This window comes from Brachybacterium alimentarium (assembly GCF_002332425.1).
Taxonomy (GTDB): Bacteria; Actinomycetota; Actinomycetes; order Actinomycetales; family Dermabacteraceae; genus Brachybacterium; species Brachybacterium alimentarium.
The window spans coordinates 1-103,330 of the sequence record NZ_NRGS01000001.1; the positions used below are offsets into that span (position 1 = coordinate 1).

Genomic DNA, 103,330 nt, shown 5'->3' on the forward strand with positions numbered 1-103,330 from the left:
CAGACCCGGGGCGATTCAGGCAGAAAAGCCCGCTAGCTTATTGATTCGACCTCCAATAGAAGGGCCCCTCAACGGATTCTTCTATGATCGATCGCCTTAAGATCACGGGTGATGCGTTGCCCGGTTGAGGCTGCCACCCATCTCCGTGGGGCAGCCGCAGACTAATGGTGCTGACGAACTGGTGCCGCTCTCGGGGCGGGCAGCGGACAGGCGAGCTCTCGCCAAGGTGGGCGTGATCAGGCCGATCTGACAGTGATCAGGCGCGGGTGATGGTGGTCTTGACCGGGGTCGGGTTCTGGAAGATGTCGAGCACCGGGCAGTGTTCATCCACGGCAGCGCGCAGATCGTCGTAGCGCTCGGTCGTTTCCGGTCCCGAGAGCTCGATGTCGAGCCGCACCTCGGAGAACCCGGAGCGCACGGACTCGTCGGCACCAAAGAGTCGCGCCGCGTCCAGATCAGCTTCGGCCCTGATGACGATGTCGTCGAAGGGAATGCCGAGCTGCTGAGCGTAGAGGCGGTAGACGACGACCTGGCAACCGACTAGCGCGCCGAGGGCGTACTCGACCGGGCTGGTCCCGGCGTCATCGCCAGCCAGCGCCGAGGGCTCGTCGACGACGAAGGAGTGCTTGCCTGCGCGCACCGTCGTTGCTACTGAGCCGGCGCCGGCACCGTCGACCGCGTAAGTCAGATGGGCGTTCGAGCGATCGGCATCTATGCGCTCGGCCCACGCGCTTCCGGCCTTCGTGAGGCGATCGGCGCGAGCCTCGGCGGTGATCTCAGGGACGATGGTCTGGACGCTTGTTGTGGTGGTCATGATCGTGACGATAGAAGCGCCTGGTGTGGGCGCCAAGAGCGGCGAACTCTTCCGTCATCGCGCGTCATATGTTGCTTTTGGGGCTCATCGCATCCGAGGGTGTAGCTGGTTTCTGAAGCCGCCTGATTCGAGGAGGCTGCGGGCGATGTAGTTGGGGAGGTTGCGGAAGCCGAGGGCAGAGCCGCGGAGGTGTTCGAGCCGGCCATTGATCGCCTCGGTGGGACCGTTGCTGGTGCCGGGTCGATCGAAGAACGCCAGGACGTCGTCAGCGCGCTTGGCCAGCGTCCGACCCAGCTTTCCCAGCTCGACGAGGGCGTCGGGGGCCTTCGCGCTGAGTGCCGCGATGACCTTCTCCATCATCGTTCTGGCTCGGACCCGGTCGGCTTCTCGATAGGCGGCGATCATGGCCTGGTAGATCTCCCAGGTCGCCTCGACCGCGGCGTGCTTCTCACTGCTGAACAGACTGCTGAGGCGCTCGCTCTGTCGCTCGGTAAGGAACTTGGACCCGGTGTGGAGGGTGCGGCGGGCGTTGTAGAGAGGGTCGTCCTTACGGCCCCGACGCTTGTGGAGCTTCTGCTGGATCCGGCGCCGGCAGTCGTCCAGAGCGTCCCCAGCGAGGCGGACGACGTGGAAGGGATCCCTGACCGCGACCGCTCCGGGCAGCGCTTCGCTCGTTGCGGTCTTGAATCCCGTGAACCCGTCCATCGCGACGACCTCGATACGGTCCTTCCACGCCTCGGGGCGGGCCTCCAGCCAAGCCTTGAACGCTGCTTTGGAACGTCCCTCGATCATGTCCAGCAGCCGAGCTGGCCCGGTCTTGTCCCTGGTTGGGGGTGAGGTCGATGATCACGGTGACGTATTTGTCGCCGCGTCGGGTGTGGCGCCAGACGTGCTCATCGACGCCGATCACGCGGACTCCGTCGAAGCGGGCCAGGTCATCGATGAGCAGCCGTTTCCCCTCGGTCAGGACGGCGTCGTTGGCGGTGTGCCAGGCCACGCCGAGTCCGGCGGCGACCCGCGCGATCGAGAGGTGATCGATGACCAGGGCCTCCAGCGCCCACCGGTCCCCGCCCCGGGAGAGCTTCGCCCGCCCGGCCGCCGCAGCGGTGATGTCCTCGCGCCAGCGGTACCCGCAGTGGTCACACCGGTAGCGGCGGATCCGCACTAACAACGTCGTGGGACGGTGACCGAACGGCTCATGCGCCAGGGACCGCGAGATCGAGCCCCGAGAGGTCGAGAGTGCTCCGCAGCCTCGGCACCATGGATCCTCTTTAGCGACCCTGCACTCCAGCACCGCCCGGTGGGCCGTGAGACTTTGGCCGACCACGACCAGACCGAGCTCCTCGAGCCGGGTGAAGGTCGTCAGATCAGGGCTGCCGAAGGTAGCGTTGGGCACGTCGAGGTCTTCCTGATGGCGAGCGTGAGAACTTCCATCATCGGGAGACCTCGACGTCTATCCCGGCACCGACGCGCCCGGCCCACGCCCCGCAGCTACCCTCTCAGCTGCGAAGAGCCCAATAAGGTCGACCGAAGATCGAGGAAGGCCGCCGAACCGCAGATGCGGATCGGCGGCCTTCGTCGTCCCCGGGAGTCGGCCAGATCTCAGGGTGATGTGCCGGATCTCAGGCCAGATCTCAGGAACGGACCGGTCCCACCCAGATCTGCTGGGCGTTGGTGAACTCCCGGATCCCGTGCGGGCCCAGTTCACGACCGTAGCCGGAGCGCTTGATCCCGCCCGAGGGCAGTCGCGGATCCGACTTCACGATGCCGTTGACCGAGACCTGCCCGGCCTCGATGCGACGGGCCATGGAGACCCCGCGCTCCGTCTCGGTCCAGATCGCGGCACCGAGCCCGTAGGGGGTGTCGTTGGCCAGCGCCAGGGCATGCTCCGCATCGTCCGCGGCGATCACCACGGCGATCGGCCCGAAGGTCTCCTCGGCGCAGGCGGTCATGCCCGGCTCGACCCCGGTCAGCAGCGTCACCGGGTAGAAGAACCCGTCCCCCTCGGGCATCTCGCCGCCGAGCACGCACGTCGCCCCGGCCTCGACGCTCGTGCTCACCTGGCGATGGAGGTTCTCGCGCAGCTCCTTTCGGGCGATCGGCCCCACCTTGGTGGCCTCGTCGCGGGGGTCGCCGACCACCAGATCTCTGAGCTGCGCGGTCAGCAGCTCCACGAACTCGTCGTGCACAGAACGCTCCACGATCACGCGCTTCGCCGCGATGCACGACTGGCCGGCGTTGATGATCCGTGAGAGCGCCGAGACCTCCGCGGCCTTGGGCAGATCCGCGTCGGCCAGCACGATGCAGGGATCCGAGCCGCCGAGCTCGAGCACCGCGGGCTTGATCTCACTCGCGGCGATCGAGGCGACCTGGGCCCCGGCGCGGTCGGAGCCGGTGAAGGAGACGGCCTGGATACGGGGGTCGCGGATCGCCTGCTCGACGTCCTCGGTGACTGCGAGAAGGGTCTGGAACACCCCCTCGGGGGCGCCGGCGGCACGGAACACCTCCTCGAGCGCGGCGGCGCAGCCCGGCACATGGGGATCGTGCTTCATGACGCAGGTGTTACCGGCCATCAGCGCCGGCGCGCAGAAGCGGAACGCGACCCAGAACGGGGCGTTCCAGGGCAGGATCCCCAGGACCGGCCCGAGCGGCAGGTACTGGACGTAGGAGGACGTCGCATCGGAGTCGAGATGCTCGTCCGCGAGGTACTCCGCCCCGTTCTCCGCGTAGTGCTCGGCCGCCCAGGCGGCCTTGGCGACCTCGCCGCGGGCCTCCCCGATGGGCTTGCCCATCTCCTCGGTCATCAGCGGTGCGAGCTCGTCGGTGTGCTCGCGCAGATGGGCGGCGACGCGGCGCAGCACCTCGGCGCGTTCGGCGAGGGTGGTCTCCTTCCAGGAGGTGTAGGCGGTCCGGGAACGGTCGATGAGTGCGGTGATCTCCGCCGGGGTCGCGGCGGGCACCTCTCGGACGACGCGTCCGGTCGTGGGGTCGATGGCGGTCAGCATGGTCATGGTGCGGCTCCTCTCAGAAGCTCGGCGCGACGACGGCGGAGGTGCGGAAGCTCCGCGCGGAGCTGTCATGGACGGTGAAGTCCTCGGGCAGCGTGAAGAACGACCGGCAGCCGTCCTCGGTGATGTGGACGGTGTCCGAGATGCCGACGGTCTTGTTCCCGTCCACGCCCCACATCCAGGGGAGCAGGTGGAAGGTCATGCCCTCCTCGAGCGGGCGCTCGTCCCCCTCCAGGAGGGAGACGATGTATCCCTCGTCCCAGGAGGGCGGGAACGCGATCCCGATGGAGTAGCCGGCGCGGGTGACCAGCTGAGCGCCCACGTCGTTGCTCTCGATGCGGGTGCGGGTCAGCTCAGCGACCTCGGAGATGGTCACGCCCGGCTTCATGAGGCTGCGCAGCTCGGCCAGCGTCTGCTTCATCAGCTCCTGCGCCGAGCGCATCGAGTCCGAGAGCGCCCCGTTGACCGCGGTGCGCATCATGGCCGTGTGATACCTGCGGTAGCACCCGCCCACCTCGAGGAACACGTGCTCCCCAGGACGGATCATGCGCCCCTCCCACGTGGAGTGGCCGATCATCGAGCGGGGGCCGGACGCGACGTACGGCAGCACCGCCGGGAACTCTCCGCCGGCGCGGAACATCGCCGCGGTGATCGCCGAGGCCACGTCGTTCTCGGTGGCCCCGGCCATCGCGGCGCGCAGCCCGGCGGCCATCCCGGCCTCCCCGGCGTACGCGGCGAGCTGCATGACCTCGATCTCCGCCGACGACTTGCGGATCCGCCCTTCCTCGACGATCCCGAAGCAGTCCACCAGGCCCTCCCCGAAGGCATCGTGGAAACGATCCTGCTGATAGGCGGGGAAGTAGTAGCTGTTGCGCTCGTAGCCCACCCGGGCATCCCCGAGGCGCAGGTCGCGCAGAGTGCTGACCAGCTCGAGGATCGCGTCACCGCTGTCGGGGTAGGCACGGGAGTGCTCCAGCCAGGTCCGCGCGATCACGTTGGACTCCTCGAGCGCGCGGGTGATCATCACCGAGTCCGATTCCAGCGGCACGATCAGGGCCTGGAAGAAGGAGTACCCGGTGGTCTGATAGTCCGTGAGGTACATCAGGTTCTCGGGGTCGGTGATGATCACGGCGTCGAGCTCTCGCTGCTCCATCCGCTCCCGCAGCTCCGAGAGCCTCCGCTCGTACTCCTCGGGAGCGAAGGTCATATCGGACCGGCGGCGCATCAGAGGTCCTTCACGGTGGCGTCGATGGCCTGCTCGAGCAGGTCCAGACCCTCTGCGAGCTCCTCGTCGGGGATGATCAGCGGCGGGATCAGCTTGATCACGCGTCCGCCGCTGCCGCAGGGGCCGATCAGCAGGCCGCGGTCGAAGCATTCCTGCTGGAGCTTCTTGGCGAAGGCGCCGTCGCCGGTGTCCAGGCCCTGGATCATCCCGCGCCCGCGCACCTCCCAGCCGTCGTCGCGGTGCGCGGAGGCGATCCGCGTGAGCCGCTCGCGCATCACCTCCCCCTTGGCCAGGACGTCTGCGAGGAAGGACTCGTCCGTGAAGTAGTCCAGCGCCACGGTGCCGGCGACGAAGGACAGCCCCTGCCCGCGGAAGGTGCCGGTGTGCGCGCCCGGCGCCCAGTGGTCGTCGACCTCGGGCTTATTGAGGTTCATGGCGATCGGGGTGCCGAAGCCGCCCAGGCCCTTGGCGAGCGTGATGATGTCGGGATCCAGGCCCATCCCGTCGAACGAGAAGTAGCTGCCGGTGCGGCCGATGCCCGCCTGGATGTCGTCGAAGATCAGCAGTGCCCCGACCTCGTGGGCGAGGTCCTGCACCTCATGCAGCCAGCTCGCGCTGGCGACGTTGACGCCACCCTCGGCCTGGATGGGCTCGACCAGGAAGGCCGCCGGCGGCAGCAGGCCGCTCGAGGGGTCCTTCAGCGCCGCGGCGTACTCGGAGATCGCCGTCCTTCCGCCCGGTGCGGACTCGAAGGGGAGGCGCAGAATGTTGTCGAGCGGGACCCCGGCCCACTGGCGGAAGGCGTCGTTGGCGGTCGCAGCGAGGGAGCCGAGCGTCATGCCGTGGAAGCCGTGGCTGAAGGCGACGATCTCTCGCCGCCCGGTCGCCCGTCGGGCCAGCTTCATCGCCGCCTCGACGGCGTTGGACCCGGTGGGGCCCATGAACTGCATCCGATGGTCCATGCCCCTCGGCTCCAGGATGACCTCCTGGAAGCGCGAGATGAAGTCCCGCTTCGTGGTCGTGTAGGTGTCCAGGCTGTGGGCGACGCCATCGGCCTGGATGAACTCGATCAGAGCGTCCTTCATCCTCGGGTTGTTGTGCCCGAAGTTCAGCACCCCGGCCCCCGCGAAGAAGTCGAGGTAGGACTTCCCGTCCTCATCCACCTGCCGCGCGCCCGACGCGGACTCGAACACCGTGGGGAAGTTCCGGCAGTAGCCCCGGATGGCGGATTCGTGCGTTTCGAAAACGGTCGTGTCCATGGGAGACCTCGTCTCATGAGGGGAGCGACCTCGATCTCCATGCCCGGCCCTCATAGCGAAGATCGCTCCGTCTGGCAAGTGTGGACCGGTGTGCCGACCATCACTCGCCAGGTCGCGCCCCGTCAAGTCTTCAGCAGGCGCGGGAGACCGCGTGAGCACGCCCTGCAGGTCACTGCGCCGACCGGATGGTAGGGACGCCCTTGCCGCGGTGATCGGGAGGTGTGCCGCCGGTGGGTCCGACTGGTCTGATAAGCGTGCCCGACCGGGCCTGATCAGCGTGATCGCCGTGACGAGGGGTGCTCGGCCGCAGCCCCGCCCCACTCCGTGCCATCGAGCGATATCTCGGCGGTCATGTCCTCGAGGAAATCGATCACGACGCCCCTCTCGCTCGGGCTCAACCGGCGAGCGGCATGGACCCGACGCGCGTGCTGGGCGCCGACGGTGCGCATGGCCGAGGCGCGGGTGGCCGGTTCGATGCTGATCATCAGGGCACGACGGTCCGAGGGATGCCGCCGGCGCCGGATGTGGCCCGCGCGCTCGAGGCGGTCCAGCAGCTTGGTGGTCGACGCGCTCGAGATGCCGAGCGAATGCGCGATCGCGCTGGGCGTCGCCACGGCGTCCGTGTTCTCGCAGACGATGAGGAAATGCAGCGCCCGCATGTCCGTCTCGCCGAGGTCCATGTAGCGCCGCGACGCCTCCGAGAGCGCACGTTCCGCGTCGCGGAGCCCGGCGAGCGCCGCCATGAGCTCGTCGATCTGACCCAGATCCGCCGCGGAGAGGCCGGCACGGTCCACGAGCTCTCCCTGTGGATCGCTCCCCTCGAGGCTGTACAGCGAGGACAGGGCACGGGAAGTGCGGGGGTCTTCCGGCGCGGACGACATCATGCGAGGCATCGTAGCGATCAACCGTCTCGCCCAGAACTTATCTAGCCTGTCTAGCAACTTGTGGGAGACTGCTGTGGCCCGTCGAGCGTCGAAGGAATCCCCGAAGGAACCCCATGCCCACTCCCCCCGGCCCCTCCGGCCCCACCCACCGCGGCAGCGGTCCGCGCGTCCCCCGTGCGCTGCGCATCCTCATCCCGGCCGTGCTGATCCTGGTCTGGTTGGCGGCCGCGGGCATCGGCGGTCCCTACTTCGGACGGGTCGACGAGGTCTCCTCCAACGACCGCACCGCGTACCTTCCGGACTCCGCGGAGGCCACGCGGGCCCAGGCGCTGGCCGGCGACTTCAGCGGCTCCGACGCGATCCCGGCGATCATCGTGATCACCGGCGAGCAGGAGCTCACAGAGGACCAGCTGGGGGCGATCACGGACGCGACCGAGGCGCTCGATGACGTCGACGGGGTGGAGGGTGAGATCTCCCCGCCGATCCCGTCGGAGGACGGCCTGGCGGTTCAGGTGTTCGTCCCGCTCGACGCCGACGCCGATCTGGGCGACCTGGTCCCGCAGCTCGAGGAGGAGCTGTCCTCCGACCTTCCCGCCGGGCTGACGGCCCGTGTCACCGGCCCCGCCGGTTTCTCCGCGGATCTCGGGGCCGCCTTCGCAGGGATCGACGGGCTCCTGCTGGGCGTCGCGCTGGCCGCGGTGCTGATCATCCTGGTCATCGTCTACCGATCCGTGCTCCTGCCCCTGATCGTGCTGTCGACCAGCATGTTCGCCCTGTGCGCGGCCCTGCTGCTGATCTGGCACCTCGCCGCGGCCGATGTGCTGCTGCTGAGCGGTCAGACCCAGGGCATCCTGTTCATCCTGGTCATCGGGGCTGCGACCGACTACTCGCTCCTGTACGTCGCACGGTATCGGGATGAGCTGCGTCGTCAGCAGCGGAAGGGGGCCGCCACGGTCACCGCCCTGCGTGGCACCGTGGAGCCGGTGCTCGCCTCGGGCGGGACCGTGATCGCCGGCCTGCTGTGCCTGCTCCTGTCCGACCTGAAGTCCAACAGCACCCTGGGGCCGGTCGCGGCGATCGGGATCGTCTTCGCGATGCTCGCCGCGCTCACGCTCCTCCCGGCCATCGTCTACGTCGCCGGGCGCGTCGCGTTCTGGCCCCGCCACCCGGTCTATGACCCCAGCACGTCCGACGTCTCGTCGCCGGTCCTCGATCACGGGGTGTGGGGCCGGATCGCCACGGCGGTGGCCCGGCGTCCTCGGACGATCTGGATGCTCACCGCGATCGTCCTCGCCGTCGGCTGCGCAGGCGCCCTCCAGCTGAAGGCCGACGGCGTCCCCCAGTCGGATCTCGTCATCGGCTCGTCCTCCGCTCGCGACGGACAGGTCGCCCTCGGGGAGCACTTCCCGGCCGGGGCGGGCAGCCCGGTGCAGGTCATCGTCGACGAGGAGGACCTGCAGGCCTCGACGGATCTCCTCCTCCAGGACGACGGCATCGACTCCGTCTCCGTGACCGCGGAGGACTCCCCCAGCGGCTCCGCACCGGTGACCGCCGACGGCGTCCAGGCCCAGGGCCCACCGGGGTCTCCCGCCGCGTCGCCGACCGTGGTCGACGGCAGGGTCCTGCTGCAGGGGACCCTCACCGACGCGCCGGATTCGGCTGCCGCCGAGCAGACCGTGCGCGACCTGCGAGCAGCCCTCGGCCACGAGGGCTTCACGGCGATCGTGGGCGGGGAGACCGCCACCGCGCTCGACACGAACGACGCCTCCGCGCATGACCGCGCGCTGATCATCCCCGTCGTGCTCGTGGTGATCCTGCTGATCCTGATGATGCTGCTGCGCTCGGTCCTCGCCCCGATCATGCTGGTCGCCACCACCGTGCTCTCCTTCGGCACCGCGCTCGGGGTCGCCGCCCTGGTCTTCCAGCATGTCTTCGCCTTCCCGGGCGCAGACCCGGCAGTGCCCCTGTACGGCTTCGTGTTCCTGGTGGCACTCGGGATCGACTACAACATCTTCCTCATGACCAGGGTCCGGGAGGAGGCGCTGCACCAGGGAGCGCGCGAGGGCGTGGTGCGCGGCCTGGCCGTCACCGGCGGCGTCATCACCTCCGCCGGGCTGGTGCTCGCGGCGACCTTCGCGGCGCTGTCGGTGATCCCGATCCTGTTCCTCGTCCAGATCGCCTTCATCGTCGCCTTCGGGGTCCTGCTGGACACCTTCGTGGTCCGCACCCTGCTGGTCCCGGCGCTCGCCCTGGACCTGGGACGGGCGATCTGGTGGCCCTCCCGGCTCTCCCGCAGGGCGCCTCGGTGACGCCGAGCGGACAGGCGGGCGACCGTGACCTCGGTCCCAGGATCGGGGGCCGCGCCGGGGCCGGGGCGCGCTTCGGCGGGGCGCCCTCCTAGACTTCCCCCATGAGCAGTCCGATCGCCGCCACCAGCACCCCCTCCCCCGCCGTCGAGTACGTCCTCACCTTCGTGTGCGAGGACCGCCCCGGCATCGTCCACGCGGTCACCGGCGCGATCGTCGAGGTGGGCGGGAACATCACGGAGAGCAGGCAGTTCGAGAGCGGCACGACGCACCGCTTCTACATGCGTCTGCAGCTGGTCACCACCGCGACGGCCGAGGAGGTCACCGCGGCCCTGAGCCCGGTGATCGAGCGGTTCGGCATCGAGCACCATCTCGACGTGGTCGGGCGCCCGCTGCGCACCCTCGTGCTCGGGTCCACCGCGAAGCACTGCGTCAACGATCTGCTGTTCCAGATCGATGCAGGGCACCTGCCGATCGAGGTGCCGCTGATCCTGGCCAACCACCCGACTCTCGAACCGCTCGCGGCCTTCCACGGGATCGACTTCGAGCACCTCCCCACCAAGGGCGAAGGCGCGAAGGAGGCCTTCGAGAACCGGGTGCGCGAGGCGATCGAGGAGCACGACATCGAGCTGGTGGTGCTGGCCCGCTACATGCAGATCATCTCGCCGGAGCTCTGCGCGGAGCTCGCCGGCCGGTGCATCAACATCCACCACTCCTTCCTGCCCGGATTCAAGGGCGCCAATCCCTACCGGCAGGCCTACGCGCGCGGCGTCAAGCAGATCGGCGCCACCGCCCACTTCGTCACGAGCGACCTCGACGAGGGGCCGATCATCGAGCAGGACGTGATCCGTGTGGACCACACGCGCTCCCCGCAGGAGCTGATGGCGATCGGGCAGGATGCCGAGGTGCGCACGCTGCGCCAGGCCGTCACCTGGTTCGCCCAGTCGCGCGTGCTGCTCGACAGCACCCGCACCGTCATCTTCCGCTGACGGCCCGCGGGTGCGCTGTCAGAAGACGGGACGCCCACCGGTCACACCGAGCACGGTGCCGGAGACATAGCTGGCCTCCGCCGGGCTCGCCAGGAACACGAACGCCCCGGCGCACTCGGACGGCTGACCGGCGCGTCCCAGGGGCGTGTTCGCCCCGAACTCGACGTAGTCGTCGGACTCCCTGGTCGCGACGTTCAACGGGGTCCAGATCGGCCCCGGGGCGACGGCGTTCACACGGATCCCCCGAGGCCCCAGATCGGCCGCGAGGTTCACGGTGACGTTGTTGATGGCTGCCTTGGTCGCCGCATAGTCCATGAGCGGCACCGAGGGATCATAGGACTGGATCGACGAGCAGTTGATGACGCTCGCCCCGGCGTGCAGATGCTCCGCCGCCTCCTGGGTGATCCAGAACAGGGCCTCGAGGTTGGTGGTCAGCGTGCGATGGAGCCGCTCGGAGGCGATGCCCGCGAGACCCTTCGGCTCGGCCCGGCCCCACTGGAAGGCGGCGTTGTTGACCAGGATGTCCAGTCGGCCGAACTCCTCGACGGTGCGGGTGACGAGGGAGCGTGCCGTCGTCTCCTCGCGGAGGTCACCGGGCAGCAGGAGCGCACGCCGCTCGGCCTCCTGGATCCAGGCCGCCGTCTGCTCGGCGTCCTCCTGCTCCTCGGGAAGGTACGAGATCGCCACGTCGGCGCCCTCACGGGCGTAGGCGATCGCGACCGCCCGGCCGATGCCGGAGTCCCCGCCGGTGATCAGGGCGACCAGACCCTGCAGACGACCGTGGCCTTCATAGGTGCGCTCACCGTGATCGGGGACGGGACGCATCGGTGCGGTGAGGCCGGGCGGCTGCTGGTCCTGCGCGGGGAACGACGGCTCGCCGCCGCGGGTCGAGAGGTCGCGAGCCCTCCGGGCGACCTCGGAGGGCAGGGACTGCTCAGCATGCTGAGGCATGGGAACTCCTTCGTCGAGAACGGGGCTCGTACGTCGAGGACACGACCGATCCGCTCACGGTAGCGCTCGGCGCCGGCTCGATCACGGGACGGAACGAGCGGTCGGCCCGCTCAGACCAGCCCGAGCTCCCACGCGGTGCGGACCGCGGAGGCGCGATCCCCCACGCCGAGCTTCTCGTACACGTGCATCAGATGGGTCTTCACGGTCGCCTCGCCGATACCCAGCCGCGACGCCACGGCCCGGTTCGTGCAGCCGTCGGCGACGAGCCGCAGCACCTCGGCCTCCCGAGCGCTGAGCTGGACGCGCGTGCCGCCGAACCCGGTGAGGGCCGCGAGCGCGGCCGGGGCGAGCACGGCGCGGCCGGCGACCAGATCGTGCACGGCGCGGGTCACCTCGTCGCCGGGGGTGTCCTTCAGCAGATAGCCGTCCGCGCCCGCCTCGAGCGCACCGCGGATGTCCCGGTCCGTGTCGTAGGTCGTGAGCACGAGGATCCTCGGCGCGCGGGGATCGCGGGCTCGCAGCGCGCGGATCGCCTCGATGCCGTTGGTCCCGGGCATGCGCAGGTCCATGAGCACGACGTCCGGTGCGGCGGCGGCGATCACCGCGAGGGCCTCTGCACCGTCCGCGGCGGTTCCGACCACCTCGATGCCGGTGTCGGCACCGAGCATCGCGACCAGGCCGTCGCGCACCACCGGGTGGTCGTCCACGACGACGGCACGCACCGGGGCCCGTGCGCTCATCGCGGCACGCTCGCCGTCACGGTGCACCCCTGACCGGGCGCGGAGAGCACGCGGAGGCTGCCGCCGGCCCGTCGGGCACGGTCGGCCATGTTCGCCAGGCCGTGGCCCCGCGGAGCATGGTCCGCCTCGAATCCGGCGCCATCGTCGCTGATCCGCAGGAGCGACCCGTGCTCGTCCCCGGCGAGGGTCACGGTGACCGTGGTGGCCCCGGCGTGCCGGGCCACGTTCGCCAGGGCCTCCTGGGCGATGCGCACCAGGACGTCCCCATGAGGGCCATCGCGCGTCGCCTCGTCGGCATCGAAGGTGGCGACCACCCGATGGGTCCGCGTCCAGCGGGCCACGAGCCCCGACAGCGCGTCGACCACGTCGGTGTCATGGAGCTGGTGGGGACCGAGCGCCTCCACCGCACGCCGGGCCTCGAGCAGACAGTCGCGTGCGGCCTCCTCCGCCACGGTGACCCGATGACGTGACTCGGCGTCGATATCCGGGCCGACGGCCTCCAGCTGCCGGATCACCCCGATGAGGCCCTGGGCCACGGTGTCGTGGATCTCGCGGGAGAGCCGAGTGCGCTCCTCGTCGGCCCCCGCCCGTCGCGCCCCGGCGATCAGCTCGTCATGCAGCTCCGCGTTCTCCGCGTTCACGCGGCCGACCTCGATCAGCGCATGCTCCCGCTGGGCGAGGACCCTCTCGCGCTCGGCGGCGAGGAACAGCATCCCGGCAGCCAGCAGGAGGTTCACCACCGCGAGGCCCACGAAGAGTCCCGTCTCCGCTCTCACCACATGGATGCCGCCCACCTGGCCGACAGCGCACAGCAGCGCGGTGGCCACGACCACGGCGCGTGCTCGTGCCCCGTCGAGGAATCTCGCGGAGTCGAGATATCCGACGAAGGCATAGATGCAGGTGAGCGGGTTCAGCAGCAGCCCGATCGCCACCAGTGCCACGTGAACCGAGTACAGCGCTCTCAACGCGGTCGAATCCTGACCGGTCCGGCGCAGGACCGTCTCCATGACGGCGCGCAGGCCCAGCAGCAGGGTCGTGGGCACCAGGGCCCACAGCACATGCTCGGGCAGCAGCCACGACTGCGCACCGATCCAGCCCACCGCCCAGGCGACCAGCAGCAGCACCGGGGGCATCCATACGCCGAGCATCGGGTCGAGCGGCCGTGACGAGGTCCCACCGGTGGGACCCCGGGGTGCGCCCGGGGCCGCGGTCCCGACCCAGGCAGGATCGAGCGCAGGGAATCGTGCCATGGCGTCCAGTCTTCCCTGGGACCCTCGTCGGCGCCAGGGCACGGGCATCCGCCGATCGGTGGATGCGTCGGCTCCCGATCGGCCGAGGCGCACCGGACTCGGCACCCCTAATGTCGAGTGCATGTCCCAGAGCCTCTCGCCCGAGCCCACGGAGACGATCCCCGCCCGGGCTCCGACGACCCGACTTCACCACCTCGACGCGCTGCGCGGCGGCGCCCTCCTGCTCGGCGTGCTGCTCCACGCCCTGATGCCCTTCCTCCCCGGCGGCAACTGGCTGGTCGACGACGCCCACGAGTCCTGGGCGGCGGCAGGCGCGGTCGGCGTCATCCATCTGTTCCGCATGGCGCTGTTCATGATGCTGGCGGGCTACTTCGGCCACATGGTGCTGCACCGCCGAGGCGTCGCGGCCTATGTGAAGGACCGTCTCACCCGGATCGGGCTCCCCCTGGTCGCCTTCTGGCCCGGACTGTTCGCGCTCATGATCGCCGCCGTGGTCCTGAACGAGGTGGTCCGCGGAGCCGCACCGATCGCCGCAGCGGACACCGGCCCCGCTGCGACCCCCGGATTCCTCGCCGTGCCCACGATGCACCTGTGGTTCCTGCTCCTCCTGCTGGAGATCGCGCTCGTCGTGGTGGCGGTGAGAGCCGTCCTGCTGCGGATGCTGGGCACCGAACGAGCCGCCGGAGCCGCCGGACGGATCGGTGGGGCGCTCGCCTCGCCCGTAGGCGTCGTGCTGGCCGCGGTGCCGTACGCCGCAGGTCTCATGGTCCAGGAGAGCAGCGACGCCAGCATCATCGAGCCGTACACCCTGGTCCCGGTAGCCGGGGCCAGCATCGGCTACAGCGGCGCCTTCCTGGCTGGCTGGTTCCTGCGAGCGCGATCCGGATCCCTGGCCCGGCTGGAGCGCCAGTGGATCCCGCAGCTGGTGATCGCTGTCCTGCTCAGCCCGCTCGCGCTGGCGGCACCGATGTTCGCCCCTGCGCTCCTGACCGCCGCGTTCGCCGCGCTCGCCGGCTGGGCCTGGGTGTACGGGCTGCTCGGACTCACCGCACGGCTCGTGCAGCGTGCGATCCCCTGGGTGCGCTACCTGGCGGACGCCTCCTACTGGATCTACCTCGTCCACTTCCCCCTGCTGCTCCTCGTCGAGGTGCCGCTCGCCGCGCTCGGCGCGCCGATCCTGCTTCAGCTCGCCGTTGCTCTGATCGTGGTGATGGCGGTCCTTCTGCTGAGCTACGACCTCTTCGTGCGCTCGACCTGGATCGGCGCATGGTTGAACGGGCACCGTCGGCCGCGGGCCGTCTTCGTGCGCCGGTGACGATCAGGGCTCGTGGTCCCCGCTCAGCCCTTCACGCCGCCCGCCGCGGCGAAGCCCTGGCCCAGGCTGCGGCCCAGGAACAGGTACAGCGCCACGACCGGCAGCGAGTAGAAGATCGAGAACGCGGCGAGCTGTCCGTAGGCGACCTGACCGTACTGCGAGGAGAAGGTGTACAGGGTGACGGCCGCCGGCAGGTTCTCCGGGCTCAGCAGCAGCATGAACGGGACGAAGAAGTTGCCCCACATGCTCACGAAGGTGAAGATCGTGGCGACCGCCAGGCCGGAGCGCATCAGCGGGATCACCACCGACCACAGGGCACGCAGCACCCCGGCGCCCTCCGTCCACGCGGACTCCTCGATCTCGACCGGCACACCGTCCATGAACCCCTTGGTCAGGAAGATCGCGTACGGCAGCGAGCTCGCACCGAGGAAGAGGATCGCCCCGCCCATCGAGTCCACGAGGTTCACCTGCACGAACAGCGAGTAGACCGGGATCATGATCGCGGTGATCGGCAGACCCGTGGAGAAGATGACGGTCAGCAGCAGGGGGCGCTTCGCCTTGAACCGGAAGCGTGACATCGGATAGGCGCACAGGATCGCCGCGCACATCGTCACGATCGTCGCGCCGCCGCACAGGATGAGGGAGTTCAGCAGCGGCCGGAACGTCGTCTCCGCGTTCCAGATGGCGGAGAAGTTCCCCAGGCTCCAACGGTCGGGCCAGGCCACGGACAGGGAGGCCTCGGTGTCGAACGAGGCCAGCACGACCCAGAGCAGCGGCACCACGAAGCCGAGACCGATCACGATCATCACCACGGTGCTCGCGACCGACGCGCTGCGTGCACGGGATCCCTGCTTCGCGGCCTTCGGGGTGGCTCTCGTCCGACCCTGCGGGCTGGTACGGGTGGTCGTCGCGCTCATCGCTTGTCCTCCTCCGGCAGCAGACGCAGGTACACGATCGAGGCGACGGCCCCGATCAGCAGCAGGAGCAGGGCCACGGCGGTGCCGTAGCCCAGCTGACCGTAGGAGAACGCCTGCTCGTACATGTACAGGGGCAGGGTCTGGCTCTGCCGGGCCGGACCGCCGCCCGTCATGATGAAGATCAGTCCGAAGACCGACAGGGTCTGCAGGGTCGTCAGCATGAGGTTGGTCGCGATCGCCGGCCGCATCAGCGGCAGCGTCACCGATCGGAAGCGGCGGACGGGCCCGGCCCCGTCGAGGGCCGCGGATTCGTAGACGTCCCCCGGCACGGAGCTGAGCGCCGCGGAGTAGACCAGCATCGAGAACGCCGTCCCGCGCCAGATGTTCGCGAACGACACCGCCAGGATCGGTGCGGTGAACAGCATGTCCTGCGCCGGGAGTCCGACCGAGGTGAGGAGGGTGTTGAGGCTGCCCTCGCTCGCGAAGAAGGTGTAGAGCAGATAGCCGGCCACCACCTCGGGGAGGATCCACGCCGCGATGATGAGGGAGGTGACCAGGAAGGAGACCACCCGGTTGGCGCGCTCCATGAGCAGGGCCAGGAGCATGCCCATCACGTTCTGACCGATCACGGCGGAGACCACGGTGAAGATCAGGGTCAGGCCCACCGCGTTCCAGAAGTCCCCGTCGGTGAAGGCGTCCATGAAGTTGTCGAAGCCGACGAAGCTGGTCTCGGCCGCCCCGTCCCCGCGGATGGCACTGTCCGTGAAGGCGAGGTACAGCGAGTAGATGATCGGGCCGAGCATGAAGCCGATCAGCAGCAGTCCGGCGGGCACCATGGGCAGGGCGCGCGAGAGGGTCAGGCGGTCTCCGAGATGGCTGCGGCGCCGACGTGGCGCCGGGCTGCCGGCCCGGGCGGCGACGGGTGGTGCATCGGTGGTCATGCGGTGGCCTCCTGCACGTTCTCGGGGCCGACGATGTCGGTGACGGTGGCGTCATAGGCGGCTGCGGCGGCCTCGGGCGTGGATCCCGTCATGACGGCTTCCATCGCCTCCTGGAGCGCCGAGGAGACCTCCGGATAGGCCGGCAGCGCAGGGCGGTAGTAGGCGCTCTCGAGCAGGTCGGTGAAGTACTCGACCGCCGGCGAATAGCTCGCGTACTCCTCGCGTTCGGCGACATCAGCACGCACCGTGATGTGGTTGTCCGCGATCGCGTACTTCACGAGGGTCTCGGTGGAGACCAGCTTCTGGAGGAAGCCGAAGGCGACCTCGCGATCGGTGACGTGCTTCGGGATGGACAGGCCCCAGCCGCCTGCGAGGGTCACCGTCCCGGTGCCGCCGCCGTCCTGGGTGGGCATGTCCGCCAGACCGATCACGTCGGACCATTCCGGCCACGGCGTCGGGGCGGTCTCGGTCCAGTTCTGGGAGATCCAGGACCCGTCGATGAGCATCCCGAGCTTGCCGTCCGGGAGCAGCGAGGAGTAGATGGTCTCGGAGATGTTGGGATCCAGGTGCTGGCCGAGCGAGCCCGTGAGGTCCTCGTCGAACAGCGTCTTGAGGAATGCCAGCGAATCCACGAAGCCCTGACTGCCGAGGACCCACTTCTCCGCCTCGCCGTCGTAGAGGCCGGTGCCGTCGCCGGTGCCGTACATGAACATCTCGAAGCCCTGCATGGACGCCTTCTCGCCCTGCGGGGTGCCGGCGAACATGAAGAAGGGGATCGCCTCGCTGTCGGAGTCGCGGATCGCGCGCGCCGCCTCGAGGATGTCGTCCCAGCTGCCGGGCTGCCAGTCCTCGGGCAGGCCCGCCTCGGCGAACACCTCGCGGTGGAACCACAGCGCGCGGGTGTCGGTGGTGATCGGCACCCCGTAGATCTCGCCGTCCTCCCCCGTGACGGCGTCCTTCGAGGCGTCGGCGATGTCGTCCCAGTTCTCCAGGCCCTCGACCAGGTCGGTGATCGGCTGCAGATAGCCGGCGCCCACGTCGGAGAGCAGGATGAACGAGTCCTCGTAGACCAGATCGGGGCTGGTGCGCGGGGAGCTCATGAGGAGCTCGTTCTTGGTGAAGTAGTCGTTCTCCGCCGCCACGATCGGGACCAGTTCGACGACCAGATCAGGGTTCTCCGCGGAGAACTCCTCGGCGGCTGCGGAGATCCACTCCTCCTTGATCGTGCCGGAGCCGAACTGCTGGAAGGCGATCCGGATCAGGTTCGGATCCCGCGAGTTCCCGGAGCATCCGGCGAGAGCGGCCAGAGGGAGCACCGCTGCGACGCCGGCGGTGTAGCGCAGGAAGGTGCGGCGGCCGGTGGGCAGCCGGTGGGGTGGTCGGTGGGCCACGAAGACCTCCTCGTCGACGTCGTTCACGCGCTTGAGCCTAACCGGTGCGAGGCGGATCACAAATCATCGGCTCGGCGCGGCGACGTGCGGATCAGGGCCGGACGCGCGCCCGTCCGACCCCCTGGGCGCGCTCGGCATCGGCATAGCGCATGCCGGCGGGCACCTGCGCGAGCTCGAACCAGCGCGCGGCCCGCGGGAGCAGGCGCACGTCGTGCCAGGGGATCTCGAAGCCCGGTGCCTGCCAGAGGGTCAGCGCGATGTCGGCGCGACGTCCCGCCGCGACGAGGGTGAGGCGTCGCAGGCGCGAGAACGGATGCGGCTCGGCCCGGGCGACGTCCGGGATGGCGACCACTCCGCCGAGGTCCAGCGGCCACACGGTCTCCCCCCAGTGCAGCTGCGCCGCGTCGGCGGTGCCGACGATGACCGCGGGCGGGCGCAGGTCCCCTGCACCGACGGTGGCCGGCGGGAGGGCGGTGCCTCGGGCGAGGGCGTCGTGGCGCACCCAGGCGCCGGGCAGCACGATCCGCCCGGCCACTTCGACGTCGATCAGCAGGGAGTCCGCGAAGGGCTGCAGCGGTCTGCTGAGCCGGCCGGCCCGTGCCATGTCCCGACGAGGGGCGGCGAGGACACGCATCACTGCCATGTCGCCCTCGCGGTCGGACAGCGGGAACGCGGCACGGGTGCCGGGCAGCGGATCGACGGTGCCGTCGCGACGGCGCAGCGGTGCCTCGGGGCTCATCGACGGAACCGTGCTTCGGGGCGATCGGCCAGGACGATCTGCAGCTGCGCCAGGAACCGATCGTTCATCGGCGGCGGGTCCTCGAGCGGGAACCAGCGGGCCTCGGTGTTCTCCCCGTCGGCCGGATACGGCTCGCCGCCGGTGTGCTCGCACACGAAGCACAGGTCCAGGAACTGGGCGTGGTCGCCGTTGGGGAAGGTGAGGGGCGGATGCGTGCGCACGTCGACGAGCCGCAGCGGAGCGCAGTCCACGCCTGCTTCCTCGGCGACCTCGCGGACGGCCGCCGAGGCGGGCTCCTCCCCGGGATCGATGATGCCGGTGACCGGGGTCCACGCCCCGGTGTCGGCGCGGCGCACCGCGAGCATGTGCTGCCTGTCCGCATCCAGCACGAAGGCGGTCACACCGGGCATCCAGAGCAGGTCATGACCGACGTGCTCGCGCAGGGCGAGCACGAAGTCCGGGGTGGGCATACGACTCCTCGGGGGCTCTCTCAGGGACTCGACGAACGGTCAGGTGCCGACGACGAACGGGAGGGCGACCGCGCCGAACATCAGCAGCGACACCAGCAGCCAGCCGACGATGAAGAGCACGCCGATCCCCAGGAGCACCCAGAAGATCAGCCAGCCGATATTGGTCATCTGCCGCGCGGAGCGCGAGTCGCTGTCCAGCTGGACGAGGGCGATGATGCCGAAGACCGACGGGATCATCGCCCCGCACAGGAATCCGACGACGATCAACATGATGGCGCTGGTCTGGAGCGACCCGCGGTCGACGGTGTGTTCCGGATCCTGGACGGGCATCGTGCTCCTCGTGGCGGGGACGGCGGGAGGGCTGGAAAGCTGGAGCGGTGGGGAGAGCTGGAGCAGTTGGAGCGGCTGGGGGCCTGGTCAGTCGCGGCGCTTCTCGCGGATGCGCACGCCGATGACGATCGGCGAACCGGTGAAGTCGAAGTCCTCGCGCAGGCGACGCTCGATGAACCGACGGTAGCCGTGCTCGAGGAAACCGCTGGCGAAGATCACGAAGCGGGGCGGACGCGTGCGCGCCTGCGTCGCGAACAGGATGCGGGACTGCTTGCCGCCGCGCAGCGGGTGCGGGTGCGCGGCCACCAGCGTCCCGAGGAAGGCGTTGAGGCGGCCGGTGGGGATGCGGACGTCCCAGGACTTCAGCGAGCGCTCGATCGCCGGGACCAGCTTCTCCGCGTGGCGACCGGTCTGGGCGGAGATGTTCACCCGCGGTGCCCAGGCGACGTGGGCGAGATCGCGCTCGATCTCGCGCTCGAGCTGCTTGTGGCGCTCCTCGTCGATCAGGTCCCACTTGTTGAAGGCGAGCACCAGCGCACGGCCGGACTCGAGCACCATGTCGATGATCTTGAGGTCCTGCGTGGAGATGGGCTCCGAGGCCTCCAGCAGCACCACGGCGACCTCGGCGCGGTCCAGCGCGGCCCGGGTGCGCAGCGAGGCGTAGTAGTCGGCGCCCTGCGACTGCAGCACGCGCCGGCGGATGCCGGCGGTGTCGACGAAGGTCCAGTCCTTGCCACCGAGGGTGATGCGCTCATCGACGGGGTCGCGGGTGGTGCCCGCCTCGTCGTCGACCACGACGCGGTTCTCCCGTGCGAGACGGTTCAGCAGCGAGGACTTCCCGACGTTCGGCCGTCCGAGCAGCGCGACACGACGCGGCCCGTGGTCGACGGCGGCGCCGCGCCCTTCCTCGGGCATCACGGCGACCATGGCGTCGAGCATGTCCCCCGAACCACGGCCGTGGAGCGCGGAGACCGGGAAGGGCTCGCCGAGCCCGAGGTTCCACAGCGCGGCGGCCTCGAGCTCGCCGCGGGGATCGTCGACCTTGTTGGCGACCAGCACGACGGGGCACTTCGCCTTGCGCAGCACCTTCAGCAGCTGCTCGTCGGTGGTGGTGATCCCGACGTTCGCGTCGACGATGAACAGGACGACGTCCGCCAGGGAGATCGCGACCTCGGCCTGCTCGGCGACGCGATAGGACATGCCCTGGACGCGATCCTCCCAGCCGCCGGTGTCGACCAGCCAGAAGTCCGTGCCGGTCCACTCGGCCTCGTAGAAGACGCGGTCGCGGGTCACCCCGGGACGGTCCTCGACGACGGCCTCGCGGCGGCCGAGGATGCGGTTGACCAGGGTGGACTTGCCGACGTTCGGACGACCGACCACCGCGACCACCGGGAGGTTGCGCTGTTCGGTGGGCCGGGGACCCTCGCCCTCCTCGCCCAGGAGCAGCTCCATGTCCTCGTCGTCGAGGGCGTAGTCGCTCAGCCCGGCGCGCAGCGCGGTCTCCACGTCCTCGTCCGACGGGCCGTCGGCGTCCCGCTGGCCGGGTGCCCCGACGGCGCCTGCCGACGGGGTGCGGACGACGGGCTCCGGGGCGCCGTGCTGCTCCTCCTCCTGGGCCGACTCCGCCTCGGCGACCAGCATCAGCACCTGCTCGACCACGTCGTCGATGCCGAGGCCGGTGGTGTCCAGGTCGTGCACGCCTTCCGCGGCGGTGAGGAACTGGGAGACCTCGGAGTCGTCGCGGTCGCGGCGCAGCACCTGATCGGCCATCTGGGCACGGGTCTCCTCGGTGTCCTCGAGCTGCAGCTCGGAGGCGCGGCGCCGCATGCGCTCCTCGTCGGACGCGGTGAGCAGGATGCGCACGTGGGCGTCGGGCGCGACGACCGTGGTGATGTCCCGTCCCTCGGCGACGCAGAAGCCGCGCTCGGCGGCGGTGCGGAACAGCACCTCGCGCTGACGGCGCTGCAGGATGGGGCGCACGAGGGTGTTGGTGGCCACTGTGCTGACCTGCTGGGAGATCCGCGGTTCGCGGATGGCGGCGGTGATGTCCGTACCGCCGACAGCGACGGTCGCCCCCGCGGGATCGGTGCCCAGGTCCAGGTCGAGGGACTCGGCGACCGCGGCGACGGCCTCACGGTCGGAGAGGTCGACCCCCTGGTCCAGGCAGAACCAGGCGATCGCCCGGTACATGGCGCCGGTGTCGAGCATCCCGCCGTCCAGGGCGTCGGCGACGAGGCGGGAAACGGTCGACTTGCCCGATCCGGCAGGACCGTCGATCGCGATGGTGATGCCGGACTCGGAGCCGGGCATCGCGAGGGCAGAGGGATCGTGCGGCGCGCTGGTGTGCATCGTTCAAGGATACGGGGAGTTCACGCCTCCGCGACGGTCCAGCCGCGTTCTCCGAGCGATCGGGTGAGCAGCTCCTCACGGGTGGCGTCCACGGCGACGTGCGCGAGCCCGACGGCACGGCCCAGTTCGTGCTCGAGACGGAGATCCTCGAGGTTGACCCCGATCTGCCCGATCTCGGTGAGCAGCCTCGCGAGCTCCCCTGGACGGTCCGGGACCAGGACGGTCAGCGTCGCGAACGCGTCGGTGCGGCCTCCGTGCTTGCCGGGGATCCGTCGCACCCCGCGGTTGCCGTCGGCGACCAGCGACGCGAGCGCCCTGCGCGATCCGATCGACGGGTCCGGGGAGCCGCGCAGCGACTCCAGCGCCCCGATCACCCCGTCGAGCCGATCGCGCACCTCGCCGAGCACCCCGGCGACCGAGGCGGCGTTGGCGCCGAGGATCTCCACCCATAGCCGTGGGTCGGAGTCGGCGATGCGTGTGGTGTCGCGCAGACCCTGCCCGGAGAGGCCGAGGGCCGTCTCGGTGGGTGCGAGCAGAGTGCTCGCGAGCAGGCTCGACATCACCTGCGGGACGTGGGAGACCTGGGCGACCGCGGTGTCGTGCGCGGCGGCGTCCATCGTGACCGGCACGGAGCCGATCTCGGTGGCGACGGCCTTGAGCGCGGTCACCGCCTCGGCCCGGGAGCCCTGGTGCGGCACGATCACGAAAGGACGTCCCTGGAAGAGGTCCCCGCGGGCGGCGATCACGCCCGAGACCTCACGGCCCGCCATGGGATGGGCGCCGATGTACCGGGGAAGGTCCTCCCCGCGGGCGAGTGCGCGCACCCCTTCGAGCACCGTGGTCTTCACGCTCGCGACGTCCGCGACGACGGCCTGCGGCCAGGCGCGCAGCGCCCGGTCGATGACCTGTGCGGCCACGTCCGGCGGTGCGGCCACCAGGACGAGCTGCGGGTCCGGGTCCTCGGGCGAGGGCAGCGAGCCCACGCCGAGCTCGACGGCGAGCGACCTGGTGCCCGGGGAGATGTCCTCGACCTGCACGGCGGCACCGGAGCTGCTCAGCGCCATCCCCAGCGAGCCGCCGATCAGGCCGGTGCCGATGATCCGCACCGGCGAGGGCACGAGAGTCGTCACAGACCCACCTCGGCCATCAGCGTGCCCAGCTCGCGGCCGGTCAGCTCGCGGGTCTCCCCCTCGTCGAGGTCCCCGAGCACCACCGGACCGATCCGGGTGCGCACGAGGGCGGTGAGCTCGAAGCCCTGGGAGGCGAACATGCGGCGCACGATCCGATTGCGGCCCTCGTGCAGGGTGATCTCGACGACGGCCTCACGACCGTTCTGCGCGAGCACCCGGGCGCTGTCGGCGCGTGCGGCGCCGTCGTCGAGCTCCACTCCGTCCCGGAGGGTCTTCACCAGGCCCCGGGGCGGGCCGCCCGGGGCGTCGAAGCGGCACACGTACGTCTTGTCGACCTCGAAGCTCGGATGGGTGAGCCGGTGGGCGAGGTCCCCGTCATTGGTCAGCAGCAGCAGACCCTCGGTCTCGTAGTCGAGCCGGCCCACGTGGAAGAGGCGATGGGGGTAGCGCTCCGCGAACTCCGTGAGGTCGCGCCGCCCTTCCGGATCGCTCATCGCGGAGACCACGTGGCGCGGTTTGTTGAGCACGACGGTGACCTTCGCGTCGTCCAGCTGGAGGCGCCGCCCGTCGACGTGGAGCACCTGGGTGGCGGTGTCCACGCGCACGCCCAGCTCCCGCACGGCGACGCCGTCGACCATCACCCGGCCGGTCGAGATCAGCGTCTCGCACGCGCGGCGGGAGCCGAAGCCGGCGCGGGCGAGCACCTTCTGGAGGCGCTCCCCCTCCGCACGGTGCAGATCCGGTCCCTCGCCGCCCCTGTCCGCAGGCGCGGGACGCTTCGTGCCCTCGCCGTCGCGCAGCTTCACGTTCCGGGGCGGCGTGAAGGCGCTGCGTCGTCGAGGTCCCCGGCCCTGGGGGCCCTTCGCGGCGGCCATCAGGCCGCGGCGCCGCGAGCGATGAGCTCCCGGGCCAGCTGCCGATAGGAGTCGGCGCCCTTGGTGGAGGAGGCGAAGGAGATGATCGGCTCGGCCGCGACGGAGGCGTCGGGGAACTTCACCGTGCGGTTGATCGTGGTGTGGAAGACCTTGTCGGGGAAGGCCCCGACAACGCGCTGGCACACCTCACGGGCATGCAGCGTGCGCGGATCGAACATCGTGATGAGGATCCCGTCCATCTCCAGGCGCGGGTTGATGCGGTCCTGGACCTTCTCGATGGTCTCGACCAGCAGCGCCACACCGCGCAGTGCGAAGTACTCGGCCTCCAGCGGGATGATCACGCCGTGGCTCGCCGCGAGCGCGTTGACCGTCAGCAGTCCCAGGGACGGCTGGCAGTCGATGATGATGACGTCGTAGTCGTCGACCACGGGACGCAGCACGCGGGCGAGCGCCATCTCGCGGGCGACCTCGTTGACGAGAGTGACCTCCGCGGCGGAGAGGTCGATGTTCGCCGGCAGCACGTCGAGGTCGTCGGTCGAGGTCGAGCGGATCACCTCGCGCACGTCGTGGTCCCGCTCCATGAGCAGGTTGTAGACGGTCACATCGAGGTCGTAGGGGTTCACCCCGGTGCCGGCGCTCAGTGCGCCCTGCGGGTCGAGGTCCACCAGCAGCACCTTGCGCCCGAGCTCGGCGAGAGCGGCTCCGAGGTTGATCACGCTGGTGGTCTTCCCGACCCCGCCCTTCTGGTTCACCATCGAGATGATGCGGGCCGGTCCGTGGCCGTCGAGCGGTGCTGGCTCCGGCAGCTCAGGCATCGGTCGACCAGTGGGTCCGAGGTCGATGTCCAGCTGCTGATTGGAGGTCGAGCTCACGTCGGTGTCCTGTCGTCGGCGTCGTAGGGCGGTGCGCGGGCGGGAGGAGCCGTCGTGCCTGCCGACGGGCTCCGGACCCAGCCCGGGAAGAGGCGGCTGCATGCAGTCGCCGGAAGATCGGCGACGACGACGCCCGCTGACGGGGTCGTGCGGGGTCGCCGTGCCGGACAAGTCTAAGCCCCTCGCCGCGCCCTGGGGTGGGCACCGGCATGGGTCTCCCGCAGCGAGTCCACCGTCACCTGCGTGTACAGCTGGGTGGTGGTCACCGATGCGTGCCCCAGGAGCTCCTGGACGCTGCGCACATCGGCGCCGCCGTGCAGCAGATGCGTCGCATAGGAATGACGCAGCGTGTGCGGGCTGATCGGGGTGGGCAGCTCCCCCAGCTCGGCATCCTCAGCAGCTCGCTGGACCACCTGCCAGGCGGCCTGCCGTGTGAGGCGGGTCCCGCGGGAGCCCAGGAAGATGGCCGCGGTGCCGGCGCCGTGAGCGGCCAGGGCGGGACGCCCGCGGGTGAGGTACGCGTCCAGGGCCTCGAGCGCGTAGCGTCCGACCGGCACGATCCGATGCTTGTCCCCCTTGCCGCGCAGGATCACGCAGCGCTGGTCGCGGTCCACGTCGTCGAGGTCCAGCCCGATGGCCTCGGAGATGCGGGCTCCGATCCCGTAGAGGAGCTCGAGCAGGGCCCGGTCGCGCAGCGCCCTCTCGGCGGAGTCCCGCCCGGTGCCGGGGCTCCCGGCGGCCGTGAGCAGGGCTTCGACCTGGTCGATGGACAGCGGGTGCGGCAGCCGCGAGGGGATCGACGGCGTGGGGACCAGACGCGAGGGGTCCCCGGTGGTGGAGACCCGCTCGGCGTCGAGGAAGGAATGCAGGCCGCGCACGGCGGCGAGGGCCCGGGCGACCGATGAGGCCGACAGCGCACTGCCCCCGTCGCTCCCGGTGCGCAGCGTCTGCACCCAGTCCGTGAGCCGCTGCGGATCCACGTCGGCGGGGTCCACGTCCTCCCGGGCCAGTTCGGCGAGATATCGCTCGAGGTCGCGACGGTAGGCCGACAGCGTGTTCTGCGAGAGCCCGCGCTCGATGCGCAGATGGCTCAGGTACTGCTCGAGGATCCGGGTGTCCCCCGGGCGCAGCGTCTGCTCCCCGGAGGACGACGGACCGCTGCTGGGGGTCACCTCGAGATCACAGCACGACGAACGGATCGATCGCGAGGGCGACGAACAGCAGCGTCAGGTACGTGATGGAGCCGTGGAAGACCGTCATGGGACCGAGCTTCTTGCCGGTCAGGCCCCGACGCACGCGCACGGCGTACCGGATCACGAGGAACAGGAACCAGGCGCCGACGGCGACGGCGCTGACGCCGTACACCCAGCCGGTGTGGCCCAGCGGGATGATCGCGAGGCTGGACGCGACCATGAAGACCGTGTGCATGATCATCTGCCGGGCGACATTGCTGCGCGCAGCAACGACCGGGAGCATCGGCACGCCGGCGTCGGCGTAGTCCTTGGAGAACTTCTCGGCGAGCGGCCAGTAGTGCGGCGGCGTCCAGAAGAAGATCACGAGGAAGAGCAGCACGGCGGTCCAGGAGACCGTGCCGGTCACCGCCGACCAGCCGATCAGCACCGGCATGCAGCCGGCGATGCCTCCCCAGACGATGTTCTGACTGGTGCGGCGCTTCAGGATCATCGTGTAGAAGACCACGTACAGCAGGATCGCGCCGAGCGCGAGGGCAGCGGATGCCCAGTTCACGAGCACGCCGAGCCAGACGCTCGAGAAGATCGACAGGACGATGCCGAAGATGAGCGCGGCCCGCGGGGTCACCACACCGGTGACCAGCGGACGGTTCTTGGTCCGCTTCATCTTCGCGTCGATGTCACGGTCCAGGTACATGTTCAGCGTGTTCGCACCGCCGGCGGCGAGATACCCGCCGACGACCGTGGCCACGATCAGCCACAGCGAGGGGAACCCTCCTGCGGCCAGGAACATGGTCGGGATCGTGGTGATGAGCAGCAGCTCGATGATGCGCGGCTTGGTGAGCGCCACGTACGCCCGGATCACGGCCCCCGCAGTGCGCTGCGGAGAATGCTCACCGCCCGGGCCTGCGTGCCGGATCGAAGCTCCCTGGGTGGCGGTCACCGCCCACCGTCCTTCCCCTTCTGAGCGCGACGATGTCGTCGCGTGAACGACCCCAGTCTAGGCCGTCACGGAACCGGGACCCCGTGTTCCCGGGGTGAGTCCCCGCACCGTGACGGTGACCTACGGAACCTCCGGGACCCTCCCGGGCGGCGGTTCGCCCCGTCCGCGGGGCAACAGGCTGAACAAAAGAGGTGATCGGGCGCCACCAGCATTAAGGTAGGGGCATCGCTCTGCACGCAGGGCCCCTCGTCGACGCGATCACGTCGGGGCCCGTGCCGGAGCTGTGGATCCGAGCGGCCGCTGCGGCCGCACTCCGTTGAAAGGAACTCATCGACGTGACCGATACGTTCAAGGCCCCCGAGGGCTGGACCGAGCTCGACAAGCGCGCGGTGGACACCGTCCGCGTCCTCGCTGCCGATGCGGTGGAGAAGGTCGGCAACGGCCACCCCGGCACCGCCGTCAGCCTGGCACCCGCCGCGTACCTGCTCTACCAGGACGTGATGCGCCACGATCCGACCGATCCCACCTGGCTGGGCCGCGACCGCTTCGTGCTGTCGGCCGGGCACTCCAGCCTGACCCAGTACATCCAGCTCTTCCTCGGCGGCTTCGGCCTCGAGAAGAAGGACATCGAGGAGCTGCGCACCTGGGGCTCGAAGACCCCGGGCCACCCCGAGAACTTCCACACCAAGGGCGTGGAGATCACCACCGGCCCGCTCGGCCAGGGCATCTCCTCCTCCGTCGGCTTCGCGATGGCCCAGCGCCGCGAGCGCGGCCTGCTGGATCCCGACGCGGCCCCCGGCACCAGCCCCTTCGACCATTTCACCTACGTGATCGCGTCGGACGGCGACCTCCAGGAGGGCGTCAGCAGCGAGGCGAGCTCGCTCGCCGGCACCCAGCAGCTCGGCAACCTCATCGTCCTGTGGGACGACAACGAGATCTCCATCGAGGGCAACACCTCGATCGCCTTCACCGAGGACACCGCGGCGCGCTACGAGGCGTACGGCTGGGACGTGCGCACCGTGGACTGGACCCAGGGCGGCACCGCGTACCTCGAGGACGTCGCCGCGCTCAAGGCCGAGATCCTCGAGGCGCAGAAGGTCACCGACAAGCCGACCTTCATCCGTCTGCGCACCGTGATCGGCTGGCCCATCCCGGAGCTCGCCGGCAGCCACGCCGTGCACGGCGCCAAGCTGGGTGCCGAGGGCGTCGCCGGACTGAAGAAGGCCGTCGGCTTCGACCCGGAGCAGCAGTTCCAGGTCGACGAGGACGTCCTGGCGCACACCCGCTCCCTCGCCGAGCGCGCAGCCGCGGACAAGGCCGAGTGGGACAAGGGCTACCAGGCCTGGCGCTCCGCGAACACCGAGCAGGCGGCCCTGCTGGACCGCCTCGTCGCCCGTGAGCTCCCCGAGGGCTTCGCCGAGGCCTTCCCCGCCTTCGAGGCCGACGAGAAGGGCATCGCGACCCGCGCCGCCTCCGGCAAGGTCCTCGGCGAGCTCGCCGCGGTCATGCCCGAGCTGTGGGGCGGCTCCGCCGACCTCGCCGGCTCGAACAACACCACGATGAAGGGCGAGCCGTCCTTCCTCCCGTCCGAGATCGGCTCCTCCGAGTTCTCCGGCGACGAGTACGGCCGCACGCTCCACTTCGGCATCCGCGAGCACGCCATGGGCGCGATCCTCTCGGGCATCTCGCTGCACGGCCTCACCCGCCCGTACGGCGGCACGTTCTTCCAGTTCGCCGATTACATGCGCGGCGCCGTGCGCCTCGCCTCGCTGATGAAGACCCCGGCCACCTACGTGTGGACCCACGACTCCGTCGGCCTGGGCGAGGACGGCCCGACGCACCAGCCGGTCGAGCACCTGGCCGCCTACCGCGCGATCCCGAACCTGTCGATCGTGCGCCCCGCGGACGCCAACGAGACCAGCCAGGCCTGGAAGGTCCTGCTCGAGCGGGACAACGGTCCCGTCGGCCTCATCCTGAGCCGTCAGGCCATGCCCACCTTCGACCGCACCGAGTACGCCGGCGCCGAGAACCTCGCCAAGGGCGGGTACGTCATGAAGGAGGCCTCGGCGGAGCCGCAGGTCATCCTCATCGGCACCGGCTCCGAGCTGCAGTACGCCGCTGAGGCGCAGAAGCAGCTCGAGGCGGAGGGCGTTCCCGCGCGCCTCGTCTCGATGCCGTCGGTCGAGTGGTTCGACGAGCAGGACGAGGAGTACAAGGAGTCGGTGCTGCCGTCCTCGGTGGCCGCTCGCGTCACCGTCGAGGCCGGTATCGCCATGCCGTGGCATCGCTTCCTCGGCACCCACGGTCGCGCCGTGTCGCTCGAGCACTACGGTGCCTCGGCCGATGCCAAGACGCTGTTCCGCGAGTACGGCTTCACGCCCGAGGCCGTCGTCGCCGCCGCGAAGGAATCCCTCGCCGCAGCACAGGCCTGATCCGCAGCGGGGCGGGGTCCGCGGACCCCGCCCCGCCGTCGCTCGACCCGGCCCCATGGGTTCCGTCCGCCACAGGAGGGAAGTCCGACGGGCCGTTCCGCGTTGACCATGACGACCGCAGTTCGACACAGGGCGCCCAGCGCCCGGAAGGAACGCTCATGACTCAGAACTCCAATACCCAGAACCTCTCCGACGCCGGTGTGTCCATCTGGCTCGACGACCTCTCGCGTCAGCGGATGTCCTCCGGGAACCTGCAGGAGCTCATCGACACCCGCAACGTCGTCGGCGTGACGACGAACCCCTCGATCTTCCAGGCCGCGATCTCCGGCCGCTCGGAGTACGACGCGGACATCGCGCGCCTCTCGGGCGAGGGCAAGGACGTCGACGCCGTCGTCGAGGTGCTCACCACCGATGACGTGCGCAGCGCCGCCGACCTGTTCTCCGACGTCCACGCCGCGACCAAGGGCTTCGACGGCCGCGTGAGCATCGAGGTCGATCCTCGCCTCGCGCACGAGACCGAGAAGACCATCGAGCAGGCCAAGCACCTGTTCGAGGTCGTCGGCCGCGAGAACGTGATGGTCAAGATCCCGGCCACCGCCGCGGGCATCCCGGCGATCACGGCCGTCATCGCCGAGGGGATCAGCGTCAACGTCACCCTCATCTTCTCGGTGACCCGCTACCTCGAGGTCATGGACGCCTACCTCGCCGGTCTCGAGCAGGCCGCGCAGGCCGGCAAGGATCTCTCCACGATCCACTCCGTGGCCTCCTTCTTCGTGTCCCGCGTGGATGCCGAGATCGACAAGCGCCTGGCCGACCTCGGCGGAGAGGCGGAGACGCTGCGCGGCAGCGCCGGCGTCGCCAACGCCCAGGTCGCCTTCGGCAAGTACCTCGAGGTCTTCGGCTCCGAGCGCTTCACCGCGCTGAGCTCCCAGGGCGCGCACGTGCAGCGTCCGCTGTGGGCCTCCACCGGGGTGAAGAACCCCGACTACGCGGACACCCTCTACGTGGACAACCTGGTCGCCGATCCGAGCGTGAACACCATGCCGGAGAAGACCCTCGAGGCCACCGCCGATCACTCCGAGCCGGCCGCGCCGCTGACCGCTGAGAAGGCCGCCTCGGCCGAGACGGTCCTGCAGCGCGTCGCCCAGGCCGGAGTCGACCTGGACGACGTCTTCGCACTCCTGGAGCGCGAGGGCGTCGAGAAGTTCGAGAAGGCCTGGAACGAGCTGCTCGAGACCGTGTCGGCCTCGATCGACGACGCCCGCGCCTGAGCCGACTGCCGAGCACGGTCCCGCCATCGGCGGGCCGTGCTCGCGCCGTGTGTGTCCGAGAAAGGACCATCGTGACCGATACCAACACTCCCCCGGTCGGGGCAGACGCCGAGGATCTGCTCAATCCCCTGCGCGACCCCCGCGACCGCCGCCTCCCCCTGATCGCCGGGCCCAGCTCCATGGTGATGTTCGGCGTCACCGGCGACCTCGCCCGCAAGAAGCTGCTGCCGGCGATCTATGACCTCACCCATCGTGGCCTGCTGCCGCCCAGCTTCGGACTGGTCGGCTTCGGCCGTCGTGAATGGTCCGACGACGACTTCGCCGAGTACGTGCGCAAGAGCGTCTCCGAGCATTCCCGCACCGGTTTCTCCGAGAGCGTCTTCGAGCAGCTCCGGGGCGGCCTGCGCTTCGTCACCGGCACGTTCGACGACTCCGCCGCCTTCGAGCGGCTCACCGAGGTGGTCGGTGAGCTCGACCGCACCCGTGGCACCGGTGGCAATCACGCCTTCTACCTCTCGATCCCCCCGGACGCCTTCCCCAAGGTGTGCGGCCAGCTCGCCGAGTCGGGACTGAACACCCCGCGCGACGGCTCCTGGCGCCGGGTGGTCATCGAGAAGCCCTTCGGCCACGACCTGGAGTCCGCTCGCGAGCTCAACGCTGTCGTCGAAAAGGTCTTCCGGCCCGAGGACGTCTTCCGCATCGACCACTACCTGGGCAAGGAGACGGTGCAGAACATCCTCGCGCTGCGCTTCGCCAACCAGCTCTACGAGCCGGTGTGGAACGCGGGATACGTGGACCACGTGCAGATCACGATGGCCGAGGACATCGGCATCGGCTCGCGTGCCGGCTACTACGACGGCATCGGCACCGCGCGTGACGTCATCCAGAACCACCTCCTCCAGCTGCTCGCCCTGACCGCGATGGAGGAGCCCGTCTCCTTCCGCGCCTCGGACCTGCGCGCGGAAAAGGAGAAGGTGCTCTCCGCCATCGAGCTGCCCGAGGACCTCGGTGAGCACACCGCGCGCGGTCAGTACGTCGGCGGCTGGCAGGGCGGCGAGGAAGTACGTCCCTATCTCGAGGAGGACGGGATCCCCGCCGACTCGACCACGGAGACCTTCGCCGCCATGCGGCTGGACATCGCCACCCGTCGCTGGGCGGGCGTGCCGTTCTACCTCCGTGCCGGCAAGCGCCTGGGGCGCCGCGTCACCGAGATCGCCCTGGTCTTCAAGCGGGCGCCGTTCCTGCCGTTCCGCTCCACGGACACCGCAGACCTCGGCCAGAACGCGATCGTCATCCGTGTCCAGCCGGACGAGGGCGTGACCATCCGGTTCGGCTCCAAGGTGCCCGGGACCCAGATGGAGGTGAGGGACGTGACCATGGACTTCGCCTACGGCATGAACTTCACCGAGGAGTCCCCCGAGGCCTACGAGCGTCTGATCCTGGACATGCTCCTGGGGGACCCGCCGCTGTTCCCCCGCCAGAAGGAGGTCGAGCTCTCCTGGAAGATCCTCGACCCCATCACCGACTACTGGGCCGAGCAGATGGACCCGGCTCCGTACCGCCCCGGCAGCTGGGGCCCCGACACCGCGCACGAGATGCTCGCCCGTGACGGACGTACCTGGAGGCGACCGTGATCACCACCCTGACCGACACCACCGCATCGGCCATCGACAAGAAGATGATCGAGATGCGGGAGACCTTCGGCGCCAACACCATCGGCCGGGTCCTCACGCTCATCATCATCGCCACCGGCGACATCGAGGAGCCCCTCGAGGCCGCCATCAGCGCGAGCCATGAGCACCCCGCCCGGGTGCTCGTGGTCGACGCGGATCCCGAGGCCGAGGTCTCCGGGCTGGACGCCGAGATCCGTGTGGGCCGCGATGCCGGCGCCGGCGAGATCGTCATCCTCCGGGCCCGAGGGGACATCATGTCCTCACTGGACACGCTCGTCATGGCGCTCCTGCTGCCCGACGCCCCGATCGTGACCTGGTGGCCCGAGGGCGCTCCCTCGGCCCCCGTGCACGACGTGCTGGGCTCGATGTCGCAGCGCCGGATCACGGACTCCGCGGCCTGCCCGGCGCCGATCGCCACGCTGAAGCGTCTGCGCCGCGGCTACTCCCACGGCGACTCCGACCTCGCCTGGGCCCGGCTGACGCGCTGGCGCGGGCTGGTCGCGAGCGCCTACGAGGTGCCGCCGGTCTCCGTGCCGAAGCAGGTCCAGGTCGCCGGCTCCGCCGAGAACCCCTCCGTGGTGCTCATGGCGGCCTGGCTCTCCCACACCCTGGGCGTCGACGCGAAGATCGTGGATCCCTCCGACGACGCACCCGACTACGCGGGCGTGCACGGGGTGCGGCTCCTCCGGGCCGACGGCACCATCGACCTCACCCGCGTGAGCGACGAAGCGATCGTGCTGACCCTCCCCACGGACGACTCCGGCCAGCATGTGACGATGCCCCGACGCACGCTCAACGAGCTGCTCGCCGAGGAGCTGCGGCGACTCGATCCCGATGAGGTCTACGGCGAGGTCCTCGCCAGCACCTTCAGCGACATCGTCGACTCCGGCACCTTCGCGACCGGCAAGCCCGCCCCCACCGACACGGTGGTCGCGGACGCCGACGCGGTGGCGGTCGCTGCGGCCGAGTCCGCCGCCTCCCAGCTCGCCACGGCCCTGAAGGAGCGCTCGGTCGCGCATCTCGTGGTCACCGGCGGCACCGTCGGCACGAAGACCGCCGGGGCCCTCCCGGCGGCACTCCGGTCCACGGGGGCCGACCTCACCCACCTGCACATCTGGTGGGGCGACGAGCGGTTCGTGGATCCGGAATCCGCCGACCGCAACGAGGTCGCCGTGCGCGCCGGTCTGCTCGAGCCTCTGCAGGAGGCCGGGCTGCCGAGCCGCAACATCCACATCATGCCCTCCCCCGCCGACGGCATGTCCCTCGAGGACGCGGCCGCCTGGTACGGGCAGCAGCTGGATCTGCTGGGCGGCGATGAGCCGTTCCGCACCCGCGGTGGCGCCTTCTTCGACGTGCTCATGCTCGGCGTCGGCCCGGACGGCCACGTCGCCTCGCTGTTCCCGGAGCATCCGGATCAGCGTCAGGTCGGTGCGAGCGCGATCGCGGTCAAGGGATCCCCGAAGCCGCCGTCGGAGCGGGTCTCCCTGACCTGGCCCGTGCTCAACTCCTCCCGCCACGTGGCCCTGCTGGTCGCAGGTGGCGAGAAGGCCGACGCGGTGGCCGACGGGCACGGGGAGATCGATCCGTGGCCGGTGCCCGCCTCCGCAGTGCGCGGGCTGGAGACGACCACCTGGTTCCTGGACACCGCTGCGGCGTCCCGCCTGAAGGGCTGAGAGCAGCAGCACCGGATCCGCCACGAACGGCCGGACCCCGCGGAGGATCCTCCGCGGGGCCCGGCCGTGCCGTGCCGCAGCGCCGTACCCGCCCTGCACAGCACAGCGGGCCGGTCACCCTCATGGTGACCGGCCCGCTGCGTGACGAATCAGAGGCGAGGACTCAGAGGAAACGCTCGAGCATCGCGAGACCCGCGCAGCTCACGCCCCACAGCACCGCGACCGTGACGGTCAGTCGGTTCAGGTTGCGCTCGGCGACACCGGAGGCGCTGGCCGAGGAGGAGACACCGCCGCCGAACATGTCGGAGAGGCCACCGCCGCGCCCCTTGTGCAGGAGCACGAGCATGATGGTCAGCAGGCTGAACACGGCCAGCGAGATCTGAAGGATGAGCTTCAGGAGGGGCAGATCCACGAGGGGAGACACCTTCCACGGAGACGAGCGGACCGATCCAGCATACGCCACGGGCCGGGCCCCGAAGGGACCCGGCCCGCGTGGCACGGCTCTCGCTCAGCGAGGCCCGCGCCCGGTCGTCGATCCGGCCCACAGGGCCGGATCCGACGCGATCAGCCCTGGTAGCCCGCGATCTTGGCGAACTCCTCGGCCTTGAGCGAGGCACCGCCGACGAGCGCACCGTCGACGTCCTCCTTGCCCATCAGCTCGACCACGTTGGAGGACTTCACGCTGCCGCCGTACAGCACGCGCACGGCATCGGCGACGACGTCGCCGTGGAGCGCACGCAGCGCCTCACGGATCGCGCGGCAGACCTCCTGCGCATCGTCGGCGCTGGCGACCTCGCCGGTGCCGATCGCCCAGACGGGCTCGTACGCGATGACGATCTTCGCGGCCTGCTCGGCGCTGACGCCCTCGATGCCGCCCTCGAGCTGCGCGAGGGTGTACTCGACGTGCTTGCCGGCCTGTCGCTCCTCGAGCGGCTCGCCGACGCACAGGATCGGGGTCAGGCCCGCGGCGAAGGCTGCCTTCACCTTGGCATTCGTGACCTGCTCATCCTCCCCGTGGAGCTGGCGACGCTCGGAGTGGCCCACCGTCGCGTAGGTGGCGCCGAGCGCGGCCAGCATCGGGCCGGAGACCTCACCGGTGTAGGCACCGGACTCGTGCGCGGAGATGTCCTGCGCGCCGTAGGAGATCGGGAGCTTGCCGGCCTCGACGGCCACCTGGACGGTGCGCAGGTCGACGAAGGGGGGCAGCACGGCCACCTCGACGGCGTCCGTGTTCACGGTCTTGAGCTGGTCGCCCAGCTCCTCGACCAGGGCCAGGCCCTGCTTCCAGTCGAGGTTCATCTTCCAGTTGCCCGCCATCAGCGGGGTACGGGTGCTCACTTGGTGCCCTCCTCGAGGATCGAGATGCCCGGCAGGTCCTTGCCCTCGATGAGTTCGAGGCTCGCTCCGCCGCCGGTGGAGATGTGCGAGTATCCGGATTCGTCGAATCCGAGGATGCGGACCGCAGCGGCGGAGTCGCCACCGCCGACCACGGTGTAGGCGTCGGCCTCCGAGAGGACCTGCGCGACGGCCTTGGTGCCACCGGCGAAGCTCTCGAACTCGAAGACGCCCATGGGGCCGTTCCAGAACACGGTGGCCGCATCGGCGATCTTCTCGCCGAACAGCTTCGCGGTCTCCGGGCCGATGTCCATGCCCTCCTGATCGGCCGGGATGTCGCCGGCCTTGACCACGGTCGTGGGAGCGTCGGCCGAGAACTCCGGCGCGACGATCGTGTCGACCGGCAGCACGAGCTCGACGCCGTTGGCCTCGGCGCGCTGCATGTACTCGCGCACCACGTCGATCTTGCTCTCGTCCAGCAGCGACTTGCCGACCTCGAAGCCCTTGGCCTTCTGGAAGGTGTAGGCCATGCCGCCGCCGATGAGGATGCGGTCGGCCTTGCCCAGGAGCGCGTCGATGACGCCGAGCTTGTCGGCGATCTTCGCACCGCCCAGGACCACGACGAAGGGGCGCTCGGGCTCCTCGGTGACCTTGCGCAGGGCCTCGACCTCACCGAGCACCAGCTCTCCGGCCGCCGAGGGCAGCAGGGAGGCGAGCTCGTAGACGGAGGCCTGTTTGCGGTGCACGACCCCGAAGCCGTCGGAGACGAAGGCGTCGCCGAGCGAGGCGAGGGCCTGGGCGAACACATGCCGCTCGCCATCCTGCTTCGCGGTCTCCCCGGGGTTGAAGCGGAGGTTCTCGAGCACGGCGACCTCGCCGTCCTGGAGACCGGAGACGGTCTCGCGCGCGGAATCCCCGATGGTGTCGGTCGCGAAGGCGACGTCCTGGCCCAGCAGCTCGCCGAGGCGACCCACGACGGGCTTGAGGGAGTACTTGTCCTCCGGAGCGCCCTGCGGACGGCCGAGATGGGAGATGACCACGACCCGGGCGCCGGCCTCGACGAGACGGGTCAGAGTGGGCAGAGCGGCGCGGATGCGGCCGTCGTCGGTGATCGTGGTGCCGTCCAGCGGCACGTTGAGATCGGCCCGGACGAGCACGCGCTTGCCGCGCAGCTCCCCGAGCGAATCGATGGTCTTCAGCACGATGATGGTTCCTTCGTTTCGTGGTCCCGACGCATGGGATGCGCGCGGGGACCGTGGGACGAGCGGAGCCCGCCGGAGGCCGACCCCTCGGGGTGGCGACCGGCGGGCTCCGGGGATGTCCTGGCCGTCAGGGCGACAGCTCGGGAATCAGAGGGAGATCAGAGGGACTTGCCGACGAGCTGCGAGAGCTCGACGAGGCGGTTGGAGAAGCCCCACTCGTTGTCGTACCAGGAGAAGATCTTCACCTGGTTGCCGATGACCTTGGTCAGCTGCGCGTCGAAGATCGCGGAGTGCGGGTCGCCCTCGATGTCCTTGGAGACGATCGGATCCTCGGTGTAGCGCAGGACGCCCTTGAGCGGGCCCTCTGCGGCCTTCTTCACCGCGGCGTTGACCTCGTCGGCGGTGACCTCGCGGCTCGCCTCGAAGGTCAGGTCGGTGATCGAGCCGGTGGGGACCGGCACGCGCAGCGAGTAGCCGTCGAGCTTGCCCTTGAGCTCGGGGAGCACCAGCGCCACGGCCTTGGCCGCACCGGTGGTGGTCGGGATGATGTTCAGGGCGGCGGCGCGTGCGCGGCGCGGGTCCTTGTGCGGGCCATCCTGCAGCACCTGGTCGGAGGTGTAGGCGTGGATGGTCGTCATGAGGCCCTTGACGATCCCGAACTCGTCGTTCAGCACCTTGGCCACGGGTGCGAGGCTGTTGGTGGTGCACGAGGCGTTCGAGACGATGTGGTGCGACGAGGGGTCGTAGTCGCCCTCGTTCACGCCGATGACGAAGGTCGCGTCCTCGTTCTTCGCCGGAGCGGAGATGATGACCTTCTTGGCGCCGGCCTCGAGGTGGGCCTTGGCCTTCTCGGCGTCGGTGAAGATGCCGGTGGACTCGATGACGACGTCCGCGCCGATCTCGCCCCACGGGATGTTCTTCGGGTCGCGCTCGGCGTACGCCTTGAAGGTGAGGTCGCCGACGGTGATGGAGTCCTCGTCGTGGGTGACCTCGTAGGGCAGCACACCGCCGATGGAGTCGTACTTGATGAGATTCGCGAGCGTCGCGTTATCCGTGAGGTCGTTGACCCCGACGATCTGGATGTCAGCCTTCTGCTCGAGCGCCGCGCGCAGGTAGTTGCGCCCGATACGACCGAATCCGTTGATTCCGACCTTAATGGTCACGGTTCCTCCTAGATTCACAGGGGATCTGCGAAATATGGACAGTGGCGCGCACGCCCTCGTACGCTCGGACGGCGCCGGCTGTGACCGACGACCGAAGTAGATCCTATCAATGTCACAGAGTGCTTCCGCAGGACGTTCATCCCACGGGATCGGGAGACGGCGGGAGCTGCCCGTCGTCGACGCCGTGCTCGGTGCCCGGAAGTCCCAGGTCCTCCGCACGTTTATCAGCCATCGCGAGCAGTCTGCGGATCCGCCCGGCGACGGCATCCTTCGTGAGCTGAGGATCGGCGAGACGGCCCAGCTCCTCGAGGCTCGCCTGGCGGTGCTCGAGGCGCAGCTGCCCGGCGGCCTGCAGATGCTCGGGCACGTCGTCGCCGAGGATCTCGAGGGCTAGCTGCACCCGCTGCCCGGCCGCGACCGCCGCCCGCGCGGAGCGGCGCAGGTTGGCGTCGTCGAAGTTCGCCAGACGGTGCGCGGTCGCCTTGACCTCGCGCTTGGTGCGGCGCTCCTCCCAGGTCCTCACCGTCTGCTGAGCTCCCATGCGGGCCAGCAGCGCGGAGATCGCGTCACCGTCGCGGAGCACCACGCGGTCCGCGCCGCGCGCCTCCCGGGCCTTCGAGGCCACGCCGAGGCGGCGTGCGGCGCCGACCATCGCCAGCGCCACCTCCGGGCCGGGGCACGAGAGCTCGAGGGCCGAGGAGCGGCCCGGTTCGGTGAGCGAGCCGCGCGCCAGGAACGCCCCGCGCCACGCGGCCTCGGCGTCCACCGTCGCGCCGCCCACGACGAACGGCGGCATGCCGCGCACGGGACGACCGCGGGCATCGAGCAGCCCGGTCTGGCGCGCGAGCATCCCGCCCTCGCGGTCCACGCGCACGATGTACCGGGTGGTGCGCCGGATCCCCGAGGGGGCGAGCACCGCGAGATCGGCGCGGTGGCCGTACATGTCGCCGATGATCGCGTGCAGCCGTCGGGCGACGGCGGCGGAATCCAGCTCCGCCTCCACCACGACGCGCCCGGCGACCAGATGCAGCCCCCCGGCGAAGCGCAGCATGGCTGCCGCCTCCGCCTTGCGTGCCGAGGGCCGGGTCACCTCGAGGTGGCTCAGCTCCTCCTTGGCATCACCCGTCAGTGCCATGCAGGTCCTCCTCGTTCGATGCGGCGTCGGCGATCGACGCGCGGTCCGTCAGCGGGGGCGCCGGGCTTCCCCATCCGTCCTGTTCCGGTTCGACGTCGCCATAGGCGTCGTCGAAGAGATCCCGGTACGCGGCGGCCAGTCGCACCGGATCGTGGTGCGGCCTGCCATCGCCGACGCTCACCTGGCGCAGCAGGGCGCGGATGCCCCGCGCCTTCGCCGTCTGGGCGAGCTCCAGGGCGTCGTCCAGCGTGGTCGGGTCGGCGACCAGGGCGTCGAAGCGACACCCATCCGCATGCTCGAGCAGCACGTCGAGCATGTCCAGGCTGGTCATCCCCTCCGCCTCCTGCGCACCCACCGAGAGGTTCGTGGTGATGCAGCGCCGGGCGGGGCTGGTGCGGATCGCCTCGGCGATCTCGGGGATCATCAGATGCGGCAGCACGGAGGTGTACCAGGACCCGGGGCCCACGAAGATCCAGTCGGCCCGGGCGATCGCCTCCAGGACGTCCTCGGGGACCCGCGGCCGCGGGGGGACCAGGCGCACCTGCTCGACCCGTCCTTCGGCAGTGGCGACCTGCCATTGGCCGCTGACCAGGCGCAGCTCCCCGTCGGCCCCGCGCACGTCCGCCTCGATGTCCAGCGGGTCCAGGGCCATCGGCAGCACGCGTCCGCGGGCGCCGAGCAGCTCAGCCATCTGGTCGAGGCCCTCGATGGGGTCGTCGAGGATCTGCCACAGGGAGACGATCAGCAGGTTGCCCAGGGCGTGCCCGCCCAGCTCGCCGTCGGTCTCGAAGCGGTGCTGGATCACGTCCTCCCAGATCGTGCCCCAGTCGGAGTCCTCGCACAGCGCTGCCAGCGCCATGCGCAGGTCGCCCGGCGGCAGGACCGGCATCTCGGTGCGGATCCGACCGGAGGAGCCGCCGTTGTCGGCGACGGTGACCACGGCGGTGATGTCGTCCGCCAGCAGGCGCAGCGCACGCAGGTTCGCCGCGAGGCCGTGGCCGCCTCCGAGCGCGACCACCCGGAGGGGCCTCTGCGGGTCGCCGCGTCGACCGCGCCGGGCGTTGCCCGAGCGGTCCGCGCCGCGTATCCGATGACCCCCCGCGCGGGGCGCGATGCTGTTCATTCCCGCCCCAGATCCCGGTGGCGGATGCGGACGGCGTGCCCGGCCCGTCGCAGCTCCTCACCGATCTTCTCCGAGATGGCGACGGAGCGGTGCTTGCCGCCGGTGCAACCGATCGCGAGAGTCGTGAAGTGCTTGTTCTCGGCGGTGTAGCCGCGCAGCACGGGGGTGATCATCTCGAGGTACTTCTCGACGAACTCGGTGGCGTTGGCATCGCCGAGCACGTGGTCGGCGACCTCCGGGTCCAGCCCGCGCTTGTCCCTCAGCTCGGGGATCCAGTACGGGTTCGGGATGAAGCGCACGTCGCTGACGTGATCGGCCTCCAGCGGGATGCCGTACTTGAAGCCAAAGGACAGCATCGTGACGGTGAGCTGCTGCTCCAGGCTGGTCCCGAAGGTGGAGCGCATCTTCATCGTCAGCTGGTGGACGTTCAGCGGAGCGGTGTCGATGACGAGATCCGCCATGCGGCGGTACGGCGCGAGCATCTCGCGTTCGCGGCGGATCCCCTCGAGCACTCCCTCCTCCCCCTGCAGCGGGTGGGGACGGCGCACGGAGTCGAAGCGGCGCACGAGGGTCGCCTCGTCCGCCGTGAGGAACAGCAGTCGCAGCCGGAGGTCGGCGCGGCGCAGCTGGGCGACCACGTCGGAGAGCTCGGAGAAGAACGGGCCGGAGCGCGGGTCGACCACCACGGCGAAGCGGTTCTGACGGCCCTCCGCCGATGCCTGCAGGTCGTACAGGGTGGTGATGAGCTGGGGCGCGATGTTGTAGACGACGTACCAGCCCATGTCCTCGAGGGCATGGGCCGCGGTCTCACGGCCGGCTCCTGCGAGGCCGGTGATGATGACGATGTCACCTGTCGTATCGGAGTCGGGCACCCTCGAGGACTCGTCGTGCACGGATCGCTCCTTCCAAGAACGGCGGATGTCGGGGACGTCGGGTGCGAAGCACTCCGCTGACGGCGGCCGGCTGACGGGTGTCAGGTGTCAGGTGTCGAGGATCTCGCCGGTGGCCATGTCCACCGTGACGCCGAGCGAGTCGTCGTCCGTGGCGGACGCGGACGCGGCGTCCGTCTCCGGGGCTTCCTCGGATCGTAGCGCGGCCAGGATCTGCGCGGCCAACGCGGGGCCGATCCCGTCGACCTGCTGGAGCTCCTCCTCGGAGGCGCTGCGGATCGCGGAGACGGTCACGAAGCGATCCAGGAGGGAGCGGCGCCGGGCGGGCCCGAGCCCGGTAATGCCGTCCAGGGCGCTGGCCTGCATCGCCCGGCCGCGCTTGGAGCGGTGGTAGGTGATCGCGAAGCGGTGCGCCTCGTCGCGCAGGCGCTGCACGAGGAAGAGCGCCTCGCTGGTGCGCGGCAGGATCACGGGGTACTCGTCCCCCGGCACCCAGATCTCCTCGAGGCGTTTGGCGATCCCGGCCAGGGCGATGTCGGTGATCCCGAGCTCGTCGAAGGCCCGCTGGGCGGCGGCCACCTGAGGGGCGCCGCCGTCGACGAGGATCAGCGAGGGCGGGTACGCGAAGCGGCGCGATTCCTCCTCGGTCTTCTCCGGCGGATCCAGGTGGTGCTTCAGACGGCGGGTGATGACGTCGTACATCGAGGCGGTGTCGTCACGGGCCGCGTCGCCGCTGACCGAGTAGCGCCGGTACTCGCTCTTCTTCGGCAGCCCGTCCTCGAACACGACCTGCGAGCCCACCACGTTGGTCCCGTGGGAATGGGAGATGTCGAAGCATTCGATGCGCAGCGGCGGCTCGGCGAGCTCGAGCGCCTCCCCGAGATCCTCGAGCGCCTTGGTGCGCGCGGTGATGTCGCCGGTGCGCTTGAGCCGGTGCAGGCGCAGCGCCTCGAGCGCATTCTCGGTGACCGTGGCCAGCAGGTCCTTCTTCTCACCGCGCTGCGGGATCCGCAGGTCCACGGGACGGCCGATGAGTTCGAGCACCTGATCGCGGTGCGTGGGCAGCACCGGGACCAGCACCTCCTTGGGGGCGGCGCCCTCGGTGTACAGCGTGGTCAGCGCCCGTTCGATGAGGTCCGCAGCCGTCGAGGTGTCGAGGATCTCGGCGGTCCAGCCGCGCTGCCCGCGGATCCGCCCGCCGCGCACGTGGAAGACCTGCACGGAGGCCTCGAGCTCGTCCTGGGCGAAGCCCACGAGATCCGCGTCGGTGGCGTCGGAGAGCACCACGGAGTTTTTCTCCATCACCGTGGTCAGGGCCTGGAGGTCATCGCGCAGTCCGGCGGCGCGCTCGTAATCCATCGCCGCGGCGGCCTCGCGCATCTCCTTCTCGATGCGGCGGGTGTAGGTCGCGGTGTTCCCGGCCATGAAGTCCGCGAACTGCTCCGCGAGCCGGCGATGCTCGGCCTCGGAGATGTCGCCCACGCAGGGGGCGGCGCACTTGCCGATGAATCCGAGCAGGCAGGGCCGGCCCGAGCGCTCGGCGCGGCGGTAGACGCCTGCGCTGCACGAGCGCACGGGGAACACCCGCAGCATCAGGTCGAGCGTCTCCCGGATCGCGCCCACCTGCGGATAGGGCCCGAAGACGCGATCGGACTTGGTGCGCGGCCGACGGGTGATCTGCACCCGCGGCACCTTCTCCCCCATTGTGAGGACGAGATACGGGTACGACTTGTCGTCGCGGAACTTCACGTTGAACCGCGGGTCGAACTCCTTGATCCAGGTGTACTCCAGCGTCAGGGCCTCGACCTCGGTGCCCACCACCGTCCACTCCACGCTCGCAGCCGTGGTCACCATGCGCCGCGTGCGCTCGTGCAGGACGGCGAGGTCCTGGAAGTAGTTCGACAGGCGCTGCCTGAGGTTCTTCGCCTTGCCGACGTAGATGACGCGACCGTGCTCGTCACGGAACCGGTACACGCCCGGACGGGTGGGGATCGAGCCGGTGGCGGGGCGGTAGGTGGACGGATCAGCCATGGCGGTACGGTCTCATGCCCGCTCGGCGCGGCCTGCTCGTCCGCTGCCGAGCATCGGGGCGAGGAACTGCCCGGTGTAGGAGCCCTTCACCGTCGCGACGTCCTCGGGGGTGCCGGTGGCGACGATGCGGCCGCCGCCGGCGCCGCCCTCGGGGCCGAGGTCGATGACGTGGTCGGCCGTCTTGATGACGTCGAGGTTGTGCTCGATGACGATCACGGTGTTGCCCTTGTCGACGAGCCCGCCGAGCACCTCGAGCAGCTTGCGGACGTCCTCGAAGTGTAGGCCCGTGGTGGGTTCGTCGAGCACGTAGATCGTGCGACCGTTGGAGCGCTTGTGCAGCTCGGAGGAGAGCTTGACGCGCTGGGCCTCGCCGCCGGAGAGCGTGGTGGCGGACTGGCCGAGCTTCACGTAGCCCAGGCCCACGTCCACCAGGGTCTGCATCTGCCGACGGATCGCCGGGACCGCGTCGAAGAAGTCGAGCGCCTCGGTGATCGACAGGTTCAGCACCTCGGCGACGTTCTTGTCCTTGAAGGTCACCTCGAGGGTCTCGCGGTTGTACCGCTGACCCTTGCAGACCTCGCATTGGACGTAGACGTCGGGCAGGAAGTTCATCTCGATCTTCAGCGTGCCGTCGCCGGAGCAGGCCTCGCAGCGGCCGCCCTTGACGTTGAAGGAGAAGCGCCCGGCGGTGTAGCCGCGCACCTTCGCCTCGGTGGTCTGCGCGAACAGGGTGCGCACCCGGTCCCACACGCCGGTGTAGGTGGCGGGGTTGGACCGCGGAGTGCGGCCGATGGGCGACTGGTCGACGTGCACGACCTTGTCGAGGTGCTCGAGGCCGCTGACGCGCTTGTGCCGTCCCGGCACGATGCGGGCCCGATTGAGCTCCTTGGCGAGGACCGCATAGAGGATGTCGTTGACCAGGGACGACTTCCCCGATCCGGAGACACCGGTCACCGCGGTGAGCACGCCGAGCGGGAAGCTGGCGTCCTGGCCCTGGAGGTTGTTCGCGCGCGGCGAGACGACCTTGATCATGCGGTCATGGTCCACCGGGCGCCGGGCCGTCGGGAGCGGGATCGCGAGGTCGCCGGAGAGGTAGCGCCCGGTGAGGCTGTCGGCGTTCTTCTTGAGCTCCTCGACGCTGCCGGAGTGGACGACCTTCCCGCCGTGCTCGCCCGCCAGCGGACCGATGTCCACCACCCAGTCGGCGGAGTTGAGAGTGTCCTCGTCGTGCTCGACCACGATCAGGGTGTTGCCGAGGTCGCGCAGCCGTTCGAGCGTGCCGATGAGGCGGGCGTTGTCACGCTGGTGCAGCCCGATCGAGGGTTCGTCGAGCACATACAGCACGCCCACCAGGCCGGAGCCGATCTGCGTGGCCAGGCGGATGCGCTGCGCCTCGCCGCCCGAGAGGGTGCCGGCGGCGCGAGCGAGGTTCAGGTAGTCCAGGCCCACGTCGAGCAGGAAGCCGAGCCGGGACCGGATCTCCCGCAGCACCTCGTCGGCGATCGCGGCTTCGCGCACGCCGAGCTCGAGCTCCTCGTGGAAGGTGAGCGCGTCGCGGATCGACATCTCCGTGACCTCGGAGATCGAACGGCCGCCGACCGTCACGGCGAGCACCTCGGGGCGCAGCCGGGCGCCCCGGCAAGCGGGGCAGGGCACCTCGCGCATGAACTGCTCGTAGCGCTCCTTGGCCCAGTCCGACTCGGTGTCGGAGTGGCGGCGCTCGAGGAAGTGCATCACGCCCTCGAAGCCCGTGGAGTACGTGCGCTCCCGGCCGAAGCGGTTGCGGTACTTCACGTGGACCTTGTGGTCCTTGCCGTGCAGCAGCGCATCGCGGGCGCGCTCGGGCAGCGCCCTCCATGGGACGTCCATCGAGAAGGTGAGCTCCTCGGCGAGCGCGGACATGACCTCGACATGTCGGTCGGTGGAGCCCATCGTCCAGGGGGCGATGGCGCCCTCGGCGAGGCTGAGGTCCTCGTCGGGGATCACCAGCTCCGGGTCGACCTCGAGACGCATGCCGATGCCGGTGCACTCGGGGCACGCACCGTAGGGGGCGTTGAAGGAGAAGGTGCGCGGCTCGATGTCGTCGATCGCCAGCGGATGGTCGTTGGGGCAGGCGCGCTTCTCGGAGAAGCGGCGCGTGCGCTCCTCGGAGTCCTCGTCGACGTCGACGTAGTCCACCAGCACCAGGCCCTCGGAGAGACGCAGTGCGGTCTCGACGGAGTCGGTCAGTCGCCGTCGCGCGTCGGGCTTGGCGGCGAGGCGGTCCACCACGACCTCGATCGTGTGCTTGAACTTCTTGTCGAGGGAGATCTCCTCGTCCAGGCGGCGTGTCGTCCCGTCGATCCGGGCGCGCGCATAGCCCTGGGAGCGCAGCGAGGACAGCAGATCGGCATGCTCGCCCTTGCGTCCCTGCACCACGGGCGCGAGCAGCTGGAAGCGGGTGCCCTCGTGCTGCTCGATCAGCGTGTCCACGATCTGCTCGGCCGAGGAGGAGCTGACCGGCTCGCCGCAGATCGGGCAGTGCTGCACGCCGGTGCGCGAGAACAGCAGACGCAGGTAGTCGTAGATCTCCGTGATCGTGCCGACCGTCGAGCGCGGGTTGCGGTTGGTCGACTTCTGGTCGATGGACACGGCCGGGGAGAGTCCCTCGATGAGATCGACGGACGGCTTGTCCATCTGGCCCAGGAACTGCCGGGCGTAGGCCGAGAGCGATTCGACATAGCGACGCTGGCCCTCGGCGAAGATCGTGTCGAAGGCCAACGAGCTCTTGCCGGAACCGGACAGACCGGAGAAGACCACCAGGCGGTTCCGGGGGATGTCGATGTCGATGTTCTTGAGGTTGTGCTCGCGCGCACCGCGGACGACGAGAGAATCAGTCACCGGACCATCCTACGAGCGGGACACGACATTCGAACCTCTGTTCGTCGGAGACGTAGGCGACATACTGGGGGCATGACTGAGAACGCCTACACCGGACATGTCGAACCCCATGGTGAGAGCGCCGTGCGCTCGATCGGCGGGCTGCAGATCCGCAAGACCTCCGTCGGGCCGATGGACAACAACGCCTACCTGCTGACCTGTCGGTCGAGCGGGGCCCAGCTGCTGATCGACGCCGCCGCGGAGCCGGACCGGCTGCGGCGGCTGCTCGCCGAGGGCGCCGAGCACGACTGGCTCGACCTCATCGTCACCACCCATAGCCACCACGACCACATCGGCGCGCTCGAGGAGATGGCCGCTGCCACCGGTGCCCGCACGGCGGCCGGAGCGGAGGACGCGAAGGAGATCGCCGCGAAGATCGACCTGCCGCTCTCCCACGGCGACGAGCTGCGGTTCGGGGAGCAGTCGGTGCAGATCATCGCGCTGCGCGGCCACACCCCCGGCTCGATCGCCGTGCTGTGGGAGGGCTCGGACGACGACGGCGAGCGCTCCAGCCACCTCTTCACCGGGGATTCGCTGTTCCCCGGAGGGGTGGGGAACACGAACGAGGATCCGCAGCGCTTCGCGCAGCTGATGGACGACGTCGAGCAGCGGCTGTTCGACGTGCTGCCGGATTCGACCTGGGTGTATCCGGGCCACGGGGACGACACCACGCTGGGTGCGGAGCGGCCCTCGCTCGCCCAGTGGCGAGAGCGGGGCTGGTGACCTCCGACGAGAGGCCCGCCTGGTGCGTCGTCGGCCGAGGCACGGGCGGGCGCTGCGCGCTCGTCGAGCTCGATGCGCTGGGTGCACGGCTCCGCGAGGTCGAGATCGAGCCGGAGCGGCTGGCCGACGAGGTGGCGCGCCGGGAGTCCGCGGTCTCCCCGCGCTGGGTCTGGAGCGACACCCCGACCTGGTACGCCCGTCTCGTCGACGCCGGGGTGACGGTCTCCCGCGGTCATGACCTGCGCCTGATCCACGTGATCCTGCGTCATTCCGAGATGGTCCGTGAGGCCCGGGCGCTCCGCGAGGCCGTGGACTGGGATGCGCCCATCGACCTGCAGCTCGAGGACCGCAGCGCCGGGGAGACCCTCTTCGAGCTGGACGCCTCCTCGGCTCGTCCCGGCGGTGTCCCCCACGGCATCGAGGAAGCGCTCACGGAGTTCGCCCGTCAGCGCGCCGCGATCGACGGCGCCACGGATCCCTCGCGCCTGCGGCTGCTGGTCGCCGCGGAGTCCGCCGGGGGCCTGATCGCGGCCGAGCTGCACGCCGCCGGGATCCCCTGGGACGTCGCCGAGCACGACCGGATCCTCGCCGAGTCCCTCGGGCCCCGGCCCTCCCCCGGGCATCCGCCGGCGCGGATGGTGGAATCCGCCGCCCAGGTGCGGGAGGCCCTGGGCGATCCTCAGCTGAGCCTGGACTCCCCGCCGCGGCTCCTGCGCGCCCTGCACCGCGCCGAGATCGATGTGGAGTCCACCTCGAAATGGGAGCTGACGCGCTACGACCACCCGGCGATCGAGCCGCTGCTGCGCTACAAGAAGCAGTCCCGCCTGCTCGCCGCGAACGGCTGGGCATGGCTGGACGAGTGGGTGCACGAGGGTCGCTACCGACCCGTGTACGTGCCTGGCGGCGTCGTCACCGGGCGCTGGGCCAGCAGCGGTGGCGGCGCGCTGCAGATCCCCCGGCAGCTGCGACCGGCGCTCCGGGCCGACGAGGGCTGGCGCCTGGTGAGCGCGGACGTCGCCCAGCTCGAACCACGGGTGCTCGCCGCGATGTCCGCCGACACCGCGATGGCGACCGCCGGCGCCGGGAAGGACCTCTATTCGGGGATCGTCGACGCCGGGATCGTCGCCTCCCGCCAGGAGGCCAAGGTGGGCGTGCTGGGCGCGCTGTACGGCGGCACCACCGGGGACAGCGGCCGGGTGGTCCCGCGGCTGCGGAGGACCTTCCCCGACGCCATGGCCCTGGTGGACGGCGCCGCCGCCACCGGTGAGCGCGGAGGGACGGTCTCGACCTGGCTGGGTCGTTCCTCCCCCGCTCCCGAGGCGGCCTGGACGCAGGCCCAGACCAGTGCGTACCGCCCCGAAGCGTCCTCCGGCGAGCAGGAGCGGGCGCGACGCTCCGCGCGCGATCGTGGCCGCTTCACCCGCAACTTCGTCGTCCAGGGCACGGCTGCGGAATGGGCGCTGTCCTGGCTCGCGGCGCTGAGACTCGCGCTGGGGCGCTTCGAACCGGTGGCCCCCGAGGCCGCGGCACCCGCCTCGGGCCCCGTGTTCGCGCGCCGTGCGCACCTCGCGTTCTTCCTCCACGACGAGGTGATCGTGCATGCGCCGGCTGATCAGGCCGAGGCCGCCGCCGAGGCCATCCGTGCGACGGCCGACGCTGCGGGACGGCTGCTGTTCCCCGGCAGTCCGGTCGACTTCCCACTGGACCTCACGATCACCGAGCGCTCCCCGGCGTCATAGGCGCGGGCTTGTCCCTGGCACGGGGTCTTCTCAGCCGCCGGCTCGGCTCCGCCCCGTCTCGATCTCGCCGGCCTCGTTCTGATCCAGCGCGGCCAGCCCGACGCTGACGAGACCCGTCGCCGCGCCCATGACCAGTCGCGGCACGGGGACGCCCCGGGACCGCAGAGCTCCCTCCACCCGGCGATCCACCCAGATCCCGGCAGCGCCCGCTGCCGCGGTGAGGCCTCCGAGCCCGAGGGCGAGGCCGATGCGGAAGCGCTCGGAGGCGGGTCCTCCCGGCTCGAGGAGGGCCTCACCGGCCTCGTCCACCACGGGAGCGGCACCCTCGGCGGCTCCGGGCTCCGCCGCACGCCGCGCAGAGGGTTCCTCGGGTCCGGCGTCCGCCGGCTCGCTCGTCTCCGGGGCGACGGGCTCCCCGCCGCCTCCGGGACCTTGGCCGACATAGACGACGAGCCCTGCCAGGGCCGCGGGGACCGCGACGTAGCAGACCTGCACCGGCCGCGGCAGCCGATGGAGCGGGATGCTTCCGAGCGCCGCCGCAGCTGCGCCTCCCACGACGTGGGCAAGGATCGTCGGGCGTCGTGCTGCAGGCATCGGTGGATCGCTCCTGGTGGTCGGTGGCGTGGGCCGCAGCCTGGGGGCACGGCCATCGATTCGGGTCTCGACGGTACCGAACACGGGCCGGCCTTCGGCCCCGACGAACGGCTGGATCTCCTGCGACGCTCGCAGGGCACGCAGCGGGCGGCGCCGCAGGGGGCCCGCACGGTGCGCGCTGTGCCGGGATCACCCGGCAGCAGGCGTGCGCCGGCCTCCGCACGCTGAGGACGGTGCGGTCGTCCGCTCGGATGTGACGGAGGATAGGGGCATGCGCCTGTGGACCCTGCACCCCCGTCACCTCGATCGCCCGGGCCTGACCGGCTGCTGGCGGGAGTCGCTGCTCGCCCAGGCCGTCCTCGCCGGCAGGACCACGGGCTACCGCTCCCACCCTCAGCTCGAGCGGTTCCGCGCCCAGGAGGACCCGATCGCCGCCGTCGGCGCCTACCTCGAGGCACTTGCCGAGGAAGCCGCCGAGAGGGGCTACCGCTTCGACCGTTCCCGTATCGACCGCCCACGCACGGCGGCGGACCAAGGGGCCGCCGGGCATGGGCCCGACGGGCACGGGGACGACGGCGCGCCTGTATCCGTCGGCCGGATCCCGGTGACCGAGGGGCAGATCGCGGTGGAGTGGGAGCATCTGCTGCTCAAGCTGTCCCGACGGGACCCTGAGCGCTGGGAGCGGGAGTCCGCCCGCACCGGGCCCGAGCTGCACCCGCTGTTCGAGGCGGTCCCCGGAGACGTCGAGCCCTGGGAACGCGCCGCGCGGTGAGGGAGCCCGCCCGGAGCGATGGCTCTGAGCGCCGTCTCTGAGCGAGAGCTCTGCCCCGGTCCGTCACCTCTGCTCGGCGAAGATCGTGGCGAACCTGCCGTCAAGGGCGAGCAGGTCCTCGTAGGTCCCCTGCTCGGCGACCCGGCCCTCGTCGATGACGTAGATCCGGTCCATCTCCTTGAGGGTCCATGCCCGATGGGAGACGACGATCGTGATCCTGCGGTGCTTCGTCCGCTGCAGCTCGTGGAAGATCTCCTGCTCGGCCTCCGCGTCGATCGCTGACGTCGGCTCGTCCAGCACCCAGACCGGGGCGTCCCTCAGATATATGCGAGCGAGCGCGAGCCTCTGCCACTGGCCCCCGGAGATCCCGACACCGCCCCACTGCTCCCCGAGCTGCTGATCCAGAGCATCCGGCATCGCAGCGACCATCTCCGCCGCGTGCGCGGAGCGCAGGGCGTCCCAGATCTCCGCATCCGTCACGTCCTCCCGGGGAGAGCCGAGGCGGACGGCCTCCCGCACCGTGAGCTCGAAGCGGCCGAACTCCTGGGTGAGCAGACCGAACCTCGCGAGCCACGCGGCCTCGCTGAGCTCCGAGCGACCCACCCCGTCCAGGAGGACCTCACCTGCTCGGGGCGTCACCAGACCGAGCAGTGCGTTGACCGTGGTGGTCTTCCCGGCACCGTTCACCCCGACCAGCGCGATCACCTCACCGAGGCGAGCCTCGATGCTCACGTCGGTGATCGCGTCGACGGTTCGGCCGCTGTATCGATGCGTGAGATGCTCCCCGCGAAGTTCTCGCACCGCAGGCGCGACCGCGTGCATCCGGCTCGGTCTGCCCACGGAGAGGAACCGATGGAACCCTCGGGCGAGCGGCAGGGTCTCGATGGCGAGCCCTGCATTCAACCCCGCTCCGGCGGACGCGGTCATCGCCGCCATCACCCCGTAGATGCCGGCCACGGCCGGCGACTCGAACCGGGCACCGACGACGACCGAGACGATCGCGCCCCCGAGGAGCAGCGCCGCCACGAGGCCGCTCAGCAAGCTCCCCGTGATCTGTGGGCGCACCGCCCTGGCCATGATGGAGTCGATCGCCCGCCAGCGATCCGCCACCATCTGCCCGACTCGCTCCGAGGTCCCCAGACCGGCCAGCTCCGTCGCCGAGCGTTGACGCACGATGAGCTCTCGCAGGTAGCGCTCCCTGTCGTAATGCGGACTGACCGTCTCCCACTGCGATTCCCAGACGCGCGAGAGATGCCGAGAATAGATCAGCGGAGGGATGAGGGCGATGAGGGTGAGCACACCGGCGAGCGGGCTGAACGCGAAGACGGCGGCGATGACTCCGAGCGAGGACAGCAGTGCCATCAGCGCATCCATGTACTGCTTGAAGGACCAGGCGATGCCCTCTCCGATGGCGCGGGAGTGCCGCTCCACCTGGGAGGCGACCGCGGAGTTGACCAGTTCTTCCGGTGGGATCCGCGATGCTTCGCGGACGAGCGAGGAGTTCAGCTCGGCCTGCAGCCGCTGGGCGGCACGGTGCTGGAGGTCGCCGCATATCGACGATGCCGACGGACTCAGCCCGACCACCAGGATCATGGCGAGGAGCAGGCCTGCCACGTCGACAAGACGTTCCGTGTCCCCGAGCGCCGAGATCAGTGCCGCGATGAGCAGGACCTGCAGCGCAGGCACGGCGGCCAGGGCCAGCGACAGCAGCGTCGTCGAGATGATCAGGAACGGAGCCGCCGACACGGCGCGCCGGGAGACCCACGCGATGGTCCGCACGTGCCCTCCCCCGTCGTCGACGTCGAGCTGTCCGGTTCGCTGCGGACGAACCGGACGAGTCTCTCACGTCGTCACGACGAGCGCTGGATCGCGCGCAGCTCCTTCTTGAGCTCCTGGACCTCGTCGCGCAGTCGGGCAGCCTGCTCGAACTGGAGGGTCTCGGCCGCCTGATGCATCTGAGCGGTCATCTCGTCGATCATGCCGGTGAGGGACGCGACCGGGTCGTCCCCGAGATCGACGGTGCGACCGCTGACCGCGTCCACGGCGTTCGAGCGCGCACGGTCGCGAGCCACCCGTTCCTTGCCGGAGCGGTAGTCGGTGGCCATCAGGGTGTCGGTGTCGATGTCCTCGCGGGCGAGCATGTCCGTGACATCCGCGATGCGTTTGCGCAGCGGCGTCGGATCGATGCCGTGCTCGGTGTTGTAGGCGATCTGCTTCTCGCGGCGGCGGTTCGTCTCCTCGATCGCGGACTCCATCGAGTCGGTGATGCGATCGGCATACATGTGCACCTGACCGGAGACGTTGCGGGCCGCGCGCCCGATCGTCTGGATCAGCGAGGTGCGCGAGCGCAGGAAGCCCTCCTTGTCCGCGTCGAGGATCGCCACCAGCGACACCTCGGGGAGATCCAGGCCTTCACGCAGCAGGTTGATGCCGACCAGCACGTCGAACTCCCCCTGTCGCAGGGAGCGCAGCAGTTCGATGCGGCGCAGCGTGTCCACGTCGGAGTGCAGGTACTGCACCCGCACCCCGTTCTCCAGCAGGAAATCGGTGAGGTCCTCGGCCATGCGCTTGGTCAGCGTGGTCACCAGCACGCGCTCGTCGCGCTGGACCCGCTTGTCGATCTCCTCGCGCAGATCGTCGATCTGCCCCTTGACGGGCTTGACGATGACCTCGGGGTCGATGAGCCCGGTGGGCCGGATGATCTGCTCGACCACGCCCTGAGCCTTGCCCAGCTCGTAGTCCGCCGGCGTCGCGGAGAGGTAGACGGTCTGGCCGGTGCGCTCGGTGAACTCCGAGAAGGTGAGCGGGCGGTTGTCCAGGGCACTGGGCAGGCGGAAGCCGAAGTCGACCAGCGTGCGCTTGCGGGAGCGGTCGCCCTCGAACATCGCGCCGATCTGGGGGACGGTCACATGGGACTCGTCGATCACCAGCAGGAAATCCTCCGGGAAGTAGTCCATGAGGGTGTTCGGCGCGCTGCCGGGATCGCGACCGTCGAGGTGGCGGGAATAGTTCTCGACGCCGTTGGTGGAGCCGACCTGCCGCAGCATCTCCAGGTCATGCGTGGTGCGCATCCGCAAGCGCTGCGCCTCGAGCAGCTTGTTCTGCGCCTCGAGCTCCTCGAGCCTCTCGGCGAGCTCGACCTCGATGGTCCCGATCGCCCGGGAGAGGCGCTCGGGGCCGGCCACGTAGTGGGAGGCCGGGAAGATGTGGATGTGGTCCTCCGCCCGGATCACCTCGCCGGTCATCGGGTGCAGCGTGTACAGCGCATCGATCTCGTCGCCGAAGAACTCGATGCGGATCGCGAGCTCCTCGTACATCGGGATGATCTCCACGGTGTCGCCGCGCACCCGGAACGTGCCGCGCTCGAAGGCGACGTCGTTGCGGTCGTACTGCATGTCCACGAAGCGGTGCAGCAGCTCGTCACGGTCCATCTGCTGACCGGTGCTGAGCTGCACCATCCGGTCCACGTACTCCTGCGGGGTGCCCAGGCCGTAGATGCAGGAGACCGAGGAGACCACGACGACGTCCCGTCGCGTCAGCAGCGAGTTCGTGGCACTGTGGCGCAGCCGTTCCACCTCGGCGTTGACCGAGGAGTCCTTCTCGATGAAGGTGTCCGACTGCGGGACATACGCCTCGGGCTGGTAGTAGTCGTAGTACGAGACGAAGTACTCCACCGCGTTGTGCGGCAGCAGCTCACGGAACTCACTGGCCAGCTGCGCGGCGAGCGTCTTGTTGTGGGCCATCACCAACGTGGGGCGCTGCACCTGCTCGATGAGCCACGCAGTGGTCGCGGACTTGCCGGTGCCCGTCGCGCCGAGCAGCACGACGTCCTGCTCGCCGTCGTTGACGCGGCGGGTGAGATCCGCGATGGCCGTCGGCTGGTCTCCCGAGGGCGAGTACTCGGAGACCACCTCGAAGGGATGCTCGGCGCGGACCAGATCGGTGACAGGACGCATGATCCGAGCCTACGTCCCGTCTCCGACACACGAAACGACGCGATGCCGGAGTCAGCGCACGGCGGAATCCTCTGCCTGCTGGAGCACCGCGCCCAGCGCCCGGTCCGCGCGGCGGGCGAGGACCTCCCGGTCCCCGGTGTTGAGGATCAGCCGATCGGCGCGCCGGATCCGCTCGAGATCGGTGACCTGAGCCGCCATGATCGACTCGACATAGGTGCGGTCCCGGCCACGATCACGCACCACGCGATCGATGCGGTCCTCCCGCCGGGCCAGCACCGCGATGACGGCCAGATAGTCGTCCTCGTGGTCCTTCTCCAGCAGCAGCGGACTGTCATGCACCACCAGCGTCTCCCCCGCCAGCACCGCGGCACGCTCCTCGGCGGCGACCGCCTCGTCGACCCGGCCCAGCACGATCGCCTCGAGCGCTGCGCGGGCCTCGTCATCGGCGAAGACCAGGGTCGCGAGGGCCGCACGATCGATCGTCCCCTGACGATCCCGATAGCGCTCCCCGAAGCGGTCGACGGCTTCCTCGACCCCCGCGCCGGGCACGTCCAGCACAGCACGTGAATGCGCATCGAGGTCGACCACGCGGTGCCCGGCCCGACGCCATTGCTCGGCCACGGTGGACTTCCCCGAGCCGATGCCGCCGGTCAGGCCGATGCGGAGCAGGGACGAGGGCGAGGACGCGGTCATAGCGCGATCGTACGGCGTGATCGGACGCCTCAGATAGCTCAGATGGCTCAGACGGCTCACTCGCGTCGGATCATTCGGACGCGCCGGAGGAGCTGGCGGCCCGGCCCCCACGAAGAGCCCGGCGGACGACTCCGTCCGCGGACGGCGGGCCGCCCGCCCTCGCCGCGGGCTACCGTCGAGGCGTGGACCCCCTCGAGCTGCTCATCTCCAATGACTTCCTGCGCGTGCTGGATCTCATCGGCGTGTTCGTCATGGGAGTGGCGTCGGGAGCCCTGGCCGCCCGGCTCAAATTCGATGCCGTGGGCTTCGCGATCATCGGGATCGCCGCCGGACTCGGCGGCGGTCTGGTGCGAGACCTGATCCTCGACTACGGGACTCCGGCGGCGTTCGACGGCCCCTGGTACCTGGCCTGCGCACTCGCCGGCTCGCTGTTCTCGTTCCTGATCTCCCCGGAGGGCCCGTGGTGGCGCCGTACGGTGACGGCGCTGGACATCGCGGCGATGGGGCTGTGGGCCGCGACCGGCACGGCGAAATCCATGGGATACGGGCTGGATCCGCTGCCGGCGATCCTGCTGGGGATCACCAGCGCCGTCGGCGGAGGCGTGATCCGTGATGTGCTCGTCGGCCGCATCCCGGCGATCTTCGGCGGCGGCCCCCTGTATGCGACCGGGGCGCTCGTGACCGCGATCATCACGTGGGTCGTGATCGCGCTCGGCATCCCGTCGCCGTTCGTGCTCGTCGCCGTAGCGCTCGGAGCGCTGCTGGCGGGTCTCGCGTCGTGGCGGCGCTGGTCGCTGCCCAAGCACGGTGAGTGGGAGGTGACCATGTCGGCCTCGCAGCTGAAGGCACTGGTGCGCCGCACCCGACGCTCCGAACGGGAGCGGGTGGCTCTGGAGACCGGCGCGATCCCGGTGATCGATGCGACCACCGACGACCTCGCCGATGACGTGAGCTTCCTGGACCCTGATTCCGGCCAGTACGCCGAGCGCACCTTCCACGACGGCGATCACACGGAGGGGCACGACCGCTCCGCCGGACGCGTCGTGGGCACCCAGGGCCAGGCGAGCACCGACGGCGACGCGACCGTGGGGCCGAACCGGGGCGACGCCGATGAGCAGGCCGACGAGCAGGAACCACCTGCCGAGGAACTGTGACCATCCGACCTGCTGAACCCCGCAAACCTCAGTCTCAACATGGGGTTCAGGGTTACTCGAGCGCCCACGGCTTCAACCTCAACGTGAGCTTCAGGCTTGGGGGCGTCCCTGCAGGTCGGCGCGGCACATCGGCACTGCTCCGCGCCGAGCCGGTGCTGCGCCGGTGAGGTGCGGGTGATGTCAGGGGCGCAGCAGCTCGAGCATCCGGGCGACATCGTCCGCCTCGAGCTGGCCCGGCGCCGAGCGGGGCCCGGCGGTCGCGAAGGTCGCTGCGCTGCCGAAGGTCTCGGCCGCGACCCGGCTGGCGACGCCGAGGGGCCCCATGCTGATCGCGATGTGCGGCCCGGCCCCTTCCGAGGCGACCGTGAGGCTCGCGGACATCAGCGTCAGGACGTCCCGCGGGGTCTGCGGCGTCACAGCGATCTTCGGGACGTCCGCCCCGAGGCGTCGCTGGGAGCGCAGCAGCTCGCACAGCTCCTCCTCCTCGGGCGTGCCCTCGAAGTCGTGGTACGACCCCACCACGACCACGCCGTTGCGATGCGCGGTCGAGACCACGCGGGACACGATCGCCGGGGCCCGTGAGGTCTCCACGTCGATCATGTCGACCTGTGACTGCGTGCCGGCGCGCCGCTCCCCCATCAGGGCCTCGAGCAGCACGGCCAGATCGATGTCGCGGATCTGCCGGCCGCCTCCCTCCGCGGAGGTCCTCACGGTCGCCAGCAGCGCGCGGTCCGGGCCGAGCGCGGCCCGCAGCCGCGGGAGCGTGGCGAGCACGACGTCCCGATGGTCCTCGGCGTCGTCGAGATCGGGGCGGAAGAGATCGATCCGCCATTCGATGATGCGCGCCGGGGTCGCGACCGCCGCAGCGGCCTGCTCCATGACGGCGTCGTGGTCATCGCCCACCAGGGGCACGATGATCTCGGGGCGCGCACGCCCGAGCTCGATGCCTCGTACGGTGGCCGTGATCGGGATGCTCTCGGTCATCGGTTCCTCCCTCATTCAGCAGTGATCGCCGCGTAGGCGGACAGCAGCAGGACAGGATCGGGGCCCTCGAGCCGAGTCACCTTGCCGACCCGGTCCAGGACGACGAAGCGCAGCACGCCGGCGCGGGTCTTCTTGTCGCGCTTCATCGCGTCCTCGAGCTTCGGCCACTGGCGGTCGCGGTAGGTGGTGGGCAGTCCGAGAGAGGTGAGCACGGAGCGGTGGCGGTCCACGTCGGCCTCCGAGAGCTTGCCCGCGAGGTGGGAGAGCTCGGCGGCGAACATCATGCCGACCGACACGGCCGCTCCATGGCGCCACTGGTAGCGCTCGTTGCGCTCGATGGCGTGGGCGAGCGTGTGGCCGTAGTTGAGGATCTCGCGGTTGCCCTGCTCGGTGAGGTCCTCGGAGACCACCTCGGCCTTGATCCGGATCTTGCGTTCGACGACCTCCCGGAAGGCATCGGTGGACACGTCGAGCACGGCCTGCGGGTCCTCCTCGATGATCTCGAGGATCCGCTCATCGGCGATGAATCCGCCCTTGACCACCTCGGCGAGGCCGGCGGCGACATCATGCGCGCCGAGGCCCGCGAGCACGTCCAGGTCGGCCACGACGGCGATCGGCGGGTGGAAGGCGCCGACGAGGTTCTTGCCCTCGGAGGTGTTGATCCCGGTCTTGCCGCCCACGGCTGCGTCCACCATCGCGGCGACCGTGGTGGGGACCTGCAGCACGTCGATGCCGCGCAGCCAGGAGGCGGCCACGAAGCCGGCCAGGTCGGTCGCGGCGCCGCCGCCGAGCCCCACCACGAGGTCGCCGCGGCCGATCTCGGCCTGTCCGCACACTCCCCACAGGAAGCCGGCGACCTGGGCGGTCTTGGCCTCTTCGCCGTCGGGGACCTCGGCGGCGAAGGCTTCGCGCCCGCTGTCCACGATCGCGGAGCGCACCTCGTCGGCGACCTCGCGCAGGCTCGGCTGGTGCACGATGACCACGCGTCGCACGCGGTCGGGGATCAGGCCCGGGATCGACTCCAGGATCCCGCGGCCGACGTGCACCTCGTATCCGCCGGTCGGGGTGGTCACAGGGATCACGGTCGTGCTCATGAATCCTCCTTCTCCGGGGCGGCCAGGAGGTCCTGCCCCATCATGTCGGTGATGCCGCGCGCGACAGCGGCGGCGCTGCCGCGGCCGGCGTCGATGCGCCAGCGGGCCAGGTCCTGGTGGACGGGGTCACGTTCGAGGGCGAGCTCGCGCCAGCGGACCATGGGATCGGCGTCGCCGGCGAGCAGGGGGCGGCCGCTGCCCCGGCCGAGCCGGACGGCGGCGAGCTCCGGGGAGATCTCGAGCAGCACGAGGGGGCCGCCGCGGAGCAGCTCCCGCGACGCGGGGTGCATCGCCGCTCCCCCGCCCAGGGCGAGCACGCCCCGGCAGGTTTTGAGAGCGCGAGCGAGCATCTGCGCCTCGAGCTCGCGGAAGCCGGGCTCCCCCTCGGTGCGGAAGATCTCCGGGATGGGGCGTCCGGCCTCGGCGACGATCATCGCGTCGAGATCGTCGAAGGGGACCTCGAGGCGGGCGGCGAGCACTCTGCCGACGCTGGTCTTGCCGGCCCCCATCGGGCCGAGCAGGATCACGGCCGGGCCGACGAGGTCGGTCACGATGCTGCGCCCGCGCCACCGCCCACGATCCGGGACTGCAGATCCACCGTGCCCGCCAGATGGGCACGGATCTCCTCGACGCTGTCCCCGCCGGTCTTCTCCAGCAGTGCGTCGACCAGGGTGAGAGCGACGACGGCCTCCGCGATCACCGCGGCGGGCGCGACCGCGCAGACGTCCGAGCGCTGGTGGTTCGCGGTGGTCTGCTCGCCGGTGGCGACATCGATGGTGCGCAGCGCGCGCGGGACGGTGGAGATCGGCTTGAGCGCTCCTCGGACCCGCAGCACCTGACCGTTGGTCATGCCGCCCTCGAGGCCTCCGGCGCGGTTCGTGGCCCGCGGGACGTCCTGCCCGGCGTCCGCCGCGTCGCCGATGAGGATCTCGTCGTGGGCGACGGAGCCGCGGCGGGCCGCGGTGGCGAAGCCGTCGCCGATCTCGACGCCCTTCATGGCCTGGATGGACATGACCGCCTGGGCGAGGCGGCCGTCGAGCTTGCGATCCCACTGGGTGTGCGAGCCGAGCCCCACGGGCAGGCCGTAGGCGAGCACCTCGACGACGCCGCCGAGGGTGTCGCCGTCGGCCTTCGCGGCGTCGACCTCGCTGACCATCTCGGCGGAGGTCTCGGCGTGGAAGCAGCGCAGCGGATCCGCGTCCAGAGCGGCGCCGTCCTCGGGGGCCGGCAGCGGAGCGTCCTCGGGGACCCGCACGGAGCCGACGGAGAGGGTGTGGGAGACGAGGCGGATGCCTGCGGTCTGCTCGAGGATCGCGGCGGCCACGCGGCCAGCGACCACGCGAGCGGCGGTCTCTCGCGCGCTCGCGCGCTCCAGGATCGGACGGGCCTCGTCCAGGCCGTACTTGAGCATGCCGGAGAGATCGGCGTGACCGGGACGGGGACGGGTCAGCGGGCGGTTCCGGGCGATCTCGCGCTCGTCGCCGGTGCCGGCATCCACCAGGAGGTCCTCGCGGGGCACCGGATCCGCGCTCATGACCTTCTCCCACTTGGGCCATTCCGAGTTCGCGATCTCGATCGCGATCGGAGAGCCGAGCGTGTGCCCGTGACGGAGGCCGCCGTGGATCGTCAGCACGTCCTGCTCGAACTTCTGCCGGCTGCCGCGGCCATGCCCGAGCCGCCGTCGGGCGAGAGCCGCCTTCAGGTCGTCACTGGTCAGCTCGATCCCGGCGGGGACGCCGTCGAGCAGGGAGATGAGGGAAGGGCCATGGGATTCCCCGGCCGTGAGCCAGCGCAACATGGGGCCGATTCTCTCATGACGACGGCGTGCACCGGGTGGGCGTCCGTGCTGCACGGACGCCCACCCGGATCCTTCTCACGATGCGGCGTTCACGGACCGTCGATGCTCACCAGGAGTCCGGGCGTCTCCCCGGTGGTCGGGATCGGCAGCAGTGTCACCCCCACCTCACGCCCGGAGCCGTCCTCCACGGCCGTGCCGCGCACCGGCTCCGGGATGGCGAGGTCGACATCGCCGTCGACATCGGTCACCGTCATGTCGTCGCGACCGACGCCGTCGAGCACGAAGTTCGCCCGCTCGGTGGCGAGCTCCGGATCGAGCACCTGCTGCACGTCGTCCTGCTCGCCGAACGCCGGGTAGACCCCGGTGCCGTTCAGCCCGTCGTTCAGCGCCGTCGCCGCGGCGTCGGAGAGGGGCGCATCCTGCGCGAAGTACAGCCAGTAGTCGCTCTCCGCGGTGGAGGACGGCGAGATGTACGCGTAGTAGGTCTCCTCCTCGCCGCTGACACCGACCACTGTGCAGGTCGTCACGCTCTGCGGATCGTCCATGTCCAGACCGCTCGCGCACGTCGCAGAGTCGCTCAGGTCCGGGTTCGCCGCCGCGGCGTACAGCTCCTTCGCCACGCCCTTCGACGACACGGTAGAGTCCGTCGGCTCGGCGAAGTCCTTGCTGCCCGTGGTGAGGAGATCCGTGGGCTCGCCGGATCGGGCGTCGAGCTGAACCTCGGACACAGCTCCCTGCTGGGCGGAAACGGCCTGCTGGGGCGCAGAGTCCGCGCTGGCCAGAGTGGCGCCGCCGAAGGCTGCAGCCGCCACGAGCGGGGCACAGAATCCGAGGGCGGTCAGGGTGCGGATGCGCTGCCGGCTGGTCATCGTCGTCTCCTTCGATCTGTGACCGAGTGCCTCGTGGCCTCCCGGGACCCGCAGGCGGTCGAAGGATCTGGGGCGACTGACAGCTGCCACCATCACCCTTGACCTTTCGTTTACAGTTCTGCGGTTCGCCCATGAACCTTCCATGGTGCTGCGGTGACGTCAACGCCATTGCCCGGACGGCCATCGCTTCCTCACAAACCATTCACGTCCGCCGACGCCAGGGCCTACGCACCAGGTCCGCCGTCCTGGCCCTCGAAGACCCTCGGTCCCGTCGGACGAACGGGCCCGGCCGACGAGACCGGGCATCCAGCACCTGGCGTCAGTCCTCGTCGAGCTCGACGGACTCCAGCGGGGTGAGCCGCTCGACCAGCGGGACCACGTCGGCGATGCCGTCCAGCACCGTGGTGGGGCGGAACGGGTACTGGGCGATCTCCTCCTCGCGCGTCGATCCCGACAGCACGAGCACCGAGCGCATGCCGGCCTCGAGGCCCGACTTCACGTCGGTGTCCATCCGGTCACCGATCATCACCGAGGTCTCCGAGTGCGCACCGATGCGGTTCAGCGCGGTGCGCATCATCAGCGGGTTCGGCTTGCCGATGTAGTACGGGTGGATGCCGGTGGCGGCGGTGATCATCGCCGCGACGGCTCCGGTGGCCGGCAGCGGGCCTTCGGCACTGGGACCGGTGACGTCCGGGTTGGTGGCGATGAACTTCGCGCCGCCCTTGACCAGACGGATCGCTCGCGTGATCGCCTCGAACGAATACGTGCGGGTCTCCCCCAGGACGACGAACTCGACATCGCTGTCGGCGAGGATGAAGCCCTCCTCATGCATGGCGCTCGTCAGGCCGGCCTCACCGATCACGTACGCCGAGGAACCGGGCGCCTGCTCGGCGAGGAAGCGGGCGGTGGCCAGGGCACTGGTCCAGATCGAGTCCTCGGGGATGTCGATGCCGCTGCGCGAGAGCCGGGCCCGCAGATCTCGCGGGGTGAAGACGGAGTTGTTGGTGAGCACCAGGAAGGGCCGGCCGTACTGCTGCAGAGCAGCGATGAAATCGGCGGCACCTGGGAGGGCGGCCTGCTCATGGACGAGCACGCCGTCCATGTCGGTGAGCCAGGAGTGGATCGGATGGTCGTCGAACGCGGTGGTCATGACACCAGTGTGCCCTGAGGACGGCCCGACGTGCAGGTCCATCCGGCCACGACCGCGCACGTGTCCTCACGCTGCCCGTCGGCCGACGGGGCGGAGGGGCCGGCCCGGCCCCGAGACGCCGGAACGGCCCGGCCCCAGAAGGGACCGGGCCGTTCCGAGGAACGATCCGAGGATCAGTTGCCGGTGAGCTTGGCGCGCAGGGCGGCCAGGGCCTCGTCGGAGGCCAGGGTGCCCTCGTCCGAGGTGCTCGACTGGTAGGACGACTGCGCAGCAGCCGGCGCCGCGGACGGCGTCGAGGAGGAGGACTCCACTGCCGGGGCGTTCGCGGACTCCTCGTCGGCCTTGATGGCCTCGGCGACCTGAGCCTTGTGGGCGGTCCAGCGCTCGTAGGCGGCCGCGTACTGGCCCTCCCACACCTCGCGCTGGGCGTCGTAGCCCTCGAGCCACTCGTTGGTCTCCGGGTCGAAGCCCTCGGGGTACTTGTACTCGCCGTTCTCGTCGTACTCCGCGGCCATGCCGTACAGAGCCGGGTCGAACGTGGTGTCGTCGCCCTCGGGGTCGACGCCCTCGTTGGCCTGCTTGAGCGAGAGCGAGATACGACGACGCTCGAGGTCGATGTCGATGACCTTGACGAAGACGTCCTGGTCGACGGTGACGACCTGCTCGGGCAGATCCACGTGGCGCTGAGCCAGCTCGGAGATGTGCACGAGGCCCTCGATGCCGTCCTCGACGCGCACGAACGCACCGAAGGGAACCAGCTTGGTGACCTTGCCCGGCACGACCTCGCCGATGGCGTGGGTGCGTGCGAAGAGCTGCCACGGGTCCTCCTGGGTCGCCTTCAGCGACAGGGAGACGCGCTCGCGGTCCATGTCCACGTCGAGGACCTCGACGGAGACCTTCTGACCGACCTCGACGACCTCGGAGGGGTGATCGATGTGCTTCCAGGACAGCTCGGAGACGTGCACCAGCCCGTCGACACCGCCGAGATCGACGAATGCGCCGAAGTTGACGATGGAGGACACAGCACCCTCGCGGACCTGGCCCTTCTGCAGGGTCTGCAGGAAGTCCGAGCGGACCGCGGACTGGGTTTCCTCGAGGTAGGCACGGCGCGACAGGACCACGTTGTTGCGGTTCTTGTCGAGCTCGATGATCTTCGCCTCGATCTCCTGGCCGACGTAGGGCTGCAGGTCGCGGACGCGACGCATCTCGACGAGGGAGGCGGGGAGGAAGCCGCGCAGGCCGATGTCGACGATGAGGCCGCCCTTGACGACCTCGATGACGCGGCCGGTGACGACGCCCTCGTCTTCCTTGATCTGCTCGATCGTGCCCCAGGCGCGCTCGTACTGCGCACGCTTCTTGGACAGGATCAGACGGCCTTCCTTGTCCTCCTTCTGGAGGACCAGGGCCTCGATCTCATAGCCGACCTCGACGACCTCTCCGGGGTCGACGTCGTGCTTGATGGACAGCTCGCGCGAGGGGATGACGCCCTCGGTCTTGTAGCCGATGTCCAGGAGGACCTCGTCGTGATCGACCTTCACCACAGTGCCCTCGACGATGTCGCCATCGTTGAAGTACTTGATGGTGGCATCGATGGCGGCCATGAGCTCGTCGGCGCCGCCGATGTCGTTGATGGCGATCTGGGGGGTCGTGGTGTCGGTCATGTAGGTAAGGACTCCGTCGGGACAGGATTGAGTAGGAATGGTGGGCATGCAGCGCCCTCGGAAGGACGCGATCGGTGCAGGGACGGCGGAGCGTGAGGGACCTGGTGGATATCCACCTGGTCGCCGCAGACGGGCAGCCCCGTGCACAGACCTCGACAAGGTTACCAGCCATGCCCAGGATCCGCGAGGGGACCGAGCGTCCGAGGCGGCATGGCGCTGTGAGTTCGGTCCCGTCTGCCCGTCTGCCCCTCTGGTCGCTCTGCCCCCTCTGCGCTCGTCCGGCGCGAGTCGCCGCGCTGACTGCGCTCGCCTGGTGCGGATCGCCGCGCTGACGCGCTGCAGGACGGGGCCGCAGTCAGCACTCAGCGGCGGCGCAAACGGCCCGGGGCCGCTCTCAGTGAGCCGCTTCGAGCCAGTTCGCTCCGACGCCGATGCCGACCTCGAGCGGCACGGACAGCTCGAAGGCCGACCCCATGCCCTCGGTGATGACGTCGCGCACGGCCTGGTCCTCGCCGGCGGCGACGTCCACGACGAGCTCATCATGGACCTGGAGCAGCACGCGCGAGGTGAGCTCCTTCCGGCGCAGCAGCTCGTCGACCCGCAGCATCGCGAGCTTGATGATGTCGGCGGCGCTCCCCTGGATCGGGGAGTTCAGAGCGACGCGCTCGGCGTTCTCCCGTCGCTGACGGTTGTCCGAGGTGAGATCCGGCAGGTAGCGGCGGCGGCCGAGGATGGTCTCGGTGTAGCCCGTCGCGCGAGCCTTCTCGACGCTCTCGCGCAGGAAGTCCCGCACCCCGCCGAAGCGTTCGAAGTACCCGTCACGCAGACCGGTGGCCTCGGCCTGCGAGACGCGCAGCTGGCGGGCGAGGCCGAAGGCGCTGAGGCCGTAGGCGAGCCCGTAGCTGACCGCCTTGGTCTTGGACCGCATCGCGGGATCGACCTCGTCGGGGTCGACGTCGAACACGCGCGAGGCGACGAAGTTGTGGAGGTCCTCACCGGAGCGGAAGGCCTCGATCAGGCCGGCATCCTCGGACAGGTGCGCCATGATGCGCATCTCGATCTGCGAGTAGTCCGCCGTCATCAGCGAGCCGTAGCCCTCGGAGACGTGGAAGGCCGAGCGGATCCGTCGGCCCTCCTCGGTGCGGGTGGGGATGTTCTGCAGATTGGGGTTGTTCGAGGAGAGCCGGCCGGTCGCCGCGATGTTCTGGTGGAACGTCGTATGGATCCGACCCTCGGGCGAGATGAATCGCCGCAGGGTGTCGATGATCTGACGCATCTTCGTGACGTCGCGGTGCGCGAGGAGGTCCGCGAGGAACGGGTGCTGCGTCTTCTCGAACAGGTCGACCAGGGTCTCCGCGTTCGTGCTGTAGCCGGTCTTGGTACGCCGCCCCTTGGGGAGCTCGAGGCGCTCGTAGAGCACCTCCTGGAGCTGTTTGGGCGACCCGAGGTTGATCCGGTCGCCGTCGAGGTGGGAGAAGGCGGAGTCCGCGACCTCGCTCTGACGGGCGGCGTGCTCCTCGTCGAGCCCGGCCAGCACGGCGTCGTCGACCGCGATGCCCGTGGCCTCGAGCTCGCCGATCACCGCGGACAGCGGGAGCTCGAGGTCGTCGTGGAGCGAGGTGGCGCCGCGCTCCTCGAGCTCGTCGCGCAGCAGGTCCTCCAGACGCAGCACGGCGTCGGCCGCGCGGCCCAGCTGCTCGCCATCGGCTTCATCGGAGCCGAGGTCCAGCTCCTGCTGAGCGGCCGCGGCCTCGACCTGCAGATCCTCCTGCAGGTGGCGCATCGCCAGCCCTGCGAGATCCGTCGGGCGCTGGTCGGGTCGGCAGAGGAACTCGGCGATCGCGAGGTCGGTGCGCCAGCCCGCGATCCGGAGAGCGCGCCCCCGAGCCTGATGGCCGACGAGCTTGGTGTCGTGGGCGACCTTCGGGATCGCCGGATCGGCGAGCCACCCGGCGAGGGCGCGCTCGGCGGCGTCGTCCAGCTCGGCGAGGGTGATCACGGCGCGCGCGTCCTGGGTGGCCAGGGCGATCCGCAGCAGATCGCCCTGCCCCAGGGCCCAGCTCCCCTCGGTCGCGAGGGCCGCGCCCTCGGCGAAGGCCTCGCTCAGCAGCACGGGCAGCTCCGCCGAGGTCGGCTGCTGCAGCGGGGGCAGCTCGCGGGCGGGCGCCGCGGGGACCTCCTCGCCCTCCGCCAGGAAGCGCGTGGGGACGTCCTTGCGGATCGTGGGACCGAAGGCGAGCTCGTCGAAGACGGCGTTCAGCGTCGCGCCGTCGCCGCGCCCCAGTGTGTAGTGCTCCGGATCGGTGGGCAGCTCGAGATCGAGCACGGCGGCGTTCATGAGTCGGTTGCGTTCGACGTCCTCGAGATGGTCGCGCAACGACTGGCCGGCCTTGCCCTTGATCTCACCGGCGTGGGCGATGATCCCGGGCAGATCGCCGTACTGCACGATCCACTTGGCCGCGGTCTTGGGCCCGACGCCGGGGACCCCGGGGAGGTTGTCGGCCGCCTCGCCCACCAGGGCGGCGAGGTCCGGATAGCGCTCGGGCGGGATGCCGTACTTCTCCTCGACGGCGGCAGGGGTCATCCGGCGCATCTCGGTGACGCCCTTGATCGGCTGCAGCAGGGTGACGTTCTCGCCCACCAGCTGGATCGCGTCGCGATCGCTCGAGACGATCAGCGCCTCGCCGCCCTCGGCGGCCGTGCGGGTGGCGAGGGTCGCGATGACGTCGTCGGCCTCGTAGTCCTCGACGGTCAGCCAGCGCACGCCCAGCGCGTCCAGCACCTGCATGATCAGGTCGATCTGGCCGTGGAACTCTGCGGGCGTCTCGTCGCGCCCGCCCTTGTACTGGTCGTAGATGCGGTCACGGAACGTGCCGCCGGGCAGATCGAAGGCCACCGCGACGTGGGTGGGCTGCTCCGACGCCACGACGTTGATGATCATCCGGGTGAAGCCGTAGACGGCGTTGGTGGCCTGACCGCGCCCGTCGCTGAACCCGTCCGCAGGCAGCGCGAAGAAGGCGCGGAACGCCATGGCATGCCCGTCGATGAGGAGGATCCGCTGATCACCGATGTCGCTCGCAGTCATGAGGAGAAGTCTCGCACGTCCGCATGACAGGCGTGCCCGGCCGCGTGCCGTCGTCCCCTGCCCGGGCCGGGCCGGTCCGGACACGCGACCGCCCTGTGGCAACATCTGGGACATGACCGATATGACCTCCGTGCCCGAGGGCGGAACCGCCCGACTCGACGCCGAGCAGCTGAACGCGCTCTTCGGCCCGCTGATCCGCGACACGCTCGTCGAGCGCTGCGGCATGGAGCTGGTCTCGCTGGACGCCGACGGAGGCATCATGACGATGCCCGTGAAGGGCAACACCCAGCCGGCCGGACTGCTCCACGGCGGCGCCACCATCGCGCTCGCGGAGTCCGTCGCCTCGTTCGCGGCGATCCTGCGTGCCCGGGACGTCCACGGAGAGGGTGCGCAGGCGGTGGGCACCTCGGTCTCGGCACTGCACCATCGCTCGGCCCGTTCGGGCCTGGTCACCGCGACCTGCACTGCCCGGCACTCCGGCCGACAGGTCGCCAGCTACCTGGTGGACGTGCACGACGAGGCCGGGACCCTGCTCAGCACCGTCACCGTGCAGACGATGCTGCTGCCTCCCCGCTGAGACCTCCCTGCTGAGAGCTCCCGGCTGACCGGCGATGCTGAGTCGCAGCACCGCACAGCACCGCGCAACACCGCACAGCGCTGCACTGCACACACACACGACGTGCCCGGGGTTGCGCACCTCGCGTGAGTCCTCGGGCTGCGCCGGGGTGCTCAGACTGCCGTGCCCACCGCGGCGACGCTCGTGAAGGACTTCTGGTTCGCGGTCGTCCAGGCCACCCCGCGGATCGACGTCGCCGAGACATCCTTGGTGGGCCCGAGCCGGAGCGTGCCCGTCCTGCCTGCGAAGGCGACCGACCCCGCGGACCCCGCCTCGGCGCCGGTGCGCAGGAGGTCGCGGCACGTCCCGTAGTCTGCGCAGGCAGTCGATCCCTCCAGCACCCGCTGGACCGCACCGGCGATCGCCGCTCCGTCCACGGACAGGGCGTCCTGCGCGGCGAGGGCGGCCAGCATCACCGCGTCGTACGCCTGCTGCGAGTACGCGCAGCCGATGGTCTGCAGCTCCGGATCCGCGTTGAGCATCATGTTCAGGTGCTCCTCGGAGAGCTCGCCGCCCGGCTCGTACCCGGTCGCGGACTCGAGGCACCCGGCGGCCAGGCCCGCGCCGGAATAGTCGATGCTCGCCGCGGGGCCGAGTCGAGCCGGGATCGTCACCGTGCGCCGCCCGTTCTCGTCGCGAGACGCCGTGTGCAGAGCCGAGAGCAGGGTGCCGGCCTCCCCTCCCCCATTGAGCACCAGCAGCGCCGGAGGGTCGTCCAGCAGGGCGGCCACCAGATCGTCGGTCGACCCGAGATCGCCGACGGGGTGGAAGCTCTCCAGGGCCACGGCTCCGCCGGCGGGCTCGAGGATCCGTCTGAGCTCCTGCACGAAGCTGCGCCCCTGCGCGGTCTCCTCGGAGACGTAGGCGAGGGTCCCGGCCGTCGACCCGTCGCCGGCGCTCGTGCGCAGGGCGATGTCCGCATACAGCTGCGCGATGGCCGCGTCCTGCGGGGCCAGGCGGATCAGCATGTTCCCGGTGGGCACCTCGGGGTCCCGCACGCTCAGTCCGGAGGTGAACACGTCGATCACGGCGATGCCCGCCTCAGCGAGCAGCGGCATCGCCGCAGCCAGCGCCTCCTCGTCGAGGGAGGAGACCACGGCGCTCACGCCGGCCTCGGCCAGGCCGGCGATCTCCGCCGACAGATCGGCGCCGGTCTCCGGCACCACGATCCGTTCCTGCATCGCCACCTCGTGGCCGAACAGGCCCTCGAACGAGGCGTTGAGGTCGATCATCGCCTGATCGACGGCGACCGAGATCGCGCGCTCGAACGGTGCTGAACGGCCGTGGACGGCGCCGAGGGATCCGAGGACGAGCTCGGTCTCCGGCTCGTGGAGAGGCTCCGGGGCAGCGGCGGCCGTCGGCGCCGCACGCGCCCTCCCCCTCCGGAAGCCGCCGGAGCACGCGCTCAGAGCGCCCGCGCTGAGGGCACCCACCCCGAGTCCCCGGATCAGCGTCCTGCGTCGCATCGGCATCGTCGTGCGCACCCCCTCTCCCCGCCGCCCCTCATCGCGCGGCGGGATGGCGCCCTGCCGTCAGTCCTTGCTCGAGCCGCCCAGCTGATCGACGACCGCGTCGGCGACCTCGCGCATCGTGAGCCGACGGTCCATCGACGTCTTCTGGATCCAGCGGAAGGCCTCCGGCTCGGACAGGCCCATGTTCGTCTGCAGCAGCCCCTTGGCGCGGTCCACGCGCTTGCGGGTCTCGAAACGCTCGCCGAGATCCGCGATCTCGGACTCGAGCTGGGTGATCTGCTGGTAGCGGGAGATCGCGATCTCGATCGCAGGCAGCAGGTCCGCCGGGGTGAAGGGCTTGACGACGTACGCCATCGCGCCGGCATCCCGGGCCCGCTCGACGAGCTCGGCCTGGGAGAAGGCCGTGAGCATGACCACAGGGGCCAGGTTGTCCTCGCCGATGCGCTCCGCAGCGGTCACGCCGTCGGTCTGAGGCATCTTCACGTCCATCACGACCGCATCGGGCCGCAGCTCGCGGGTCTTGGACACGGCGCTCTCGCCGTCGCCCACCGCGGCGACGACCTCGAAGCCGGCTTCGGTGAGGGTCTCCACGATGTCCATGCGGATGAGGCTCTCGTCCTCAGCCACGATCGCCGTGCGTCGGCGCTGCTCCTCCTCGGGGAGCGAGAGGTCCTGCTGGTCGTCGGGAAGGGAATCGTTCTCGTCAGTCATGTTGCCCTGTATCTCGGGTAGGGCCTGTCGCGAGGTGGTCTCCACGCTCGCGGTCAAGGCAGGTGGTCATCAGCGGTATCCTAGTCCAGCCCTCCACGCCGGGGGCGAGCCGGGTTGGCGGAATGGTAGACGCGGCGCACTCAAAATGCGCTGTCCGTGAGGGCGTGCGGGTTCGAGTCCCGCACCCGGCACCGTGTTGGAGCCTGCACAGATGTGGGTCGATACACACGACGGCGCCCGTCGGCCTTGCGGCCGCGGGCGCCGTCGTCATGCGGTGCGCTGCGTCAGTTCTGGGGTCCGGCCGCGATGCGGTCGGCCTCGATGCGAGCTGACTCGGTGCCGTCGAGGTCACCGATGCGGTGCACGCGCAGCGTGTTGGTCGAGCCGTGGACACCGGGAGGCGAGCCTGCCGCGATCACGACCAGATCGTTCTTCTGCAGTCCCTTGCTCTCGCGCAGCATCGCGTCGGCCTCGGACACCATCTGATCGGAGTCCGACTGCATGGGCACGAGGTGCGCCTCGATGCCCCAGGTGAGCGACAGCTGGCGGGCGACCTCGGGATACGGGGTCATCGCGAGCAGGGGAATCGTGGGGCGCAGGCGCGACAGGCGGCGTGCGGTGTCCCCGGACTCGGTGAAGGTCACCAGGTACTGCGCCGAGAGCTGATCGCCGATCTCCGCCGCCGCACGCGTGATCGCGCCGCCGCGGGTGTGCGGGATGGTGCCCAGCGGGAGGATGCGGTCCGCGCCGTTCTCCTCCGTGTTGGTGATGATGCGGGCCATGGTGCGGACCGCCTCGAAGGGGTACGCGCCGACGCTGGTCTCGCCGGAGAGCATGACCGCGTCCGCACCGTCGAGGATGGCGTTGGCGCAGTCCGAGGCCTCGGCTCGGGTGGGGCGGGGGCTCGTGATCATCGACTCGAGCACCTGGGTGGCGACGATGACCGGCTTCGCGTTGCGACGGGCGAGCTCGATGGCGCGCTTCTGCACCAGCGGGACCTGCTCGAGGGGCAGCTCGACGCCGAGGTCGCCGCGGGCGACCATGATGCCGTCGAAGGCGCCGACGATGGAGCGCAGCGCGCGGACCGCCTGCGGCTTCTCGATCTTGGCGATGACCGGGACGCGACGCCCCTCCTCCTGCATGATGCGCAGGACGTCGTCCATGTCGTGGGCATCGCGCACGAAGGACAGCGCGATGACGTCGGCGCCGAGCTTCAGGCCCCAGCGCAGGTCGGCGATGTCCTTCTCGCTCATCGCGGGGATCGACACAGCGACCCCCGGGAGGTTGATGCCCTTGTTGTCGGAGACCGGACCGGGGACCTCGACGACAGTGGTCACGTCGGTATCGGAGACGTCGGTGACGCGGATGGACACCTTGCCGTCGTCGATCAGGAGCACGTCGCCGGGGCGACAGTCGCCCGGCAGGCCCTTGAACGTGGTCGAGACGCGCTCCTTCGTGCCGACGATGTCGTCGGTCGTGATCACGAGGGTGTCGCCGACCTCGAGCTGGTGCGGGCCGTTCTCGAACTTGCCGAGGCGGATCTTCGGGCCCTGGAGGTCGACCAGGACGGCGACGTTGCGACCGAGGTCCTCGGCTGCCTTGCGGATGTTCGCGTAGACCTGCTCGTGATCGTCGTAGGTGCCATGGCTGAGGTTCATCCTCGCCACGTTCATCCCGGCTTCGATCAAGGTACGAATCTGCTCGTAGGTGTTGGTCGCCGGACCGAGTGTGCAGACGATCTTCGCTTTACGCATATCAACCCATCTATCGTTCGAATAAGGGCCGCGGCCCCGCCGGCGGACACCACGAAGTGCTCTGCCGGACTGGCCGCAGCATCGCGTGGTCACCTCTAGTGTTTCATACCGTGACGGGCTTCTCCCCAGGACTCACCGGAGCAGGGAGCGACGAGGCGCCCATGAGGTGACTATCCACCGCCGCGGCGCAGGACCGGCCCTCGGCGATCGCCCACACGATGAGGCTCTGGCCCCGCGCGCAGTCGCCGGCGGTGAACACGTCCGGGGCGCTCGTGGCCCACTCCCCGTCGTGCACGATCGTGCCCCGGGAGGTGAGCTCCACGCCGAGATCGGAGAGCAGCCCCTGCTCCTGGGTCCCCGTGAAGCCCATGGCGATCAGGACGAGAGTCGCCGGCAGCACGGTCTCGGTGCCCGGCGCGGGTCGGCGCCGGCCGTCACGGATCTCGGTGCGGGCCACCTTCAGGCCCGTGACCGCTCCGTGCTCGTCGACGGTGAAGCCGGTGGTCGAGGCGAGATAGCTGCGGTCGCCGCCCTCCTCGTGCGCCGTGGAGACCTCGAAGAGCACGGGATGCGTGGGCCAGGGCTGGCTCTCGTCCCGCTCCGACGGGGGCTGGGTGCCGATCGCGAGCGTCGTGACGGAACGGGCGCCCTGGCGCAGCGCGGTGCCCAGGCAGTCCGCGCCGGTGTCGCCGCCGCCGATGATCACGACGTCCTTGCCCTCCGCGTCGATGGCGCCGTCGAGCCGATCGCCCTCGACGAGCCGGTTCGCCTCGGTCAGGTAGGACATGGCGGGATGGACGCCTGCGGCCTGGCGGCCGGGGACCTGCAGCTCGCGGGGGACATTCGCCCCGGTCGCGAGCACGACGGCGTCGAAGCGGGAGCGCAGGTCCTCCACGGACAGTGCGCCCTCCCCCGTCCCGCCGACGTCGACGCCCGTGCGGAAGCGGGTGCCCTCGGCGCGCATCTGCTCCAGGCGACGGTCGACATGGCGCTTCTCGAGCTTGAACTCGGGGATGCCGTACCGCAGCAGCCCGCCCAACCGGTCGTCGCGCTCGAGCACGACGACCGAGTGGCCGGCGCGGGTGAGCTGCTGCGCTGCGGCGAGCCCGGCAGGACCGGAACCGACGACCGCCACCGAGCGTCCGGTCTGGCGCGAGGCCTCGACGGGTCGGACCCAGCCCTCCTCGAAGGCGCGGTCGATGATCGACACCTCGACGTTCTTGATCGTGACGGGCGGCTGGTTGATGCCCAGCACGCAGCTGGACTCGCACGGCGCGGGGCACGCCCTCCCGGTGAACTCCGGGAAGTTGTTGGTCGCGTGCAGGCGCTCGACGGCCTCGTGCCAGTCGTCGCGGTAGACCAGGTCGTTCCATTCGGGGATCAGGTTGCCCAGGGGGCAGCCCTGATGGCAGAACGGGATGCCGCAGTTCATGCAGCGACCCGCCTGCCGGGAGACGACGTCCAGCGTGCCCTGCTCACGGGCCTCGTAGACCTCGCGCCAGTCCATCAGGCGCAGCGGGACGGGACGACGGGCCGGGAGCTCACGGTCCCGGTAGCGCAGGAATCCGCGGGGATCAGCCATGAGTGCTCTCCATGATCTCGTTCCAGACATCGTGTGAATCGGGGTCGTCCCCCGTCGCCAGCGCCCGCTCGCGGATCCCGGTGATGCGCAGGAACGCGCGCGGGGCGATCTCCGTGAGACGGCGCAGCAGCTCATCGGGGTCCGCCAGCAGGGCGGCCGCGCGGTCCGAGCCGGTGCGGCGGGCGTGCTCGCCGAGGGTCTCGATCACGAAGGCGCGATGCTCCTCGCGCACGGGGGTGATCTCGAAGCCGGCGGCGTCCTGCGGGTTCAGCGTCGTCGCGTCGAGATCGAGCACGAACAGCGTGCCCCCGCTCATCCCGGCGCCGAGGTTGCGCCCGGTGGGGCCGAGCACGAGCACCGCACCGCCGGTCATGTACTCCGCGCCGTGGTCGCCGATGCCCTCGACGACCAGCGTGGCGCCGGAGTTGCGCACGCCGAACCTCTCCCCCGCCGAGCCGGCGAGGAACAGGCGCCCGCTGGTGGCCCCGTAGGCGCAGGTGTTCCCTGCGATGACCGCGGAGGTCAACGAGGGCTCGGTCCCGGCGCCGTGGCCGACGGCGATGACGCCCCCGGACAGGCCCTTGCCGACGTAGTCGTTCGCGTCCCCGCTCAGGTGCATGCTGACGCCGCGCGGCAGGAAGGCCCCGAAGGACTGCCCCCCGGTGCCCGCGAGGTCCAGTACGACCGAGTCCTCGGCCAGGCCCTCGCCTCCGGTCCGGCGCGTGACCTCGTGGCCCAGCAGTGTCCCGCTGCTGCGCTGGGTGTTGCGCAGCGTGTCCGCGATCCGCACCGACTGCTCGAGGCCGTCGATGACCGGACCCGCCTGTTCGATCCAGGGGTGGTCCGCGGCGCGCTCGAGCTGGTGGTCCTGCCCCCGCAGACGCCGCGGATGGTCGCCGGGATGTGCGGCGGGGGTCGCGAGGATCGCTGCGAGATCCAGGCCCGCGCGCTTGGCGGCGCCGAGGGCGGAGCGGCCCTCGAGGTCCGTGCGCAGTCCCAGCAGATCGCTGCGGCCCACCGCCTCGTCCAGGTTCCTCAGCCCGAGCGCCGCGAGATGCTCGCGCACCTGCTGGGCGACGAACTCGAAGAAGGTCACCACGTGGTCGGCGCTGCCGGTGAAGCGGGCGCGCAGCTCGGGGTTCTGCGTCGCCACCCCCACCGGGCAGGTGTCCAGGTGGCACACGCGCATCATGACGCAGCCGGAGACGACGAGCGGTGCGGACGCGAAACCGTACTCCTCGGCGCCCAGCAGCGCGGCGATCACGACGTCGCGACCGGTCTTCATCTGGCCGTCGACCTGCACGGTGATGCGATCGCGCAGCCCGTTCAGCAGGAGCGTCTGCTGGGTCTCGGCGAGCCCCAGCTCCCACGGGGTCCCTGCGTGCTTGAGCGAGTTCAGCGGGCTGGCGCCGGTGCCGCCGTCGTGCCCGGAGATCAGGACGACGTCGGCATGGGACTTCGACACGCCCGCCGCGACCGTCCCGACGCCGAAGCGGGAGACCAGTTTGACGTGGATGCGGGCCCGCGGGTTCGCGGACTTCGCATCGTGGATGAGCTGGGCGAGGTCCTCGATCGAGTAGATGTCGTGATGGGGCGGCGGCGAGATGAGGCCGATGCCCGGGGTCGAATGCCGGGTGCGGGCGATCCACGGATAGACCTTCTCGGGCGGCAGCTGGCCGCCCTCGCCGGGCTTGGCGCCCTGGGCGATCTTGATCTGGATGTCCCTGGCCGAGCTGAGGTATTCGCTGGTGACGCCGAAGCGTCCGGAGGCGATCTGCTTGATCGCGCTGCGCCGCTCGGGATCCCGCAGACGCTCGGGATCCTCTCCCCCTTCGCCGCTGTTGGACATCCCGCCCAGCCGGTTCATGGCGATCGCGAGGGTCTCGTGCGCCTCCTGGGAGATCGAGCCGTAGCTCATCGCCCCGGTCATGAACCGCCTCGTGATCGACTCGATCCCCTCGACCTCGTCGATCGGCACCGGGTCGAGCTCTCCGGTGCGCAGGCGCAGCAGACCGCGGATCGTCATCAGCCGTTCGTGCTGCTCATCGACCTCGTCGGTGTAGCGGCGGAACTCCTCGAACTGCCGGGTGCGGGTGGAGTGCTGGAGGCGGAAGACCGCCTCCGGCGTGAACAGGTGCGGCTCCCCCTCCCGACGCCACTGGTACTCCCCGCCCACCGGGAGGCTGCGGTGGGCGGGATGCTCGCCGTCCACCGGATAGGCCAGGGCGTGCCGCGCCGCGTTCTCCGCGGCGATGACGTCCAGCGTGATCCCTCCCAGGCGGCTGATGGTCCCGGGGAACCAGGTCTCCACGAGGTCCTGGGACAGGCCCACCGCCTCGAAGATCTGGGCGCCGCGGTAGGAGGCGACCGTGGCGATGCCCATCTTCGACATGATCTTCAGGACGCCCTTCCCGAGCGCCCGGTTGAGGTTCTCGACGGCCTGCTCGGGGGTGAGGTCGCTGATCACGCCGCGCTGCACGAGCTCCTCGACGCTCTCCATCGCGAGATACGGGTTCAGGGCGCTCGCGCCGTAGCCGATCAGCAGGGCCGCGTGATGCACCTCCCGCACGTCCCCGGCCTCCACGAGCAGCGCCGCGGAGGTGCGGCGCCCCGTGCGCACCAGGTGATGCTGGACGGCGCTGGTCAGCAGCAGGGACGGGATCGGGGCCAGCACCTGGTCGGCGTCGCGGTCCGAGAGCACCAGGAAGGTGGCGCCGTCGTCGATCGCGGCGACCGCCTCCGCGCAGATCTCCTGCAGGCGCTGTTCGAGGGCGGCGGTGCCGCCGGCGACGGGGTACAGCCCGCGCAGCCGGACGGTGCGGAAGTCCGCGGTGGCGGGGTTCGCCTCCACCGACATGATCTTCGCGAGCTCGTCGTTGTCCAGGATCGGGAAGTCCAGGGCGAGCTGGCGGGTGTGCTGCGCGGTGGCCTCCAGCAGGTTCCGGGACCGACCGATCGCCACGCCCAGCGACGTCACGATCTCCTCCCGCAGGGAGTCCAGAGGGGGATTCGTGACCTGCGCAAACATCTGTGTGAAGTAGTCGAACAGCAGCCGTGGGCGCTCCGAGAGCACCGCGATCGGGGTGTCGGTGCCCATGGCCCCGAGCGGTTCGGCGCCCTTCGCGGCCATCGGGGCCAGCAGGATCCTCAGCTCCTCCTCGGTATAGCCGAAGGTCTGCTGGCGGCGCACCACGGAGGAGCGAGAGTGGACGATGTGCTCACGGGCGGGGAGGTCCGTGAGCGGCACCTTCTGCTCGCGCACCCACTGGTCGTACGGGTGCCCGGTGGCGATGGCGTGCTTGAGCTCGGCGCTGGGCACGATCTCCCCCGCCGCGAGATCGAGCAGGAAGATCTCGCCCGGGGCGACGCGCCCGGTGCGCACCACGGAGGAGCGCGGCACGTCGACCAGTCCGGTCTCGGAGCCGAGGATCACCAGATCGTCCTGCGTGATCCAGTAGCGCAGCGGGCGCAGTCCGTTGCGATCCAGCCGGGCGCCCACCTGCGTGCCGTCGGTGAACACCACGGAGGCGGGGCCGTCCCACGGCTCCTGGAGCGCGGAATGGAACTCGTAGAAGGCCCGCAGCTTCGGGTCCATCGACTCGTCGTTCTCCCACGGCTCGGGGATCAGCATCATCAGGGCGTGCGGGAGCGAGCGGCCCGCAAGGTGCAGCAGCTCGAGCGCCTCGTCGAGCGCGGCGGAATCCGAGCCGCCGGGCGTCGCCACCGGCAGCAGGCGCTCGAAGTCCTCGCCGAACACGTCGGTGCGCATGCTCCCCTCGGCGGCCCGCAGGCGATTGCGGTTGCCGATCACCGTGTTGATCTCGCCGTTGTGGGCGAGGGAGCGGAAGGGGTGAGCGAGCGGCCAGGCCGGGAACGTGTTCGTGGAGAACCGGGAATGGACGATCGCGAGCTCGGAGGCGAAGCGGGGATCACGCAGATCGGGATAGAACTCGTCGAGCTGCGCCGGGGTGAGCATCCCCTTGTAGACCATCACGCGGGTCGACAGCGAGGGGAAGTACGCCTCGGTGGTGTGCTCCATGCGCCGCCGCACTGCGAAGGCCGCGCGCTCCAGCTCGATGCCGGTGCGCTCGCCGGCGGCGTCGGCGAGGAACACCTGCGCGAAGTCCGGGCGCACCTCTTCCGCGGAGGGGCCGACGAGTCCGTCGGTGGTAGGCACATCGCGCAGGCCGAGCAGCCGCAGGCCCTCGTCGGCCGAGATCTCCTCGAGGCTCCTGAGAGCCTCTTCCCGCTCCCCTGCCTCGCGCGGGAGGAACGCGATACCGGCCGCATAGGCGCCGAGCGGCGGCAGCTCCAGGCCGCTGACCTCGCGGAGGAAGGCGTCCGGCAGCTGGACCATGATGCCTGTTCCGTCCCCGGTGTCCTCCTCGGCGCCGGTGGCGCCCCGATGTTCGAGGTTCCGCAGGGCGGTCAGCGCGTGCTGGACGATGTCATGGCCGGCGCTGCCGCGCAGGGTCGCGATCATCGCGACGCCGCACGAGTCGACCTCGCTCTCGGGGCGGTAGAGACCCTGCGCAGCGGGAAGACGGGAGAACCGAGTGGTCAGAGAGTGTTCGGAGGAGGGTCGAGGACGGCGGAGACGGCGGAGACGAGTATCAGGAGTGCGCATGGCTGCGAAGCCCTTCCAGGTGGGCGGCCGGTGACGGGGACGTCGGGTATCGACGTGTGCCCGGTCCCGGGCACGGGTTCCCGTCCTGGCGATTCGCGTCGCGCGGGGTTCCTGCGTGCCCTAGGGGCCGGGTGCGGGGTCGTCGCCCGTGGAGGGGGGCGTCCCGGACTTCTCGACCTCGTCCTCGTCAGGACCGTTCCCTGCCGTCTGCGCGGACAGCTCGAAGGAGCCGTCGGCCGCGACGACCTCGCCGCCACGGCGCTGCTTGCGCACCGTGAGCAGGGTGAACACACCGATCGCGACGAGGGCAGTGAGGATGGCGACGAGCGTATGGATGCGCAACGGGCCGACCATGAGCACCGGCTCGGTGCGGATCGCGTCGATGCCTGCACGGCCGACGGAGTAGATCGCCACGTAGGCCCAGAACACGCGGCCTCCGGCCCACTGGAGCCGTCGGCTCAGCAGGAGCAGGACCGCGAGTCCCACCAGGTTCCAGAGCTGCTCGTACAGGAAGGTGGGGTGGTACATGCCGGGCTCGCACCCGCCGATGGTCTGCCCGTTGGTCACGCAGGTGACGTCCCAGGCCCACCAGGCGTCGAGCTCGGGCCCGTACAGCTCCTGGTTGAACCAGTTGCCGAAGCGGCCGAGGATCTGGGCGGCCATGATGGTGGGGCCGATCGTGTCGGCCAGCGCGGTGAAGGACACCTTCTTCACCCGCGCCATGATCCACACCGCGATCGCGCCGCCGGCGACTCCGCCGTAGATGGCGAGACCGCCCTGCCAGATGTAGAACACCGCCAGGGGGTTGCCGTCCGGGCCGAAGAAGGGGGCGGGAGAGGTCAGCACGTGCCAGACGCGGGAGCCGACGATGCCGGCGATCACCGCGACGAAGACGATGTCGAACAGATCGTCGCCGTCGCCGCCGCGGGCTACCCAGCGCTTGGTGGCCCACCACAGGGCGAACCCGATCCCGGCCAGGATGCAGATCGCGTAGAAGTGCACGGTGAGCGGGCCGAGGGACAGCGAGGAGATGGGTGGGCTGGGAATCATCGCCGTGCACTCCTCACTGGCTCGTGCCGCACGGTGCGGCTGCGGATCCGTCCTCGGGGACCTGTCCCCGGCTCGGCATCGCCGACCCCGGGACGGGGTTCCTCCGTCATGTCGTCACGTCGTCGTCATGCTGCTGCGTCATCCCGCCGCTGCCTGAGGGCATCGGCGGGACCGGGCGCCGAGCCGTTCTCACCGCCGTGAGCGTTCGACACCGGCACGCAGATCGTCGGCCACCGTCGCGAGCGCACTGCGCGCCGCGGAGGAGTCGCCCTCGTTCTCGAGCAGAGCCCGCACGAATGCGGAGCCGACGATCACTCCATCAGCGTACGCGCCGACCTGCGCGGCCTGTTCACCGTTCGAGACGCCCAGACCGACGCAGACGTTCTCGGCGCCGGCGGCCCGGGTGCGCTCCACCAGGCCCTCGGTCGCCGCCGAGACGCTCGCGCGGGTGCCCGTCACGCCCATGGTGCTCGCCGCATAGACGAATCCGCGCGTGTGGGAGACCACATGGGCCAGACGGTCCGGCGGGGAGCTGGGGGCGACCAGGAACACCCGGTCCACGCCGTGCTCCTCGCTGGCCTCGATCCAGTCCGCTCCCTCGTCGGGGATCAGGTCCGGGGTGATGACCCCGGCGCCGCCGGCCATGGCGAGATCACGGGCGAAGGTGTGCGGGCCGTAGGCGAGGATCGGGTTCCAGTAGGACATCACGAGGATCGCGGCGCCGCGGCCGGAGAGCGCCTCGACGGCATCGAGCACGTGGCGGGTGCGGGTGCCTGCGGCCAGCGCGCTGCCCGCGGCCCTCTGGATCACCGGGCCGTCCATCACGGGGTCCGAGTAGGGCAGCCCCAGCTCGATCATGTCCGCGCCGTGGTCGATGAGCACGCGCGCGGCGTCGATCGAGCCGGCCAGGTCCGGGTAGCCGACGGGGAGGTAGCCGATCAGCGCGGCGCGCTCCTCGTCGCGGGCGCGGTCCAGGGCGTCCGCGGAGCGCAGACGCCGGGTGTCGGGGGCGCTCATGGCGTCTCCTTCGGGTCGATGAGGTCGGAGGTGATGCGGGCCTGGGCGCGCAGGGCTCCGAGATCGGCGCGGGCGGGATCGTCCCCCACCAGGCCGAACCAGCGCGAGGCGGTGTCCACGTCCTTGTCGCCGCGGCCGGACAGGCTCACCAGGATGACGGCGTCCTCGCCGAGCTCTCGGCCCAGCGTCAGGGCACCGGCGAGGGCATGGGCGGATTCGATCGCGGGCATGATGCCCTCGGTCATCGACAGCAGGGCGAAGGCCTCCATGGCGGCGGTGTCGTCGACCGGGCGGTACTCGGCACGTCCGATGTCCGCCAGCCACGCGTGCTCGGGGCCCACGCTGGGGTAGTCCAGGCCCGCCGAGATGGAGTGCGAGGGAATGGTCTGACCGTCCTCGTCCTGCATGACGAAGCTGCGGGCGCCGTGCAGCACCCCGGGTGAGCCGCCGCCGATGGTGGCGCTGTGGCGTCCGGTCGCGACCCCGTCGCCGCCGGCCTCACAGCCCACCAGGCGCACCATCGGGTCGGTGTCGTCGAGGAAGGCGTGGAAGATCCCCATGGCGTTGGATCCGCCGCCGACGCACGCGACCACGGCGTCGGGCAGGCGCCCGGCGACCTCGAGGGTCTGGGCACGCGCCTCCTCGCCGATGATGCGGTGGAAGTCGCGCACCATCACCGGGAAGGGGTGGGGGCCGGCGACGGTCCCCAGCAGGTAGTGGGTGCTCTCGACGTTGGCGACCCAGTCACGGAACGCCTCGTTGATCGCGTCCTTGAGGGTGCGCGATCCCTGGGCCACCGCGACCACCTCGGCGCCGAGGAGCCTCATGCGGGCGACGTTGAGCGCCTGGCGCTCGGTGTCCTCCTCGCCCATGTAGATCGTGCAGTCCAGACCGAACAGGGCGGCCGCGGTCGCGGTGGCGACGCCGTGCTGGCCGGCGCCGGTCTCCGCGATGAGGCGGGTCTTGCCCATGCGCTTGGTCAGCAGCGCCTGGCCGAGCACGTTGTTGATCTTGTGGCTGCCGGTGTGGTTGAGATCCTCGCGTTTGAGCAGGATGCGCGCGCCACCGGCGAGCCGGGAGAAGCGCGGCGCCTCGGACAGCAGCGAGGGGCGGCCCGTGTACTCTCGGGCGAGGCGCTGCAGCTCGGCGACGAATTCCGGGTCCAGCACCGCCTTCTCGTAGGTCTCGCGCAGCTCGTCGAGAGCGGGCACGAGCGCCTCGGGCAGGAAACGGCCGCCGAAGTCACCGAAGTAGGGACCTGCTTCGGAGCGCAGCTCGCCCTCGGGGCGCTCGAGCTCGGGGACGACGGGGAGCGGATCGGGGGTGCTCATGCCTGAGCTCCTTCCGGGGCGGGGCGGCCTCGACGGGCCACCTGGCGGAACGCGGTGACGGAGGCTGCGGGCGCGCCGGCGGTCACCAGGGCTTCACCGACCAGGACGGCGTCGGCGCCGGCGGCGGCGTAGGCCTCGACGTCGTCGACGGAGAGCACTGCGGATTCCCCGATCGCGAGCGGGCCCCGGGGGATGCGCTGCAGCAGGGCCGCGGCGCGGGAGAGGTCCACGTCCAGCGTCTTGAGGTTGCGGGCGTTGACCCCGATGAGGTCGGCCCCGAGCGCGAGCGCACGGTCCAGCTCCTCCTCGGTGTGGGTCTCGACCAGGGCCTGCATGCCGAGCTCGGCGATCAGGTCGTACAGCTCGCGCAGCAGGTCGTCATCCAGGGCGGCGACGATGAGCAGCACGAGATCGGCCCCGTGGGCGCGTGCCTCGAACACCTGGTACGGATCGACCACGAAGTCCTTGCGCAGCACCGGCACCTGCACCCGCTCGCGCACGGCGTCCAGATCTGCGAGGGAGCCGCGGAATCGACGCTGCTCGGTGAGGACGCTGATGGCGGAGGCGCCGTGGGTCGCATAGATCTCGGCGAGGTCCGCCGGCACGGGGATGTCGGCCAGGGAGCCCTTGGACGGGCTCGCACGCTTCACCTCGGCGATCAGACCCATGGTCGAGCCGTCGCCGACCAGGGCCGCGCGGGCGTCCCGTGCCGGGGACGCGGCGCGGGCCAGTCGCTCGATCTCGGTGACCGAGATCTGGGCACGACGCACCTCGAGGTCCTCTCGCACTCCGGCGATGATCTCGTCGAGCACGGTTCCGGTGGTGGTCATACGGGCCTCCTGCAGCAGTCGGGGGCGTTGCCTGCCCGGAGCGAGCAGGTCGGGATTCGGGATCTCAGGCGCCGACGAACGAGACCGGGGCGAGGAACCAGAAGGCGGGCAGATTGCGCAATACCGTGAACACGGCGACCACGGCGAGCAGCAGGTAGAGCGTGCGGCTGGCCGGGAGCCGGCGCAGGGCCGTCCCGCGGACCCGGCGCACGGTCCACGCGGCGAAGCCGAGCGCGACCAGCGGCAGGGAGGCCGTGATCAGGAGATTGCTGCGCAGGGCGAGCAGCAGGTCACCGGCCAGGAGGGAGTGCACGGCGCGGATGGCGCCGCAGCCCGGGCAGTGCAGCCCGGTCAGGTGGTACACGAGGCACAGCGGGACATCGGTCCGGAACGGATCGAAGACCAGCTGCACACCCACCGCGAGCACCACGCCCCCGGTGACGATCCCCAGCGGCAGCAGGGCCCGGCCCATGCCTCGGGCGGTGGCGTCCTGCACGGTGTCACCGCGCAGGTCATCCACCGCAGAGGTCACCGCGCTTCTGCTTCGGAGGCTCGTCGACGGGGCTGGCCGAAGCCTGCCAGGGAGAGCGCGACGCCGGCGATGATCGCGACGGCGATGATTCCGCAGCCCACCCAGACCAGGATCGGCATCGGGAGGACCATGCCCAGCCCGATGAAGATCGCGCCCAGGACTACACCGAAGTTGAGGATGTACGCAGCCACGGTCTTGCCCTCGTTGTGGGGCGGGGGCGGCGGCACGGCATAGGTCTTGGTCATGATCCTTCTCCAGTCAGGGTCCCGGTCACCGATATTGTGCCACGTCAGCGCTCGGTGGGCGACGAGCTGTCCGGCGTGTGCCCGGGGTGTCGCGGGGGCCGTGAGCACGATCACCGCCGCGCCGTTCCCCCGGTGGCCGTCGCGCTCGCTCAGTCCGCGCGCGCCGCGCCGTCGTCGGGCGCGGAGCGCCGCGTCCCCGGAGCCGTCTCCTGCTCGCCCGTCTCCTGCTCAGCCGTCTCCTGCTCGGCCGCGGCCGGCACCTCCACCGACGAGGCTGACGGCTCCTCGTCCTCCGGACCGAGGCTCGGGTCCTCGCCCCGGGTGAGGGCGTCCCACGCGGCGGCGGGGTCGCGTGACGGGTCCGACGGCGCGGCGACCGCCGGGCTGCGGTACCGGGTGCCGACGGGCCAGCTGCGACCGGCGATCAGCACCACGACGCCGAGCACGACCAGGACGAGCCCGAGGAGCACCGCGAGCAACGGCCACACGGTGGCGGTCGCGGACAGCTCCGAACCCACCACGCCGGTGGCGGAGGAGACCGCGGATCCGGAGGCGGACACGGGATCCCGGTGCACGGCGAACGCGGTCCAGGCGGCGCCCAGTCCCGAGGCGATCAGCACCGGCCCGGTCACGAAGCGCACCCAGGTCGAGGACAGCGAGGTGGCCAGCGCCGCTGCCAGAGCGACGATGGCCAGGGCGAGCACCGCCGGGGCGGCGTCGGCGCCGGTGACCGCGACGGACTGCGCCGCGCCGGTCAGGTCGGGAGCCGTCGCGGCCGTCCAGGTGGTGCGGGTGGCCCCGATCAGCAGGGCCGAGGCGGCCGTGGCCGCCAGGACGGTCAGACGGCGCCCAGGTCGCCGGGCGGTGCGGGGCGGCTGCGTGCTCATGCGGTGCGCAGCGTATCCGCCGAGGCCACCGCGCGCAGGGCGGCGGCGGCCTTGGACTGGGTCTCGCGGTGCTCCATGGTGGCGTCGGAATCGGCCACCACGCCGCCGCCTGCCTGCACGTGGGCCGTGCCGTCCTTGAGCACGGCGGTGCGGATCGCGATGGCCATGTCCATGTCACCGGCGAAGTCGATATAGCCGACGGTGCCGCCGTAGACGCCGCGGCGCACCGGCTCCAGACCGTCGATGATCCGCATCGCCGAGGGCTTGGGCGCGCCGGAGAGGGTGCCGGCGGGGAACGTGGCCCGCAGCGCGTCGTAGGCCAGGGCGTCCTCACGGATCGTCCCGGTCACCGTGGAGACGATGTGCTGGATGTGCGAGAACTTCTGGATGTGCATGAAGTCCCGCACCACCACGGTCCCCGGCGCGCAGAACTTCTGCAGGTCGTTGCGGGCGAGGTCCACGAGCATGAGGTGCTCGGAGCGCTCCTTGGGATCCGCCAGCAGCTCGGCGGCGAGCCGTTCGTCCTCTTCCGGCGTCGCGCCGCGGGGCCGCGAGCCGGCGATCGGGTGCGTGGTCGCCGTCGTGCCGCGCACGGTCACGAGGGATTCGGGGCTCGCGCCCACCACGTCGATCGGCTCGCCCTCGGAGTCGACGGTGCGCAGCAGGTACATGTAGGGGCTGGGGTTCATGCGCCGCAGCACCCGGTACACGTCCAGCGGATCGGCCGCCACCGGGACGGAGAACCGCTGGGAGGGGACGACCTGGAAGATCTCCCCGTCGATGATGTCCTGGACCGCTTCGTGCACGGCGCGCTCGTAGTCCAGCTGGGCGGTGCGGGCCTTCGGCTCCAGATCGCGGACGGTCTCGTAGACCATGGCGCTCGAGTCCAGCGGGACGCGCAGTCGCTCGCGCATCGCCTCGAGGCGTGCGAGGGCGTCGTCATAGGCGGCGTCGACCCCGTCGGCCGTCGCATTGAGGTTCAGGGCATTGGCGACCAGCACGACCGTCGAATCGTGCGCGTCGTGGACCACGACGTCCTGGGCGAGGAGCATCGACAGGTCCGGCAGACCGATCTCGTCGGGCGGAGCGTCCGGGAGGGCCTCCCAGTGCCTGACCGCGTCGTACGCGATGAATCCGACCATGCCGCCCGAGAACGGCGGCAGGTGCTCCTGGCGTGCGGCCCGGAAGGCGCTGGTGACCTCTCGCAGGGCCTCCACGGGGCTGCCGTCGGTGGGCACTCCGGAGGGGACGTCGCCGCGCCAGTGGGCACGGCCGTCGCGCTCCGTGAGGACAGCGCGGGCACGGGTGCCGATGATCGACCAGCGAGAGGCCTCGCCCTCCCCGGCGGATTCGAGCAGGAAGGTGCCCCGTGCATCGCCGTCCGTCGTGAGTCGGCGGTACAGCGAGACCGGGGTGTCCTCGTCGGCGAGCAGGCGCACGCTCACGGGCACGACGCGCTGACGCTCCGCGAGGGCGCGGAAGGTCTCGCGGTCGGGCTGGACGGCGCCGAGCAGGTCGCCCTCACGGCCGGCCACGCGCTCGGGGTAGGACTCGGGCCGAGGGCCGTCGGCGGTCTTGTCGGCGGAAGTGGTCTCGCTCATGCCGTGCGCTCCGTCGGGTCCAGGACGACGGCGCCCAGGTCGCCGCCGTCGAAACAGGTGTCGGTGCCGCGGTGGCAGGCCGCTCCGACCTGGTCGACCTCCACCAGCAGGGTGTCGCCGTCGCAGTCCAGGGCGACGGAGCGGACCCACTGCACGTGGCCGCTGGTGTCACCCTTGCGCCAGTACTCCTGTCGCGAGCGCGACCAGTAGGTCGCGCGGCCGGAGGTCAGGGTGCGGTGCAGAGCCTCGTCGTCCATCCAGCCCACCATCAGCACGCGGTGGTCCGACGCCCCCTGCACGACGGCGGTGACGAGTCCGTCGGGGTCCCGCTTGAGGCGGGCGGCGAGCTCGGGATCGAGGCCGGAGCTGGGGATCGCCCGCACGTCGGGCACGGCGGATTCTGTCGACACGGTGGACTCCCTGGGATCGGTGGACGGAGCGGAAGAGTCCGACGACGGTGGAACGCGGGACCCGATCGGAGCGAGCGCCGTCACAGCGCGCGCTCCAGCTCCTCGGCACGGTCGGTGCGCTCCCAGGTGAACTCGGGCAGCTCGCGGCCGAAGTGGCCGTGCACGGAGGTCAGGGAGTAGATCGGGCGCAGCAGGTCGAGCGAGTCGATGAGCGCGGCCGGGCGCAGGTCGAACACCTTGCGGACGGCGGCCGCGATCTGGTGCGCCGGGCGATGGCCGGTGCCGAAGGTCTCGACGTACAGGCCGACGGGCTCGGCGACGCCGATCGCGTAGGCGACCTGCACCTCGCAACGGTCCGCGAGACCCGCGGCGACGATGTTCTTGGCCACCCAGCGCATCGCATAGGCGCCCGAACGATCCACCTTCGAGGGGTCCTTGCCGGAGAAGGCACCGCCCCCGTGGCGGGCCATGCCGCCGTAGGTGTCGACGATGATCTTGCGTCCCGTCAGGCCGGCATCGCCCTTGGGCCCGCCGAGCACGAAGCGGCCCGAGGGGTTGATGTGCGTGACGACCGCGGAGGTGTCCAGGCCCAGGGCGTCGAGGTCCTCGAGCACGGGGTTGATGACGACCTTCTGGATCGCTGGCGCGAGCTGGCTGGTCAGATCGACGTCCTCGCTGTGCTGCGTGGAGACGACGACGGCCTCGACGCTGCGTGCCACACCGTCCTCGTCATAGCCGATCGACACCTGGGTCTTGCCGTCGGGCCGCAGGTACGGGAGCACCTCGTCGCGGCGCGCGGCCGAGAGGTTCGCGGTGAGGCGGTGGGCCGCATGGATCGGCAGGGGCATGAGCTCCGGGGTGTCGTGGCAGGCGTAGCCGAACATGAGCCCCTGGTCTCCGGCGCCGAGCCGGGCGAAGGCCTCGGCGGTGTCATCGCCCCGGGTCTCGAACGACGTGTCGACGCCCTGTGCGATGTCCGGGGACTGGGCGCCGATGGAGACCTCGATGCCGCAGGAGTCCGCGTCGAAGCCCTTCTCGGAGGAGTCGTAGCCGATGTCTCGGATCACATCGCGCACGATCGTCGCGACGTCGCTGTAGCCCGAGGTGCGGACCTCGCCGGCGACGTGGACGAGACCGGTGGTCACCATGGTCTCGACGGCGACGCGGGCGCCGGTGTCCTGGGACAGCAGGTCATCGAGGATCGCATCGGAGATCTGGTCGCAGATCTTGTCCGGATGCCCCTCGGTGACCGACTCTGAGGTGAAGGTGCGCAGCTCGCTGGACGTCATGCGGACCAGGGTACTTCCGGCAGCCGACGGGCGAGTTCGTCGAGCACCACGTGGGCGACGGCGGTCTTGCTCCCGGCGGATGCGGCGAGCTCCTCCCCGGTCTGATCCAGGATGTGCACGGAGTTGCTCGCGGAGCCGAAGACCTCGCCCGAGACATCGTTGAAGACCAGCAGGTCAGCACCCTTTCGGTGTGCTTTCGCCCGGGCCAGGTCCAGGGCCGAGGCGGCATTCCCGCCGGTCTCGGCCGCGAAGCCCACGATCACGGGGTATTCGGCGTCGGCGCGATCGAGCACGCTGTGACGCAGGATGTCCTGGGTGCGGCGCAGGGCGAGCGACGGCACGGAGTCGTCATCGCCGTCGTCCTTCTTGATCTTGTCCTGGGCGCGATCGGCGGCTGTGAAGTCCGCCACGGCCGCCGCCATCACCAGGGCGTCGACCCTGCTGCGGTGCGTCGCGACGGCGTCGGCGAGCTCGGCGGCGCTGCCCAGATCGATCCGCTCGGCGCCCGGAGGCGTCTCGAGCTCCACGTTGGCCGCGAGGAGACGGACGCGCGCGCCGCGCACCAGGGCGGCATGGGCGAGGGCCCAGCCCTGGCGACCCGAGGAGTGGTTGGCGAGGAACCGGACGGGATCGAGGTCCTCACGGGTACCGCCCGCGGTGATGAGCAGCTCGCGACCGGCGAGGTCCCGCCGCACGGCGCCGCGCTCATCGCGGGGCGCAGCGATCGCCGCGCGAGCGGCGTCGAGCAGGGCGTCGGGTTCGGGAAGACGCCCGGGACCGGAGTCGGGGCCGGTGAGACGGCCGACGGCCGGGTCGATGACGAGGGTCCCCCGCTCACGGAGCACGCTGACGTTCTCCCGGGTCGAGGGGTGCTCCCACATCTCGGTGTGCATCGCGGGAGCGACCACCACGGGTGCGCGGGTGACGAGCACGGAGGCGGTGAGCATGTCGTCGGCGCGTCCGCTGCGCATCCGTGCGAGCAGATCGGCGGTGGCCGGGGCGATCACGACGAGGTCGGCCTCCTGGCCGAAACGCACATGCGCGACCTCGTCGACGTCCTCGAAGACGGAGGTCAGGACCGGGTGCCCGCTGAGGGCCTCCCAGGTGGCGGCCCCCACGAAGTGCAACGAGGAGGCGGTGGGCACGACGCGGACATCGGCCCCTTCACCGACAAGACCGCGCACCAGGTGCGCGGTCTTGTAGGCGGCGATCCCGCCACCGACGCCGACCAGGACGCGGGCACCGTCGAGGGTGCGCTGCGAGGGACTCATCGGGCCTCCCGGTGGCGGTGAGGGATCAGAAGGAGAAGTCCGAGGTCGGGGGGACCTCGGGCGCGTCGTCACCGAGCTTGAGGGGCGCCGGGGCGTCCGGATCGGGCTCGTTCTGCGCGGCGTACTCCGCCTCATCGATCTCACGCACGGTCAGCAGGCCCTCGTCGATCTCGCGCAGCGCGATCGACAGCGGCTTCTCCTGGTTGTCGACGTCCACCAGGGGGCCGACGAACTCCAGCAGGCCCTCGGAGAGCTGCGAGTAGTAGGCGTTGATCTGACGGGCGCGCTGGGATCCGTAGAGCACCAGGGCGTACTTCGAGTCGACGGTCTCGAGGAGACGATCGATCGGGGGGTTCGTGATGCCTTCGGGCTGAGCGACTGTTCCGGCCACGGATGTCCCTTCGTGAGTTTCGGCGTGCGACGCTCCAGGATACTCCCTCTGCATAGCAAAGGGCCAGGAGCCGGGTGCACAGGTCAGGTGAGGTCGCGCACCCCGAGGAGCCCGGCGAGCTCGTCGGCTGCGCGGTCCACCGAGTCGTTGACGATCGTGACGTCGAACTCGCTCTCCGCCGCGAGCTCGACCTTCGCGGTCTCCAGGCGCCGCTCGCGCTCCTCGGCGTCCTCGGTGCCCCGGCCCACGAGCCGGTCCACCAGGGTGTCCCAGTCTGGCGGAGCGAGGAAGACGAACCGCGCCTCGGGCATCGAATCGCGGACCTGCCGGGCACCGGCGAGGTCGATCTCGAGGAGCACGGGGCGGCCCTCGGCGACCTTCTCCTCGACGGGACCGCGCGGCGTGCCGTACTTGTTGCGGCCGTGCACGATCGCCCATTCGAGCATCTGCCCGTCCTCGAGCAGGCGGCTGAACGCCTCCTCGCTCACGAAGCGGTAGTGCACCCCGTCGACCTCACCGGGCCGCGCAGCCCGGGTCGTCGCCGACACGGACAGCCAGATCTCGGGATATCGCGCCCGGATCGCCGCGGAGACCGTGCCCTTGCCGACCGCTGTGGGGCCGGCCAGGACCGTCACTGGGGCCGGTGCCGCTGCGGCACCGGCCCCGACGGAAGCGGTCACTCGGAGAAGTGGGCGACGAGCTTCTCCGCCTGATGGGAGCCGAGGCCCCGGATCTTGCGGGACGGGGAGATGCCGATCTCCTCCATGATCTGCTGGGCCTTGACCTTGCCGACGCCCGGGAGAGCCTCGAGCAGGGCCGCGACCCGCAGGCGACCGACGATCTCGTTGGTCTCGGCCTCGGTGAGGACCTTCTTGATCTCCTCGCCGCGGTGACCGGCGCTGTCCTTGAGCCGAGCCTTGATGGCCGCGCGCTCACGTCGAGCCTCGGCGGCCTTCTTCAGGGCGTCGGCCCGCTGCTCAGGGGTGAGGGGAGGGAGAGCCACTGTTCTTACCTCATCTTCTCTTGCTGGAGACGGGCGGGATCCGGAAGGATCCCGCGTGTGGGAAGAGCGTAACCCCAATATCGTGGCGAAGGGCACTTCTGACACGCTGAAGCGCAGGTCCGGTGCAGATCCGGGGTGCCACGAGCGTCCCGTGGCACCCCGGTTCCCCGGTCTCGCGGACGCTCGTCGAGAGCCCCGTCGACCCTGTCCGCACTCAGGCGTACTGCCTGCGCAGCTGCTCGACGTGGGCGCGCAGGCGGTCCGGATCGGGACCGGCGGACAGCAGCCCACGGGAGAGAGAGACCAGCACGTGACCTGCACTTTCTCCGAACACCTCGGCCATGTCGGCAGGTCCTGCGCCCTGGGCTCCGAAGCCCGGTGCGAGCAGCGGGACCGATGGTGCCGCGCGATCCAGCCCGAGCCGCCGGTAGGCGTCGCCAACCGTCGCCCCGACGACGAGGCCGACGCTCCCCCACTCCCCCGATGCGCCCGCGCCGATCAGTTCGGCGTGTCGCGCGATCTCGAGAGCCACCGGCGTGTCAGAAGCCGTCAGAGCGTGCTGGACCTGGGGTCCGTCGGGATTCGAGGTGAGGGCGAGGACGAAGAGCCCCTTGCCGTGGGCGAGCGCGAGCCGGGCCGCCGGGTCCAGCGAACCTGTCCCCAGAAACGGGCTCACGGTGATCGCATCGGCCTCGAGCGGGGCTCCCGGGCGCAGATGCGCGTGGGCGTACGCCTCCATGGTCGAGCCGATGTCCCCGCGCTTGACGTCCAGGATGCTCAGCACTCCGCGCTCCCGGGCCTCGCCCAGAAGCTGCTCGAGGACGGCGACCCCTGCCGAGCCGTGCCGTTCGAAGAAGGCCGACTGCGGCTTGATCGCCGCGACCTGCCCCGCGACCGCGTCCAGGGCGATGCGGGAGAACTCCGCGATCCCGGCAGGGGTGTCCGGCAGGCCCCACGCCTCCAGCAGAGAGGCGTGGGGGTCGATGCCGGCGAGGAGACGTCCGTTCGTCTCGACCGCCTGCCGCAGCCGGCTGCCGAACGGACGTGCCGCCGTGCTGCCGCTCATGCCGTCACGGCGGCCGCGCGGGCCTCCACCAGGCGACGGGTGTGCTCCTGCAGGCTGCCCACCTCGAAGGGCTCGACCGGGCGTGCCTCGATCGCCTGCACCGCGGCCTGGAACTCCTGCAGGGTCGTGATCATCGGCACGTCCATGCTGGTCGCGGCGGCGCGGATCGCGTAGCCGTCGGCCCGGGCGTTCGAGCCCGACGGGGTGTTGAGCACCAGGTCGATGTCCCCGGACTCGATCAGGTCGATCACGCTGGCCCCCTCGCCGTCGGCCTCGGAGGCCTTGCGCAGCACCGTGCAGGGGATCCCGCTGCGGCGCAGCACGCGGCCGGTGCCGGCGGTGGTGAGGACGTCGAAGCCGAGCGCGGCCAGACGGGCAGCCGGCAGCACGACCGCGCGCTTGTCGCGGTCGGCGACCGAGACGAAGACCGCGCCGCTGAGCGGCAGGCCCTGGCCGGAGATCGCCAGCTGGGACTTGGCGAAGGCGAGCGGGAAGGTCGCGTCCAGGCCCATGACCTCTCCGGTCGAGCGCATCTCAGGACCGAGCACCGAGTCCACGGCGCGCCCCTCGCGAGTGCGGAAGCGCTTGAACGGGAGCACCGCCTCCTTCACGGCGATCGGGGAATCATCGGGCAGGTCCGCGCCGTCGCCCTGGTCGGGCAGCACGCCGCGCTCCCGCAGCTCGGCGATGGTCTCCCCCGCCATCAGGCGGGCTGCCGCCCGGGCGAGAGGCACCCCGGTGGCCTTGGCCACGAAGGGCACCGTGCGCGAGGCGCGCGGGTTGGCCTCGAGGACGTACAGGGTGCCCTGGGAGAGCGCGTACTGGACGTTGAGGAGCCCACGCACGCCCACGCCCGCGGCGATCCCGAGGGTGGAGGTGCGGATACGGTCCATGACCGCGTCCGAGAGGGTGACCGGCGGCAGGGTGCACGCGGAGTCACCGGAGTGGATGCCCGCCTCCTCGATGTGCTCCATGACGCCGCCGAGGTAGAGGTCCGTCCCGTCGTACAGGGCGTCCACGTCGATCTCGATCGCGGTGTCCAGGAAGCGGTCGATGAGGATGGGCGCCTCGGCGCGGCCGCCGTCGGGCAGGTTGCGGCTCACGTAGTCGACCAGACCGTCCTGGTCGTAGACGATCTCCATGCCGCGTCCGCCGAGCACGTAGCTCGGACGCACGAGCACCGGGTAGCCGACGCTCGCGGCGACCTCCGTCGCGTCCGCGAGGCCCCAGGCGGTGCCGTAGGGCGGGGCGGGGAGATCGGCGTCGGCGAGCACCGCACCGAAGTGGCCGCGGTCCTCGGCGAGATCGATCGCCGAGGGGCTGGTGCCGATGATCGGCAGGCCGGCCTCCTCGAGGCGGCGGGCGAGCGACAACGGGGTCTGGCCGCCGAGCTGGACGATGATGCCGGCCACGGGACCGGCGGCCTTCTCCGCCTCGTACACCTCGACGACGTCCTCGAAGGTGAGGGGCTCGAAGTAGAGCCGATCCGCGATGTCGTAGTCGGTCGAGACCGTCTCGGGGTTGCAGTTGATCATCACGGTCTCGTAGCCGCCGCCGGGGAGGTCCCGATCGCCGAGCGCGAGCGCCGCATGCACGCACGAGTAGTCGAACTCGATGCCCTGGCCGATGCGGTTGGGGCCGGAGCCGAGGATCAGGATGGCCGGGCGCTCGCGCGGCTCGACCTCGGTCTCCTGGTCGTAGGTCGAGTAGTGATACGGGGTCCGCGACACGAATTCTGCCGCGCAGGTGTCGACCGTCTTGAACACCGGGTTGATGCCCAGCGCCTCACGGACGCCCTTGACGACGTCGCCGTGCTGACCGCGCAGGCGGCCGATCTGGTCGTCGGAGAGCCCATGGCGCTTGGCCAGCGCGAGCAGCTCTCCGTCCAGCACCTCGGAGGTGCGGATCTCGGCAGCGATCTCCGCGACCATCAGCATCTGGTCCAGGAACCAGCGGTCGATCCAGGTGGCCTCCACCAGACGGTCGAGAGTCTCCGCGGGGTCCACGACGCCCTCGGCGGCGGCCCACAGGATGCGGGAGATCGTCACCAGGCGGGAGTCGGTCGGGGTGCGCACCTCGTCCAGCAGCTCGGTGATCTCGGTGGCGGTCGGCGGGGTGCCCTCGTAGGTCGGGGCAGCTCCCTTGATGTCCAGGGAGCGCTGGGCCTTGCCGAGGGCCTCGGTGAAGTTGCGGCCCATGGCCATCGCCTCGCCGACGCTCTTCATGGTGGTGGTGAGGGTCGGATCCGCCGCCGGGAACTTCTCGAAGGCGAAGCGCGGCACCTTCACGACGACGTAGTCGAGCGCGGGCTCGAAGCTGGCCGGGGTGGTGCCGGTGATGTCGTTGCGGATCTCGTCGAGCGAATAGCCGATGGCCAGCCGCGCAGCGATCTTCGCGATCGGGAAGCCGGTGGCCTTGGAGGCCAGCGCCGAGGAGCGGGAGACGCGCGGATTCATCTCGATCACGACGATGCGGCCCGTCTCGGGGTGCGTCGCGAACTGCACGTTGCAGCCGCCGGTATCGACCCCCACCTCGCGGATGATGCCGATGCCGAGGTCGCGCATCTTCTGCATCTCGACGTCGGTGAGGGTGAGCGCCGGTGCGACGGTGACCGAGTCGCCGGTGTGGACGCCGACGGCATCGACGTTCTCGATCGAGCAGACGACCACGCAGTTGTCGTTGCGGTCGCGCATCAGTTCGAGCTCGAACTCCTTCCAGCCCAGGATCGACTCCTCCAGGAGCACCTCGGTGGTCGGCGAGTAGTGGAGGCCGTCGCCTCCGATGCGGCGCAGGTCCTGCTCGTCGTAGGCCATGCCGGAGCCGAGCCCGCCCATGGTGAAGCTGGGGCGCACGACCATCGGGTAGCCGAGCTCCTCGGCACCTTGGAGCAGGTCGTCCATGGTGTGGCAGATCTTCGAGCGGGCCGATTCGCCGCCCACGCGGTCCACGACCTCCTTGAACAGCTGGCGATCCTCGGCCTTGTTGATCGCCTCGAGGCTCGCACCGATCATCTCGACGCCGAACTCCTCGAGCGTGCCGTTCCCGGAGAGGGCGATCGCGGCGTTCAGGGCGGTCTGGCCGCCCAGGGTCGGCAGCAGCGCGTCGGGACGCTCCGCGGCGATGATCGAGCGGAGGATGTCCGGGTCGATCGGCTCGATGTAGGTGGCATCGGCGATGTCCGGATCGGTCATGATCGTCGCCGGGTTCGAGTTCACGAGGATGACGCGCAGGCCCTCCTCGCGAAGCACCCGGCAGGCCTGGGTGCCGGAGTAGTCGAACTCCGCGGCCTGGCCGATGACGATCGGCCCGGAGCCGATGACGAGGACGGAGGAGATGTCGGGACGACGGGGCATCAGGACTCCTTCTGCGAGGACGGGAGGGTGGAGGAGGCGGGTGCAGCGGATCCGCTGCGGCGCTCCCTCACCAGGTCCACGAGACGATCGAAGAGGTAGGAGGCGTCGTGCGGTCCGCCGGCGGCCTCGGGGTGGTACTGGACGGAGTAGGCGGGACGGTCGAGGCAGCGGATGCCCTCGACCACGTCGTCGTTCAGGCCGACGTGGGTGACCGTGACACGGCCGTAGCGGCCGCCGTCGTGCGGCGCGGTGTGCTCGCCGTCCAGAGGGACGTCGAGCGCGAAGCCGTGGTTGTGGGCAGTGATCTCGACCTTGCCGGTCTCGCGGTCCATCACGGGCTGGTTGATGCCGCGGTGGCCGAACTTCAGCTTGTAGGTGTCGAACCCGAGGGCCCGGCCCAGCAGCTGGTTGCCGAAGCAGATCCCGAAGAACGGCAGGTCCGCGTCCAGGACGCCGCGCAGCAGCTCGACCTGGTCGTCGGCGGCGGCGGGGTCGCCCGGGCCGTTGGAGAAGAAGACGGCGTCGGGCTCGACGGCCAGCAACTCCTCCAGCGTGGAGGTGGCCGGCAGCAGGTGGACCCGCAGACCGCGCGAGAGCATGCTGCGCGGGGACGCCCCCTTGATGCCGAGGTCGACGGCGGCGACGGTCCCGACGGCCTCGCCCTCGGGCTCGAGCACGACCGGCTGGGCGATGGTCACCTCCTCGACGAAGCTGGATCCGCTCATAGTGGGCTGCTCACGCACCAGGGACACGAGGTCCGCCTCGGTGGCCTCCAGCGCATCTCCGGAGAAGATCCCGCCGCGCATCGAGCCGGCATCGCGCAGGTGCCGGGTGAGCATGCGGGTGTCGATGTCGGAGATGCCGACCACCTCACTGCTGAGCAGGAGCTCGTCCAGGGACTGCTCGGAGCGCCAGCTGGAGGTGATGCGGCTGGCGTCGCGCACCGCGTAGCCGCGCACCCAGACCTTCCGGGACTCCATGTCCTCGGCGTTGGCGCCGGTGTTGCCGATGTGCGGCGCGGTCTGCACGACGATCTGGCCGGCGTACGACGGGTCCGAGAGCGTCTCCTGGTAACCGGTCATCCCAGTGGTGAAGACGACTTCTCCGCGTCGCGCGCCGCGGGCTCCGTACGCGCTGCCGCGCAGGACGGTGCCGTCCTCGAGGACCAGCAGCGCGGGGTCGCGCCGGGCACGGGAGGGCGGACGAGTGGACGTGGACGCCTGGTGCGGGGCAGAGGCTGTCATGGGTGCTCCTTCCGGGAGAGCAGCAGATCGTGGTCCTCACGCCGTGCGAGGCGCAGACCGGTGTCGAGGAGCTGGTCGCCGAGGCGCCAGCGGAGGATGAGGATGCCGTCGCCGCCCACGAACTTCCCGGCCATTCCGGGCCCGGCGGTGATCTCGGAGACTGCATCGGCGGGGATGGTCAGGGGACGAGCGCCCTCGCGCAGGATGTGCCAGGTGCCGGCGGACCCAATGCTGACTCGGGCGGAGGCCCGCTGCCCCAGCGTGTGGGCGACGACCCGTTCGAGCGGCTGCTGCGCGAGCACGGTGCTCACGTAGACGGCCTGGAGCGGACCGATCGTCGTGGTCTCGCCGAGCTCCTCGAGCGCGGCGGTCGTCGGTGCGGGCAGGTGCTGCTGGGAGCGCCCTCGCCGTCGCCATCCCCAGGCCATGAGGGCGAGCACCAGCAGGAAGAGCGCGACCAGCGCGAGAACCGGTCCGAGCTCGGCCATCAGTGCTCCACCACGGCGCCGTCGCGCACCGTGGGCCGCCCCCCGAGGAGCGTCAGCCGGTTCAGGCCCGGCAGCTCGAGTCCGGCGAACGGGGAGTTGCGGCCGCGGGAGGAGTGCTCCGCCGGGTCGGTGGTCCGGACCGGACGCGGGTCCCAGACCAGCACGTGAGCCGGGGCCCCGGCGGCGAGCTGCTGCCCCTGGTCCTCGTCGCGGCCGATCTCGGCGGGTCTCTCGGAGAGCACCCTGGCGACCTCGCGCCAGCTGAGACGGCCTTCGTCGACCATCGTGCGCTGCACCAGCGCGAGGGCGGTCTCCAGCCCGGTCATGCCCATCGCGGCCTGATCCCACTCGCGGTCCTTCGCGTCACGGGGGTGCGGAGCGTGATCCGTGGCGACGATGTCGATGGTGCCGTCGGCGAGACCCTCGCGCACGGCCTCGACGTCCGCGGCGGTGCGCAGCGGCGGGTTCACCTTGTACACGGCGTCGAAGTCGCGGACGTTCTCGTCGGTCAGCAGCAGATGGTGCGGGGTGACCTCGGCCGTGACAGCGATGCCGCGCTGCTTGGCCCAGCGCACGATGTCGACGCTCCCTGCGGTGGAGAGGTGGCAGACGTGCAGGCGAGACCCGACGTGCTGCGCGAGCAGCACGTCACGGGCGATGATCGACTCCTCGGCGACCGCAGGCCAGCCGGCGAGGCCGAGCTCCGCGGAGACGACGCCCTCGTGCATCTGGGCGCCCTCCGTCAGGCGAGGGTCCTGGGCGTGCTGGGCGATGACGCCGTCGAACGACTTCACGTACTCCAGCGCCCGGCGCATCAGCACCGGGTCGTGCACGCACTTGCCGTCGTCGCTGAACACACGGACCTTCGCTCGCGAGTTCGCCATCGCATCGAGCTCGGCGAGCCGCTCGCCGGCCAGGCCCACCGTCACCGCGCCGACGGGGCGCACGGAGCACCAGCCGGAGGTCTCGCCGCGGCGCGCCACCTGTTCGACGACGCCGGCGGTGTCGGCGACCGGCGTGGTGTTGGCCATGGCGTGCACGGCGGTGAAGCCGCCGCGGGCCGCGGCACGGGTGCCGGACTCGATGGTCTCCGCCTCCTCGCCTCCGGGCTCGCGCAGATGGGTGTGGAGGTCCACGAGTCCGGGCAGCACGATGCAGCCGTCGGCGTCCACGATCTCGGCCTCGGCGGGGGCCTCGAGGGACGTGCCGACGGCCTCGATGCGGCCCTTGACGACCAGGACGTCCTGGACGTCCTCGCCGTAGGGGCGCCCGCCCCGGATCAGGAGCGGCGCGTGATCGGTCGCCAGCGGCGGTGCGGTCTGGTCAGCGGTCATCGGAGGCCCTCCCGGGAATCGGTGGCGAGCAGGTGGTAGAGGACGGCCATCCGCACGAACACGCCGGAGGCGACCTGCTCGACGATGACGCTGCGCGGGGAGTCGGCGACGTCCCCGGCGATCTCGAACCCGCGGTTCATGGGGCCGGGGTGCAGGACGATCGCGTGGTCGGGCAGGGCCGCGGCCCGAGCGGTGGTGAGCCCGTAGCGACGCGAGTACTCCCCGGCCGTGGGGAAGAACCCTCCCCCGACCATGCGCTCTCTCTGGACGCGCAGCATCATGACCGCGTCGGGCCCGGTGGCGAGGGCCTCGTCGAGGTCGTACGTGATCCGGCAGGGCCATGCCGCGGCGCCCACGGGCACCAGGGCCGGCGGGGCGACCAGGGTGACGCGTGCGCCGAGCAGCGTCAGCAGCAGCACGTTGGAGCGCGCCACCCGCGAGTGCAGGACGTCCCCGACGATGACGACGTGGAGTCCGTCGAGCCCGGCGGTCAGGTCGCCAGGGCGCAGATGCCGGCGCAGGGTGAAGGCGTCCAGCATCGCCTGGGTGGGGTGCTCGTGGGCGCCGTCCCCGGCGTTCACGATCGGCTGGTCGATCCAGCCGGCATGGGCCAGCAGGTGGGCGGCGCCGGAGGATCCGGAGCGCACCACCACGGCGTCGGCGCCCATGGCCTGGAGCGTCAGCGCGGTGTCCTTGAGCGACTCCCCCTTGGAGACGCTCGACCCCTTGGCGGAGAAGTTGATGACATCGGCCGAGAGCCGCTTGGCCGCCGCCTCGAAGCTGATCCGCGTGCGAGTGGAGTCCTCGAAGAAGAGGTTCACGACGGTCGTGCCCACGAGGGTGGGCAGCTTGCGGATCGAGCGGGACTGGGTCTCGGCCATGTGCTCGGCGGTCGCGAGGACGGCGATGGCCTCCTCACGGTCGAGGTCGGCGATCGAGATGAAGTGCCTCATGCTCGGTCCTCCCCTGCCGTGGGACGGACGATGTCGACCGCATCCGCACCGTCGGTCTCCATCAGCTGGACGTGCACCCGCTCGCTGCGCGAGGTGGGGAGGTTCTTGCCCACGTGGTCGGCCCGGATCGGCAGCTGCCGATGACCGCGGTCCACCAGCACCGCCAGCCGCACCGCGGCGGGGCGCCCGATCGCGCCGAGCGCGTCGAGAGCGGCACGGATGGTGCGGCCCGAATAGAGGACGTCGTCGACGAGCACCACGGTGCGGCCGTCGATGCCGTCACGGGGGATGCGCGTGGGGCTCGGGGCCCGGGTCGGATTGTGCCGGAGGTCGTCGCGGTACATCGTGATGTCCAGCGAGCCGGCGAGCTGGTCCAGCGGGCGGTCATCGCCCTCGGCCCGGGCGATCTGGATCGCGAGGCGTTCGGCCAGCGGGACCCCGCGGTGCGGGATACCGAGCAGGACGAGGTCATCGGCACCGTGGCCGCTCTCGAGGATCTCGTGGGCGATCCGGGTCAGGGCCCGACGGATCTCCTCCGCGCCGAGAACGCGTGAGGTCTCCGCGGCGGTGTCGCCCGGATCTGCTCCTGCTGAAGGAGGTGCGTCATGCATGGGTATCTCCCTTCCACGCCTCACAGGACGTGTCGTTAAAGGGTATGGATGCTCGTCTCCGAGCGCAGCCGATCCTACTCGGCCGTCGTGCGGTGCTGTGTCGGTGCCCGCCCTTCGGGACGGGGGTCCGGTGCCGTCCCGCTCCCGCGCCGGTTCACGCGCCGCGGGGGCCGGTGGTGGGAGAGGTCGAGACGATCGGGTGCAGCTTCACCCGGGCGGTCAGGACAGCAGGCCTCGCACGTCGGCCAGGCGCTGCAGGAGCCCGTTGACGAATCGGGGCGAATCGTCGGTCGAGAGGACCTCGGCGATCTTCGTGTACTCGCCGATGATCGCGCCGCGCGGGGACTCGTCCGAGCCGTAGAGCACCTCGGCGCTGCCCAGGCGCAGGATCGCGCGGTCCACCGCGGGCATGCGGTGCAGCGGCCAGTCCCGGGAGTGCGTGGCGAGGTCCTCGTCGATGTCGATCGCATGGGGAGCGTACAGCTCCACCAGGTCGCGGGCCGCCGGAGGCAGCGGGCTCTGGGCGGCCGTGCGCCGCAGGCGCTCCTCGAGCACGTCCAGGACCTCTGCACGCTTGGCGTCGGCCTCGAAGAGCACGTCCACGGCGCGGATGCGGTCGCGCGAGCGCCGATGCAGGCGATCGGTCGCCGCGGGGACCGTCTTCTCGAACTCGACCTCCGCCCCTTCCCGGGTGGGAAGGGGGAGGCCGGTGCCCCGTGGGGCGGGGGAATCGGTCACTTCACGCGCTCGAGGTACTCACCGCTGCGGGTGTCCACCTTGACCTGGTCGCCCTCGTTCAGGAACAGGGGCACCTGGATCTCGCGGCCGGTCGCCAGGCGCGCGGGCTTGGTGCCGCCGCTGGAGCGGTCGCCCTGCAGGCCCGGCTCCGTGAACTCGATCGCCAGGGTCACGGAGGTGGGCAGCTCCACGAACAGGGGCTCGCCCTCGTGGAAGGCCACGACCACGTCCTGGCCCTCGAGCATGAAGTCCTTCGCGCCGCCGACGATCTCGGCGGTGATGTTGGTCTGCTCCCAGTTGGTCGTGTCCATGAAGACGAACATGTCGCCGTCGAGGTACGAGAACTGCATGTCGCGGCGGTCGACCGTCGCGGTCTCGACCTTGAGGCCGGCGTTGAAGGTCTTGTCGACGCCCTTGCCGGACATGACGTTCTTCAGCTTGGTCCGCACGAACGCCGGGCCCTTGCCGGGCTTGACGTGCTGGAACTCGACCACGCTCCAGAGCTGCTTGTCCAGAACGAGGACCATCCCGTTCTTCAGATCATTCGTCGTCGCCATGAGTCTCCTCGGTAGTCGTCGGGGCCAGCCCAGGATAGCGTGCCTCGCCCCGCTGTCCGTGGCGGACCAGCCCGTCAGCGCGCGGACGTGAGGTCGATCATGCTGAGCAGACGGACCGCGAGCGGATGCGCGGCGCTCTCCTCGCGCCACCCGCTGGTCTTCACCGCCCGGGAGACGGTCTGCTGGGTGACGCCGAGGCGCTCGGCGAGCTGGCTCTGCGTAGCGCCGGGGTCCTCCCGGAGTGCGCGGACGGCCTGCCACTGGCCCCGGTTCCGGGTCCGCACCATCCATCCGATCAGGCACAGCACGGCCTCGACGTCCTGTGCGGTCTCCGCGTGACGCTCATCGGCCGCCCGCACCACCACCGGAACACTGGTCGACGCCCTCTGCCGTCGGGCCGACCGCGCCGCCTCCGCCGCGGCCTCGACCGCTGGTCCGTCGATCTCACGGACGGAGGCCGGCAGCGGTGCGCGGACGGCCCCGATGCCGAGCCCGATCTGCCAGTCCCCCTCCTCCCGGGCGCGCAGCAGGGCGTCGAGGGCGGCGTCGGCCCGCGACGCGAGCGCGAGCACCTCGGGACCGGCGGTGCGCTCGGCGGGTCGGGCGAGCGCCACTCCCCCGAGCGCGTCGAGCAGAGCCGGGACGGGATCGGCACCGCTGTCGGCAGCGCGCACGGAGGCGCCTGACAGGGACAGGACGAACATGGACGGCCACCACCTCGTGCCGGCGCGTCGGCGCCGACGTCACGATCGCACAGGAATCAGCCGATTCCCGCTGTGCGACACAGTACAGCGGAATAACGGCGATAGTCGGTGCCGTCGACGGTCCGACCGCTCAGGCGAGCTCGATGAGCTCCTGGTACTCCGCGTTCCAGAGGTCCTCGACGGCGTCGGGCATCATCAGCACGCGCTCCGGGGAGAGCGACTCGACGGCGCCGGGGTCGTGGGAGACCAGCACGACGGCGCCCTCGAAGGCTGCGAGGGCACCGAGGATCTCCTCACGGCTGGCCGGGTCGAGGTTGTTCGTGGGCTCATCGAGCAGCAGCACGTTCGCGCTGGAGACCACGAGGGTCGCGAGCGCGAGGCGCGTCTTCTCCCCGCCGGAGAGCACGCGGGTGGGCTTGTGGACGTCGTCCCCCGTGAACAGGAAGGAGCCGAGGATCTTGCGGGCCTCGACCTCCGGCAGCTCGTAGGCCGCGGTCATCATGTTCTCCAGCACGGTCCGCTCGAGGTCGAGGGTCTCGTGCTCCTGCGCGTAGTAGCCCACGCGCAGTCCGTGTCCCGGCAGGATGCCGCCGGTGTCTGAGTCATCGACCCCTGCGAGGATGCGCAGCAGGGTGGTCTTTCCCGCACCGTTCAGCCCGAGGATGACCACTTTCGACCCACGGTCGATGGCGAGATCCACCCCGGTGAAGATCTCGAGGCTGCCGTAGGACTTCGAGAGGTCCTTGGCCATCAGCGGGGTCTTGCCGCAGGGAGCGGGCTTGGGGAAGCGCAGCGAGGCCACGCGATCCTTCTGCCGCTCCCCCTCCACGCCGTCGAGCATCCGCTCGGCGCGCTTGAGCATGTTCTGCGCGGCGACGGCCTTGGTGGCCTTCGCCCGCATCTTCTCCGCCTGGGCCGTCAGCGTCGACGCCTTCTTCTCGGCGTTCATGCGCTCGCGCTTGCGACGCTTCTCATCGTCGTCGCGCTGGCGCTGGTACAGCTTCCAGCCCATGTTGTAGATGTCGATCTCGGCCCGATTGGCGTCGAGGTAGAACACCTTGTTCACGACGGTCTCGGTGACCTGGACGTCATGGCTGATGATGATCAGCCCTCCGCGGTAGCTCAGGAGGTAGTCGCGCAGCCACACGATCGAGTCATGATCGAGGTGGTTGGTGGGTTCGTCGAGGATCATCGTGGAGGCCTGAGAGAACAGAATGCGGGCCAGCTCCACGCGACGGCGCTGACCGCCGGAGAGGGTGCCGAGCTCCTGCTCGAGGATCCGGTTGGGCAGGCCCAGGTTCGCGGCCATGCGCTTGGCCTCGGACTCCGCCGCATATCCGCCGACGGCGTCGAGCTCCGCCTCCAGGCGCGGGTAACGGTCCATCGCCTTCTCCCGCTTCGCCTCGGACAGGCTCATGTCGCCCATCTCCTCCTCGGCGCGACGCAGCCGGTTCAGCACGCCGTCCAGCCCGCGGGCGGAGAGGATCCGTGAGATGACGAGCTCGTCGTCCTCGCCGCTGTGGGTGTCCTGCGGGAGATAGCCCAGCTCCCCGGTGACCTCGACAGAGCCCTCGGACGGCTGCAGGGTCCCGGAGAGGACCTTCGTCAGCGTCGTCTTGCCGGCGCCGTTGCGGCCCACCAGGCCCACTCTGTCCCCTGCGGTGATCTGGAAGGAGACGTCACTCATGAGCAGCCGGGCACCGACTCGGATGGCGAGGTCGTGCACGGTGATCACAGGATCAGACTCCTTGGGGGTCGAGAGGGCGGGCACGGGCCCGCAGGCGGTGGGAACCCCGGCCCGGACAGGATCCGGGCAGGGGCCGGATCGAGTCTAGGTGCGCGCGAACCCGTCGGCCTCAGAATTTCCGCGCGCGGTGCGGTGAACCACACTCCGAGCCCTCCTGCTCGGCGCGCGCTTTCGTCTCCCCGGCCCCGCGCCGACGCCCTCCCCGGCTCGAGTCGTGCCGACACGTGCCGCTCCGTCTCCGTGGACCCGCCATCGGCCGTCCGTCGGTGACATGCTGGTCCCGAGCGGCCGCATGAGGCGGCCGAGCGTCGAGGCAAGGAGGCTTCTGGATGCGCATCGGGGTGCCCAAGGAGATCAAGAACAACGAGAACCGCGTGGGGCTGACCGCCGCCGGGGTCCACGAGCTCGCCGTGCGCGGGCACGACGTGGTGGTCGAGTCGGGGGCGGGGAGCAGGGCGCGCATCAGCGACGAGGACTATCGCGCCGCCGATGCCCGGGTCCTGGATTCCGCGGACGAGATCTGGGAGCAGGCCGAGCTGATCGTCAAGGTGAAGGAGCCGCTCGCCGCTGAGTACGGACGGATGCGGCGCGGCCAGGTGCTGCTGACCTATCTGCATCTCGCCGCCGACGCAGACCTCACCGAAGCGCTCCTCTCCTCCGGCGTCACGTCGATCGCCTACGAGACCGTCCAGCTGCCCAGCCGCGCTCTGCCGCTGCTCGCGCCCATGAGCATGATCGCCGGGCGGCTGGCCACCCAGGTGGCCGCGTATCACCTGATGGCCCCGCTGGGCGGATCGGGGGTGCTGATGGGAGGAGTCCCCGGCACCGACCAGGCGAACGTGCTGATCCTCGGCGGCGGCATGGTCGGTGAGCAGGCAGCGGTGATGGCTCATGGGCTGCACGCGAACGTCACCGTCATGGATCTCGACGTCACCCGCTTGGGACAGATCGCCACGATGCACCACGGCGGCATCCTCACCCGCTATTCGACGACCCTCGAGCTGGCCGAGCAGATCCGTGAGGCCGACGTGGTGGTCGGTTCGGTCCTGGTCCCCGGGAAGCGCGCACCCAAGCTGGTCACCGACGAGATGGTCGCGACCATGAAGCCGGGCTCTGTGCTCGTGGACGTCGCCATCGACCAGGGCGGCTGTTTCGAGGGCTCCCGCCCGACGACCCACGACGACCCGACCTTCGCCGTGCACGACTCGGTCTACTACTGCGTCGCCAACATGCCCGGTTCGGTGCCGGTCACCGCCACCTCGGCGCTCACCAACGCCACGCTCCCCTACGTGCTGAAGGTCGCTGATGCCGGCTGGCGCGACGCGCTCCGCGCCGATGAAGCGCTCGCGAAGGGTCTGCACACCCACGAGGGTGCGCTCACCCACGCCGGGACCGGCGAGGCCCACGGACTCGAGGTGACGCCCGCCCAGCAGGTCATCGGCTGAACGGCGGCGAGGTCGCACCAACTCAGCCGCGCATCCGCGCAGGCGAGCTGCTCCGTCCCCTCGATCCCGTTGCGCCTCCCCGCCCAGCGGCTTTGCAGACGGCCATGTGCTGCACACGCACGACGACGGGCCCCGGGGCCCGTCGTCGTGCACGGCCTGAGGCCATCGCCCCGCGCAAACGGCGGAGCGTCGACGAGGTCGATCAGAGGTTGAAGCCGATCGCGCGCAGCTGCTCGCGGCCGTCCTCGGTGATCTTCTCCATGCCCCACGGGGGCATCCACACCCAGTTGTTATCCCACCGATGCCCACTCAATGACTCGAGAACGGGGGCGTGACCTGCAGCTTCTCTGCGACACGCTCACCAGGCTGGCGCAAATTACGCACAAAACTACGCACAATTTCACTGCAATTTCAGCGATGTGCCGGGGCAATATGGCTCTTCGCCCTCTTTGCCAGGCTGATTG

Annotated in this window: 84 protein-coding genes, 1 tRNA gene and 2 pseudogenes; 14 read left to right on the plus strand and 73 right to left on the minus strand. The window is 70.5% G+C overall.

Going from position 1 to position 103,330, the window contains the following annotated elements:
• Positions 1–256 precede the first annotated feature (256 nt).
• From CIK71_RS00005 to CIK71_RS00030, 6 genes and pseudogenes are all read right to left on the minus strand, one after another.
• Positions 257–850 carry an OsmC family protein gene (locus tag CIK71_RS00005; RefSeq protein ID WP_245857243.1) on the minus strand — a complete coding sequence of 198 codons (594 nt, stop codon included), beginning with the start codon at positions 848–850 and terminating at the stop codon, positions 257–259.
• A 48-nt stretch (positions 851–898) separates the two neighbouring features.
• Positions 899–2,210 (minus strand): annotated as a pseudogene (locus tag CIK71_RS00010) (ISL3 family transposase).
• Positions 2,211–2,448: 238 nt separating this feature from the next.
• Positions 2,449–3,825, minus strand: coding sequence for an NAD-dependent succinate-semialdehyde dehydrogenase (locus CIK71_RS00015; RefSeq protein ID WP_096163144.1), 1,377 nt, complete (start codon positions 3,823–3,825; stop codon positions 2,449–2,451).
• A 13-nt stretch (positions 3,826–3,838) separates the two neighbouring features.
• Positions 3,839–5,047 (minus strand): ectoine hydrolase, encoded by a 1,209-nt coding sequence (gene doeA, locus CIK71_RS00020; RefSeq protein ID WP_096163145.1) that lies wholly within the window; start codon positions 5,045–5,047, stop codon positions 3,839–3,841.
• Entirely contained in the window at positions 5,047–6,306 is a 1,260-nt protein-coding gene (locus CIK71_RS00025; RefSeq protein ID WP_096163146.1) for an aspartate aminotransferase family protein, read from the minus strand. The genes doeA and CIK71_RS00025 overlap by 1 nt, the downstream gene beginning before the upstream one ends.
• Positions 6,307–6,578: 272 nt before the next feature.
• The gene (locus CIK71_RS00030) at positions 6,579–7,190 is read right to left on the minus strand and encodes a MarR family transcriptional regulator (RefSeq protein ID WP_096163147.1); all 612 of its coding nucleotides are present in this window, start codon (positions 7,188–7,190) and stop codon (positions 6,579–6,581) included.
• A 113-nt stretch (positions 7,191–7,303) separates the two neighbouring features.
• Here CIK71_RS00030 and CIK71_RS00035 point away from each other — a divergent pair, with 113 nt between their 5' ends.
• Both CIK71_RS00035 and CIK71_RS00040 read left to right on the plus strand, forming a co-directional pair.
• Positions 7,304–9,499 carry an MMPL family transporter gene (locus CIK71_RS00035; RefSeq protein WP_096163148.1) on the plus strand — a complete coding sequence of 732 codons (2,196 nt, stop codon included), beginning with the start codon at positions 7,304–7,306 and terminating at the stop codon, positions 9,497–9,499.
• A gap of 101 nt (positions 9,500–9,600) precedes the next feature.
• On the plus strand, positions 9,601–10,485 hold the full coding sequence (locus tag CIK71_RS00040) for a formyltetrahydrofolate deformylase (RefSeq protein ID WP_096163149.1): 885 nt from the start codon (positions 9,601–9,603) through the stop codon (positions 10,483–10,485).
• Between the two features lie 18 nt (positions 10,486–10,503).
• Here the strand turns inward: CIK71_RS00040 and CIK71_RS00045 are convergent, their stop codons facing one another.
• The 3 genes from CIK71_RS00045 to CIK71_RS00055 form a co-directional block, all read right to left on the minus strand.
• Positions 10,504–11,436, minus strand: coding sequence for an SDR family oxidoreductase (locus CIK71_RS00045; protein ID WP_096163150.1), 933 nt, complete (start codon positions 11,434–11,436; stop codon positions 10,504–10,506).
• 110 nt (positions 11,437–11,546) lie between these two features.
• Positions 11,547–12,176: a response regulator transcription factor gene (locus tag CIK71_RS00050; RefSeq protein WP_096163215.1), complete on the minus strand. Its 630-nt coding sequence runs from the start codon at positions 12,174–12,176 to the stop codon at positions 11,547–11,549.
• Entirely contained in the window at positions 12,173–13,426 is a 1,254-nt protein-coding gene (locus CIK71_RS00055) for a sensor histidine kinase (RefSeq protein WP_158541869.1), read from the minus strand. The genes CIK71_RS00050 and CIK71_RS00055 overlap by 4 nt, the downstream gene beginning before the upstream one ends.
• A 121-nt stretch (positions 13,427–13,547) precedes the next feature.
• Here CIK71_RS00055 and CIK71_RS00060 point away from each other — a divergent pair, with 121 nt between their 5' ends.
• Positions 13,548–14,741: an acyltransferase family protein gene (locus tag CIK71_RS00060; protein ID WP_096163152.1), complete on the plus strand. Its 1,194-nt coding sequence runs from the start codon at positions 13,548–13,550 to the stop codon at positions 14,739–14,741.
• Positions 14,742–14,764: 23 nt separating this feature from the next.
• On the opposite strand, the gene CIK71_RS00065 is transcribed toward CIK71_RS00060, so the two are convergent.
• From CIK71_RS00065 to CIK71_RS00120, 12 genes are all read right to left on the minus strand, one after another.
• Positions 14,765–15,658 (minus strand): carbohydrate ABC transporter permease, encoded by an 894-nt coding sequence (locus CIK71_RS00065; protein WP_096163153.1) that lies wholly within the window; start codon positions 15,656–15,658, stop codon positions 14,765–14,767.
• The gene (locus tag CIK71_RS00070) at positions 15,655–16,599 is read right to left on the minus strand and encodes a carbohydrate ABC transporter permease (protein WP_096163154.1); all 945 of its coding nucleotides are present in this window, start codon (positions 16,597–16,599) and stop codon (positions 15,655–15,657) included. The genes CIK71_RS00065 and CIK71_RS00070 overlap by 4 nt, the downstream gene beginning before the upstream one ends.
• Entirely contained in the window at positions 16,596–18,017 is a 1,422-nt protein-coding gene (locus CIK71_RS00075) for an extracellular solute-binding protein (RefSeq protein ID WP_377805988.1), read from the minus strand. Before CIK71_RS00075 ends, CIK71_RS00070 begins: the two co-directional genes overlap by 4 nt.
• 64 nt (positions 18,018–18,081) lie before the next feature.
• Entirely contained in the window at positions 18,082–18,729 is a 648-nt protein-coding gene (locus CIK71_RS00080) for a hypothetical protein (protein WP_096163155.1), read from the minus strand.
• Positions 18,726–19,199 (minus strand): NUDIX hydrolase, encoded by a 474-nt coding sequence (locus CIK71_RS00085; RefSeq protein WP_096163156.1) that lies wholly within the window; start codon positions 19,197–19,199, stop codon positions 18,726–18,728. The genes CIK71_RS00080 and CIK71_RS00085 overlap by 4 nt, the downstream gene beginning before the upstream one ends.
• Positions 19,200–19,238: 39 nt before the next feature.
• A complete protein-coding gene (locus tag CIK71_RS00090) occupies positions 19,239–19,529 on the minus strand; it encodes a hypothetical protein (protein WP_096163157.1) in 291 nt (96 codons plus the stop codon).
• Between the two features lie 87 nt (positions 19,530–19,616).
• Positions 19,617–21,878 carry a bifunctional cytidylate kinase/GTPase Der gene (der, locus tag CIK71_RS00095; RefSeq protein WP_096163158.1) on the minus strand — a complete coding sequence of 754 codons (2,262 nt, stop codon included), beginning with the start codon at positions 21,876–21,878 and terminating at the stop codon, positions 19,617–19,619.
• A 20-nt stretch (positions 21,879–21,898) separates the two neighbouring features.
• Entirely contained in the window at positions 21,899–23,008 is a 1,110-nt protein-coding gene (locus CIK71_RS00100) for a prephenate dehydrogenase (RefSeq protein ID WP_096163159.1), read from the minus strand.
• Positions 23,005–23,883: a pseudouridine synthase gene (locus CIK71_RS00105; RefSeq protein WP_096163160.1), complete on the minus strand. Its 879-nt coding sequence runs from the start codon at positions 23,881–23,883 to the stop codon at positions 23,005–23,007. Before CIK71_RS00105 ends, CIK71_RS00100 begins: the two co-directional genes overlap by 4 nt.
• Positions 23,883–24,755, minus strand: coding sequence for a ParA family protein (locus CIK71_RS00110; RefSeq protein WP_096163161.1), 873 nt, complete (start codon positions 24,753–24,755; stop codon positions 23,883–23,885). The genes CIK71_RS00105 and CIK71_RS00110 overlap by 1 nt, the downstream gene beginning before the upstream one ends.
• Before the next feature lie 173 nt (positions 24,756–24,928).
• Positions 24,929–25,927 (minus strand): site-specific tyrosine recombinase XerD, encoded by a 999-nt coding sequence (locus tag CIK71_RS00115; RefSeq protein ID WP_096163162.1) that lies wholly within the window; start codon positions 25,925–25,927, stop codon positions 24,929–24,931.
• 7 nt (positions 25,928–25,934) lie between these two features.
• Positions 25,935–26,888: a heme o synthase gene (locus CIK71_RS00120; protein WP_176485482.1), complete on the minus strand. Its 954-nt coding sequence runs from the start codon at positions 26,886–26,888 to the stop codon at positions 25,935–25,937.
• A gap of 335 nt (positions 26,889–27,223) precedes the next feature.
• Here CIK71_RS00120 and tkt point away from each other — a divergent pair, with 335 nt between their 5' ends.
• From tkt to pgl, 4 genes are all read left to right on the plus strand, one after another.
• Positions 27,224–29,320, plus strand: a complete 2,097-nt coding sequence (tkt, locus tag CIK71_RS00125) for a transketolase (protein ID WP_096163163.1) — start codon at positions 27,224–27,226, stop codon at positions 29,318–29,320.
• 158 nt (positions 29,321–29,478) lie between these two features.
• Entirely contained in the window at positions 29,479–30,591 is a 1,113-nt protein-coding gene (gene tal / locus CIK71_RS00130; protein ID WP_096163164.1) for a transaldolase, read from the plus strand.
• A 71-nt stretch (positions 30,592–30,662) separates the two neighbouring features.
• Complete coding sequence (zwf, locus tag CIK71_RS00135; RefSeq protein ID WP_176485483.1) at positions 30,663–32,225, plus strand: glucose-6-phosphate dehydrogenase; 1,563 nt, start codon at positions 30,663–30,665, stop codon at positions 32,223–32,225.
• Positions 32,222–33,937: a 6-phosphogluconolactonase gene (pgl, locus tag CIK71_RS00140; protein WP_096163165.1), complete on the plus strand. Its 1,716-nt coding sequence runs from the start codon at positions 32,222–32,224 to the stop codon at positions 33,935–33,937. Before zwf ends, pgl begins: the two co-directional genes overlap by 4 nt.
• A 163-nt stretch (positions 33,938–34,100) precedes the next feature.
• Here the strand turns inward: pgl and secG are convergent, their stop codons facing one another.
• From secG to uvrA, 9 genes are all read right to left on the minus strand, one after another.
• The gene (gene secG / locus CIK71_RS00145; protein ID WP_096196604.1) at positions 34,101–34,343 is read right to left on the minus strand and encodes a preprotein translocase subunit SecG; all 243 of its coding nucleotides are present in this window, start codon (positions 34,341–34,343) and stop codon (positions 34,101–34,103) included.
• Between the two features lie 158 nt (positions 34,344–34,501).
• On the minus strand, positions 34,502–35,275 hold the full coding sequence (tpiA, locus tag CIK71_RS00150; protein WP_096163167.1) for a triose-phosphate isomerase: 774 nt from the start codon (positions 35,273–35,275) through the stop codon (positions 34,502–34,504).
• Positions 35,272–36,474 (minus strand): phosphoglycerate kinase, encoded by a 1,203-nt coding sequence (locus CIK71_RS00155; RefSeq protein WP_096163168.1) that lies wholly within the window; start codon positions 36,472–36,474, stop codon positions 35,272–35,274. Before CIK71_RS00155 ends, tpiA begins: the two co-directional genes overlap by 4 nt.
• A 158-nt stretch (positions 36,475–36,632) precedes the next feature.
• Positions 36,633–37,637, minus strand: coding sequence for a type I glyceraldehyde-3-phosphate dehydrogenase (gene gap / locus CIK71_RS00160; protein WP_096163169.1), 1,005 nt, complete (start codon positions 37,635–37,637; stop codon positions 36,633–36,635).
• A 136-nt stretch (positions 37,638–37,773) separates the two neighbouring features.
• On the minus strand, positions 37,774–38,772 hold the full coding sequence (whiA, locus tag CIK71_RS00165; RefSeq protein ID WP_096163170.1) for a DNA-binding protein WhiA: 999 nt from the start codon (positions 38,770–38,772) through the stop codon (positions 37,774–37,776).
• Positions 38,756–39,895 (minus strand): gluconeogenesis factor YvcK family protein, encoded by a 1,140-nt coding sequence (locus CIK71_RS00170; RefSeq protein ID WP_096163171.1) that lies wholly within the window; start codon positions 39,893–39,895, stop codon positions 38,756–38,758. The genes whiA and CIK71_RS00170 overlap by 17 nt, the downstream gene beginning before the upstream one ends.
• Positions 39,892–40,788, minus strand: coding sequence for an RNase adapter RapZ (rapZ, locus tag CIK71_RS00175; RefSeq protein WP_096163172.1), 897 nt, complete (start codon positions 40,786–40,788; stop codon positions 39,892–39,894). The genes CIK71_RS00170 and rapZ overlap by 4 nt, the downstream gene beginning before the upstream one ends.
• A gap of 87 nt (positions 40,789–40,875) precedes the next feature.
• On the minus strand, positions 40,876–42,816 hold the full coding sequence (uvrC, locus tag CIK71_RS00180; protein ID WP_096163173.1) for an excinuclease ABC subunit UvrC: 1,941 nt from the start codon (positions 42,814–42,816) through the stop codon (positions 40,876–40,878).
• Between the two features lie 12 nt (positions 42,817–42,828).
• Positions 42,829–45,696: an excinuclease ABC subunit UvrA gene (uvrA, locus tag CIK71_RS00185; protein WP_096163174.1), complete on the minus strand. Its 2,868-nt coding sequence runs from the start codon at positions 45,694–45,696 to the stop codon at positions 42,829–42,831.
• A gap of 72 nt (positions 45,697–45,768) precedes the next feature.
• Here uvrA and CIK71_RS00190 point away from each other — a divergent pair, with 72 nt between their 5' ends.
• Positions 45,769–46,458 carry an MBL fold metallo-hydrolase gene (locus CIK71_RS00190; RefSeq protein WP_096163175.1) on the plus strand — a complete coding sequence of 230 codons (690 nt, stop codon included), beginning with the start codon at positions 45,769–45,771 and terminating at the stop codon, positions 46,456–46,458.
• The gene (locus CIK71_RS00195; protein WP_096163219.1) at positions 46,455–48,197 is read left to right on the plus strand and encodes a bifunctional 3'-5' exonuclease/DNA polymerase; all 1,743 of its coding nucleotides are present in this window, start codon (positions 46,455–46,457) and stop codon (positions 48,195–48,197) included. Before CIK71_RS00190 ends, CIK71_RS00195 begins: the two co-directional genes overlap by 4 nt.
• Positions 48,198–48,227: 30 nt before the next feature.
• Here the strand turns inward: CIK71_RS00195 and CIK71_RS00200 are convergent, their stop codons facing one another.
• Complete coding sequence (locus tag CIK71_RS00200; protein WP_096163176.1) at positions 48,228–48,791, minus strand: hypothetical protein; 564 nt, start codon at positions 48,789–48,791, stop codon at positions 48,228–48,230.
• Positions 48,792–49,062: 271 nt separating this feature from the next.
• Here CIK71_RS00200 and CIK71_RS00205 point away from each other — a divergent pair, with 271 nt between their 5' ends.
• Positions 49,063–49,563, plus strand: a complete 501-nt coding sequence (locus CIK71_RS00205) for a pyrimidine dimer DNA glycosylase/endonuclease V (protein ID WP_096163177.1) — start codon at positions 49,063–49,065, stop codon at positions 49,561–49,563.
• 63 nt (positions 49,564–49,626) lie between these two features.
• On the opposite strand, the gene CIK71_RS00210 is transcribed toward CIK71_RS00205, so the two are convergent.
• From CIK71_RS00210 to coaE, 3 genes are all read right to left on the minus strand, one after another.
• Positions 49,627–51,342 carry an ABC transporter ATP-binding protein gene (locus tag CIK71_RS00210; RefSeq protein WP_096163178.1) on the minus strand — a complete coding sequence of 572 codons (1,716 nt, stop codon included), beginning with the start codon at positions 51,340–51,342 and terminating at the stop codon, positions 49,627–49,629.
• Between the two features lie 71 nt (positions 51,343–51,413).
• Positions 51,414–53,519, minus strand: coding sequence for an excinuclease ABC subunit UvrB (uvrB, locus tag CIK71_RS00215; protein ID WP_096163179.1), 2,106 nt, complete (start codon positions 53,517–53,519; stop codon positions 51,414–51,416).
• 51 nt (positions 53,520–53,570) lie between these two features.
• Positions 53,571–54,212 (minus strand): dephospho-CoA kinase, encoded by a 642-nt coding sequence (coaE, locus tag CIK71_RS00220; RefSeq protein ID WP_096163180.1) that lies wholly within the window; start codon positions 54,210–54,212, stop codon positions 53,571–53,573.
• Positions 54,213–54,394: 182 nt separating this feature from the next.
• Here coaE and CIK71_RS00225 point away from each other — a divergent pair, with 182 nt between their 5' ends.
• On the plus strand, positions 54,395–55,366 hold the full coding sequence (locus CIK71_RS00225; RefSeq protein WP_158541871.1) for a trimeric intracellular cation channel family protein: 972 nt from the start codon (positions 54,395–54,397) through the stop codon (positions 55,364–55,366).
• Between the two features lie 180 nt (positions 55,367–55,546).
• On the opposite strand, the gene aroD is transcribed toward CIK71_RS00225, so the two are convergent.
• The 8 genes from aroD to polA form a co-directional block, all read right to left on the minus strand.
• Positions 55,547–56,350: a type I 3-dehydroquinate dehydratase gene (gene aroD, locus CIK71_RS00230; RefSeq protein WP_096163181.1), complete on the minus strand. Its 804-nt coding sequence runs from the start codon at positions 56,348–56,350 to the stop codon at positions 55,547–55,549.
• A gap of 11 nt (positions 56,351–56,361) precedes the next feature.
• A complete protein-coding gene (gene aroB, locus CIK71_RS00235) occupies positions 56,362–57,444 on the minus strand; it encodes a 3-dehydroquinate synthase (protein WP_096163182.1) in 1,083 nt (360 codons plus the stop codon).
• A complete protein-coding gene (locus tag CIK71_RS00240; protein ID WP_245857244.1) occupies positions 57,441–57,995 on the minus strand; it encodes a shikimate kinase in 555 nt (184 codons plus the stop codon). The genes aroB and CIK71_RS00240 overlap by 4 nt, the downstream gene beginning before the upstream one ends.
• A complete protein-coding gene (gene aroC / locus CIK71_RS00245; RefSeq protein WP_096163183.1) occupies positions 57,992–59,242 on the minus strand; it encodes a chorismate synthase in 1,251 nt (416 codons plus the stop codon). Before aroC ends, CIK71_RS00240 begins: the two co-directional genes overlap by 4 nt.
• A gap of 89 nt (positions 59,243–59,331) precedes the next feature.
• Positions 59,332–60,111 carry a hypothetical protein gene (locus CIK71_RS00250; RefSeq protein ID WP_096163184.1) on the minus strand — a complete coding sequence of 260 codons (780 nt, stop codon included), beginning with the start codon at positions 60,109–60,111 and terminating at the stop codon, positions 59,332–59,334.
• 319 nt (positions 60,112–60,430) lie between these two features.
• Complete coding sequence (locus CIK71_RS00255; RefSeq protein WP_096163222.1) at positions 60,431–61,261, minus strand: HAD-IIA family hydrolase; 831 nt, start codon at positions 61,259–61,261, stop codon at positions 60,431–60,433.
• Positions 61,262–61,434: 173 nt separating this feature from the next.
• Positions 61,435–62,922 (minus strand): 30S ribosomal protein S1, encoded by a 1,488-nt coding sequence (gene rpsA / locus CIK71_RS00260; RefSeq protein WP_096163185.1) that lies wholly within the window; start codon positions 62,920–62,922, stop codon positions 61,435–61,437.
• A gap of 394 nt (positions 62,923–63,316) precedes the next feature.
• Positions 63,317–66,007 carry a DNA polymerase I gene (gene polA, locus CIK71_RS00265; protein ID WP_096163186.1) on the minus strand — a complete coding sequence of 897 codons (2,691 nt, stop codon included), beginning with the start codon at positions 66,005–66,007 and terminating at the stop codon, positions 63,317–63,319.
• Between the two features lie 121 nt (positions 66,008–66,128).
• Here polA and CIK71_RS00270 point away from each other — a divergent pair, with 121 nt between their 5' ends.
• Positions 66,129–66,584, plus strand: coding sequence for a PaaI family thioesterase (locus CIK71_RS00270; protein WP_377805998.1), 456 nt, complete (start codon positions 66,129–66,131; stop codon positions 66,582–66,584).
• 152 nt (positions 66,585–66,736) lie between these two features.
• Here CIK71_RS00270 and CIK71_RS00275 read toward each other — a convergent pair whose 3' ends face one another.
• A complete protein-coding gene (locus CIK71_RS00275; protein ID WP_096163188.1) occupies positions 66,737–68,107 on the minus strand; it encodes an ABC transporter substrate-binding protein in 1,371 nt (456 codons plus the stop codon).
• A 48-nt stretch (positions 68,108–68,155) separates the two neighbouring features.
• The gene (locus CIK71_RS00280) at positions 68,156–68,806 is read right to left on the minus strand and encodes an ANTAR domain-containing response regulator (protein WP_096163189.1); all 651 of its coding nucleotides are present in this window, start codon (positions 68,804–68,806) and stop codon (positions 68,156–68,158) included.
• A 108-nt stretch (positions 68,807–68,914) separates the two neighbouring features.
• On the opposite strand from CIK71_RS00280, the gene CIK71_RS00285 reads away from it, so the two are divergent.
• Positions 68,915–68,997, plus strand: a tRNA-Leu gene (locus tag CIK71_RS00285).
• Positions 68,998–69,090: 93 nt separating this feature from the next.
• On the opposite strand, the gene pyk is transcribed toward CIK71_RS00285, so the two are convergent.
• The 28 genes from pyk to CIK71_RS00425 form a co-directional block, all read right to left on the minus strand.
• Complete coding sequence (gene pyk / locus CIK71_RS00290) at positions 69,091–70,560, minus strand: pyruvate kinase (RefSeq protein WP_096163190.1); 1,470 nt, start codon at positions 70,558–70,560, stop codon at positions 69,091–69,093.
• A 103-nt stretch (positions 70,561–70,663) separates the two neighbouring features.
• Positions 70,664–72,142 (minus strand): glutamate synthase subunit beta, encoded by a 1,479-nt coding sequence (locus tag CIK71_RS00295; RefSeq protein WP_096163191.1) that lies wholly within the window; start codon positions 72,140–72,142, stop codon positions 70,664–70,666.
• Positions 72,135–76,769: a glutamate synthase large subunit gene (gene gltB, locus CIK71_RS00300; RefSeq protein WP_096163192.1), complete on the minus strand. Its 4,635-nt coding sequence runs from the start codon at positions 76,767–76,769 to the stop codon at positions 72,135–72,137. Before gltB ends, CIK71_RS00295 begins: the two co-directional genes overlap by 8 nt.
• A 120-nt stretch (positions 76,770–76,889) precedes the next feature.
• Positions 76,890–77,819, minus strand: a complete 930-nt coding sequence (lgt, locus tag CIK71_RS00305; RefSeq protein WP_096163193.1) for a prolipoprotein diacylglyceryl transferase — start codon at positions 77,817–77,819, stop codon at positions 76,890–76,892.
• Positions 77,820–78,008: 189 nt separating this feature from the next.
• Complete coding sequence (gene trpA / locus CIK71_RS00310; RefSeq protein WP_096163194.1) at positions 78,009–78,836, minus strand: tryptophan synthase subunit alpha; 828 nt, start codon at positions 78,834–78,836, stop codon at positions 78,009–78,011.
• The gene (gene trpB / locus CIK71_RS00315; RefSeq protein WP_096163195.1) at positions 78,833–80,167 is read right to left on the minus strand and encodes a tryptophan synthase subunit beta; all 1,335 of its coding nucleotides are present in this window, start codon (positions 80,165–80,167) and stop codon (positions 78,833–78,835) included. Before trpB ends, trpA begins: the two co-directional genes overlap by 4 nt.
• Complete coding sequence (trpC, locus tag CIK71_RS00320) at positions 80,164–80,997, minus strand: indole-3-glycerol phosphate synthase TrpC (RefSeq protein ID WP_096163196.1); 834 nt, start codon at positions 80,995–80,997, stop codon at positions 80,164–80,166. The genes trpB and trpC overlap by 4 nt, the downstream gene beginning before the upstream one ends.
• A gap of 64 nt (positions 80,998–81,061) precedes the next feature.
• Positions 81,062–81,529 (minus strand): DUF2752 domain-containing protein, encoded by a 468-nt coding sequence (locus CIK71_RS00325; RefSeq protein ID WP_241963869.1) that lies wholly within the window; start codon positions 81,527–81,529, stop codon positions 81,062–81,064.
• The gene (locus tag CIK71_RS00330) at positions 81,526–81,774 is read right to left on the minus strand and encodes an HGxxPAAW family protein (RefSeq protein WP_096163197.1); all 249 of its coding nucleotides are present in this window, start codon (positions 81,772–81,774) and stop codon (positions 81,526–81,528) included. The genes CIK71_RS00325 and CIK71_RS00330 overlap by 4 nt, the downstream gene beginning before the upstream one ends.
• A gap of 149 nt (positions 81,775–81,923) precedes the next feature.
• Positions 81,924–82,661: a Trp biosynthesis-associated membrane protein gene (locus CIK71_RS00335; RefSeq protein ID WP_096163198.1), complete on the minus strand. Its 738-nt coding sequence runs from the start codon at positions 82,659–82,661 to the stop codon at positions 81,924–81,926.
• The gene (locus tag CIK71_RS00340; protein ID WP_158541872.1) at positions 82,658–84,262 is read right to left on the minus strand and encodes an anthranilate synthase component I; all 1,605 of its coding nucleotides are present in this window, start codon (positions 84,260–84,262) and stop codon (positions 82,658–82,660) included. Before CIK71_RS00340 ends, CIK71_RS00335 begins: the two co-directional genes overlap by 4 nt.
• Positions 84,259–84,672, minus strand: coding sequence for a phosphoribosyl-AMP cyclohydrolase (hisI, locus tag CIK71_RS00345; protein WP_158541873.1), 414 nt, complete (start codon positions 84,670–84,672; stop codon positions 84,259–84,261). The genes CIK71_RS00340 and hisI overlap by 4 nt, the downstream gene beginning before the upstream one ends.
• Positions 84,673–84,752: 80 nt before the next feature.
• Positions 84,753–85,961, minus strand: coding sequence for a methionine adenosyltransferase (metK, locus tag CIK71_RS00350; RefSeq protein WP_096163199.1), 1,209 nt, complete (start codon positions 85,959–85,961; stop codon positions 84,753–84,755).
• Entirely contained in the window at positions 85,958–87,232 is a 1,275-nt protein-coding gene (gene coaBC / locus CIK71_RS00355; RefSeq protein WP_096163200.1) for a bifunctional phosphopantothenoylcysteine decarboxylase/phosphopantothenate--cysteine ligase CoaBC, read from the minus strand. Before coaBC ends, metK begins: the two co-directional genes overlap by 4 nt.
• Before the next feature lie 25 nt (positions 87,233–87,257).
• Entirely contained in the window at positions 87,258–87,623 is a 366-nt protein-coding gene (gene rpoZ / locus CIK71_RS00360; protein WP_096163201.1) for a DNA-directed RNA polymerase subunit omega, read from the minus strand.
• Between the two features lie 83 nt (positions 87,624–87,706).
• Positions 87,707–88,303 carry a guanylate kinase gene (gene gmk / locus CIK71_RS00365; protein ID WP_096163202.1) on the minus strand — a complete coding sequence of 199 codons (597 nt, stop codon included), beginning with the start codon at positions 88,301–88,303 and terminating at the stop codon, positions 87,707–87,709.
• Positions 88,300–88,626 (minus strand): integration host factor, actinobacterial type, encoded by a 327-nt coding sequence (gene mihF / locus CIK71_RS00370; protein ID WP_096163203.1) that lies wholly within the window; start codon positions 88,624–88,626, stop codon positions 88,300–88,302. Before mihF ends, gmk begins: the two co-directional genes overlap by 4 nt.
• Positions 88,627–88,840: 214 nt before the next feature.
• Positions 88,841–89,692, minus strand: a complete 852-nt coding sequence (gene pyrF / locus CIK71_RS00375; RefSeq protein ID WP_096163204.1) for an orotidine-5'-phosphate decarboxylase — start codon at positions 89,690–89,692, stop codon at positions 88,841–88,843.
• Positions 89,689–93,045: a carbamoyl-phosphate synthase large subunit gene (carB, locus tag CIK71_RS00380; protein ID WP_096163205.1), complete on the minus strand. Its 3,357-nt coding sequence runs from the start codon at positions 93,043–93,045 to the stop codon at positions 89,689–89,691. Before carB ends, pyrF begins: the two co-directional genes overlap by 4 nt.
• Complete coding sequence (carA, locus tag CIK71_RS00385; protein ID WP_096163206.1) at positions 93,045–94,289, minus strand: glutamine-hydrolyzing carbamoyl-phosphate synthase small subunit; 1,245 nt, start codon at positions 94,287–94,289, stop codon at positions 93,045–93,047. The genes carB and carA overlap by 1 nt, the downstream gene beginning before the upstream one ends.
• Positions 94,286–94,777 (minus strand): PH-like domain-containing protein, encoded by a 492-nt coding sequence (locus CIK71_RS00390; protein WP_241963870.1) that lies wholly within the window; start codon positions 94,775–94,777, stop codon positions 94,286–94,288. Before CIK71_RS00390 ends, carA begins: the two co-directional genes overlap by 4 nt.
• Entirely contained in the window at positions 94,777–96,111 is a 1,335-nt protein-coding gene (locus CIK71_RS00395) for a dihydroorotase (protein WP_096163207.1), read from the minus strand. Before CIK71_RS00395 ends, CIK71_RS00390 begins: the two co-directional genes overlap by 1 nt.
• Positions 96,108–97,064 (minus strand): aspartate carbamoyltransferase catalytic subunit, encoded by a 957-nt coding sequence (locus tag CIK71_RS00400; RefSeq protein ID WP_096163208.1) that lies wholly within the window; start codon positions 97,062–97,064, stop codon positions 96,108–96,110. The genes CIK71_RS00395 and CIK71_RS00400 overlap by 4 nt, the downstream gene beginning before the upstream one ends.
• Positions 97,061–97,675 (minus strand): bifunctional pyr operon transcriptional regulator/uracil phosphoribosyltransferase PyrR, encoded by a 615-nt coding sequence (gene pyrR, locus CIK71_RS00405; protein ID WP_096163209.1) that lies wholly within the window; start codon positions 97,673–97,675, stop codon positions 97,061–97,063. Before pyrR ends, CIK71_RS00400 begins: the two co-directional genes overlap by 4 nt.
• 219 nt (positions 97,676–97,894) lie before the next feature.
• Entirely contained in the window at positions 97,895–98,413 is a 519-nt protein-coding gene (nusB, locus tag CIK71_RS00410) for a transcription antitermination factor NusB (protein ID WP_096163210.1), read from the minus strand.
• Positions 98,410–98,970, minus strand: coding sequence for an elongation factor P (gene efp, locus CIK71_RS00415; protein WP_096163211.1), 561 nt, complete (start codon positions 98,968–98,970; stop codon positions 98,410–98,412). The genes nusB and efp overlap by 4 nt, the downstream gene beginning before the upstream one ends.
• Positions 98,971–99,044: 74 nt before the next feature.
• Positions 99,045–99,674 carry a MarR family transcriptional regulator gene (locus tag CIK71_RS00420; RefSeq protein ID WP_096163212.1) on the minus strand — a complete coding sequence of 210 codons (630 nt, stop codon included), beginning with the start codon at positions 99,672–99,674 and terminating at the stop codon, positions 99,045–99,047.
• 130 nt (positions 99,675–99,804) lie between these two features.
• Positions 99,805–101,409, minus strand: coding sequence for an ABC-F family ATP-binding cassette domain-containing protein (locus tag CIK71_RS00425; RefSeq protein WP_096163213.1), 1,605 nt, complete (start codon positions 101,407–101,409; stop codon positions 99,805–99,807).
• A 341-nt stretch (positions 101,410–101,750) separates the two neighbouring features.
• Here CIK71_RS00425 and ald point away from each other — a divergent pair, with 341 nt between their 5' ends.
• On the plus strand, positions 101,751–102,866 hold the full coding sequence (gene ald, locus CIK71_RS00430) for an alanine dehydrogenase (protein ID WP_096163214.1): 1,116 nt from the start codon (positions 101,751–101,753) through the stop codon (positions 102,864–102,866).
• Between the two features lie 202 nt (positions 102,867–103,068).
• Here ald and CIK71_RS00435 read toward each other — a convergent pair.
• Positions 103,069–103,164: pseudogene (locus tag CIK71_RS00435) on the minus strand (metal-sulfur cluster biosynthetic enzyme); the annotation flags it as partial.
• Between the last annotated feature and the right edge of the window lie 166 nt (positions 103,165–103,330).

Bases quoted from the DNA above. Each gene is read 5' to 3' on its own strand.
- uvrB (WP_096163179.1), bottom strand. From the start codon at position 53,519: ATGCGTCCTGTCACCGATCTGGTCCGCGCCGAGCATCCCTTCGAGGTG.
- aroB (WP_096163182.1), bottom strand. From the start codon at position 57,444: ATGAGCACGACCGTGATCCCTGTGACCACCCCGACCGGCGGATACGAG.
- coaE (WP_096163180.1), bottom strand. From the start codon at position 54,212: ATGACCGCGTCCTCGCCCTCGTCCCTGCTCCGCATCGGCCTGACCGGC.
- CIK71_RS00090 (WP_096163157.1), bottom strand. From the start codon at position 19,529: ATGCCCGTCCAGGATCCGGAACACACCGTCGACCGCGGGTCGCTCCAG.
- CIK71_RS00395 (WP_096163207.1), bottom strand. From the start codon at position 96,111: ATGACCGCTGACCAGACCGCACCGCCGCTGGCGACCGATCACGCGCCG.
- CIK71_RS00040 (WP_096163149.1), top strand. From the start codon at position 9,601: ATGAGCAGTCCGATCGCCGCCACCAGCACCCCCTCCCCCGCCGTCGAG.
- CIK71_RS00015 (WP_096163144.1), bottom strand. From the start codon at position 3,825: ATGACCATGCTGACCGCCATCGACCCCACGACCGGACGCGTCGTCCGA.
- CIK71_RS00335 (WP_096163198.1), bottom strand. From the start codon at position 82,661: ATGAGCACGCAGCCGCCCCGCACCGCCCGGCGACCTGGGCGCCGTCTG.
- aroC (WP_096163183.1), bottom strand. From the start codon at position 59,242: ATGTTGCGCTGGCTCACGGCCGGGGAATCCCATGGCCCTTCCCTCATC.
- uvrC (WP_096163173.1), bottom strand. From the start codon at position 42,816: ATGGCTGATCCGTCCACCTACCGCCCCGCCACCGGCTCGATCCCCACC.
- CIK71_RS00030 (WP_096163147.1), bottom strand. From the start codon at position 7,190: ATGATGTCGTCCGCGCCGGAAGACCCCCGCACTTCCCGTGCCCTGTCC.
- CIK71_RS00085 (WP_096163156.1), bottom strand. From the start codon at position 19,199: ATGCCCACCCCGGACTTCGTGCTCGCCCTGCGCGAGCACGTCGGTCAT.
- gltB (WP_096163192.1), bottom strand. From the start codon at position 76,769: ATGCGCACTCCTGATACTCGTCTCCGCCGTCTCCGCCGTCCTCGACCC.
- CIK71_RS00200 (WP_096163176.1), bottom strand. From the start codon at position 48,791: ATGCCTGCAGCACGACGCCCGACGATCCTTGCCCACGTCGTGGGAGGC.
- CIK71_RS00070 (WP_096163154.1), bottom strand. From the start codon at position 16,599: ATGACCACCGATGCACCACCCGTCGCCGCCCGGGCCGGCAGCCCGGCG.
- rpsA (WP_096163185.1), bottom strand. From the start codon at position 62,922: ATGACCGACACCACGACCCCCCAGATCGCCATCAACGACATCGGCGGC.
- efp (WP_096163211.1), bottom strand. From the start codon at position 98,970: ATGGCGACGACGAATGATCTGAAGAACGGGATGGTCCTCGTTCTGGAC.
- carA (WP_096163206.1), bottom strand. From the start codon at position 94,289: ATGACAGCCTCTGCCCCGCACCAGGCGTCCACGTCCACTCGTCCGCCC.
- CIK71_RS00065 (WP_096163153.1), bottom strand. From the start codon at position 15,658: ATGAGCGCGACGACCACCCGTACCAGCCCGCAGGGTCGGACGAGAGCC.
- CIK71_RS00255 (WP_096163222.1), bottom strand. From the start codon at position 61,261: ATGACCACCGCGTTCGACGACCATCCGATCCACTCCTGGCTCACCGAC.
- CIK71_RS00270 (WP_377805998.1), top strand. From the start codon at position 66,129: ATGACCTCCGTGCCCGAGGGCGGAACCGCCCGACTCGACGCCGAGCAG.
- aroD (WP_096163181.1), bottom strand. From the start codon at position 56,350: ATGACCGAGAGCATCCCGATCACGGCCACCGTACGAGGCATCGAGCTC.
- CIK71_RS00105 (WP_096163160.1), bottom strand. From the start codon at position 23,883: ATGGCCGCCGCGAAGGGCCCCCAGGGCCGGGGACCTCGACGACGCAGC.
- CIK71_RS00295 (WP_096163191.1), bottom strand. From the start codon at position 72,142: ATGGCTGATCCCCGCGGATTCCTGCGCTACCGGGACCGTGAGCTCCCG.
- CIK71_RS00190 (WP_096163175.1), top strand. From the start codon at position 45,769: ATGACTGAGAACGCCTACACCGGACATGTCGAACCCCATGGTGAGAGC.
- carB (WP_096163205.1), bottom strand. From the start codon at position 93,045: ATGCCCCGTCGTCCCGACATCTCCTCCGTCCTCGTCATCGGCTCCGGG.
- CIK71_RS00330 (WP_096163197.1), bottom strand. From the start codon at position 81,774: ATGACCAAGACCTATGCCGTGCCGCCGCCCCCGCCCCACAACGAGGGC.
- ald (WP_096163214.1), top strand. From the start codon at position 101,751: ATGCGCATCGGGGTGCCCAAGGAGATCAAGAACAACGAGAACCGCGTG.
- CIK71_RS00250 (WP_096163184.1), bottom strand. From the start codon at position 60,111: ATGACCAGCCGGCAGCGCATCCGCACCCTGACCGCCCTCGGATTCTGT.
- lgt (WP_096163193.1), bottom strand. From the start codon at position 77,819: ATGATTCCCAGCCCACCCATCTCCTCGCTGTCCCTCGGCCCGCTCACC.
- pyk (WP_096163190.1), bottom strand. From the start codon at position 70,560: ATGCGTAAAGCGAAGATCGTCTGCACACTCGGTCCGGCGACCAACACC.
- CIK71_RS00205 (WP_096163177.1), top strand. From the start codon at position 49,063: ATGCGCCTGTGGACCCTGCACCCCCGTCACCTCGATCGCCCGGGCCTG.
- coaBC (WP_096163200.1), bottom strand. From the start codon at position 87,232: ATGAGTCCCTCGCAGCGCACCCTCGACGGTGCCCGCGTCCTGGTCGGC.
- der (WP_096163158.1), bottom strand. From the start codon at position 21,878: ATGCACACCAGCGCGCCGCACGATCCCTCTGCCCTCGCGATGCCCGGC.
- whiA (WP_096163170.1), bottom strand. From the start codon at position 38,772: ATGGCACTGACGGGTGATGCCAAGGAGGAGCTGAGCCACCTCGAGGTG.
- trpB (WP_096163195.1), bottom strand. From the start codon at position 80,167: ATGAGCACCCCCGATCCGCTCCCCGTCGTCCCCGAGCTCGAGCGCCCC.
- tal (WP_096163164.1), top strand. From the start codon at position 29,479: ATGACTCAGAACTCCAATACCCAGAACCTCTCCGACGCCGGTGTGTCC.
- CIK71_RS00390 (WP_241963870.1), bottom strand. From the start codon at position 94,777: ATGGCCGAGCTCGGACCGGTTCTCGCGCTGGTCGCGCTCTTCCTGCTG.
- metK (WP_096163199.1), bottom strand. From the start codon at position 85,961: ATGACGTCCAGCGAGCTGCGCACCTTCACCTCAGAGTCGGTCACCGAG.
- trpA (WP_096163194.1), bottom strand. From the start codon at position 78,836: ATGAGCGCCCCCGACACCCGGCGTCTGCGCTCCGCGGACGCCCTGGAC.
- CIK71_RS00340 (WP_158541872.1), bottom strand. From the start codon at position 84,262: ATGAGCGAGACCACTTCCGCCGACAAGACCGCCGACGGCCCTCGGCCC.
- CIK71_RS00060 (WP_096163152.1), top strand. From the start codon at position 13,548: ATGTCCCAGAGCCTCTCGCCCGAGCCCACGGAGACGATCCCCGCCCGG.
- CIK71_RS00045 (WP_096163150.1), bottom strand. From the start codon at position 11,436: ATGCCTCAGCATGCTGAGCAGTCCCTGCCCTCCGAGGTCGCCCGGAGG.
- polA (WP_096163186.1), bottom strand. From the start codon at position 66,007: ATGACTGCGAGCGACATCGGTGATCAGCGGATCCTCCTCATCGACGGG.
- trpC (WP_096163196.1), bottom strand. From the start codon at position 80,997: ATGACCACCACCGGAACCGTGCTCGACGAGATCATCGCCGGAGTGCGA.
- CIK71_RS00170 (WP_096163171.1), bottom strand. From the start codon at position 39,895: ATGAACAGCATCGCGCCCCGCGCGGGGGGTCATCGGATACGCGGCGCG.
- CIK71_RS00050 (WP_096163215.1), bottom strand. From the start codon at position 12,176: ATGAGCGCACGGGCCCCGGTGCGTGCCGTCGTCGTGGACGACCACCCG.
- CIK71_RS00055 (WP_158541869.1), bottom strand. From the start codon at position 13,426: ATGGCACGATTCCCTGCGCTCGATCCTGCCTGGGTCGGGACCGCGGCC.
- CIK71_RS00080 (WP_096163155.1), bottom strand. From the start codon at position 18,729: ATGAGCCCCGAGGCACCGCTGCGCCGTCGCGACGGCACCGTCGATCCG.
- CIK71_RS00035 (WP_096163148.1), top strand. From the start codon at position 7,304: ATGCCCACTCCCCCCGGCCCCTCCGGCCCCACCCACCGCGGCAGCGGT.
- doeA (WP_096163145.1), bottom strand. From the start codon at position 5,047: ATGCGCCGCCGGTCCGATATGACCTTCGCTCCCGAGGAGTACGAGCGG.
- CIK71_RS00420 (WP_096163212.1), bottom strand. From the start codon at position 99,674: ATGTTCGTCCTGTCCCTGTCAGGCGCCTCCGTGCGCGCTGCCGACAGC.
- pyrF (WP_096163204.1), bottom strand. From the start codon at position 89,692: ATGAGCGGCAGCACGGCGGCACGTCCGTTCGGCAGCCGGCTGCGGCAG.
- CIK71_RS00400 (WP_096163208.1), bottom strand. From the start codon at position 97,064: ATGAGGCACTTCATCTCGATCGCCGACCTCGACCGTGAGGAGGCCATC.
- CIK71_RS00025 (WP_096163146.1), bottom strand. From the start codon at position 6,306: ATGGACACGACCGTTTTCGAAACGCACGAATCCGCCATCCGGGGCTAC.
- CIK71_RS00280 (WP_096163189.1), bottom strand. From the start codon at position 68,806: ATGACTGACGAGAACGATTCCCTTCCCGACGACCAGCAGGACCTCTCG.
- pyrR (WP_096163209.1), bottom strand. From the start codon at position 97,675: ATGCATGACGCACCTCCTTCAGCAGGAGCAGATCCGGGCGACACCGCC.